Annotated in this window: 101 protein-coding genes, 1 rRNA gene, 3 pseudogenes and 1 riboswitch (1 of these 106 running past the window's edge); of the genes and pseudogenes, 45 read left to right on the top strand and 60 right to left on the bottom strand. The window is 62.6% G+C overall.

The window, feature by feature from the left end; all coding sequences use genetic code 11:
* Both AC56PL_RS20045 and AC56PL_RS20040 read right to left on the bottom strand, forming a co-directional pair.
* On the bottom strand, positions 1-175 hold the 5' end (the start) of the coding sequence (locus AC56PL_RS20045) for an alpha/beta fold hydrolase (RefSeq protein ID WP_495518312.1). The gene continues 575 nt to the left of window position 1, outside the view; only the first 175 of its 750 coding nucleotides appear in the window; the start codon lies at positions 173-175; the stop codon falls past the left edge of the window.
* 85 nt (positions 176-260) lie between these two features.
* Positions 261-1,139, bottom strand: a complete 879-nt coding sequence (locus AC56PL_RS20040) for an SDR family NAD(P)-dependent oxidoreductase (protein WP_497154937.1) — start codon at positions 1,137-1,139, stop codon at positions 261-263.
* Positions 1,140-1,255: 116 nt separating this feature from the next.
* On the opposite strand from AC56PL_RS20040, the gene AC56PL_RS20035 reads away from it, so the two are divergent.
* Positions 1,256-1,909 carry a TetR/AcrR family transcriptional regulator gene (locus tag AC56PL_RS20035; protein WP_497154936.1) on the top strand — a complete coding sequence of 218 codons (654 nt, stop codon included), beginning with the start codon at positions 1,256-1,258 and terminating at the stop codon, positions 1,907-1,909.
* Here the strand turns inward: AC56PL_RS20035 and AC56PL_RS20030 are convergent.
* Positions 1,869-2,288 carry a CoA-binding protein gene (locus AC56PL_RS20030; protein ID WP_497154935.1) on the bottom strand — a complete coding sequence of 140 codons (420 nt, stop codon included), beginning with the start codon at positions 2,286-2,288 and terminating at the stop codon, positions 1,869-1,871. The genes AC56PL_RS20035 and AC56PL_RS20030 overlap by 41 nt on opposite strands.
* Before the next feature lie 56 nt (positions 2,289-2,344).
* Between AC56PL_RS20030 and AC56PL_RS20025 the strand changes: the two genes are divergently transcribed.
* Entirely contained in the window at positions 2,345-2,872 is a 528-nt protein-coding gene (locus AC56PL_RS20025) for a DUF1697 domain-containing protein (RefSeq protein ID WP_497154934.1), read from the top strand.
* An 18-nt stretch (positions 2,873-2,890) separates the two neighbouring features.
* Here AC56PL_RS20025 and AC56PL_RS20020 read toward each other — a convergent pair whose 3' ends face one another.
* The 3 genes from AC56PL_RS20020 to AC56PL_RS20010 all read right to left on the bottom strand — a co-directional run bounded on the left by AC56PL_RS20020 (position 2,891) and on the right by AC56PL_RS20010 (position 5,454).
* A complete protein-coding gene (locus AC56PL_RS20020) occupies positions 2,891-3,691 on the bottom strand; it encodes an ABC transporter permease (protein WP_497154933.1) in 801 nt (266 codons plus the stop codon).
* A gap of 32 nt (positions 3,692-3,723) precedes the next feature.
* Positions 3,724-4,704 (bottom strand): ABC transporter ATP-binding protein, encoded by a 981-nt coding sequence (locus AC56PL_RS20015; RefSeq protein ID WP_497154932.1) that lies wholly within the window; start codon positions 4,702-4,704, stop codon positions 3,724-3,726.
* A gap of 87 nt (positions 4,705-4,791) precedes the next feature.
* A complete protein-coding gene (locus tag AC56PL_RS20010; RefSeq protein ID WP_497154931.1) occupies positions 4,792-5,454 on the bottom strand; it encodes a response regulator transcription factor in 663 nt (220 codons plus the stop codon).
* A gap of 201 nt (positions 5,455-5,655) precedes the next feature.
* On the opposite strand from AC56PL_RS20010, the gene AC56PL_RS20005 reads away from it, so the two are divergent.
* Positions 5,656-6,855, top strand: coding sequence for a sensor histidine kinase (locus AC56PL_RS20005; RefSeq protein WP_497154930.1), 1,200 nt, complete (start codon positions 5,656-5,658; stop codon positions 6,853-6,855).
* A gap of 9 nt (positions 6,856-6,864) precedes the next feature.
* Here AC56PL_RS20005 and AC56PL_RS20000 read toward each other — a convergent pair whose 3' ends face one another.
* Positions 6,865-7,557, bottom strand: coding sequence for a GntR family transcriptional regulator (locus AC56PL_RS20000; RefSeq protein WP_495518321.1), 693 nt, complete (start codon positions 7,555-7,557; stop codon positions 6,865-6,867).
* 138 nt (positions 7,558-7,695) lie between these two features.
* Here AC56PL_RS20000 and AC56PL_RS19995 point away from each other — a divergent pair, with 138 nt between their 5' ends.
* The 6 genes from AC56PL_RS19995 (at position 7,696) to AC56PL_RS19970 (ending at position 12,681) form a co-directional block, all read left to right on the top strand.
* Positions 7,696-8,925, top strand: coding sequence for a divalent metal cation transporter (locus AC56PL_RS19995; protein WP_495518322.1), 1,230 nt, complete (start codon positions 7,696-7,698; stop codon positions 8,923-8,925).
* Between the two features lie 25 nt (positions 8,926-8,950).
* Positions 8,951-9,706 (top strand): 5-oxoprolinase subunit PxpA, encoded by a 756-nt coding sequence (locus AC56PL_RS19990; RefSeq protein ID WP_495518323.1) that lies wholly within the window; start codon positions 8,951-8,953, stop codon positions 9,704-9,706.
* Positions 9,703-10,332 (top strand): 5-oxoprolinase subunit B family protein, encoded by a 630-nt coding sequence (locus AC56PL_RS19985; protein WP_497154929.1) that lies wholly within the window; start codon positions 9,703-9,705, stop codon positions 10,330-10,332. The genes AC56PL_RS19990 and AC56PL_RS19985 overlap by 4 nt, the downstream gene beginning before the upstream one ends.
* The gene (locus AC56PL_RS19980) at positions 10,329-11,204 is read left to right on the top strand and encodes a 5-oxoprolinase subunit C family protein (protein WP_497154928.1); all 876 of its coding nucleotides are present in this window, start codon (positions 10,329-10,331) and stop codon (positions 11,202-11,204) included. The genes AC56PL_RS19985 and AC56PL_RS19980 overlap by 4 nt, the downstream gene beginning before the upstream one ends.
* 45 nt (positions 11,205-11,249) lie before the next feature.
* Positions 11,250-12,038 (top strand): putative hydro-lyase, encoded by a 789-nt coding sequence (locus AC56PL_RS19975; protein ID WP_495518326.1) that lies wholly within the window; start codon positions 11,250-11,252, stop codon positions 12,036-12,038.
* Positions 12,039-12,102: 64 nt separating this feature from the next.
* Positions 12,103-12,681, top strand: coding sequence for a TerD family protein (locus AC56PL_RS19970; RefSeq protein ID WP_497154927.1), 579 nt, complete (start codon positions 12,103-12,105; stop codon positions 12,679-12,681).
* 20 nt (positions 12,682-12,701) lie between these two features.
* On the opposite strand, the gene AC56PL_RS19965 is transcribed toward AC56PL_RS19970, so the two are convergent.
* The 8 genes and pseudogenes from AC56PL_RS19965 to AC56PL_RS19930 form a co-directional block, all read right to left on the bottom strand.
* A complete protein-coding gene (locus tag AC56PL_RS19965) occupies positions 12,702-14,336 on the bottom strand; it encodes a dipeptide ABC transporter ATP-binding protein (RefSeq protein WP_497154926.1) in 1,635 nt (544 codons plus the stop codon).
* On the bottom strand, positions 14,333-15,235 hold the full coding sequence (locus AC56PL_RS19960) for an ABC transporter permease (RefSeq protein WP_497154925.1): 903 nt from the start codon (positions 15,233-15,235) through the stop codon (positions 14,333-14,335). The genes AC56PL_RS19965 and AC56PL_RS19960 overlap by 4 nt, the downstream gene beginning before the upstream one ends.
* On the bottom strand, positions 15,228-16,229 hold the full coding sequence (locus tag AC56PL_RS19955) for an ABC transporter permease (protein WP_497154924.1): 1,002 nt from the start codon (positions 16,227-16,229) through the stop codon (positions 15,228-15,230). The genes AC56PL_RS19960 and AC56PL_RS19955 overlap by 8 nt, the downstream gene beginning before the upstream one ends.
* 2 nt (positions 16,230-16,231) lie before the next feature.
* On the bottom strand, positions 16,232-17,857 hold the full coding sequence (locus AC56PL_RS19950; protein WP_497154923.1) for an ABC transporter substrate-binding protein: 1,626 nt from the start codon (positions 17,855-17,857) through the stop codon (positions 16,232-16,234).
* A complete protein-coding gene (locus tag AC56PL_RS19945) occupies positions 17,854-18,003 on the bottom strand; it encodes a hypothetical protein (RefSeq protein ID WP_497154922.1) in 150 nt (49 codons plus the stop codon). The genes AC56PL_RS19950 and AC56PL_RS19945 overlap by 4 nt, the downstream gene beginning before the upstream one ends.
* Positions 18,000-19,109 carry an LLM class flavin-dependent oxidoreductase gene (locus AC56PL_RS19940; protein ID WP_497154921.1) on the bottom strand — a complete coding sequence of 370 codons (1,110 nt, stop codon included), beginning with the start codon at positions 19,107-19,109 and terminating at the stop codon, positions 18,000-18,002. The genes AC56PL_RS19945 and AC56PL_RS19940 overlap by 4 nt, the downstream gene beginning before the upstream one ends.
* A gap of 84 nt (positions 19,110-19,193) precedes the next feature.
* Positions 19,194-20,260 (bottom strand): annotated as a pseudogene (locus AC56PL_RS19935) (LLM class flavin-dependent oxidoreductase).
* A gap of 32 nt (positions 20,261-20,292) precedes the next feature.
* Positions 20,293-20,387, bottom strand: a riboswitch (SAM riboswitch).
* A 306-nt stretch (positions 20,388-20,693) separates the two neighbouring features.
* Complete coding sequence (locus AC56PL_RS19930) at positions 20,694-21,158, bottom strand: MarR family transcriptional regulator (RefSeq protein WP_495518334.1); 465 nt, start codon at positions 21,156-21,158, stop codon at positions 20,694-20,696.
* A 135-nt stretch (positions 21,159-21,293) separates the two neighbouring features.
* Here AC56PL_RS19930 and AC56PL_RS19925 point away from each other — a divergent pair, with 135 nt between their 5' ends.
* The 4 genes from AC56PL_RS19925 to AC56PL_RS19910 are packed head-to-tail and all read left to right on the top strand — an operon-like array spanning position 21,294 to position 24,715.
* Positions 21,294-21,806 carry a VOC family protein gene (locus AC56PL_RS19925; protein ID WP_497154920.1) on the top strand — a complete coding sequence of 171 codons (513 nt, stop codon included), beginning with the start codon at positions 21,294-21,296 and terminating at the stop codon, positions 21,804-21,806.
* A gap of 44 nt (positions 21,807-21,850) precedes the next feature.
* Positions 21,851-22,624 (top strand): pirin family protein, encoded by a 774-nt coding sequence (locus AC56PL_RS19920; protein ID WP_497154919.1) that lies wholly within the window; start codon positions 21,851-21,853, stop codon positions 22,622-22,624.
* A 25-nt stretch (positions 22,625-22,649) separates the two neighbouring features.
* On the top strand, positions 22,650-23,738 hold the full coding sequence (locus tag AC56PL_RS19915; protein ID WP_497155300.1) for a maleylacetate reductase: 1,089 nt from the start codon (positions 22,650-22,652) through the stop codon (positions 23,736-23,738).
* The gene (locus AC56PL_RS19910) at positions 23,738-24,715 is read left to right on the top strand and encodes a sigma-70 family RNA polymerase sigma factor (RefSeq protein ID WP_497154918.1); all 978 of its coding nucleotides are present in this window, start codon (positions 23,738-23,740) and stop codon (positions 24,713-24,715) included. The genes AC56PL_RS19915 and AC56PL_RS19910 overlap by 1 nt, the downstream gene beginning before the upstream one ends.
* Here AC56PL_RS19910 and AC56PL_RS19905 read toward each other — a convergent pair.
* The 3 genes from AC56PL_RS19905 to AC56PL_RS19895 form a co-directional block, all read right to left on the bottom strand.
* Complete coding sequence (locus AC56PL_RS19905; RefSeq protein ID WP_497154917.1) at positions 24,640-25,236, bottom strand: carboxymuconolactone decarboxylase family protein; 597 nt, start codon at positions 25,234-25,236, stop codon at positions 24,640-24,642. The two genes, AC56PL_RS19910 and AC56PL_RS19905, sit on opposite strands and share 76 nt — an antisense overlap.
* 92 nt (positions 25,237-25,328) lie before the next feature.
* Positions 25,329-26,828, bottom strand: coding sequence for a flavin-containing monooxygenase (locus AC56PL_RS19900; protein ID WP_497154916.1), 1,500 nt, complete (start codon positions 26,826-26,828; stop codon positions 25,329-25,331).
* Positions 26,825-27,949 (bottom strand): FO synthase, encoded by a 1,125-nt coding sequence (locus AC56PL_RS19895; protein ID WP_497154915.1) that lies wholly within the window; start codon positions 27,947-27,949, stop codon positions 26,825-26,827. The genes AC56PL_RS19900 and AC56PL_RS19895 overlap by 4 nt, the downstream gene beginning before the upstream one ends.
* A gap of 128 nt (positions 27,950-28,077) precedes the next feature.
* Between AC56PL_RS19895 and AC56PL_RS19890 the strand changes: the two genes are divergently transcribed.
* The gene (locus tag AC56PL_RS19890) at positions 28,078-29,433 is read left to right on the top strand and encodes a ClC family H(+)/Cl(-) exchange transporter (RefSeq protein WP_497155299.1); all 1,356 of its coding nucleotides are present in this window, start codon (positions 28,078-28,080) and stop codon (positions 29,431-29,433) included.
* 37 nt (positions 29,434-29,470) lie between these two features.
* Here AC56PL_RS19890 and AC56PL_RS19885 read toward each other — a convergent pair whose 3' ends face one another.
* Complete coding sequence (locus AC56PL_RS19885) at positions 29,471-30,169, bottom strand: GNAT family N-acetyltransferase (RefSeq protein WP_497154914.1); 699 nt, start codon at positions 30,167-30,169, stop codon at positions 29,471-29,473.
* Positions 30,166-31,020: a ParA family protein gene (locus AC56PL_RS19880; RefSeq protein ID WP_497154913.1), complete on the bottom strand. Its 855-nt coding sequence runs from the start codon at positions 31,018-31,020 to the stop codon at positions 30,166-30,168. The genes AC56PL_RS19885 and AC56PL_RS19880 overlap by 4 nt, the downstream gene beginning before the upstream one ends.
* A gap of 221 nt (positions 31,021-31,241) precedes the next feature.
* On the opposite strand from AC56PL_RS19880, the gene AC56PL_RS19875 reads away from it, so the two are divergent.
* Positions 31,242-32,483, top strand: a complete 1,242-nt coding sequence (locus AC56PL_RS19875) for a TY-Chap domain-containing protein (RefSeq protein ID WP_497154912.1) — start codon at positions 31,242-31,244, stop codon at positions 32,481-32,483.
* A gap of 56 nt (positions 32,484-32,539) precedes the next feature.
* Here the strand turns inward: AC56PL_RS19875 and AC56PL_RS19870 are convergent, their stop codons facing one another.
* Positions 32,540-33,250, bottom strand: coding sequence for an alpha/beta fold hydrolase (locus AC56PL_RS19870; RefSeq protein WP_497154911.1), 711 nt, complete (start codon positions 33,248-33,250; stop codon positions 32,540-32,542).
* 25 nt (positions 33,251-33,275) lie between these two features.
* Between AC56PL_RS19870 and AC56PL_RS19865 the strand changes: the two genes are divergently transcribed.
* Together AC56PL_RS19865 and AC56PL_RS19860 are read left to right on the top strand one after the other, a co-directional pair.
* Positions 33,276-33,410, top strand: a complete 135-nt coding sequence (locus tag AC56PL_RS19865; RefSeq protein WP_497154910.1) for a hypothetical protein — start codon at positions 33,276-33,278, stop codon at positions 33,408-33,410.
* Positions 33,411-33,607: 197 nt separating this feature from the next.
* The gene (locus tag AC56PL_RS19860) at positions 33,608-34,426 is read left to right on the top strand and encodes an alpha/beta fold hydrolase (RefSeq protein ID WP_497154909.1); all 819 of its coding nucleotides are present in this window, start codon (positions 33,608-33,610) and stop codon (positions 34,424-34,426) included.
* 68 nt (positions 34,427-34,494) lie between these two features.
* On the opposite strand, the gene AC56PL_RS19855 is transcribed toward AC56PL_RS19860, so the two are convergent.
* On the bottom strand, positions 34,495-35,817 hold the full coding sequence (locus tag AC56PL_RS19855) for a uracil-xanthine permease family protein (RefSeq protein ID WP_497154908.1): 1,323 nt from the start codon (positions 35,815-35,817) through the stop codon (positions 34,495-34,497).
* A gap of 32 nt (positions 35,818-35,849) precedes the next feature.
* Here AC56PL_RS19855 and nhaA point away from each other — a divergent pair, with 32 nt between their 5' ends.
* Together nhaA and AC56PL_RS19845 are read left to right on the top strand one after the other, a co-directional pair.
* Positions 35,850-37,334 (top strand): Na+/H+ antiporter NhaA, encoded by a 1,485-nt coding sequence (nhaA, locus tag AC56PL_RS19850; RefSeq protein WP_497154907.1) that lies wholly within the window; start codon positions 35,850-35,852, stop codon positions 37,332-37,334.
* Between the two features lie 210 nt (positions 37,335-37,544).
* Positions 37,545-38,606: a DUF2776 family protein gene (locus AC56PL_RS19845; RefSeq protein ID WP_497155298.1), complete on the top strand. Its 1,062-nt coding sequence runs from the start codon at positions 37,545-37,547 to the stop codon at positions 38,604-38,606.
* A 124-nt stretch (positions 38,607-38,730) separates the two neighbouring features.
* Here AC56PL_RS19845 and AC56PL_RS19840 read toward each other — a convergent pair whose 3' ends face one another.
* Together AC56PL_RS19840 and AC56PL_RS19835 are read right to left on the bottom strand one after the other, a co-directional pair.
* Complete coding sequence (locus AC56PL_RS19840) at positions 38,731-38,994, bottom strand: LuxR C-terminal-related transcriptional regulator (RefSeq protein ID WP_497154906.1); 264 nt, start codon at positions 38,992-38,994, stop codon at positions 38,731-38,733.
* Positions 38,995-39,366: 372 nt separating this feature from the next.
* Positions 39,367-40,125 carry a DUF8548 family protein gene (locus AC56PL_RS19835; protein WP_497154905.1) on the bottom strand — a complete coding sequence of 253 codons (759 nt, stop codon included), beginning with the start codon at positions 40,123-40,125 and terminating at the stop codon, positions 39,367-39,369.
* Positions 40,126-40,183: 58 nt separating this feature from the next.
* On the opposite strand from AC56PL_RS19835, the gene AC56PL_RS19830 reads away from it, so the two are divergent.
* Positions 40,184-41,287 (top strand): HNH endonuclease, encoded by a 1,104-nt coding sequence (locus AC56PL_RS19830; protein WP_497154904.1) that lies wholly within the window; start codon positions 40,184-40,186, stop codon positions 41,285-41,287.
* A 219-nt stretch (positions 41,288-41,506) separates the two neighbouring features.
* Positions 41,507-43,510, top strand: coding sequence for an OPT family oligopeptide transporter (locus tag AC56PL_RS19825; RefSeq protein ID WP_497154903.1), 2,004 nt, complete (start codon positions 41,507-41,509; stop codon positions 43,508-43,510).
* Between the two features lie 6 nt (positions 43,511-43,516).
* Here AC56PL_RS19825 and AC56PL_RS19820 read toward each other — a convergent pair whose 3' ends face one another.
* The 4 genes from AC56PL_RS19820 to AC56PL_RS19805 all read right to left on the bottom strand — a co-directional run bounded on the left by AC56PL_RS19820 (position 43,517) and on the right by AC56PL_RS19805 (position 46,805).
* Positions 43,517-43,747: a LuxR C-terminal-related transcriptional regulator gene (locus AC56PL_RS19820; protein ID WP_495518353.1), complete on the bottom strand. Its 231-nt coding sequence runs from the start codon at positions 43,745-43,747 to the stop codon at positions 43,517-43,519.
* A gap of 189 nt (positions 43,748-43,936) precedes the next feature.
* Positions 43,937-44,974: a DUF8320 family protein gene (locus tag AC56PL_RS19815; RefSeq protein ID WP_497154902.1), complete on the bottom strand. Its 1,038-nt coding sequence runs from the start codon at positions 44,972-44,974 to the stop codon at positions 43,937-43,939.
* The gene (locus AC56PL_RS19810; RefSeq protein WP_497154901.1) at positions 44,971-46,185 is read right to left on the bottom strand and encodes a sensor histidine kinase; all 1,215 of its coding nucleotides are present in this window, start codon (positions 46,183-46,185) and stop codon (positions 44,971-44,973) included. Before AC56PL_RS19810 ends, AC56PL_RS19815 begins: the two co-directional genes overlap by 4 nt.
* Positions 46,152-46,805 (bottom strand): response regulator, encoded by a 654-nt coding sequence (locus tag AC56PL_RS19805; protein WP_497154900.1) that lies wholly within the window; start codon positions 46,803-46,805, stop codon positions 46,152-46,154. The genes AC56PL_RS19810 and AC56PL_RS19805 overlap by 34 nt, the downstream gene beginning before the upstream one ends.
* Positions 46,806-47,207: 402 nt before the next feature.
* On the opposite strand from AC56PL_RS19805, the gene AC56PL_RS19800 reads away from it, so the two are divergent.
* The gene (locus AC56PL_RS19800) at positions 47,208-48,155 is read left to right on the top strand and encodes a DUF808 domain-containing protein (protein ID WP_497154899.1); all 948 of its coding nucleotides are present in this window, start codon (positions 47,208-47,210) and stop codon (positions 48,153-48,155) included.
* A 46-nt stretch (positions 48,156-48,201) separates the two neighbouring features.
* Positions 48,202-48,420 (top strand): hypothetical protein, encoded by a 219-nt coding sequence (locus tag AC56PL_RS19795; RefSeq protein ID WP_497154898.1) that lies wholly within the window; start codon positions 48,202-48,204, stop codon positions 48,418-48,420.
* A 50-nt stretch (positions 48,421-48,470) separates the two neighbouring features.
* Here AC56PL_RS19795 and AC56PL_RS19790 read toward each other — a convergent pair.
* Both AC56PL_RS19790 and AC56PL_RS19785 read right to left on the bottom strand, forming a co-directional pair.
* Positions 48,471-48,845 (bottom strand): annotated as a pseudogene (locus AC56PL_RS19790) (GIY-YIG nuclease family protein); the annotation flags it as partial.
* A gap of 21 nt (positions 48,846-48,866) precedes the next feature.
* On the bottom strand, positions 48,867-49,073 hold the full coding sequence (locus AC56PL_RS19785) for a hypothetical protein (RefSeq protein ID WP_497154897.1): 207 nt from the start codon (positions 49,071-49,073) through the stop codon (positions 48,867-48,869).
* 368 nt (positions 49,074-49,441) lie between these two features.
* Here AC56PL_RS19785 and AC56PL_RS19780 point away from each other — a divergent pair, with 368 nt between their 5' ends.
* Positions 49,442-49,894, top strand: a complete 453-nt coding sequence (locus tag AC56PL_RS19780) for a hypothetical protein (protein ID WP_497154896.1) — start codon at positions 49,442-49,444, stop codon at positions 49,892-49,894.
* Here the strand turns inward: AC56PL_RS19780 and AC56PL_RS19775 are convergent.
* From AC56PL_RS19775 to AC56PL_RS19755, 5 genes are all read right to left on the bottom strand, one after another.
* On the bottom strand, positions 49,866-50,060 hold the full coding sequence (locus AC56PL_RS19775) for a hypothetical protein (RefSeq protein ID WP_497154895.1): 195 nt from the start codon (positions 50,058-50,060) through the stop codon (positions 49,866-49,868). The two genes, AC56PL_RS19780 and AC56PL_RS19775, sit on opposite strands and share 29 nt — an antisense overlap.
* A gap of 139 nt (positions 50,061-50,199) precedes the next feature.
* The gene (locus AC56PL_RS19770) at positions 50,200-50,496 is read right to left on the bottom strand and encodes a hypothetical protein (RefSeq protein WP_497154894.1); all 297 of its coding nucleotides are present in this window, start codon (positions 50,494-50,496) and stop codon (positions 50,200-50,202) included.
* 253 nt (positions 50,497-50,749) lie between these two features.
* Positions 50,750-52,048, bottom strand: coding sequence for a lipase family protein (locus tag AC56PL_RS19765; RefSeq protein WP_497154893.1), 1,299 nt, complete (start codon positions 52,046-52,048; stop codon positions 50,750-50,752).
* A gap of 170 nt (positions 52,049-52,218) precedes the next feature.
* Positions 52,219-53,010: a hypothetical protein gene (locus AC56PL_RS19760; protein ID WP_497154892.1), complete on the bottom strand. Its 792-nt coding sequence runs from the start codon at positions 53,008-53,010 to the stop codon at positions 52,219-52,221.
* Positions 53,011-53,099: 89 nt separating this feature from the next.
* Entirely contained in the window at positions 53,100-53,360 is a 261-nt protein-coding gene (locus AC56PL_RS19755; protein ID WP_497155297.1) for a LuxR C-terminal-related transcriptional regulator, read from the bottom strand.
* A gap of 592 nt (positions 53,361-53,952) precedes the next feature.
* Between AC56PL_RS19755 and AC56PL_RS19750 the strand changes: the two genes are divergently transcribed.
* Positions 53,953-55,260, top strand: a complete 1,308-nt coding sequence (locus AC56PL_RS19750; RefSeq protein WP_497154891.1) for a hypothetical protein — start codon at positions 53,953-53,955, stop codon at positions 55,258-55,260.
* Between the two features lie 44 nt (positions 55,261-55,304).
* Positions 55,305-55,925 (top strand): uracil-DNA glycosylase, encoded by a 621-nt coding sequence (locus AC56PL_RS19745; protein WP_497154890.1) that lies wholly within the window; start codon positions 55,305-55,307, stop codon positions 55,923-55,925.
* Between the two features lie 133 nt (positions 55,926-56,058).
* Here the strand turns inward: AC56PL_RS19745 and AC56PL_RS19740 are convergent, their stop codons facing one another.
* The 4 genes from AC56PL_RS19740 to AC56PL_RS19725 all read right to left on the bottom strand — a co-directional run bounded on the left by AC56PL_RS19740 (position 56,059) and on the right by AC56PL_RS19725 (position 61,071).
* Positions 56,059-57,342, bottom strand: coding sequence for an SIR2 family protein (locus AC56PL_RS19740; RefSeq protein ID WP_497154889.1), 1,284 nt, complete (start codon positions 57,340-57,342; stop codon positions 56,059-56,061).
* Positions 57,343-57,646: 304 nt separating this feature from the next.
* The gene (locus tag AC56PL_RS19735; RefSeq protein ID WP_497154888.1) at positions 57,647-58,108 is read right to left on the bottom strand and encodes a hypothetical protein; all 462 of its coding nucleotides are present in this window, start codon (positions 58,106-58,108) and stop codon (positions 57,647-57,649) included.
* 120 nt (positions 58,109-58,228) lie between these two features.
* On the bottom strand, positions 58,229-58,621 hold the full coding sequence (locus AC56PL_RS19730; protein WP_497154887.1) for a hypothetical protein: 393 nt from the start codon (positions 58,619-58,621) through the stop codon (positions 58,229-58,231).
* Entirely contained in the window at positions 58,618-61,071 is a 2,454-nt protein-coding gene (locus AC56PL_RS19725) for an AAA family ATPase (RefSeq protein ID WP_497154886.1), read from the bottom strand. Before AC56PL_RS19725 ends, AC56PL_RS19730 begins: the two co-directional genes overlap by 4 nt.
* 119 nt (positions 61,072-61,190) lie before the next feature.
* On the opposite strand from AC56PL_RS19725, the gene AC56PL_RS19720 reads away from it, so the two are divergent.
* The 3 genes from AC56PL_RS19720 (at position 61,191) to AC56PL_RS19710 (ending at position 66,953) form a co-directional block, all read left to right on the top strand.
* Positions 61,191-64,262 carry a DEAD/DEAH box helicase gene (locus tag AC56PL_RS19720; RefSeq protein WP_497154885.1) on the top strand — a complete coding sequence of 1,024 codons (3,072 nt, stop codon included), beginning with the start codon at positions 61,191-61,193 and terminating at the stop codon, positions 64,260-64,262.
* A gap of 43 nt (positions 64,263-64,305) precedes the next feature.
* Entirely contained in the window at positions 64,306-64,635 is a 330-nt protein-coding gene (locus AC56PL_RS19715) for an endonuclease NucS domain-containing protein (RefSeq protein WP_497154884.1), read from the top strand.
* A gap of 524 nt (positions 64,636-65,159) precedes the next feature.
* The gene (locus AC56PL_RS19710; RefSeq protein WP_497154883.1) at positions 65,160-66,953 is read left to right on the top strand and encodes an alpha/beta hydrolase family protein; all 1,794 of its coding nucleotides are present in this window, start codon (positions 65,160-65,162) and stop codon (positions 66,951-66,953) included.
* A gap of 37 nt (positions 66,954-66,990) precedes the next feature.
* Here the strand turns inward: AC56PL_RS19710 and AC56PL_RS19705 are convergent.
* The 8 genes and pseudogenes from AC56PL_RS19705 to AC56PL_RS19670 all read right to left on the bottom strand — a co-directional run.
* Positions 66,991-67,599: pseudogene (locus tag AC56PL_RS19705) on the bottom strand (nuclease-related domain-containing protein); the annotation flags it as partial.
* A gap of 13 nt (positions 67,600-67,612) precedes the next feature.
* Positions 67,613-70,852, bottom strand: coding sequence for a UvrD-helicase domain-containing protein (locus tag AC56PL_RS19700; protein ID WP_497154882.1), 3,240 nt, complete (start codon positions 70,850-70,852; stop codon positions 67,613-67,615).
* 10 nt (positions 70,853-70,862) lie between these two features.
* Positions 70,863-73,388 carry a PD-(D/E)XK nuclease family protein gene (locus AC56PL_RS19695; RefSeq protein WP_497154881.1) on the bottom strand — a complete coding sequence of 842 codons (2,526 nt, stop codon included), beginning with the start codon at positions 73,386-73,388 and terminating at the stop codon, positions 70,863-70,865.
* A gap of 971 nt (positions 73,389-74,359) precedes the next feature.
* Positions 74,360-75,145 (bottom strand): GIY-YIG nuclease family protein, encoded by a 786-nt coding sequence (locus AC56PL_RS19690; RefSeq protein WP_497154880.1) that lies wholly within the window; start codon positions 75,143-75,145, stop codon positions 74,360-74,362.
* A 270-nt stretch (positions 75,146-75,415) separates the two neighbouring features.
* Entirely contained in the window at positions 75,416-78,550 is a 3,135-nt protein-coding gene (locus tag AC56PL_RS19685) for a restriction endonuclease (protein WP_497154879.1), read from the bottom strand.
* Between the two features lies 1 nt (position 78,551).
* Entirely contained in the window at positions 78,552-80,537 is a 1,986-nt protein-coding gene (locus AC56PL_RS19680; protein WP_497154878.1) for a site-specific DNA-methyltransferase, read from the bottom strand.
* A 39-nt stretch (positions 80,538-80,576) separates the two neighbouring features.
* Positions 80,577-81,338 carry a DUF4391 domain-containing protein gene (locus AC56PL_RS19675; RefSeq protein ID WP_497154877.1) on the bottom strand — a complete coding sequence of 254 codons (762 nt, stop codon included), beginning with the start codon at positions 81,336-81,338 and terminating at the stop codon, positions 80,577-80,579.
* Positions 81,335-84,514, bottom strand: coding sequence for a helicase-related protein (locus AC56PL_RS19670; protein WP_497154876.1), 3,180 nt, complete (start codon positions 84,512-84,514; stop codon positions 81,335-81,337). Before AC56PL_RS19670 ends, AC56PL_RS19675 begins: the two co-directional genes overlap by 4 nt.
* 203 nt (positions 84,515-84,717) lie before the next feature.
* On the opposite strand from AC56PL_RS19670, the gene AC56PL_RS19665 reads away from it, so the two are divergent.
* The 5 genes from AC56PL_RS19665 (at position 84,718) to AC56PL_RS19645 (ending at position 91,821) form a co-directional block, all read left to right on the top strand.
* Entirely contained in the window at positions 84,718-85,932 is a 1,215-nt protein-coding gene (locus AC56PL_RS19665; RefSeq protein WP_497154875.1) for a DUF6361 family protein, read from the top strand.
* Positions 85,919-87,703: a phospholipase D family protein gene (locus AC56PL_RS19660; protein WP_497154874.1), complete on the top strand. Its 1,785-nt coding sequence runs from the start codon at positions 85,919-85,921 to the stop codon at positions 87,701-87,703. The genes AC56PL_RS19665 and AC56PL_RS19660 overlap by 14 nt, the downstream gene beginning before the upstream one ends.
* The gene (locus AC56PL_RS19655; RefSeq protein ID WP_497154873.1) at positions 87,700-90,828 is read left to right on the top strand and encodes a DEAD/DEAH box helicase; all 3,129 of its coding nucleotides are present in this window, start codon (positions 87,700-87,702) and stop codon (positions 90,826-90,828) included. Before AC56PL_RS19660 ends, AC56PL_RS19655 begins: the two co-directional genes overlap by 4 nt.
* 310 nt (positions 90,829-91,138) lie before the next feature.
* The gene (locus tag AC56PL_RS19650) at positions 91,139-91,582 is read left to right on the top strand and encodes a hypothetical protein (protein WP_497154872.1); all 444 of its coding nucleotides are present in this window, start codon (positions 91,139-91,141) and stop codon (positions 91,580-91,582) included.
* A complete protein-coding gene (locus tag AC56PL_RS19645; protein WP_497154871.1) occupies positions 91,579-91,821 on the top strand; it encodes a hypothetical protein in 243 nt (80 codons plus the stop codon). Before AC56PL_RS19650 ends, AC56PL_RS19645 begins: the two co-directional genes overlap by 4 nt.
* Positions 91,822-92,141: 320 nt before the next feature.
* Here the strand turns inward: AC56PL_RS19645 and AC56PL_RS19640 are convergent, their stop codons facing one another.
* Positions 92,142-92,813: an EcsC family protein gene (locus AC56PL_RS19640; protein WP_497154870.1), complete on the bottom strand. Its 672-nt coding sequence runs from the start codon at positions 92,811-92,813 to the stop codon at positions 92,142-92,144.
* A gap of 415 nt (positions 92,814-93,228) precedes the next feature.
* Between AC56PL_RS19640 and AC56PL_RS19635 the strand changes: the two genes are divergently transcribed.
* Positions 93,229-93,678, top strand: a complete 450-nt coding sequence (locus tag AC56PL_RS19635; RefSeq protein ID WP_497155296.1) for a 5' nucleotidase, NT5C type — start codon at positions 93,229-93,231, stop codon at positions 93,676-93,678.
* A gap of 735 nt (positions 93,679-94,413) precedes the next feature.
* On the opposite strand, the gene AC56PL_RS19630 is transcribed toward AC56PL_RS19635, so the two are convergent.
* From AC56PL_RS19630 to AC56PL_RS19615, 4 genes are all read right to left on the bottom strand, one after another.
* Positions 94,414-94,905 (bottom strand): HD domain-containing protein, encoded by a 492-nt coding sequence (locus tag AC56PL_RS19630; RefSeq protein ID WP_497154869.1) that lies wholly within the window; start codon positions 94,903-94,905, stop codon positions 94,414-94,416.
* On the bottom strand, positions 94,898-95,956 hold the full coding sequence (locus tag AC56PL_RS19625; protein WP_497154868.1) for a hypothetical protein: 1,059 nt from the start codon (positions 95,954-95,956) through the stop codon (positions 94,898-94,900). The genes AC56PL_RS19630 and AC56PL_RS19625 overlap by 8 nt, the downstream gene beginning before the upstream one ends.
* Positions 95,957-96,002: 46 nt before the next feature.
* Entirely contained in the window at positions 96,003-96,485 is a 483-nt protein-coding gene (locus AC56PL_RS19620; RefSeq protein ID WP_497154867.1) for a hypothetical protein, read from the bottom strand.
* 386 nt (positions 96,486-96,871) lie between these two features.
* Positions 96,872-97,120, bottom strand: a complete 249-nt coding sequence (locus tag AC56PL_RS19615; RefSeq protein ID WP_497154866.1) for a hypothetical protein — start codon at positions 97,118-97,120, stop codon at positions 96,872-96,874.
* Between the two features lie 125 nt (positions 97,121-97,245).
* On the opposite strand from AC56PL_RS19615, the gene AC56PL_RS19610 reads away from it, so the two are divergent.
* Together AC56PL_RS19610 and AC56PL_RS19605 are read left to right on the top strand one after the other, a co-directional pair.
* Positions 97,246-97,761 (top strand): hypothetical protein, encoded by a 516-nt coding sequence (locus AC56PL_RS19610; RefSeq protein WP_497154865.1) that lies wholly within the window; start codon positions 97,246-97,248, stop codon positions 97,759-97,761.
* Positions 97,758-98,246 carry a hypothetical protein gene (locus AC56PL_RS19605; protein ID WP_497154864.1) on the top strand — a complete coding sequence of 163 codons (489 nt, stop codon included), beginning with the start codon at positions 97,758-97,760 and terminating at the stop codon, positions 98,244-98,246. The genes AC56PL_RS19610 and AC56PL_RS19605 overlap by 4 nt, the downstream gene beginning before the upstream one ends.
* Before the next feature lie 257 nt (positions 98,247-98,503).
* Here AC56PL_RS19605 and AC56PL_RS19600 read toward each other — a convergent pair whose 3' ends face one another.
* Positions 98,504-99,757 (bottom strand): IS30 family transposase, encoded by a 1,254-nt coding sequence (locus AC56PL_RS19600; RefSeq protein WP_497155295.1) that lies wholly within the window; start codon positions 99,755-99,757, stop codon positions 98,504-98,506.
* A 640-nt stretch (positions 99,758-100,397) separates the two neighbouring features.
* Between AC56PL_RS19600 and AC56PL_RS19595 the strand changes: the two genes are divergently transcribed.
* From AC56PL_RS19595 to AC56PL_RS19575, 5 genes are all read left to right on the top strand, one after another.
* Positions 100,398-101,564, top strand: coding sequence for an ABC transporter ATP-binding protein (locus AC56PL_RS19595; RefSeq protein WP_497154863.1), 1,167 nt, complete (start codon positions 100,398-100,400; stop codon positions 101,562-101,564).
* Between the two features lie 73 nt (positions 101,565-101,637).
* Positions 101,638-102,939, top strand: coding sequence for an ABC transporter substrate-binding protein (locus AC56PL_RS19590; RefSeq protein WP_497154862.1), 1,302 nt, complete (start codon positions 101,638-101,640; stop codon positions 102,937-102,939).
* Positions 102,936-103,799, top strand: coding sequence for a metallophosphoesterase (locus tag AC56PL_RS19585; RefSeq protein WP_495518378.1), 864 nt, complete (start codon positions 102,936-102,938; stop codon positions 103,797-103,799). The genes AC56PL_RS19590 and AC56PL_RS19585 overlap by 4 nt, the downstream gene beginning before the upstream one ends.
* 6 nt (positions 103,800-103,805) lie before the next feature.
* Positions 103,806-104,756, top strand: a complete 951-nt coding sequence (locus tag AC56PL_RS19580) for a carbohydrate ABC transporter permease (protein WP_497154861.1) — start codon at positions 103,806-103,808, stop codon at positions 104,754-104,756.
* Between the two features lie 133 nt (positions 104,757-104,889).
* The gene (locus tag AC56PL_RS19575; RefSeq protein ID WP_495518434.1) at positions 104,890-105,636 is read left to right on the top strand and encodes an ABC transporter permease subunit; all 747 of its coding nucleotides are present in this window, start codon (positions 104,890-104,892) and stop codon (positions 105,634-105,636) included.
* Positions 105,637-105,661: 25 nt separating this feature from the next.
* Here AC56PL_RS19575 and AC56PL_RS19570 read toward each other — a convergent pair whose 3' ends face one another.
* From AC56PL_RS19570 to AC56PL_RS19560, 3 genes are all read right to left on the bottom strand, one after another.
* A complete protein-coding gene (locus tag AC56PL_RS19570; RefSeq protein ID WP_497154860.1) occupies positions 105,662-106,624 on the bottom strand; it encodes a LysR family transcriptional regulator in 963 nt (320 codons plus the stop codon).
* Between the two features lie 326 nt (positions 106,625-106,950).
* Entirely contained in the window at positions 106,951-108,240 is a 1,290-nt protein-coding gene (locus AC56PL_RS19565; protein ID WP_497154859.1) for a TY-Chap domain-containing protein, read from the bottom strand.
* Positions 108,241-108,351: 111 nt separating this feature from the next.
* Positions 108,352-109,794: a cytochrome P450 gene (locus AC56PL_RS19560; RefSeq protein WP_497154858.1), complete on the bottom strand. Its 1,443-nt coding sequence runs from the start codon at positions 109,792-109,794 to the stop codon at positions 108,352-108,354.
* Positions 109,795-110,008: 214 nt separating this feature from the next.
* Between AC56PL_RS19560 and AC56PL_RS19555 the strand changes: the two genes are divergently transcribed.
* The 3 genes from AC56PL_RS19555 to AC56PL_RS19545 all read left to right on the top strand — a co-directional run bounded on the left by AC56PL_RS19555 (position 110,009) and on the right by AC56PL_RS19545 (position 111,464).
* Entirely contained in the window at positions 110,009-110,398 is a 390-nt protein-coding gene (locus AC56PL_RS19555; protein ID WP_497154857.1) for a VOC family protein, read from the top strand.
* 65 nt (positions 110,399-110,463) lie between these two features.
* On the top strand, positions 110,464-111,111 hold the full coding sequence (locus tag AC56PL_RS19550) for a type IV toxin-antitoxin system AbiEi family antitoxin domain-containing protein (protein WP_497154856.1): 648 nt from the start codon (positions 110,464-110,466) through the stop codon (positions 111,109-111,111).
* Entirely contained in the window at positions 111,108-111,464 is a 357-nt protein-coding gene (locus tag AC56PL_RS19545) for a nucleotidyl transferase AbiEii/AbiGii toxin family protein (protein ID WP_497154855.1), read from the top strand. The genes AC56PL_RS19550 and AC56PL_RS19545 overlap by 4 nt, the downstream gene beginning before the upstream one ends.
* 137 nt (positions 111,465-111,601) lie before the next feature.
* Here AC56PL_RS19545 and AC56PL_RS19540 read toward each other — a convergent pair whose 3' ends face one another.
* From AC56PL_RS19540 to rrf, 4 genes are all read right to left on the bottom strand, one after another.
* Complete coding sequence (locus AC56PL_RS19540; protein ID WP_497155294.1) at positions 111,602-113,380, bottom strand: AMP-dependent synthetase/ligase; 1,779 nt, start codon at positions 113,378-113,380, stop codon at positions 111,602-111,604.
* Entirely contained in the window at positions 113,373-113,843 is a 471-nt protein-coding gene (locus AC56PL_RS19535) for a MarR family transcriptional regulator (protein ID WP_495518386.1), read from the bottom strand. Before AC56PL_RS19535 ends, AC56PL_RS19540 begins: the two co-directional genes overlap by 8 nt.
* A 78-nt stretch (positions 113,844-113,921) precedes the next feature.
* Entirely contained in the window at positions 113,922-115,109 is a 1,188-nt protein-coding gene (locus tag AC56PL_RS19530) for an ATP-grasp domain-containing protein (protein WP_497154854.1), read from the bottom strand.
* Between the two features lie 135 nt (positions 115,110-115,244).
* A 5S ribosomal RNA gene (gene rrf / locus AC56PL_RS19525) occupies positions 115,245-115,343 on the bottom strand; the annotation flags it as partial.

Here is a 115,343-nt window from a genome sequence, read left to right as displayed (position 1 = left end):
CATACGTGATGACCGTGCGGCCATCCGCGCGAAGCTCCCGGGCCAGCGCTCGCCACGTCTGGTGATCGCCGCCCATTCCGTGGACCAGCAACACCGGTTTGCCGGTCAGCGGACCGGAGGTTCGCACAGCAAGCCGAACCGCCCCGGGTCCGTCGGTGCGGGTCAAAGTGTTCACCGGTGACAGGGTAGTCACCTTCCCCTGACTGCCCGATGACCCTGCGGATCGGGCCGAGTGAGTCTGCTGCCTTCGGCGAGACTGTTCAGCCCGGGGGTACCGGTATCGCATCCTCCGCCGCGCGACTCACTGCTTCCCACTGCCGCCACGTGTCGACCTTCTCCTGCGCTGCAGCCACGGCCGCGTCGAGTACTGCGCTGCCGAAGATGATGCGCCGCGGCGGTCGGGGAGAATCAACCACCGCGACGAGTGCGTCGGCAGCGCGCCGCGGGTCACTGTCGATACTGCTGCCCGCACTCTGCATCTCCAACTCGGTCCGCAATGCCGCGTACTCCGGCATCGGGGTCGACATGCTCATCGCGTTGTAGAGCTCGGTCCAGTAACCGCCGGGTTCGATGATCGTGACGTCAACTCCGAAGTGCGCAGCCTCGGCGGCCAGCGCCTCACTGAGTCCTTCAAGGGCAAACTTGCTCGCACTGTAGACCCCGCTGCCCGGACCGCTCATCACGCCACCGATGCTCGAGATCTGCACCAGATGACCTGCTCGTTGCGTGCGGAAGACTGACATCGCAGCCTGACTCACCCACAGGGCACCAAAAAAGTTCGTGTCGAACTGTGCCCGAACCTCGTCCTCGACGAACTCCTCGACGAATCCGTAGGCCATCGTGCCCGCGTTGTTCACGACGATGTCGAGCCGCCCGAACTGTTCGACCGCCCGCTCGAAAGCCGTGAACACTGACGCCCGATCCGTCACGTCGGTTGCGATGCGCAGGATGCGCTCGGGGGCGTGTGGGAGATCCGCGGTCTCGATCGAGCGCGACAGAGCCACGACGTTGTCGCCCCCGGCAAGCGCCGCCGCGGCGAACTCCCTGCCCAGTCCGCGACCGGCACCGGTGATGAGCCAGGTACGCGCGGCGCGGGGTGGATCGGCCGAGTGTCCCCCGGTGGTCGGCGTGGATGTCATGGCAGAATCCTCTCCGTAGGAAAGACGGTGCGTCTCGTCTCGTTCCGATGACAATGCCTTGGTCCACGCCCCGTGTCAAGACGGACCGTCTCGTCTTAAGGAGATATCATCGCGGGATGACCTCGTCCGAGCGCCTCCGATCCCATGCGACCCGGCGCAACCCGGCATCCCGCAAGGCGATCCTCGAAGCTGCGTTCGACCTCGTCACCGAGTTGGGTTACGCGAAGCTCACCATCGAAGCGATCGCCACGCGAGCCGGGGTCGGGAAGCAGACGATCTATCGATGGTGGCCGTCAAAGGGAGCAGTACTCCTCGACGCATATCTGGCGCGCACCCAGGGCGATACCGAAAACCCGGCTGCCCTCCCCGACACCGGGGATCTCGAAGCGGACCTCGTGATGGTGCTGCAGGCAACCGCCGCAGAGTTGCGAAGTCCAACATTCGCCGCACCCTTACGAGCGCTGACCGTGGCAGTGCTCGAAGATCCGGAACTCGCGAAGGAATACGAGAGCAGGCTCGATCAACCCATGGGTGAACTGAAGAGGGAGCGCCTACGTTCGGCGCAGCGCGCCGGTCAGCTGCCGATGACCCTCGACCTCGACGTGGCCGTCGATCTGCTGTTCGCCCCGCTCGCCCAACAGTGGTTGCTCCGTGGGGAACCCCCGAGCGACGACTACGCACGAAGCCTCGTGGCGACCGTCCTCTCAGGCCTCCGGAACACCACGCGGCCTATTTCGGCGCGTCCAGCCCCACTCGACGCCGCTCGATGATCAGGCAGCGGTTCTCGACGTAGAGCAGGCCGGCTTTCTCGGCGATCTCTCGAGCCTCCGCCGACACGATCCCCAGTTGCAGCCACAGTGCCGTGGCGCCGGCGGCCACCGCCTGGCGGGCGATCTCCGGGGTGTCCTCCGATGGGCGGAACACGTCGACAAGACCCACCTGCTCGGGAATATCGGCCAAGGTTCGGTAGACCTTCTCACCGAACAGCTCGTCTGCCTTGGGGTTCACCGGGATGATGCGCCATCCGTGCTTCTGCACGTTCACCGGAACTTTGTGCGCGGGCTTCTCCGGGGACGCACTGGCACCAACAACGGTAATGGTCTTGTATGTGGAAAGGATTTGCTCGACCACTTCGTCTGTATCAGCCATACACGCGATCGTAGAGGTCGGGCCCCGACCGGCGTCAGTGGTGTTCAATCGACGGCATGGCACAACGGGTGGTTCTCATTCGCGCGGTAAACGTCGGTGGCGCCAAGCTGCCGATGGCCGAACTCCGAGAGATGGCAGCCGACCTGGGCGCCACCGACATCTCGACCTACATCGCCTCCGGAAATCTGCTGTGCACACCGCCCGACGATCCCGCCGCCTTCGACCGCGCGCTCGAAGTGGCAATCACCAACCGCTACGGCTACTTCCGCGAAGTCATCAGCAGGTCGGCCGACGATCTCGCCGCCGCGTTGGCCGAGCATCCGTTCGATGTCGTCGAGCCGAAGTACTCGTACGTCTACTGCCTCACCGCAGCGCCGGAACCAACCGCGGTCGCAACATTCCACAATCGTGATTTCGGCGACGACGTGTTCGAGGTCATCGGCGACAACCTCCACATCCGCTACGACGCGGGAGCTGGAACGTCCAAACTCACCGCCCCGGTCATCGCAAAGGGCTTGGGTGTCCAAGGAACCGGACGCAATCTGCGCACCGTCGAGAAGTTGATCGAACTCGCCCGGAAATAGCTGCCACCACAACGTTTCCTACCCTGCGGTGACGTCCCGGCGCGACATCGTCAAGCCCATCACGCCCACACACGCCGCAGCATAGATCGCCAGCGTTGTCAGAGTCTGCGCCTGCGACAACGCGCCTGGCCGCTCCGGCTGCACCAACGACCGCATGACCAACCCGGGGAACCAGCGCTCGGCCCACTCGCGATTCTCCGCGAGGACGTTTTCGACGGGTCCGAACCACAGCAGGCAGACCCCGAGTGCGATGGGTGTCGACTTCACCAGTACCGCAACCGTTGTGCCGATCAGGGCGTACATCGCCACGAACACCAGCAGCCGGCCGTAATCTGCCAACGCACTGCCGAGCGCATCTGCCCCGAACCAGCCCGCGGTGTCGACGTCCACCGACGGTGCCACCACCGCCGCGGTCAGCGCTCCGACGATCAATGCCACCGCCATCAACACCGCGGCCAGACTGATTCGTGCCACCAACTTTCCGGTGACCAGTGACAACCGGCTCGGCTGGCGGGTCAGCGCGGCCCGCAACGTGCCCCGGCTGATCTCATTACCCATCGCGGCCGCGAATGCCGCGACCACCAGCACGGCGGCGACGCTCATCGATGCGATCACCGCAGCGGTGGCACCGCCCGAGCCGACCAGCGCTTCGAGGGACACACTTGGCCCGTCGCCGCTGCGCCCAAAGGGTTTGGCAGCCTCGATCAACAACCAGGTGGCCAGCACGCTGAACACCACGGTGGTGATGCCCAGGCCCGCCCACAGACGGGGCCGGTTCAGCAAGATCCATTCGGACCGAAAAGAATTCAGCAGATTCATCGCAATGCCTTTCAGGAGATTCTCTTCAGATGTCAGATCGAGGACGTGTGAATCAAGTTGAGATAGCGGGCCTCGAGATCGGCACGCCGGTGATGTAATTCGGCCAGGACAATTCCCGCGGCGTGGGCCCGGACGTTGATCTCCGCGGCCAACTGCCGGGCATCGACGTCGTCGGTGAGGGCGATGATCAGGCCTGTCCCGTCACGGCTGATCTCCAGACCCGTCGCCTGTGCGATGGCCTCGAGGTCGTCGAACCGGGACTCGTCGTCGGGTGCCAGAACCAGTGCGTCGGCCGTGGCACCCAGCGACTGCGGCGTTCCGGCGTGGACGACTCCACCGTGGTCCAGCACCACCAACCAGTCACAGACCTGTTCTAGTTCGGCGAGCAGATGCGATGAAACGACAACTGTGCGCCCTTGCGCGGAGATGCGTCCGATGAGGTCACGGACCTCTTGCATGCCTTGGGGATCCAGGCCGTTGGTCGGCTCGTCGAGTATCACCAGCTCGGGATCGCCGAGCAGAGCAGCTGCAATTCCGAGGCGCTGCTTCATCCCGAGTGAATAGCTACCGAAGCGGTCCTTGCCCCGATCCCCCAGGCCCACCAGGTCGAGTAGCCCATCGACCCCATCGGTGGCCTGTCCGGACAACACCGCCAGCGACCTCAGATTGTCCCGAGCAGATACAGCGGGGTGAAATGCCGGCGACTCGATGAGCGCGCCGACGCGCGGAAGATACTGCGCGCGTCGATGAATCGGCGCGTCAAGAACGGTTCCGTCACCATCGCCGGGTTTGACGAGGCCGAGCAACATCGCCATCACAGTGGTCTTTCCGGCGCCGTTCGGCCCGATCAGACCCGTGACCGACCCGGCAGGCACCGTGAAGGACACATTGTCGACAGCGGTTCGCCTTCGATATCTTTTCGTGAGCCCCTGTACCGAAACTGCCACGTGCGCAGTTGGATTCGGCGACTCCAGTACTGACGGTCCATCCTGGATGACTGTTGTTGATTCCATACGGACAACGATGCCGTTGCCTGCGCCCGAAGTCGTCGGCCTGATGTGGACATCGGCACTACGTCAGGTGTGCAGTGCCCGCCATGCTCAGATACGGACCAACCCGTGCCGGTAGGCGAACACCACCATCTGCGCCCGGTCACGGGCCTGGAGTTTGGTCATGGCCCGGCTCACGTGGGTGCGGACCGTCGCATTGCTGACGAACCATTGGGCGGCGATCTCATCGTTGGACAACCCGGCCGCCACCAGTCGGACCACCTCGAGTTCGCGCGTGGTGAGCAGATCGACGACGGCATCCGACGCAACAGCGGCAGACGCCACGGGTTCCTGGGCGAACTCGGTGATCAGCCGTCTTGTCACCCCCGGCGACAACAGCGCCTGGCCTGCGGCGATGACGTGCACCGCCTGAATCAATTCGGCCGGCTGGGTGTGTTTGACCAAAAAACCGCTGGCACCGGCACGCAGCGCCTCGAACACGTACTCGTCGATTTCGAAGGTGGTCAGGATCAGAACCTTCACGTCGGCGAGGTCGTCGCGGGCGGTGATCTGGCGGGTCGCCTCGAGTCCGTCGCAACCGGGCATCCGGATGTCCATGATGATGACGTCGGGTCGCACGTCGATGCACACCGCGACCGCTTCATCTCCGTCGGCGGCCTCCCCGACCACCTCGATATCGTCCTCGGCGTCGAGTAACGCGCGAAAGCCGGTCCGTACCAGGAGCTGATCATCAGCCAGTGCCACCCGAATCATGTAACCCCGGTTCCGCCTGCCGCCTGCTCGGTGGGTGCTCGTTGCCTGCCCCGAGCGTAACCATCCGCTGACCGCGGTGACCGTATTCGAAGCAGATCTCCACACCTGACGTACAGAATCCACTCGACGCATCGCACCGCCCTATGCGATCTCAACGGTGAACCGACGCGAGCCGTACCGAACGACTCTACGATCGGCCAGGTGGACGTCAGATGGTCGAATCGTGTGCGCGAACTCGGAATGCGCGAGTTCGGGGTGCGCGAGTTCGGGGTGCGGGGGTCCGATCTGGCACTTGCGCTGGTGGTGATCATCCTGGTCATCGTCGGCAGCTCCGTCGGACACACCGGTACGGACGGACGGCCGATCGACGGTCTTGCGATCACACTCGGGATCATCGGCGCTTTGTCGCTGGCCCTGTCCCGCCGATATCCACAGGTGATGATCGGTCTCGCCGTCGGTGTGGTCTTTGTCTACCTCGCTCGGGGATACCCGGGTGGCCCAGCACTTTTGGTCGGCCCGCTGTCCATGGCCCTGGCCGGGTACCGGGCGCCGCGCACGACCGCACTCGTGGGTGCCGCCGTCATGTCGGTTGCGGTGATCGCCGGACGATGGATCGGTGCCGGAACGCTCGGGACCATCGGAATCGCCGGTCCGGCGTGGGCTTTCACGCTGGCACTGGCGGGCATCGTGCTCTGCGCGCGTACCGAACGGGCTGCGGCACAGCGGGAACGCGATGAGTTGCGCCGCAGGCAGGCGATGACCGATGAGCGCCTGAACATCGCGCGAGACCTGCACGATTCGGTCGCCCACGCGCTGGCCACCATCAATGTGCAGGCCGGTGTCGCGGCGCATCTACTCGACAAGCAACCGCAACAGGCGAAACCGGCCCTCGAGGCGATCCGGGCGGCCAGCAGTGAAGTACTCGATGAGCTCGGCACCATGCTCGAAGCCTTGCGGGACCGCGACCAATCCGCGCCACTGGCGCCGGCACCGACACTCGGACAGGTCGACGGCCTGATCGACCGCGCCCGTGCAGACGGCTTGGCGGTGAACTACGAAACCGAAGGCGACACCGCTGCGGTGCCATCGGCGATGGGAGTCGCGGCCTATCGCGTTGTCCAGGAATCACTGAGCAACGTGCGCCGCCACGCGGGTGCATCGCCGGTGGTCGAGGTCTCGGTGACGGCGCATCCGCCCCATCGGCTCGAGGTGAGCGTGTTCGACGACGGAGGCAGACCCGGCAGCACGAAAACTGTTGCACCGCAGCCGGGTACCGGACTCGGCATCATCGGGATGACCGAACGGGTCGAATCCAGTCGGGGCACACTCGATGTGGGAGTCGGCGCCCTGGGCCGCGGCTATCGCGTCGTCGCCCGCTGGGACACCACGACGAGCGACTGACCCGACAGTTCAGTCGAACTGCGTCAGCAGATGCGCTTCGGCATCGAACAGATAGCGGTCCATCGCCGCAGCCGACTCCTCGACGGCGCCGACCGCCATCAGATCCACGATTTCGGCGTTCCGTTCGACGTAACGGGTGTGGAAATCACGCGCCGACGCGCTTCGGAAGAACACCAACCGCATTTCCGCCAGCAGCAGGTTCATCTCCACGTCGAGGCGGTTGCTCTGCGCTTGAGCCACCACAGCGCGATGGAAGTGCTGGTTCGCCGTCGCCACCGCATCGCCGTCACCCGCGGCGATCGCGACCCGCCCCTCGTCCACTGCCGCAGCCATCGCGGCCAGGTAGGGCGGCGCTCCGCGACCCACTCGGATCGCACCCGACTCGATGACCCGGCGCGCACGGTAGACATCCCGCACGTCGTCAGCGCCCGGCGTCCGGATGAGAACGCCACGATTGGGGACCCGCTCGAGTATCCGTTCGGAAACCAGCTGGCTGAGCGCCTCGCGGAGGGTATTGCGCGAGATCCCGAGCGCCCGGGCGATCGACTCTTCCGGTAGTCGGTTCCCTGACCTCAGGCGACCTTCGTCGACCTGGGTACGCAAGACCGCTGCGGCCCGCTCGGCGGACGAAGTGCGGACCACCTCCCCGCGGGCAGCAACCAGCACACCGAGCACGTCGTCCAATCCAGACTCGTTTTCCACATCAGGAGTCTACGAGAACGTAGGATTGCGGGATTGTTGAACAATCCTTAGCGCTGAGGAAACATTCTCGAAACATTTGAATACGACGCTGAGGACACCCCCAAGCCCGTCGGGGTCCGCCAAACCGAGGAGAGTTCCATGGCAGACACGCCTGCCACCACCCAGAACAGCACTGAGAAGGCGGTCGACGCCAAGGGCGGGCGCGCCGCGCTGCTCGGCGCAATGTTCCTGATGGCCACCAGCGCCATCGGGCCGGGCTTCATCACCCAGACCACCAAGTTCACCGTGCAACTCGGTGCCGCGTTCGCGTTCGCCATCCTGGTCTCGATTCTCATCGACATCGCAGTTCAGCTGAACGTCTGGCGGGTCATCGGGGTCGCCGGGAAACGTGCCCATGAACTGGCCAACGATGTCGTTCCCGGTGCCGGCTGGGTCCTGGCCGGCCTGGTCGTCCTCGGCGGCCTGGTGTTCAACATCGGCAACATCGGCGGTACCGGTCTGGGTACCGACTCGATGTTCGGACTCGAACCCAAGATCGGCGGCGCCGTCTCGGCGGTGATCGCCATCGCCATCTTCCTCAGCAAGCGGGCAGGCGTGGCCCTGGATCGGATCGTCGTCGTGCTCGGTGCGGCAATGATCCTGATGACCGGCTACGTCGCGGTCGTGTCCGGACCACCGGCCGGAGACGCCCTGCGCAACATGGTGATTCCCGAGGAGATCGACTTCCTGGTCATCACCACCATCATCGGCGGAACAGTCGGCGGTTACATCACCTATGCAGGCGCGCACCGACTACTCGATTCGGGTTTGACCGGACCGGGGCACATCCGCGAGATCAGTCGCACGTCGATCATGGGCGTCATCGTCACCGGCATCATGCGCGTCTTGCTCTTCCTCGCCATCCTGGGCGTGACCGCAGGCGGAGTCCAACTCGCAGAGGGCAATCCGACCGCATCGGCCTTCGAATCCGCACTCGGCGACATCGGGTTACACGTCTTCGGTGTGATCCTGTGGGCGGCCAGCATCACCTCGGTCATCGGGGCCGCGTACACCTCTGTCTCCTTCCTGACGAAGAGCGACACCACCGCGCGCACCCGGAACCAGCTGACGGTCGGATTCATCGCGATCTCCACCGTCATCTACCTGCTGATCGAGACCACACCGGTCAAACTCCTGATCTTTGCCGGTGCGTTCAACGGCATCATCCTGCCGCTCGGGTTCACAATCATCTTGTGGGTCGCCTGGCGCCGACGTGACCTGCTCGGTGGATACCGCTACCCGACATGGCTTCTGTCCATCGGAGTGATCGCCTGGTTGATCACGCTCTACCTCGGCTACGAGTCGCTGACGACCTTGGGAGACCTGTGATGACGACGACCTTGGGAGACCTGCGATGACCATCGACCTCAACAGCGACATCGGTGAATCGTTCGGTCGTTGGGACCTCGGCGACGACGAGGCCATGCTCGATGTGGTCACCAGCGCCAACATCGCCTGCGGCTTCCACGCCGGCGATCCGAGCACCATCTCGCGTACCGCGGGATGGTCCGTCGACCGGGGGGTCCGGATCGGGGCGCAGGTCGCCTACCGCGACCTCGCCGGTTTCGGCCGTCGATTCGTCGACGCCACCCGCACTGAACTGACCGACGACATCGTCTACCAGATCGGCGGCCTGCAAGCGCTGGCCGCTGCCGTCGGCGGACGCGTCACCTACGTCAAACCCCATGGAGCGCTGTACAACACAGCCGTCCACCATGAAGAACACGCGCTGGCGCTGGTCGACGCGATCGCGGCACTCGACCCTGATCTCGCCTTGCTCGGCCTTCCCGGTTCCCGGCTCCTGACCCTCGGTGAGGAACGCGGCCTGCGCGTCGTGAGGGAGGCGTTCGCCGATCGCGGATACACCGCGGCCGGAACGTTGGTGCCGCGCAGCGAGCCAGGAGCGATGCTCGACGATCCGGCTGCCGTGGCCGCCCGGGTGTTGCGCATGGTGACCGACTCGGTGGTCGAATCCGTCGACGGGACAGATGTCGCCATCGACGTGGACTCGATCTGCGTACACGGAGATTCACCTGCTGCAGCACAGATGGCAGTGGCGGTCCGTGAGCTGCTGGCAGCCGAAGGTGTCGAGGTGAAAGCGTTCACATGAACCTACTCGCCTACGGCGATCGGTCGTTGATGGTCGAGGTGGACACCACCGATGAGGCGATCACCTGGACCTCCGCCCTCGGCAACGCAGCGCTGCCCGGCATCGTCGACATCATCCCCGGCGCGCGCACGGTTCTGCTTGTCACCGACTCACCCACCCGGCTACCCGCAATCCGTACCGCCGTGGGCTCACTGTTCCCCGCGCCTGCCGGCACCCCGACGTCCGACGCCGCAGCCGGCGAACTCGTCGTGGAAGTACCGGTCATCTACGACGGCGCCGATCTCGAGGAGATCGGTCGGCTCACCGGGTTGTCGACCACCGAGGTCGTCGCCGCACACACCGGCCGACCGTGGAAGGTCGCCTTCGGCGGATTCGCCCCCGGTTTCGCCTACCTGATCGGCGGAGATGCCCGGCTCGAGGTCCCCCGCCGGGACGAACCGCGCACGAGGGTTCCGGCGGGCGCGGTCGGACTTGCCGGAGAGTTCAGCGGCATCTACCCGCGCACATCACCCGGCGGCTGGCAACTACTCGGTCACACCGACCTGACCATGTGGGACGCCACCCGTGAACCCCCAGCGCTCCTGCGCCCGGGGTGTTCGGTGCAGTTCCGGGAGGCCGGGCGATGAAGGCATTCGATGTTCTGGCCACCGGCCCACTGAGCACCGTGCAGGACCGGGGACGACCGGGTTTCGCCGCACTGGGCGTCGGCAGATCGGGTGCGGCCGACCGGCATGCCCACGCGTTGGGCAACCGTCTCCTTGGCAATCAGGAAGGCGCCGCCGCACTGGAGGTGACCCTCGGCGGTTTGTCGCTGCGCGCACAACAGGACGTCTGGCTGGTGGTCACCGGTGCCGACCTGGATGTCCTGGTGGACAAGGGATCGGGCGCACATCCGGCCGGAATGAACGCGCCGTTTCGAGTCCTTCCCGGCGACGTGGTGACCCTCGGCATGGCCCGCGCCGGACTACGCGCCTACCTCGCCGCACGCGGCGGATTCGACGTTCCCGAAACGCTGGGGTCGTGCAGCACCGACACTCTGTCCGGACTCGGTCCCGCCCCACTGGCCGTCGGTGATGTGCTCGAACTCGGGCCCCGACCCGGCGATCTGGCCGAGATCGATGTCGCAGCGGTGGCGACGCCGACAACCGGTGAGGTCGAACTCCGATTGCATCGCGGTCCACGAGACAACTGGGTCGACGACGCCGACGATCTGATCCACACCCGCTGGCAGGCCTCCGACCGCAGCGATCGGGTCGGGATGCGTTTGAGCGGCAAGGCATCCGGGCTCACACATCGCGATTCCGGCAGGCAACTACCGAGCGAAGGTATCGTGCGCGGCGCCATCCAGGTGCCACCGAGCGGCGAACCGGTGATCTTCCTGGCCGATCATCCCGTCACCGGCGGGTATCCCGTGGTCGCGGTTGTTGTCGACGACGATGTCGATCGTGCCGCACAGATACGGCCCGGCCAGCACATCAAATTGCGATGGAGCAGATAAACCCCGCCCCCTGCCACGACCTGCACGCCCCGAGGAGGGACAACGATGATCGACCCCGCAAAGCTGAATCCGGAGCAGGCCCGCGCGATGTTTCGAGACGGTCTGATCACCCCGACCGCCGGATGGGCGCCCGGCTGGACGCAGGCCAACCTCATCTCACTGCCCCGCGCCGACGCCTACGATTTCTTGCTGTTCGCACAGCGCAACCCGAAGTCGTGCCCGGTCCTCGACGTCATCGATGCCGGAGCAGTGACCGGCCCGCTCCTCGGCGAACGCAGCGACATCCGCACCGACGCGCCGCTGTACCGCGTCTACCGTGGCGGTGAAATGGTCGACGAGACAAACGATGTCACCCCGTGGTGGCGCGATGATCTGGTGTCGTTCCTCATCGGCTGCAGCTTCACCTTCGAGGCCGCCCTCATCGAGGCCGGTGTACCGGTGCGTCACATCGAGCAGGGCAAGAACGTGCCCATGTACAAGACGTCGCGACGATGCCGGCCGGCCGGGAGCATCTCCGGCCCCCTGGTGGTCTCGATGCGACCGATGCCGGCCGAGCATGTCGCCACTGCCGTTCGGGTGACCTCGCGATATCCCTCGGTCCACGGCGCACCGGTCCACGTGGGCGACCCCGGCGCGCTCGGGATCACCGACATCGCCGCACCGGACTTCGGCGACGCCGTCGAGATCCACCCCGGCGAGATCCCGGTGTTCTGGGCCTGCGGTGTCACCCCCCAGGCAGCGGTGATGGAATCGCGCCCGGATCTGGCGATCGGCCACGCTCCCGGACACATGGTCGTCACCGACGCCCGTGACAGCAACTATCTCGTTCCCTGACCATCGGTAGGCTGGACACGACTGATCACGAGAAAGACGCAACTGCGAAATACGGAGGATCAACATGTCGGTGAGCCTGGCCAAGGGTGGAAATGTATCGCTGAGCAAAGAGGCCCCCAACCTGACGGCGGTGACCGTTGGGCTCGGTTGGGACGTCCGTGTCACCACCGGAGCCGACTATGACCTCGACGCCAGCGCACTCGGAATCGACAGCAACAAAAAGATTCTCGACGATTCGTACTTTGTCTTCTACAACAACCTCAGATCCCCCGACGGCGCCATCGAGCACACCGGCGACAACCGCACCGGTGAGGGCGAGGGTGACGACGAAGCGATCAACGTCGACCTCAAAGCGCTCAACCCGCAAGTCGATACGATCATCTTTCCGGTGACCATCCACGATGCCGATACGCACGGTCAGAGCTTCGGCCAGGTGCACGGCGCCTTCATCCGCGTGGTCGATCGTGCCGACGGCCGCGAACTCGCCCGCTACGACCTCAGTGAGGACGCCTCCACCGAAACCGCGATGGTCTTCGGCGAGATCTACCGCCGTGGCAGCGAGTGGAAGTTCCGCGCCATCGGGCAGGGCTACGCATCGGGTCTGGCCGGCATCGCCCGCGAATACGGCGTCAACATCAGCTAGGTCAGGGTTTCGCTGCCACGTCAACGCAGCGCGATCTTCTCTCCCCGGATGGCCTTCTTTCCCGGAATCGCATTGATGAGTTCTTGGGTGTACTCGTGCTGCGGATGGTCGAAAACATCTGCGATGCGGCCGGTTTCGACGATCCGACCCTTTCGCATCACCGCGACCCCGTCACTGATCTGCCGGACCACGGCAAGGTCGTGGGAGATGAACAGGTAGCTCAACGAATGCTCCTGCTGTAACGCTGCCAGCAGGTCCAAGATCTGCGCCTGTACCGAGACGTCGAGCGCAGACACCGGCTCGTCGAGGACGACCAACTGTGGATTGAGCGCCAGGGCGCGAGCGATCGCCACCCGTTGGCGCTGCCCGCCGGACAGCTGCGCCGGATGCCGGGACAAATACGTGTCCCCCAACGCCACCTGGTGGAGCAGTTCGCGCACCTTCTCGCGCCGATCCTTCGCCGTCCCGATTCCGAAGGCCTGCAGTGGTTCGGCGACTATCTTGTCGATGGTGAGCTTGGGATTCAACGATGCGTACGGATTCTGGTGGACGAGTTGCACGCTGCGACGCAGGGCCCGCAACTCCTTTCCCCGCACCGACGAGATCTCATGACCCTCGAACCCGACCGTGCCAGCCGACGCGGCCTCGAGGCGGGCCACGATCCGGGCGGTGGTCGATTTACCCGACCCGGACTCCCCCACGAGTGAAAACGTCTGGCCCCTACGCACTTCGAACGAGACGTCATCGACGGCGAGCAGGGAGCTGCCGCGTCCGACGCGGAAGGTCTTCGACAGATTCCGGACCGACAGCAGCGCCGGGCCCGCATCTGTCGCCCGGAGTTTGCGTGGCGCCACCCGCGCCACCGCGGTCATACTCGGCGCCGCGGCGAGAAGTTTGCGTGTGTAGTCGTGCTGAGGATCGGTGAGTACTTGCTCCGCTGAACCGGTTTCGACGATACGTCCCTCGCTCATGACGACGATGCGGTCCGCTCGATCGGCGGCGACACCGAGGTCATGGGTGATCAGGAGCACGGCCGCACCAGTCGCGGCGATGCGCTCATCGAGATGATCGAGGATGCGGCGCTGCACCGTGACGTCGAGCGCACTGGTCGGTTCGTCCGCGATGATCAGATCCGGCTCGCAGGCCAGGGCGATACCGATCAGCACCCGCTGGCGCTGTCCACCGGAGAGATCCTGTGGATACTGCCGCATCCGGAGTTCGGGATTGTCCAGGCCGGCCTCGGTGAGAATGCGCAGCGCCTCGATCTTGGCCCGACGCCGGTCGGCGCGCCCATGGATGCGTAATACCTCGGCCACCTGATCGCCGATCCGGGTCACCGGGTTCAACGAGGTCGTCGGGTCCTGCGGCACAAGTCCGATGTGCGCGCCGCGGATCTTCTCCAGTGCCCTTTCCGGTGCGTTGTCGATCCGGTTCCCCCTGAAGGACACCGACCCGGCCGTGATCCGCCCACTTCCCGACAGCAGCCCGATGACGGCATGTGCGGTGGTCGATTTGCCCGATCCGGATTCACCGACGATCGCGACGACCTCACCGGCAGCGACGTCCAGATCGACACCGTCGACTGCGTAACCGGCGTCGGATCCGTACTGGACATGCAGACCTGAAATGCTCAGTACAGGTGGTGGATTGGTCATCGGGACCCGCCTCGATCAAGTTGATGGCCGACGCGGTGGGCCGATAGCACGACCGCGATGATCACGAATCCGGGAAGGGTGGTCATCCACCACGCCACGGCCAGATAGTTGCGACCTTCTGCGATGAGCGATCCCCACTCGGGTGTCGGTGGCGCCGCCCCGAATCCCAGGAAGCTCAGGGCGGACACCGCGAGGATCGCCATTCCGAATTCGACTGCGGCCAAAGCGATCACGGGAGCGTATGAGTTGCGCAGGATGTGGCGCAGCAGCACCGTCGGCCAGCGGACACCGGAGGCGAAGGCCGCCTCGACGTACGTGGCGCGGCGAACCCGCAACACCTCCGACCGAGTGACGCGCGCAAAACTGGCGACCATCGCCACCCCGACCGCGATCGCGACATTGACCGTCCCGAAGCCGAGCGCGGTGACCAGCGCCAAGGAGAGCAGCAGCGCCGGGATCGACAGCAGCACATCGACCACCCGCATCAGGACCGCGTCGATGATGCCGCCGATCGAACCGGAGAGCAGACCGATCAGCGTGCCCACGATCAGCGCGATCCCGACCGCCAAGAGCGTTGCGGTCAAGGACAGTCCAGATCCGTGGACAACCCTGGTGTAGACGTCACGACCGATGTTGTCGGTGCCGAACCAGTGCTCGGCGCTCGGTGCCTCGAACTTGTCTGCCGGAACACCGGTCAGCGGATCGCCACTGGCGAAGACCGAGGGGAACAGTGCGAACCCGATGACCAACAGCAAGACGATGGCCGACACCGCCAGCACCGAATGCTGCAGGATGGTCCGGGCTCCGAACCGACGGGACGGCGGCGGCTGATCCGGCGGGCGCGCCACCTGGGCCTCGTGGTCCCGGATCTCATTGTCGGCGAGTATGAGGTCAGACATGCGCGGCCTCCTTCTCGGTTGTGTCGGACGCCGCCACATCGGTGGTCGGCGTCTTCTTCCGGAACGTCTCGACGATCCTCGGATCGATGAGTGGATACAGCAGGTCGACGATCAGGTTGATCAACACGAACGCCACCGTCGACATGACCACGATGCCGAGCACGACCGGGATGTCCTGGGCCATCACCGACGTCTGCATCAGGCGTCCGACACCGGCCCGGGAGAAGACGGTTTCCACGACCACTGCGCTGGCGACCAAATTGCCGAACAGAACGCCTGCGATGGTCAGCGCCGGGATGCTGGCCAGCCGCACGACGTGATGCGTCACGACCCGAAACCGTCTCGCTCCCTTGGCCTGCGCTGTTTCCACGAACGGCTGCCGCCACGTGGTGCCCATACTCGAGGCAAGGACCTGAGCGATCACCGCACCGGTCGGCAGAGCCAGCGTGATCGCCGGCAGCACCAGCGTCGAGAACCCACTGTCCCCGAACGCCGGGAAGACGTGCAGGTTGAAGGAGAAGACCTGCAACAGCATCAGCCCGACCCAGAACGTCGGGACCGCAACACCCAACGGGGGCAACGCCTGCAGCGCGGTCCGCAACCACCGAGCCCGCGTATAGGTGGTCGCGAAGGCGATCAGCCCACCGAAGAGCAGCGCCAGGGTCAGCGCGCTCACCGCCAATGCCAGCGTGTTCGGCAGCGCGTCACCGATCGCGGTGGTGACCGGCTGCCCGGTCGAGATCGAGGTACCGAAGTCGCCACGGATCGCGTGGGTGAGCGAGGTCCAGTACTGCGACAACAACGACTGGTCGAGTCCGTATCGGGCCTGCAGATCCGCAACGGCCTGCTGATCCACCGGTGTCGCCGAATTACCTTGTACCGCAATACTGACCGGATCGGATGGTAGCGCGAAGAGAATCAGGAAGGCCACGGTGAACGATGCCCAGAGGACACCGACCGCCTGCAGGGCCCGCAGCCCGATATAGCGGATCACGATCAGTTCCCGGAGATCCAGGTATCGAAGAACACGAGTCTTGCCGACGCGTCGAACTTGACGCCTTCCGTGTTCGACGCGGTACCGATGACCTGTGACAGTTCGGTCGTGGGGATCCAGAGCCCGTCCGAGATGACCTGCTCCTGCGCGGTGGCGAGCAGGACGTCGCGCTGCGCTTTGTCCGTCGTCGCGAGCTGCTCGGTGAGCGCCTCATCGAGCACCGGGATCGGGCCACGCCGATTCAGGTTGCGGCTCTCGAGTCCAAAGGTCGTTCGCAGGATGTCGCCATCGGCGCGAGTGCTGTTGTAGTACAACGCGTCGTAGTCTCCACTGCCCTGCAGCGCGGTGAACTCCGCGTTCGAGAGGAGCCCGAGTTGCAGGTCGATCCCAACGGCCTTCAGCTGTTGCTGGACCAACTCGAGAATTGCCTGATTGCCGGTGAACACAGCACTGAACGAGAGCGTGAAGGAGAGCTTCTGGCCATCCTTCTCCCGGATTCCATCGCTACCTTCGACCCACCCTGCCTGGTCCAGAATCGAGCGTGCCTTGTCCTGGTCGAAGGTCACCTCCGACGACAGGTCCGTGTACCCGGGGGTATTCGCGGCCAGGGCACTGGTCGCGACATTGAAGTCGTCACCAAGGACGGTGTCGACAAGTTCTTGACGATTGATGGCCGGGATGATCGCCTGCCGCACAGCCGGATCGGTGAGTACTCCACGAGTCACATTGGGCTGGAATCCGAACGTGATGCCCGGATTCGGTGTGGTGAGAACCTGGCCACCGACCGCCTCGATCTGTGGCGCGTCCTGGGGCAGCGCGTCACTGACCGCGTCGAGCTGATCGGACGACAGCGATCCCGTGCGCACACCCGACTCGGGGATCACCGTGAAGTCGATGCGGTCGAGATATGCCTCGCCGGTATGCGCGAATACCGGTGAGCTCCAGTTGTAGCCGGCGCGCTTGGCCAACGACACCGACCGATCCTGCTGCCAGTCCGAGTAGGTGAACGGGCCGCTGCCGATATTGGTTCCGAGGCAACGCTCTTCGACGGTCTGAGCGACGGTGGCATCGGCCTGCAGGCCGAGCTGCGAGGTCGACGTGGCCTGCAGGAACTGCGCGTTCGGTGTGCTGAAATCCACCTTGGCCGTCAGCGGGTCGAGCACCGTTGTTCCGGTATAACCGGACAGATAACTCGAGGCCAGCGGGGTTTTCGCGGCACCGAGCGCGAGAATGGAGTCGAAGTTCTTCTTCACCGACTCCGCGGTGAGCGGCGTGCCGTCACTGAAGGTCACGCCGTCGCGGAGCTTGAAGGTGAAGGATTTTGCATCCGGGCTGATCTCCCAGCTCTCCGCCAGCCACGGCGTGATGTCGCCGGTCTGGGGATCCTGGTCGGTCAGGGAGTCCACCACCTGGCGGGTGACGTAGATCGTCTGGTTGCTGGCCCCCTGTGCCGGATCCGAACAGGTCGGCGCCCCGGACAGTCCGTAACGCAGGGTTCCACCCGGCGTGGCGGGGCCGGCGTCGCCCTCGCCACCGGAGGCGTCGGACCCGCAGGCACTGAGCAGGGTTGCTGCCATCAGTGCAGCGCCGAACACGGCGAGTAGCGGTCGGGACACACGTGCATTCATCGATTTCCTCCGTCGATCCTGGCGGTAGCACGCTTCTGCGGCGAAGCGGCGGCTGCTTCACCCGCTGTCAGCTCACTGATGAGGTTAAACCGTTGCGCCCCAATATCTTCAATAAAATCAGCTTGGTTTTGAACCAACTCGATCACGCCACACCCTGGATGTTTCTGTCGCGCTTTGCGACTTCCTCACGAACGATCGGAATCACATACCGGCCGAAGTCGATCGCGTCGTCGAGCAGGTCGTAGCCGCGGGCCGAGAGGATCTCGATCCCGAGGTCGTGGTATTCGAGCAGCGCGGCCGCCACCGTCTCCGGAGAGCCGACCAGCGCATTGGAATTTCCGCCGCCCCCGGTTGCCTTGGACGTCGCCGTCCATCCCGCGGCTCCGAAACGGTCGACTGAATCAGCGATCTCGAGCAGACGTTGGGAACCGGCGTTCTGAGGCGATGTCAGGGAGAATCCGCGTGGGAACTGGGCGGCACCGGCCGCACGGGCATTGAGCTGACCGAGTATCGATTCCGCCTTCTGCCAGGCCAATTCGTCGGTCGGCGCGATGATCGGCCGGAACGCGACCTGTAGCCGCGGGCGATCCGCACGACCTGCAGCCTTCGCGGACGCGGTGATCGACGCGATCTGCTCGGCCGTGTTCTCGAGGGGTTCACCCCACAGCGCATAGATGTCGGCCTCGGCGCCGCCGACCGCATAGGCCGCCGCCGACGACCCACCGAAGGAGATGTCTGGCCGAGGCTGCGCAACCGGGAAGACATCGGAGACGAAGTCGTTGAACCGGTAGTAGGTGCCGTCGTGGTCGAACGGTTCGCGACTGGTCCACGCCTTCTTGACGATCTGGATGTACTCCCGGGTGCGTTCGTACCGTTGGTCTTTCGACAGGAAGTCACCCTCCCGCTGCTGTTCGGTGTCGTTGCCACCGGTGATGAAGTGCACCGTCACCCGGCCCCCGGAGATCTGGTCGAGTGTCGCGAAGGTCTTGGCGGCGAATGTCGGATACGAGACATTGGGACGGTGCGCCAGCAGGATCTCGATGCGTTCGAGATTGCTCGCGATGTACGAAGCGGCCGCCGCGGGTTCAGGCGTACCGGCACCATAGGCGAACAGGATCCGGTCCCACCCGAAATCCTCGTGTGCACGAGCGAGTTTGAGCGTGTACTCCCGGTCGAACGAACTGGCGGTGGTACGAGGATGGATCTCGGTGCCGTCATTCGTGGCAGCGATCCCCAGGAACTCTACTGGCATGTTTGTCCTTTTCGATGAATTAGATGAAGCGAGCGAAGGTGCGCCTGCCGACATGCATCGACGGCGGGACCCGGGTCGAAGCAGTCATGACAGCACCTCCAACGCGGCGGGTGTGGAGATTGGGCGACTCGGGATCTCACGCCTGAGCACCGGGGCGATCTCGGACTGGAAGAGTTTGAGGGAATCGCGATGCTGGGAGTCGGTGAGGCCGCTGGCATCAGCGTGCAGATGCATGACCTCATGGCCGAATTTCTCGTGATACCGCAACACTTTGTCGATCACCTGCTGCGGGCTCCCGAGCAGCAGCGAGCTGCGTTCGATGGCGTCTTCGAGGGTCGGAAACACCAGCGGCAGACCGAATGACCCGAGTCTGGCCACGGTGGCATCGAAGATCGGGCGGTATGTGTTGATCGCATCCTGCGAGTTCTTGGTGGCGTAGTACCCGGCTGATCCCGCACCTACGAGGGCATCGGCCGGATCGTGCCCGTATGCCGCCCACCGCGCTCGGTAGTAATCGATCAATTCTGCATAGGGTTCGATCGGGTTGGTGACATTGGCCGAGAACAGCGGATCCCCGTAAAACGCTGCCAGATCCACTGATTCACGGCTGGTGGCGCTGCCGTGCCAGACGCGAATCTTTTTCTGCAGCGGACGGGGTAGCGCCTCCGCGTCGGTCAACGATGGTCGGTACTTGCCCGTCCAGGTGACGGTGTCGTCCTGCCACAACCGTCGGAAGAGTTCGTACCCTTCCCGGTTGCGCTCCCACTGGTCGGCCTCGGTGACGTGGAACAGCTTGGCCTGCGCGGTGCCGTTGCCCTTGCCGATCATCAGTTGCAGTCGGCCACCGGAGAGGTTGTCGAGGGTCGAGTAGTCCTCGAAGGCCCGCACCGGATCGAGCAGACTGAGCGTTGTCACCGCGGTGAACAGTGGATCGTCGAAGTCCGTGCGGCGATGTTACTGAGAACCACCGGTGGCGACGAGGAGATGAACGGCCTCTCGTGCCGCTCGCCGACCCCGAAGCCGTCGAAGCCCAATTCCTCTGCGAGAACCGCGTTGTCGATCACTTCTCGAAACCGCTGCGCCGGTGACACGGTCTCGCCGGACAACGGGTGAGGCGTGTGGGTGATCAGACTGATCAACAGAAACTTCACCCGGACTCCTGAACTGATGGCATGACACACAACCTTCATCGGTCCCGGCAGTAGCACCCGCACCCGCCGAGGCGGGGGGTTGCTGCGACGTCAGCGAGCCGGGTCTCTCAGTCGCTCTTGATGATCCTTGTGCACAGTAGGCCGGTGCCCATAACGCGTCAAACGATGAATCAACTTGCCCGACAGACGGTGTGAGTCACCTCGGTGCCGTGGCCAGGGATGCTCTGCTCCCCCGACGAACGGACCGATGGACCTTTCCGAAGCATTGCCGCAGCACAACAGCCTTCAGAGCGATCCGGCCTGCCCGCGGCGATCGCAGGCGTGCAGCACGACGCGTCACGATCACCCGCCGCGTACACGATTAGATTCAGCCGGGTTCAAACCCCCCGTCATCAACGATCGCGGGGCTGACGGTGTCGACTGAACGGGCCGCCTACTCGGGCGCCTGCAGTAGGTGCTCGCGGGTCTCGGCGAATGCTCGCCCCAACACGGCAACGTCGCTCGGACTGAGCAGGTCGAACATGTTTCGCCTCACCTCGGCGACATGTCCGGGGCTCGCCGACGTCAGCTTCTGCATCCCGGCGTCGGTCAATTCCGCCATCATGCCGCGTTTGTCGTCTTCGCATTCGACGCGACGCACCCATCCGGCGTCCACCAGACGACCGATCGCCCTGGTGGCGCCGCTTCTTGTGGTCGTGATCGCATCAGCCAGATCCCGCATGCGCAGTCGGCGTTGCGGCGCCTCGGACAGGATCACCAGCAATTCGAAGTCGGTGAACGACAAACCCGCATCCCGGGCCAGCTGCTGATCGAGTGTCCGCAGCAGCAACCGGGTGGCATCCAGGTATGCGCGCCATGCCTGCTGCTCGTCCTCACTGAGCCACTGTGTTGGTTCCACGGCTAGAGCATAACCAAAGTAGTTGACAAAGCAACTAGTTGCGGTACGCTACCGAAATAGTTGACGACGCAACCATTTACCTATGGCAACTCGAAGCGCACACTGGATGAAGACCCCGCACCGAAAGGACCGGCCATGAGCACCGCCGACACCGACGAGAAGCGCCTGCAGGAATATGCGGGCAAGCGTGAGGCGATTCGCGCCAAACACCTGGCACCTACCGAATCCCGGCCCGCCTCCTCGGCGCGCGGTCTGCACCACACCGCACTGGTCAGCAGCGACGTCGAACGGACCGTGCGCTTCTACCAGGATCTGCTCGAGTTCCCGCTGACCGAACTCATCGAGAACCGCGACTATCCCGGATCGTCGCACTTCTTCTTCGACATCGGCAACGAAAACCTGTTGGCGTTCTTCGACTTTCCCGGCCTCGACGTCGGCCCGTACCAGGAAGTCCTCGGCGGGCTCCATCATGTCGCGATCAGTGTCGAGCCGCAGCGCTGGAAACACCTGCGCGACAAACTGATCGACGCAGGCGTCGAACTCATCGAGCACAGCGAGGTGTCGCTGTACTTCCGCGACCCCGACGGGGCCCGCCTCGAACTCATCGCCGATCCCCTCGGCGAGATGTACGGCTCTCACGTTCTCTAGACCGGCTTTCTTGCGATAGCGCTCCATTCGAAAGGCCCCCACTGATGACCACAGCACCACCTCCCACCCGCTTCGACGTCCGCCGTGCCGACAGCCGCTTCACGACCAACGCCGGTTGGCTCGACTCCAAACATTCCTTCTCATTCGGCCCCCACTACGACCCGGCCAACACCCACCACGGTGTGCTGATGGTCAACAACGACGACATCGTCCTGCCCCGGCAAGGTTTCGACACCCATCCCCATCAGGACATGGAGATCGTCACCTGGGTTCTGCAGGGCTCCCTGGTCCACCAGGACTCCATGGGAAACAACGGCGTGATCTACCCCGGCCTGGCACAGCGGATGAGCGCAGGCACCGGGATCATGCATTCGGAGAAGAACGATGTCTGGCGCCAAGACAGTGCCGACCAGACCCACGATCCCGTCCACTTCGTCCAGATGTGGGTCGTCCCTGATGAAGCCGGCATCACACCGGGCTATGAACAACTGGAGATCGACCACGAGTTGTTGTCCGGCGGATTCGTTCCGGTGGCCTCGGGCATGCCGCAGTACGTCGACCATTCGGCGATCCGCATCAAGAACCGTTACGCCACCATGCACGTGGCGAGGATGTCCCCCGGACAGCATCCGCTGACACTGCCCGACGCTCCCCTACTGCACGTCTTTGTCCCGCGCGGCGACGTCGCGATGGAGAGTGTCGGGGACCTCGGCGATGGCGACGCGGTCCGCGTCCACGGCGGTGGCGGACAACAATTGACCGCCACCTCCGATGCCGAGGTCATCGTGTGGGAAATGCATGCCGCGATAGCGGCCTGAAGGCGCCGGGCACGTGGCAGACCCGATCCGAACCTTCACCGATCCCGGCCCGCCGTCGCGGATCGTGTTCGGCAGCGGCACCCTGGCCACCGTCGGTGACGAGGTCGGCAGGCTCGGCGGCAGTCGGGTTCTGCTACTCGCCGGGCCGCGGCTCGAGTCCCTGGCCACCGAGCTCACGCACCAGCTGGGCACTGCGCTCGTGGCGCGCTTCGACGGCGCGGTCGTGCACACGCCGCTGGAGGTCACCGAGCGCGCGATGGGGCTGGCCGAAGCGGCAGACGTCGACTGTGTGGTGGCGATCGGCGGTGGTTCGGCAACCGGACTGTCGAAGGCACTGGCCGTGCGCGGCGGATACGACCAGATCATCGTTCCGACCACCTATGCCGGCTCCGAGGTGACGCCGGTACTCGGCGAAACCATCGACGGGGTCAAGACCACACGCAGTTCGCCGGCCATCCTGCCCGAGACCGTCATCTACGACGTCGACCTGACCATGGATCTGCCTACCGCGATAACACTCACCAGCTCGATCAATGCCCTGGCGCATGCGGTCGAGGCCCTGTACTCGGCCGACGCCAATCCGGTCACCGACCTCATGGCACTCGACGCCGTCACCGCGATCAACCACGCACTCCCCCGTGTGACGGCCGATCTCCACGACGCACAGGCCCGATCCGACCTGCTCCGCGCCGCCTGGCTGGCCGGCAGTTGCCTGGGATCTGTCGGAATGGGCCTGCACCACAAGCTCTGTCACACCCTGGGCGGCAGTTTCGGCCTGCCCCACGGGCCGACGCATACCGTCGTGCTGTCGCATGTCATGGCCTACAACACCCCCGCCGCACCGGAGACGATGGAGCGCATCGCCAATGCCATGGGTGTGCCCGATGCCGCGGCAGGCGTCTACGACCTGGTGGTGCGGCTCGGCGGGCCGCTATCTCTCTCCGAACTGGGTTTCGGCCCCGAATCCATCCCCCGCGCAGTCGAATTGATCACCGCCACGCCGTATCCGAACCCCAGGCCGGTCATGCCTGCCGGCATCGGCGAGCTCCTCACCGATGCCACCTTCGGCCACCGTCCACCTGTCGGTTCGACGGACCGACCTACCATGCAGTGATGGGAACACTGGGCGAAGATTTCGAACAACAGCGCAGCCGGCTGTTGTCGGTGGCGTATCGGATCACCGGCAGCATCAGCGATGCCGAAGACGCGGTTCAGGAATCCTGGCTGCGTCTCGACGCGGCCGACCACGACTCGATCGACGACCTCGGCGCCTGGCTGACGACCGTGGTCGGTCGCATCTGCCTCGACCGCCTCAAATCCGCGGCTGCCAAACGTGAAAGCTATGTGGGGCAATGGCTTCCGGAACCGATCGTGACTCCGATCGCCCTGGCACCCGAATACGGCGATCCGCTGCACGCCGTCATCGCCGCCGAGGACAGTCGGTACGCCGCCATGGTGCTGTTCGAAACCCTCACTCCGGCCATGCGGGTGGCCTTCGTCCTCCACGACGGATTCGGCGTTCCCTTTGCCGATGTCGCCGACATCCTCGGCTCCACGACCGCGTCGGCACGCCAGCTCGCCTCGCGCGCTCGCCGGACCGCCGCCGACGTACCGGCCCCGGTCAGTGACACCCAACAGGCCGAGGCCGTCGGCAGGCTCGTCGCGGCGATGGCAAACGGCGACATGGATGCGGTCCTGGCTGCACTGGATCCGGACGCCATGATCGTCGGCGACGCCAACCGCACCGCGCCCACCGCGGTCAAACCGATTCGCGGCGCGGTCGGTGTCGCCAGATTCCTCTTCGGGCTCCTCCGCCGGTACGGACCCGACATGCTCAACCTGCAGATTCCGGTACGGGTCAACGGTGAACTGGGAACCTACTCCGCCGGCTGGACGGACGAGGGAGACCGCCGCGCCTCACCTGCGCGCGTCATCAGCTTTGTCGTCCGTGATGGCCGAGTGTTGTCCGTCTACGACATCGCCGATCCCGCCAAGCTGGCCGCGATCGACGCCGGTCAACTCCGGTCGGCGCCAGAGGCAGAGTCACCGGTCGCCCAGGGCACCCGACAGGAATCGGTCGAGAATCCCTGATCGGTGATACCCAGCGCCGCATACATTCGTGCCCGCTGATTCTCCAGCGAGATGTGATAGCTCAATTCGATCAGACCGTCCATTCCGAACCGCTCGCGGAGGTCGTCCACCTGCTCGTCGGTGACCGTGGGCGGCGTCGCTGTCACCGCGTCCGCATAGGCGATCGCGGCACGTTCGTCGTCGCTGTAGAACGGTGAGGTCTCGTAGTCCGCGATGTGGCTGAGGCGATCGATGTCCAGATCGTCGTGCTTCTGCAACATGGTGCCGAAGTCGACGCACCACGAGCAGCCGACGACCCACGCCGTCCGATATACGGCGATCTCACGGATGTTCGGCGGCAATACCTTCGATACGCGTTCCACCGCGGTCTCGTGTATCGCCGATGCCGTGAACAAACCCCGATGATGTGCCAGGACGGCAAAGGGTTCGGGCACCGACCCCAACCGGCGCTCGGCGTATCGATATACCCCCTTGACGATCAATCCAGCGTCTCGAGGTGCCACTGCTGGTACGCGTGCCATGTCTGTTCCTCCCACTCTGTGGGGCGCGATGTGCGCCTCTATGGGGTAGACGAGATAGCAGGCGAAAACGTGACAGATCCGCGGAAGACTACTCAAACCGGGAGGTCGACCGAGTCCGGCGCCCACAACCGCTCGTAGTGATACGGGTCGAAGGTTCCGTTCCGCTCCCGGAACGAGCGGCCGGTTCCGGGCCAGAGCAGCGTGAGCCGGCGACTGGTCGGATCGAGGTACCAGCTGCTGCAACCGCTGAGCCACACCGTCGACGCACTGCGTTCGTCGATCTCCCGGGTGTAGGCCTGTTCGGCGGCGGCCGTCACCTCCACCGCCCGGGTTCCGCTGTCGTTGAGGTGATCCAGGGCGCCGAGCACATAGTCGATCTGGGTTTCGATCATGTAGATCGCCGAATTGTGGCCCAGCGCCGCGTTCGGTCCGTCGAGTACGAACATGTTGGGGTATCCGCTGATGGCCGTGGACGCATACGACACCATTCCGGCCTGCCAGTGCTCCGAGAGCCGTTCCCCGTCGACCCCGACGATCCGGGTCGCGAACTCCGGGCGGGCCGCCGAGAAGCCGGTCGCCATCACCACGGTGTCGAGCTCGTAGGCCTTCCCGCTGGCCGCGACGGCCCGGGCGCCGTCGAACTGCGCGAGCGCCGACGGCTCGAGCGCGACGTTCGGCCGGGTCATGGTGGGAAAGAAGTCGTCGCTCAACAGGATTCGCTTGCAGCCGATTTCGTAATGCGGTGTGAGATCGGTGCGCAGTTCCGGATCGGCGACCTGCGCGTGGAGATGGCCCAGCGCCCGGTCGCGAATCTGGTCGATGTCGGGGTGCAGGCCGCGACGCTGGCCAAATGCCTTGTCCGCCTCCGTGAACAGCTCTTCACGAAGGCGATCGGCATTGGCCTTCACCCGTAGTTCTTCGCGCTCGGCCGCGCTGTACTGCCGGTTGCCGCGCGGGACCACGTACGGCGCGCTGCGGGAGAAGACCACCAGCTCCTGCGCCCGCTGCGCCAGTTCCGGGACCAGCTGGATCGCCGAGGCACCGGTACCGACCACGCCGACCCGAGCACCGTCGATCGGTGCCGTGTTGTCCCAGCGCGCGGTGTGAAAAACACTGCCCGGGTAGGCATCCATGCCCGGGATCGGCGGAACGAGGGGGTCGGCCAGACGCCCCACCGCGACCACCAGCACCCGAGCCCGGAGCTCACCGGCCGTTGACGAGACCGCCCAGCACAATTCATCGGGCAGCCACCGTGTCTGGGTCACGTCGACACCGAGGTGCAGATGCGGCAACAGCCCTTCCTCGGCGGCGGCCTGCTCGAGGTAGCTGTGGATCTGATCGCCTGCGGCAAACAGCGATTCCCAGTCACCCGGGGGACGGAACGAGAACGAGTACACGTGCGAGGGCACGTCGCAGGCCACACCCGGATACCGGTTGTCCCGCCAGGTGCCGCCGACCGCGTTCTCCCGTTCGAGGATCACAAAACTCTCGTCACCGCGTCGAGCGGTGCGGATTGCCATCCCGAGTCCGGCAAACCCGGCCCCCACGATCGCGACGTCGACGTAATCGGGCAACAGTTGCGGGCCGGTCATGCAAAAACCCGACGCAGGACGTCGCGGCGTTCGGCCGGAGGCGAACCGTAGGGGGTGGTGCGTTGCCGGACGGTCCGCCCGAGGTCCGCGGCCAGGCTCTCCACATCCGAGGGCAGCAGCTGTCTGCCGCTTTCCGGGCCTGCACTCGGCATCAGCGTCCCGTCGATCAGGACGCCTCCCACATCATCGGCACCGCCGCGCAGCACCGCGGTGAGCGCCTCGGCATCGAGTTTTGTCCAGGCTGCCTGGATGTGATCGAACGATTCGTGCAGCATCAGGCGCGCCACCGCATGCACCGCCCGCGTCTCGCGGAAGGACGGACCACGGGTCGCCACCTCACGCAGATGCGGCGGAGCGAGCTCCGGCAACATCGGCATCAGGATGAGTTCGGTGAAACCACCGGTCCGCGCCTGGATCTCGCCCAGCAGTCGCAGATGCGCGACCTGCTGTTCCGGCCGTTCGAGATGGCCGTAGAGCAGCGTCGCGGTGGACTTGAGGCCCACCTCATGTGCGGTGGTGATCGTCTCGACCCACGTCTGGACCGGCAGTGCCTGACCATTCGGCGAAAGCGCTTCACGGATTGAGTCATCGAGCACCTGGGCGGCGGTCCCCGGAACAGTGCTCACCCCGGCGGCCCGCGCAGCCAGAAGGAAGTCCCGGACGGTGATACCGAGGCGGTCGGCGGCATCGATGACCTCGGGTACCCGGTAGGCGTGCAGATGCATCTCGGGTGCGACGGCGCGGATGCGTTCGACCACTGTCAGATAGTCGCTCGCCGGCCGCGTCTCGGGCACCGGACCCTGCATGCAGATCTCGGTGGCGCCGAGCGTCCAGGCTTCGGTCACGAGGTCCTCGAGTCGCGGCGACGCGACGAGGTCGAGCACGGCACCGGTGTCGAAGTTCCGGTTGGCAACAAATGTGAGTTCGTCGCCGACTGCCTTCTGACGGGCGGAATCTGCCAATTCGCACAGTTCGTTCAGCTCGTCGCCCTGCGCTTGCAGCAGCAAAATCCATTCGGCATCGTCGAGTGGTGCCGAACCATCAGCGATTCGGCGCAGCGCTGGGCGCACCGTGGACCCGGGGAGCCGAGTGTCTTCGGCCCAGGACCTTCGCGTCGTCATCCTTCGACTCTAGAACCGGACCACGACCGGTGTTCGCCGCAGGTACACCTCAGGCACCCACGTGTCGGGACGACGGTCCGGGCGTGGTGGGCAACTAGAGTTACCGCAAAGTCGGCGATCCAGTGACAATCACCACGTCACAGCGGGAGAGGGCAGGCAAGTTGGCGGAATCTCGAGCGGTTTCCGACGATGGTCTCGAGTCGGTTCGCGGGATCGGGATCCTCTGCGTCCTGGCTGTTGTCTGCGGGATCTTGATCGGATTCATCGGCGGCGCATTCCGCTGGTGCCTGCGCGAAGCCGACCGGTGGCGCGGCGACATGCTCGAGTGGGCGCATGAACTGCCCGGGCCGGGCTGGCTCGTCCCGGTTGCCGTCACCGCCACCGGCGCCGGACTGGCCGCGCTGATCGTCCGATGGGTCCCACTGGCAGCGGGCAGCGGTATCCAGCACGTCGAGGCTGTTTCCCGTGGCGAAGCCGAGCCCCCACCATTGCGGGTGCTGCCCGCGAAGTTCATCGGCGGTCTGCTGTCGATCGGATCCGGACTCATCTTGGGCAGGGAGGGCCCGACCGTGCACATGGGGGCGGTGATCGGCGCCGAAGCCGGCCGCCGCGCTCGGCTCGACGACGGTGACTCGCGCCTGATGCAGACTTCGCTGGCCGGCGCCGGACTCGGCGTTGCGTTCAACGCCCCGATCGGGGGCGCGTTGTTCGTGTTCGAGGAGGTGACCAAGTCCTTCCGCCTCCGCACGGCCATTCCGACATTGTTGGCCGTTGCGGTCGGTGTGGGCTGTTCACGGATCATCCTCGGCGACGACCCCGATTTCGCAGTCAGGGCCGTCGACTCCCCTTCGATCACGCTGCTGCCGGTGTTCGTGGTCTTCGGCCTTCTCACGGGTTTGCTCGGGGTCTTCTACAACAGGTTGGTGCTCGGCTCACTCGATCTTCTTGCACGCTTCCCCGCCATCCCGAAACCAGTGAAAGCAGCCGCCATCGGCGCGGTCATCGGCGGACTCCTGGCGGTCGAACCGCTCGCGGCGGGCGGCGGTGATGACCTGGCACAGAGGTTGATCGGTGGCGGCAGCATGGCGCTGACCGCGGTCGCCGGCTACCTCGCGGTCCGATTGTTCGCCGGCCCGTTGTCGTACGCAGCAGCCACGCCCGGCGGTCTGTTCGCTCCGCTACTCGCAGTCGGCGCCCTCTGGGGTGTCCTATTTGTCGGTGTCGCAGACATTTTCGTGCCGGGCGTGGACTCGTCACTCAAAATCGCGATGGCCATCGTCGGTATGGCGGCATTTTTTGGCGCCGTGGTCCGGGCCCCGCTGACCGGGATGGTGATCGTCATCGAGATGACCGCGGTCACGTCGGTCACGGTCCCGATGATCGCCGCGACCGCGATGGCCGTGGTGGTCGCGCAGTTCGCAGGGTCACAACCGATCTACGACAGCCTCCGCGAACGAATGCTCCAGTCCAGGCCTCACGCGTGACCGCGCACCATGATCTGCCCTGGTCAGTCTGCCCTGGTCAGATCGCAGTCAAGCCGGTGGCCACCAGTCGCCGTCGCTCACGAAAACCGAGACGTCTGTACAGCTCGATCGCTGATGTGTTCGTGGTCGCCGCATGCAGGAAGGCCTGTTCATCGCGCGCTTCGATCTGCGCGACCAGAGTGTGGACGAGTCGCGCTGCCAACCCTTGCCCCCGATGGCTGTGGGCCGTGCAGATCGCGCTGATCTCGGTCCACCCGGGCACACGCATCCGCTCCCCCGCCATCGCCACCAGTTGTCCCCGGTCGCGGATACCCACATAGGTACCGAGTTCGATGGTCCGAACCGCAAACGGTCCGGGCTTGGTCGCGGCGGTCAGTTCCAACATCTCCGGCACGTCGGCCGCACCCAGGACCACGGCGTCCGGATCGCCTGCACCACTGACATTGTCGGCCATCATCTGCACGAGATCGACTGTGTTGGCCGGCCAATACTCGGGTACCTCGTACGGGTCGACACTGAACAGGATCGCCCCGGATGCCACCGCCAGTGCTGCCGCCGACGCCCAATCGTCAGGGGTGGGGTCGGCCGGGATCGACATGAACATCGAGACGTCCGGCTCGAATCGCCGCACCCGACCCCGGACCTGCGACACATTTGCATGAAACCCGTTGAGCGAAGCACCAATCGGGTCATCGAGGGCGAGCTGGTCGGCTATGGGAGCCGGTTGCGGTGTCATAGTTTCCGTTCTGCCTCCACCATCAGATTCCTTGTCAGTCCCCGGAACTGATCGAACTGGCCGTGCGTGCCGTATTTGATCTTCAACGTCGAGTACACCTGAAACTCCGCCGCACCCGCAATCGAATTGGACTCCGGCAGGTAGTTCGGCAGCACATTCTGGATATTCGGATCACGTCGCAGCTTCATGATCGTCGACTGGTGGACCGTCGAGTTCGCACGCATCTTGGTGATCACCACACCGAGTTCCACGATCTGGCGGCCGATCTCGTCGCTGAACTCTTTGACCCGCCGCTGGATCTGCGGGATTCCATGGGTGGACAACACATCCGGGATGGCCGGGATGATGTAGCCGTCGGCCATCGCCAATCCGTTGAGCGTGATCGGACCGACGTTGGGTGGGCAATCGACCAGGATGTAGTCGTACGAGTCGCGGATCGGCGCAATCGCGTCCCGGACAATGGTGACCGCGGCCAAGGTGTCGTCGGCCCGGACCCGCAGTGCGCTGACCTCTTCCTGGACTTCGATGAGGTCCAGCGACGACGGCAACAGGTCGAGGCCCTGCACCGTCCCGACCGGGGACACCGACCGCTGCACCGCGGTCCCGACAACAAAGTCACTGGTGCCGTCCAGTGCGTCGTTGAACAGTGTCGCCAGCGTCCGGCCGGCCCCATTCAGCTCTGACCAGCGCTGCTCACCGATCATCATCGTGGTCAGGTTGATCTGCGAATCGAGGTCGACGAGCAGTACCCGCTGCTTGAACTCACCCGCCAGGAATTCCGCGACCCCGGCAGTCACCGTCGTTTTACCCACGCCCCCTTTGAGGCTGATGGTCGCGATCACCTTGGCCATGCGGATGCTCCCTACAGCCGATTCACCGAACTGGCATTGCGATCAACTTACGACGGAGAGGCCCAGCTCACACCTCGATCAAAGTTCAGAGTCTCCGTCTGACCAGCTCCGATACCTGGTTGTCGGACCTTGCCGATAACCTAAAACGAGCTCAATGACCGTAACGATCAGATGCGCTATAGGGTCTCAGGCATACGGTCCAGCAACAGTCAGGAGCAACCATGACCGATCCGATCGACTTCGACAGTTCGATGGACGATTCGTGGGCTCGATTCCGGCTGTCCCTGGCCGACACCCTCGCCGATCTGAAGCACGGCGAGCGCCATGTCCTCGACCGGCCCGACCCGGCATTTGAAGAGCATGCGCAGGCGCTCACCTTCACCGTCACGCGCGCAGGCCGCATTCGCTGCGGGCTGTCGTCGGAATTCCCGCGGTATCTCTGGCCTGCCAACAGCGAGGCCTCTGCGGCCCTGCTCGAGCGCGGCTGGCGCGAACTCACCTCAGGTGAGTTCACGCTGACAGTCGGTCGTCGCCACGTCGACAAACTGGCCGTAGAGGCCACCTCGTTGATCCGGGAGCACTGGCAGGTGGTCCATCCCGCGTTCTTCGACCGGCCCGCCCTGGGCAGCGACGACGACGGGGCGCCACCAGCAGACGTTTCGGTCCGACCGAGCGGTCCGGCCCATCTACAGGCCCTGGTCGAGGGAGTCCTCGCCCAGGTGACCTGCGACCCCATCACAAAAGACCACGATGGGGACATCACCTTCACGCTCGGTGGCCTCACCTCGTGGCTGCGTGTGCGGGCCACCGGGTCATACATCGATCTGTTCACGATGCTCGCGCCGGACATCGACACGAACCCACACGTGCGCGCAGTGTTCGATCTCCATGGGCCGCACTGGCCCGAGATCGACTTCGTCGTCTCCCGCAACCATGCCGTGGCCCAGATCAGCATCGACGCGAAGGTGTTCACACCCTCAGCCGTCGAGGACGCCCTGCATACCTGGTTCAAGTTCATGCGTATCAGTGCCGGCCTGATCGCGCGCGAGATCGCCTGCGCAGGCGTGACAGGCGAAGTCGCGGCGGCATCAACTGATCCAGCCGACCTCTATGACGGTCTACCGCCCGCCCTGATGGTCCTGCTGCACCTCGATCCGGAGGGCACCGGCACCCTGGCCCCACACGAGGTTGCCGAGATCTGCGACTACGACCGCGACGCGATCCTGAGGTACCTCCGGATCAGCACCGACGAGGCAATCTCCTGGCGTCGCGCCGCCGACGACGCCGCAGAACGTGGCGACCGGGACGAGGCCCGCGCCTGCCTCCACGAGGCCGACGGGTGGACCCAGACCAAGGAAACCTTGCGGGCCGGTCTACGTGCGGTGGTGTTGCCCGACAACCCAACACGGCGGCGCAAAAGTCTGCCGACATCCCCCGACGTAGAGGCACTCCGGCCAGACTGACCTCGTCGGCCGAGCGGCCTCGCTTGCGACGGTCTTCAGCGGTCGTCCGCGTGCATTCATCCCGTCGTCTGTGCGTCGAATCGGGCCAGATCCAGCGCTTCCAGAAAGCCCGCGAAGTCGTCGAAATGAACAACGTGCCCGGCGTTACGGACGGAGCGCACGTCGAATCCGGCGGCACGCAATTCCGCGGCCCGTGCCGCGGGCACCAGGTGGCTCGGATCGGCGAGCACCACAATGGATCGAACAGCCGGCGCAGTCACTCGCGCTGAAGTGAACGAACTCAGACCGTCCAGGATCCGCTCGTCCCACTGCCCGAGCGCGGCCAGTTTGCGAGCCTTGCTCCCCTCACTCCATTTCGGGTACACCACGTCGACATCCTCGGCAGTCCAACCTTTCTGCGCGCGGAACGAGTCCACGACGGCCGGGTCGACCGCCACACTCCAGGCCGGGTCCTCATAAACGGCCACGCCGGGACGCAACACTTCGACGGCGTGCGCCAAGACCAACCCACCGAGCGAATGTCCCAGCGCCAGCGCCGGTTCCGCAGGCACCGCGTCCAGAACTGCATCCACCAGTGCCTCGACCGAATACTCGTCGAGATGCTCACTGTGTCCGTGTCCTGGCAGATCGACGGCATGCACGTTGAAGCCACGACGGGCGAGTTCCGGTCCGACCTCCCACCACGACTCCGACGAGTTGCCGAGGCCATGGATGAGAACCGCGTCGCGATCTCCACTCCCCCACCGTCGGACATTGACCCGAACCATGAAGCACCTCCGCCATAGATTATTCGTGCGTCGGACATTACGGGCAGTTTCGCCCCGGCGAGAACAGTTCTGCCTCACGCTGGCCGGATGGGTACAGGCCAACGCGGACTTCCTCGGCGGCGACCCTGAACTCCTCGACGAGTCGGCAGGCCCGGCATGACTTCTTCACTGTGGGCGAACCTCCGCAGCGGAGATCGTGCTACCGATATTCGTCCAACCACTCGAGATGCCTTGTCCCAGTGCAACAGCATCGGCAAGCAGCCCGTCCCGAGCAACACGGTCTCATCGCTGGACACGTCCAGAGCACTTTGCTACTACTGAGTGGTCAAGGGGCGCGAGGGGGGCGTGGTGACATCTATGAACCGGGCTGGATCGGGTGAGCCGGTGCTGCTGCTACACGGATACACCTTGTCCCATCATTCATGGCACAGCGTTGTCGACAACCTCTCACGTGACTACGACGTCCTCGCGTTGACGATGCCAGGACACTGGGCCGGACCTCGGCTGCGACTGCGCGATGTAGGGGTCCGCGGGATCGCCGATGGCGTAGAACGTGAACTCGACAAGCTCGGTTGGGAAACCTGTCATATCGCCGGAAGCTCGCTGGGCGGAGAGATCGGATTCGAACTCGAACGCCGCGGCCGCGCGAGATCCCTCGCTGCGATAAATCCCAGTGGCGGATGGAAACGGTTTTCCTACACCGAGTTTCGACTTGGCTTGGTATTCGTCGCACAGTTTCCACTCGCCGCTGCTGCCCGCATGTTCGGGGATCGCGTGACAACTCGCGAGGTCTTTCAACGCCCGATCATCCGAAACTGCGTCCATGACATGACTGCGGTCGTTCCCGACGACGCGGTGAACACGATCCGCGCAGTTTCTCGCTGTCCCATTTACCTGCCGATGCAACTGGCCTATCTCCGCGATGGACCGCTCACGGACCGAGCCATCCGTCGTGTCACCGCGCCGGCATCGTTGATGCTGTCCGAGTTCGACACCTTCCTCACCCGGAACAAGTGCATGCAGCGACTGATCGATGAACTGCCCGACCACGTCGAAGAGGTCACCCTCTCCGGCGTCGGCCACATTCCGATGCTCGAGAACCCCGAAATAGTTGCTGACGCCCTCCGCGCCCACTTGACCAGGGTGGCTGGTCAACAACCCTGGCAAGCATCCTGATCCGCTGGGCTACAGGGCTGACCGGACGATAAAGGCACCGCCGACGGTCGGCCACTGCGCGCTCGCCCCTACTCCACGTCGGCCTTGTCCACCACAACTGTTCCGCGCCAGCCGCCGACCACCCGCATGACGTGGTAGATCAGCAGTGCCGCAATAGCTCCGAGCGCGATTCCACCGAAGCTCAAATCGCCGATGGTCCAAGAGAAGTCAGCGATGGCGATGACGAGTGCGATGGCTGCGGTGAACTGGTTGACGGGCTTGGAGAAGTCCACCTTGTTGGTCACCCAGATATGCACTCCCAGGATTCCGACGAGGCCGTACAGCGCGGTGGTCACACCACCGAGGACACCCGGCGGAACCGATGCGATGACCGCACCCACCTTCGGCGACATACCCAGCAACACGGCGGCGATGCCTGCCACCCAATAGGCGGCAGTCGAGTACACCTTGGTGGCCGCCATGACACCGATGTTCTCGGCGTAAGTCGTTGTGGCAGAACCGCCACCGCTACCCGCCAAGACCGTGGCGATACCGTCGGCGGCCAACGCCCGACCGATCTTGTGGTCGTAGTTGATACCGGTCATGGTGTTGATCGACTTGACGTGCCCGATATTCTCGACCACCAGTACCAACACGACCGGCAAGAACATCGGCAGCACGGACAGATGGAACGTCGGCGCCTGAAAGTCGGGCAGGCCAACCCAATCGGCGGCTCCGATGGGATCGGTGTCGACCTTGTCGCGAACCAGTGCAAACAAATAGCCGATGACGACACTGGTGAAAATCGCGAGCCGTCCGAGCAAACCCTTGAACAACACCAGCGAGGCGATCAGCAGCACCAGGACCAGCGTGGCCGTAACCGCATCCTGCTCGTAGTTCGACTTGGCGGTCGGCGCGAGATTCAGGCCGATCAGCGCGACGATGGTTCCGGTCACGATCGGCGGCATCAAAGCGTGGATCCAGCCGGTGCCCGCGAATTGCACCACCACGCCGATGACGATCAGTACCGCGCCCACCATCACGATGCCGCCCAGCGCCGACCCGTGACCATGCGAGGCCGTCGCGGCGAGTACCGGTGCGATGATCGCAAAACTCGAACCGAGGTAGCTCGGCAACTGGTTGCGCGTGATGAGCAAGAACAGGATCGTGCCGATGCCGGAGAAGAGCAGCGTCGTCGCCGGCGGGAATCCGGTGAGGACCGGCACCAGGAAGGTCGCACCGAACATGGCCACCACGTGCTGCAATCCGATGCCCACCGTGCGCGGCCACGACAGCCGTTCCTGCGGTGCAACCACCTCGTTGCTACCGACCAGCGACCAGCCGAACAGCGGTGACCGGGCATCAGTCACCGCTTCGCCGGACTCAGCCGGCCTCAGATCTTCCTCAGACATGGGCAACAGTCTGCCGCGTGAGCAGCCGATCGATGCCATCGCCTCTGATTCCTGCGCCACCTGCCGATGCCTATTTGCCAGGCGGTAACGTTACCGGCGGTGTGCCGGGAAGTCTGGTCGGCCGCGTGCTCCTACCGTCGATCGATGGTTCGTACGTGTCGCCCTTCGCCGACCCATGGATAGGACACAACGTGTCAGCACAGGACCGAAAAACCCCATCGCCACTCTTTGCCCGCGGCTCTTGGGCTGAGTCATCGCGCATCGCCGACATCCTCCGCAAAGAAACCATCGGTGGCGCAATCCTGCTGGTGGCGACCGTGGTTGCGCTGATCTGGGCCAATTCGCCGTGGTCCGATTCGTACACCGATCTCAGCGAGTTCCAGGTCGGCACGGACGCATTGGGCGTCCACCTCGACTTGTCCCTGGCCACCTGGGCTGCCGATGGACTGCTCGCGATCTTCTTCTTTGTCGTCGGCCTTGAACTCAAGCGTGAATTCGTTGCCGGGGACCTCCGTGATCCGAAGCGTGCGGTCCTTCCGATCGCCGCGGCAGTCGGCGGCATGGTCGTGCCTGCCGTCATCTTTGTGGCGTTCACCGCCCACGTCGGAGATGGCGCCACCGCAGGCTGGGCTATTCCCACCGCGACCGACATCGCGTTTGCGGTCGCGGTCCTGGCAGTGATCTCTACGCATCTACCGGTGGCTCTGCGGACGTTCCTACTCACCCTCGCTGTGGTCGACGACCTCCTTGCCATCACCGTGATCGCCGTCTTCTACAGCGAGGACATCGACCTCGGCGCCCTCGCGCTCGCCGCGATACCGCTGGTGCTGTTCGCCATCTGCGTCCAGCGCCGAATCCGATCCTGGTGGCTACTCATTCCGCTGGCCGCCCTGACCTGGGTGTTCATCCATGAGTCCGGGATCCACGCCACGGTCGCCGGTGTTCTGCTCGGGTTCACCGTTCCGGTTCTCCGGAGCAAGGCGGCCGGCGGCCCGGAAGCCGGAATCGGTCTGGCCGAGCACTTCGAACACCGAATCCGGCCCATCTCGGCGGGCATCGCCATCCCGATCTTCGCGTTCTTTGCCGCCGGCGTCGCGATCGGAGGTCTCGACGGCCTGACCGATGCGTTGAGTGACCCCATCGCCCTCGGCATCATCTTCGGTCTCGTCTTCGGCAAAGCAATCGGTATCTTCGGCACCACCCGACTGCTGTCGGCGTTCACGCGGGCCTCCCTCGACGCCAGCGTTCGCTGGATCGACGTCCTCGGCATCTCGATACTGGCCGGCATCGGATTCACCGTGTCCCTACTCATCGGTGACCTTGCCTTCGGCCTGGGCTCCGAGCGCGACCAAGTCGTCAAGATCGGCGTGCTGACCGGATCTCTGTGCGCAGCGCTGATTGCATCGGTCCTGCTGCGAGCCCGAAACCGGCACTACCGCAGGATTCAGGAAGAAGAAGAGCGCGACGACGACCACGACGGCATCCCGGACATATACCAAAACAGGGACAATCTCTGAACCGGAATTCCTGAAACGAGGGCATCTGCGTATCCGGCAATCCGCTCAACGTCGCCCGTTGGCGCGAAACGGGTCGGCCCTCTTTCCTACCGTGGTTTACTGCAAACACGGGATCTGGACCACCGCTCCACCCCAGATGCCCACCTCAGAAGTATCGAGCATCACTCCTAACGGTGTGATTACCGGCAACGCTACGAGGTCGTGAGTGGCATGAATTACTGGATGAGTGTCGTCTTTCGTGCGATCCCGTTGGCCATGGCGGGGGTGTGTATCGGCTACGGCATCTTCATCTGGACGGATGGGGACGCGCCGGGCAACTTCGTCGCCGGCCGGGTGGTCACTTTCCTCGCTGCGATCTGCATCTGCCTTTTTTGTACCGCCGCCACGATTATCCGGCAGTTGATCGGCCGCTTCACCATCATCGACAAGATCTTCTATCCGACGCTCGGATTCCTCGTGGCGATCGGAACGTCCGTCTACGGCATCATCATCTTCGCCGAGGCGGAAGGACAGGGCAAGGAGTATATCGCCGGACACGTCGTCTTCGGCCTCGGGCTGATCAGTGGATGTGTTGCGACGGTCGCGACCGCATCCACCAAGTTCTCGCTCATCCCGCAGAATTCGAGTCAACCGGAGAATGACAAGCACCCGCCCACCGCAGCGTTTGGAGGGGCATCGGTGCTGGTGTTGTCGCTGATCCCGATGGCGTTGGCCATCACCGCGTGGGTGTTCGCGATCATCAATTTGGTGCAGACCACGACCCCGGGACGGTTCACGGTCGGTCACGTCGTCGCCGGCCTGGCGATGATCTGCACGAGCCTGATCGGCTTGGTACTCAGCATCGTTCGACAGGTACAGAACACCTATCAGCCGAAGGAACGGACCGTCTGGCCTTGGCTGGTGATCGCCATGGGGTCACTGGGTGTCGTCTGGGGAATTGTTGTCCTCGGCATGAACAGCAAGGAGTACTACCTGACGCCAGGTTTCTTGCTGATCGGGCTGGGACTCGTCTGCTTCAGCATCCTCAGCAAGGTCGCCCTGTTGGCCCTGGTGTGGCGACGGACGTTCAGCCTCGCCAACCGCGTACCCCTCATTCCCGTCCTCACCGCCCTGTGCTGCTTGTTCCTCGCCGCCTTCGTCTTCCAAGGAGCGGTGGACAACTCGAACCTGTTCATCGCCCCTCGTGTGCTCACCGGATTGGGCGCGATCTGTTTCTCGCTCTACTCCATCGTGAGCATCCTGGAGAGCGGCACCTCGTCCGAGGATGAGTAGCCATCAATCGAGCTGGCAACATCGGCCCCGTGGGGTCCGGCGAGGCGTGTAGTCCTTCGCCAGCCTGCGGAGGCCGATGTGGTCGCGTTTTGCCCGACCCGCCAGGGAGTCGTACGAGTCTCGGTCAGAGCTCCTCAACCGTGATGAGACCGTCCTGAAGTGCGCGGGCCAACAGCGACGTCTTCGATGCCGCCGACCGACCGACAGCATCGTATTTGTCACGGATGCGAGCGATGTGGGTGTTCACGGTCGCCGAGGAGATGAACAGCGTGCGGGCAGCAACGTCCTTGGAGTCGCACAAAAGCCACGCACGAAGGACTTCAATCTCCCGCGCACTCAAGCTCGGCCTGGCTACTATCTCGACTGTGGCCTGATTCATCGTGAACATCTTCGATCCGATCATTCGGTCGGCAGCCGACGGATTGACTGCCTGTCTCCCATGAAACTAATGGCACGGTCCGACAACTTCCAGCCAGCCGTTCCGTTGGCCCCAGAACTGGTGTCATCGTTAGCAACGCAAAAAATATGGATGAAAGGTGCTGTCCGCCTTGCATTTGCAGATCGGTCAGCACCCGCGCCCGATCCCTCGCCAACCTAACTATTTGAATTGGAAAGTGTCACTTTAAGGTTCCCGCATCGGGATTCAGCCCTCCCTTCTGGACCGAACACCAACTCAGCCGCTCATCGAGTTTGGGATGCCAGCCTCCCCGCCACACACCGGACGGTCCCGAAGAACCGCCCGGCGCGTGAGATGCACCCGCTACTCAGTGGCCACCGGCAGGACGGGTTCGCGTACCGGGCGCTTGGACCCCAGCCGCCAGATCGCATGCTCCGTGTGGCCAACGTTCCAATGCTTCTGTGCTGCAACATTACTGATGATCTCGCCCGCCATGGAGGGAGTCACTTCATCAACGGGAAGATCCAAGACGCGCGCAACATAACCGACGATTGAGCGATCGACCTTGACGGCGGAGACACCGGCGAGCGTCAACACATTCGCCCACGTGACACCCGATCGTTGTCCCGGCACCGCGAGCCACGATTTCTTGACCGCGTCGAGGGCATCGGAATCGGCCACGTCGCGCAAGTCTGCCGCAGTATCGATTCCGAGATCGACAAGCCGGCTCGCAACATCGTTGACCGCCTGCGCTTTCAGCGGCGCACCGGGCGTCGACGACGTCGGCCTCCGATTACCGATCGTTGATGCCCACTCCGACGCGTCACCCAACTCGCGAAAAGTCTTGAGTAACTCGGGCGCTCCGTCCTGCGTGATGTCGCCACCCTGTGCGGCGCGGTAGATGCCGTACCGCTCGACGATGTTCTCAACGGTCACATGCCGCGCCCCCGTCGAATAGATCGCATCAATGATGCACAGCGCCAACGCTTTCGGATAGGCGCGCGGCGCGATCCACTGCGCTGGGTCTCCCAAGTCTCGTTCGCACGCGCTCGCGAGCGCACCGACACGAAATTCCACCCCTACAGACATGATTTCCCCCTTGTTGCCATCGCCCATCCCCATGGGCGACTCGTGGGCGCACCGTATCGCCGGGCACCGACAAGCCGGATACCGTTGCACCGTGCACAACCTCGATGCCCGTGATCCACTCGCACTTGGCCAGCAACTCATGAACGTGCTCGAGGAAGGTCGCCGCGTCGCGACCTACAAGCTCGCGACCCTGCTGGCGTTGCTCGACCATGCCGTCGAGAACACCCCCGTCGACCCGAACGCAGCATTGGATGTTGATCTCGACGACCTCGCCGACCGGGTCATCGCGCTCTATTGGCGGCAAGTCCGAGAACTCGACGGTCACTATCTGAGGCAGTCGACCAACCCGACCGCGCGAATCCCCAACGCAGTGCGCGCGCTCAAGTTCGCCACCTCGCCACCGCGTTTCGAGATAGCGGTGGAGGTCGCCAACCGCCGTGCGCCAGAGCTGTATTCGTCGACGCGCGAAGTAGTGAAACTCACCCTGGTGCAACAGCCGCTGCATCGACTGCAGCGGGTCACGAAGGATCCGGAGCACACCTGTTTTCTCTATGACGACAGTTGGATGCACGACAAGGTGTCCGCCGCAGCCATTGCACAGCAGGGCAACATCATTCGACTCTTCCCTGGTGTCGGGCACGCGTTGGCTCGACTGTCTGCACTGTTGAAACCTGCCCTGCAGATCGCCTGGGTGGACGATGTTCGACGGCTGAACCCATTCCTCCAGGACGACACCCCGGATCTTGCCGGACACCTCTTCGGCATCGACCGGATCTCACTGGACCGCGCTCGAGGCGTGCTGTATCGGGAATATGGTGCGCAGTGCTTCTACTGCCGCGGCGGTATGGGCACCGGAGCACATGTCGACCATGTACTCCCCTGGTCGCGTGTGGGCATCGACGGCCTCGCCAACCTCGTTCTTGCCTGCCCGAGATGCAACGGAGCCAAGTCGAACCTTCTCCCGGCGCCGGTCCATGTCCACAGTGCGCTCGCACGCGGACAACAAAGGATCGACGCGTTGGCGGCTTCGATTGACTGGCCGAGCCAATACGAGCGGACCGCCGCCGCCGCGCGAGGCCTGTATTCGACGCAGCCACCGAATACCCCGATGTGGCTCGGTCGCGAATCGATCGAACTGCTGCAGCCAGATTTCCAGTGGTCCAATCCGCGAGCGACGTGGTCCACGAACTCCTAGGGCATCTCCGATGCAGCTCCACCCACGATCGGGGCCGCGAAGGGGGCGAATAAGTGAGACACCCGCTCACGATGTGAGCTGAAATACATCCGCGACCGTGAACGCGGGGTGCACTGATCAGACATAACGTTTGACACATAGAGTGTCAAAGTCAACGAGACCGTCGGATCGCGGCGGTGATCGATCAATGAACCCATTTGGTGTGAGGGGTAGCCGCAAATGTCCACAGATGATGTGACGGCAACGCGTACGAAGTCGTCCGGTCTGCGCGAGCTGACGCTGCGAGGGATCATCCTCGGTGGTCTGATCACTCTCGTATTCACAGCCGCGAATGTCTACCTCGGCTTGAAGGTCGGCCTCACGTTCGCCACCGCCATCCCGGCCGCAGTCATCTCGATGAGCATCCTGCGCAACTTCGCCAACCACACCGTGGTCGAGAACAACATCGTCCAGACGATTGCTTCGGCAGCGGGCACGCTCTCGGCCATCATCTTCGTGTTGCCCGGCCTCATCATGGTCGGCTGGTGGACCGGATTTCCCTACTGGATCACCGTGGCGTTGTGTGCGATCGGCGGCATTCTCGGCGTCATGTATTCCATCCCACTGCGACGAGCACTGGTGACTGGATCTGATCTGCCCTACCCCGAGGGTGTGGCCGCCGCCGAGGTGTTGAAGGTCGGAGACACCAACGCGGGCGCCGAAGAAAACCGCGGCGGTATGCGGATCATCATCATGGGCTCGGTCGCGGCCGCGGGATTCTCGCTGCTGGCGGCACTGAAGGTGCTCAGCAACTCTCTGGCCGGTGCGATCAAGGTCGGCGCCGGTGGCACCATGTGGGGCGCGAGCCTGTCGTTGGCCCTGATCGGCGTCGGTCACCTGGTGGGACTCACCGTCGGTATCGCCATGCTCGTCGGTCTGGTCATCTCGTTCGGCATCCTGCTCCCCATTCAGACCAACGGCGAACTCCCTGCCGGTGAGTCGCTGCTTGACGGGGTCAGCAGCATCTTCTCCTCCGACGTTCGGTTTGTCGGTGCAGGCGCCATCGCCATCGCAGCGATCTGGACGCTGCTCAAGATCATCGGACCGATCCTGCGAGGCATCCAGAACTCGTTGGTCTCGGCCCGGGCGCGGCGTAAGGGCGACAAGGTCGATCTGACCGAGCAGGACATCCCGATCACCATGGTTGCGATCGTGATCCTGGTGGCCCTGATCCCCATCGGCTTGCTGCTCTGGGACTTCGTCCACAACACCGCACTGCATGGGACCGCCACCGGCATCATCTCCGTCAGCATCATCTTCGTCTTCGTCATCGGCCTGGTGGTCGCGGCGGTCTGTGGATACATGGCCGGACTCATCGGCTCGTCGAACAGCCCGATCTCGGGTGTCGGAATCCTGGTCGCCATCCTCGCCGCACTACTCATCAAGATGGTCTACGGCGATGCCGACGACGCGCAGAACACCGCGCTGATCGCCTTCACCCTGTTCGTGACCGCGGTGGTGTTCGGTGTCGCAACAATCTCCAACGACAACCTGCAGGACCTCAAAACGGGTCAACTCGTCGGCGCGACGCCGTGGAAGCAGCAGGTCGCATTGATCATCGGCGTCCTGTTCGGATCGGCAGTCATTCCGCCGATCCTCGGGCTCATGAACACCGCGTTCGGTTTCGCCGGTGCCCCCGGCGCCGGTGACGACGCACTCGCCGCCCCGCAGGCCGCGTTGATCTCATCGCTGGCCGAAGGCGTGTTCGGCGGCGACCTCGACTGGAACCTCATCGGTCTCGGCGCCCTGATCGGCGTCGGCGTCATCATCGTCGACGAGATCCTCTCGCGGTCGACCTCCAAGTTGAGCCTGCCGCCGCTGGCCGTCGGAATGGGCATGTACCTGCCGATCGCGTTGACCCTGATCATCCCGGTCGGCGCCATCATCGGCACCTTCTACAACCGGTGGGCTGTTCGGAGCGGCGGCAACGTCGAACGCAAGAAGCGGATGGGCGTGCTCCTGGCCACCGGCTTGATCGTCGGCGAAAGCCTGTTCGGCGTCGTGTTCGCCGGCATCGTCGCGGCCACCGGTGACGAGAGTCCGCTGGCGGTTGTCGGGGACAGCTTCACCAGCTGGGCCGAGATCCTGGGCGTTGTCGTCTTCGTCGCTGTCATCGCCTGGCTGTACAAGAAGACTCAGCAGATCGCGAACCCGGTCAAAGACGTGACCGTCACCAAGGGCTGACCCAGCTCACAACTCGTCGACGGTGATGTAACCGTCTTGCAGGGCACGTGCGAGCAGGACCGCCTTGGTGACCGCTGGGCGGCCTGCTGCGTCGTACTTGTCGCGGATCCGCGTGATGTGGGTGTTGACCGTGGAGCCGGAGATGAACAGGCTGCGCGCGGCTGCATCTTTGGTGTTGCAGACGAGCCACGTCCGCAGAACCTCGATCTCGCGGGCGCTCAGGGACGGTCTGGTCACAGGTACGGCAGCTTCCATCGTGTGCACGGTGTTTCCGATCTTCTGGTCGCCGGCCGCGGATTGACCGGCGATGTGTACTCGAAATTAGTGCCGCCGACGTGGGTGCACCAGACGGATCTTGCGGGGTCCCCCGAGTAGGGGGCCCTACAAATCGGGGCATCGAAAACCCGTTGATGACATCGCTTCTCGCTACGTCTGAACTTCGGTCCCGGCATGGTCGAAGGTGATGCGGCGGGTTCCGGCGCGGTCATGCACATAGATCGACGCCAGCGCGGGCCGGTCTGGGGGCAGGATCCGCACGCAGATGTCGCCGTTGTGTGCGTCCCGGAGGGTGTCGATGATCCGTCCGCGAAGTAGTTCACTGATGGCGGCCGGTGTCGCGTCCATCCCGTGATCGTCGATGAGGATCACCTCCACGCCGCGGGCTCGGGCCAGCCGCGCGGCCGCATCGATTTCGGGGGTTGTCAGCGCGGGCGCTCGCAGGCGATCACGCAGGTTCGCCTCGACCAGCTCATAGGTTGCCGCCTCCTGCGGACTGAACTCTTCGGCGGTCGCGATCCGTTCCAAAAGGGGTCTGGCCATCTCATCGAGCTGCCGCAGACGGGCATCTCGTTCTTCGGTCGCCGCACGTGCGGCCGAGAGCGCGGCGATCCGCGCAGTGGCGGCATCACGCAACGCAAAGACGGCTTTTCCGTTAGGCCGCAGCGTAAACGAGAGCAGGGTCGCCATCGCCAGGGGCCCGCCGTCGATGACCACCATCCCGACTCCGAACAGGAATCCCTGGTCGGTGAACGCACCCCACAGTCCGTAGACCAGTGCCATGGCGAGCAATCCCCACCATGCGCTGATCCAGCGTCCGCGCACCGACATGAAACACAGAATCGTTGTGCCCGCCCCGTGCGTCCATCCCTGCAGTGGCACCTCGAGCGGAACCGGCATCACCCACAGCATCAGCGCGGACGCGATCGGTCCGGCCGCGGCCAGCGCCCAGGTCGCGGGCACGGGCAGCGGGTCGCCCGGCACGGTGATCAGCGCGATGGTGCCTGCCGCCAGGATCACCAGTCCCACGGCCACCGGCCAGAAAGAACTGATCCCCTGCCGGGTCGCGGCGGCCACGATGGTGATCGCGACGATGTACACCGCCACAACACCTTTGGCTGCCGGCGTGTGCATCCCCAGGATCGCGGTGATATCCCGCGGCGCCGCTGACCGCGCCCGGGTGATCACTGTGGCCGCGTCCAGCTGATGCCGATCCGGGTGCCGTGGCCGGGTTTCGAATCGACCGTGGAGCTTCCGCCGTCGAGAACGGACAGCCGCCCACGAATACTCACTGCAAGACCCAGTCGTTGTGGCGCGACCGCACGTAGATCGAATCCGACGCCGTCGTCGCACACGTCCACCCGGATCGAGTCGGGCTCGAAGCGGGCGACCACACTTCGCGTCGCCGCCGGTCCGGCGTGGGTGACGCTGTTGCGCACGGCCTCGGTGGTGGCTGCGGCGATGGTCAGCACCACATTCACCGGATAAGACTGTGCGTCATCGCTTCTCGTGACGTCAGCTGCGACGGTCGGATCCGCATCGACGACCGCGCCGCGCAATTGAGCAACTGCCGCATTGACCAAGAGAACGTCGTCGTCGGTCGGTTGTGTGTGAAATCCGTCCATGTCGGCCAGGGTGCGTTTGGCCTGAACGGCGAGGCGCTGCGAGGCGCCCTGGCGCGCGGCGGCGAGCAACGTCGACATCACACCGTCGTGGGTCAGTGCGTCAAAACGCGTTCGTTCCAGTGTTCTCGCTTGTGTCGCAGCGGCTTCCGCTGCCGCCGCGTACGCCGACTCACGCGTTGCATCAAGGATCGCCGCGGTCCGGATGCCCATCACCGCGGCGGAGAATGGGATCAAGCAAAAGGCGAACGCCCAGGCGATCTCGGGGATCACCGGCCCATTGAACTCAGGCGCTCGGACCTCGTGATTGATCAGCTGGACCACCACGGTCACCCCGGCCAGATAGGCAAATGCCCACCGCGCCCGCCACGCCGCAGCAGCGACGATGGCCGGAAGTCCACTGAATTGTGAGAACCACATGCCTCTTTCGCTGGCCAGGAGCATCCCGTCCCAGCCCAGCGGCCAGAGTGCCAGGGCCGCCACGTATCCGATCGCTGCGACCGACGCGGTCCTGCGCAGCGCCGGGATACTGCTTCGCATCGCAACGGCTCCCATGACGAGCCCGGTCCCGAAGATCAACACGAGTGCCGAGACCGTCCACCACCCGGCCATCACTTCCGTGGACTGCCCGATGTTGGGGATCACCAGGACGAGGTAGAAGAGGTAGCCTCCACCGACGAACAGTGAGAATTGTTGCAGTATACGGTGTCCGGCGGTTTTGGCTTCGTCCCCGATCGCCGCGGCTATCGCCGGAAACGTCGCGGAATCGGTAGCCATCCGTCCTCAATCGCTCGTTTGTACAGGTCGGTTTTGGTGGGTGCGGGCCGTCCCGCGTCGCGGTACTTGCGGCGGATGCGGTCGACGTAGTCGCTGACGGTTTCCGGCGACAAACCGGTTTCCTTCGCCACCCGCGCCGTCGGTTCTCCCGACGCATACAACTCCAGCACTTGCCGCAGCCGGGGCGAGAGGTCGACAAAGCCGGGGTCCGAGTCGAGTGCGGCCGCCCAATCCACCGACGCCACTTGCCGTCCCGCCCCAGCAGTTCGGATCGCGTCCTGGATCTCGGCCTTACGCGCAGACTTGCGGATCACCCCGAGGACACCCGCGGAGGCAGCTTCCCGCACCAGAAACGGTTCATCGCCCGAGGTGTAGACAAGCGCTTCGATATCCGCTTCGCGCAACCGGGTCACATTCGAATGCGGCGACGAACCGTCGGACAAGCGGAGGTCCAAGATCACCAGTCCGATGTCCGAGGTGGACTGCAACAACTGATCCACCGTCTCCGCACCGGCAACGAAGGCCATGTCCTCGCCCTCCTCGATGATCGTCCGCAATCCCTCCACCACGGACTCATGGTCGTCGATCACCGCCACCTGTAACACTCGGCGGGCCGTCACCGGTTCCCCCGGCCATAAGAACGCATCCCGACATTCTGACGCACAGATTCGAAATCTGCGCGCCAGGATTGTCCTTTTTCAATTAGTTAGTGCAAGTATTTCTGATGCCGAATTACCGCTGGCACAACGGCATACAGAAAACAGTCCCACGAATAGTGGACCGGTCCTGTAATGCGAACGCGTGGAAATCACCGTCGGGCCGACACCCAGCGATGATGTCGCCGCCCACGGCTGTTCACGAGGACCAGCGGATCGCCTCGCCGATGTTGGGCGACGTTGTGATCCATAACCAGGACTGGTCCAGAAACCGGCATCGGCCACGTTGGTCTGGCACGAATCGGCTGCAGGCCGCCGACGACGTATCCTTCGGGTGGATGCACACCGTCGAACTAGGAGGTTCCCGTGGCCGGCGGACTCGTCGCACTGCTGGATGACATCGCAGCGATCACGAAGGTTGCCGCGGCGTCCCTCGACGATGTCGCAGCGGCAGCAGGCAAGGCCAGTGTCAAGGCAGCAGGCGTGGTTGTCGACGACACTGCAGTCACGCCCCGCTACGTGCACGGATTCTCCCCTGCCCGCGAACTGCCCATCGTCGGCAAGATCGCGCTCGGATCGATCCGCAACAAGCTCCTGATCATCCTGCCGGTGGCCATGCTGCTGAGCCAGTTCCTGCCCGGAGCTCTGCCGTATCTGCTGATCGCCGGCGGCCTGTTCCTGTCCTACGAGGGCGCCGAGAAGGTCTACGAGGCGCTCACCGGCCACTCCGGTGACGCCGAGGAGCCCACCGAGCGTGGCCCCGAGTTCGAGAAGACGATGGTCAACGGCGCGATCCGCACCGACCTGATCCTGTCGGCCGAGATCATGGTGCTCTCGCTGTCGTCGGTGGAGGACGAACCGTTCGTGACCCGTCTGCTGGTCCTCATCGCCGTCGCGTTCCTCATCACCGCGCTCGTCTACGGCGTCGTGGCGCTGATCGTGAAGATGGACGACGTCGGCCTGGCGCTGGCAGGACGCAAGTCGACTCTGAGCCAACGCGTCGGCCGCGGCCTGGTGACGGCCATGCCGAAGCTGATGAGCGTTCTCACGGTCGTTGGCATCGCAGCGATGTTGTGGGTCGGCGGACACATCCTGCTGATCAACATCGGCGAAGCCGGGTTCCACTGGCCCGCCGATCAACTTCACGACCTCGAGCACTGGTTCGGACACCTCGTCCACGGAGGGTTCGGTGGAGTGCTCTCCTGGATCGCTGGCACCACGGTGTCAGCAGTGTTCGGTCTGATCGTCGGCGCGATCATCGTGGCGATCATGCACGTGATCCCCAAGCGCAAGAAGGCCGACGCCGCGCATTGACCACTAGCCCGGAGACCGGCACAGCGCGAATGCTCTACTGGTTCACGTGACCGAACGCGCCATCGCCCTGGACATCTCCCCCGAAGCACTGACCCTCGGGATCTCGTTGTACTCCATGGCGATCCTGGTCAGCATCGGCGTCGGCATCAACGCCGCCAGGCGCCATCGTCGTCGGCTGGCGTGGATCATGGCGACCGTCGTCGGGGTGCTGACCATCGCTGGGGTGGTCATCGCGGTTCTGAGTAGTACGACGCATTCCCCGTAGCACTCTGGCAGCACCTTGTGTGACCGAAGAACGACTCGCGGCGTGGGGACCTAGGCGCTTGCCGACGGAAGTACCGGCAGCTCCCGAGCCTTCTCGACTGCCGACCGTCGCAATGCTCGCAAGGTCGCGGTGAACGGGTTGTTGGCGCCATCGATGTTGAGCGGCAAGTCGAGAGTTTTGATCAGTTCATCTTCGAGTAGCCACGGCTTTGGATGCGTAACCCACGAGACCAGTGCATTGCGTGCTATCCAGTCCGACAGTGCGGCTTCCCCGCTACCGAACATCAAGCGTTGACTGAGTCCAACGCGTCTGAGCCGAAGCCCGAGTTCATCAGACAGTAAGCAGCCGAGCGACTTTCGCAACGTCGATCTCGACGCGTTGGCCGTGTCGTGAGTCCTGATGCGTCGGCGAATGTTCTGCCGGCTGGCAACACCGGTCGCCGACGGCTAACTCGGGCTGATGCCTGCGTAGAGCAGAACCAGACCGTCGTCCCGGTGGACACACTTCGATGTGTCGATGTCTGCCGGCAACGACGTGAACCACCAGCCGTAGACCCCCGGCTCTGCCGGCACCGGATACGGCTTCGCGAGAACCTCCTCGCGGGAATGTGGCCGGGCCGCGAGGTAGGGCGCGTGATACTCATGTTCAGACATGCAGTGCCTACAGTAACGCGTGGTGAGATCGCCTCCATGAAGTTGCAGAATTCTGCGTCTCGCCCACTGCGCCACATGGCAATCGCCTGTTCAGCCGACCGTTTTGTCGGGGTCTGGTTTACGGCCGAATAGATATCTGCCGATGCCGTAACACGTGCCGGCTCCGCGGCTATTTAACAGGTGACGCGTCTGATTCCAGCGATACGTGCTGGCTGCCAACGGTACCCAGGCCCGTTCGGATGGGACGCCCCACATTGTCGTCATGCCGCGGCGGCCGCAGAGTCTGAGCATCACTCCGATTGGGCCAACTACGCGTCAGCCGCATTTGCCGTCCGACGGTGCCACCCGAAAGAAGAAATGAACACGAAATGACCACATCTTGTTACCTGCCGCCATTCAATCGTTCGAAGCCCAGTCAGCCGTCGTGGTCCACGCCGGACGATGGTCAAACGAGCTTCCCTGTCGCGACGGTGACCGTCCCGCCGGCAGCTGTCACCGTGCAGCAGTCCCCCACTACGGTGGAACCTGTGCAGCCATCGACTCTGGCAGTCGCGCCGATCGCGCCCGCGCCTACGTCCGCCGTGGCATCTGGAGGCATCATGCCTGCGGTCGTGTGCATGAATCGGCTGGATGCGCAGGACCTCATCCAGGAAAACGTGGTCTTCCACTCACGCAGCAGTGATGCTTCTGGCGAACGACGCCGACAGATGATCGACAGCAACTGGGTCGTCGTCGGTCAAACACCCGAGGCGGGGACACACATCATCGAGAGCGAGACAGTTCTCTCGGTCGTCAAGATCGGCGGGCCCAGCGGATGTTGACGACAACGAGCACTCGCACACGCCTGGCCGGCGTCGTGGCCGGCTGCGCTTTACTGATCATCGGATGCAGCTCGACCGCCGAAGACTCGGAGACAGACAGTTCATCAGCTGTCTCGAGTAGTTCATCACCGGCTGTGCCGCGCTCGACATCAACTAGTTCAGTCATCACCTCGCCGGTCGTACCCAGTAGCCCGCCGCCGGAAAGCACCACTACGCCGGCCCCGCCACCGGTTGAAACCACCTCGGAAGTGATCACTTTCGAGTGTGGCGATCCGTCGCTGTATCAATCCGGCACTGCCATCTATTCAGACGGAACCACCGGCTACGAACCATCGTGTGACACCCACGTCCCGCCGACCGGCAGCCAGGACCAGAACGGCGATGGTGTCATCAGCGGTTTCGAGCGATGCGGCACAGCGTGCGGCGAGGACCCGACGAGCGGCGAGATCCAAACCCAGTGGGGATGCGAGCAGGGGTACATCACCGGCCCGATCTGCGACGAGATCGGAGTGCCCACGCCGTAATCCCACGGTGGCGCGCCTCAGACCCCCACCGCTGGCACGTACATCTTTTTCGGCATCGACGAGTTTGTCGGAACACATTTCGACAGTAGATTCGGTTCCATCCCAGCGGACCCTGGGCATGCCCGGTCATTGAACACACCGACGAGCCCCGGCCTCGATGCCACGTTCTGCATTCATCGGCCGATGAATGACCACCGGCCACATCCCCTCGTACCTCGAACACCACACCGGCACAACGAGATTGTCACACTCGACACGGTTAGCCTGAATTCGCACTTGCTCAAGGGTATCGAGGAGTTCCTTCCGCTCCGGCGGCCGTGACGGAGCGCGTTCAGGCGATGACACACCGCGGCTGCGGAACCCGCGTGAACCGGTCCATCATCCAGCCGAGGGCGGTCGGGATACCGAAGAACTCGGGGATGCCGTGTGCTGCTGCGGTTCCCGGGAGTATCTGTGGCAGCGGGAAGGTGGTGAACTGCACCGTCGCACCCCGGCCGCACCATTCGCGGGCGACGTCGCGCGAGCTACTCCACGGCACCACGTCGTCACTGTTGGATGCCACGATGAGAATCGGCGCTTCGGGAGTCAGGGTGCCGATGCGCTGCTGGTCGAAGATGGGCTTGAGGACCGGGCTGGCAGTGGCCACCTCACCCAGGGGACGGCCACTGCTCGTCCACGCACTCGTCCGTTGGAAGGCGTACCGCGCAAGCGTTTCCGGTACACACTGGTTCGCGGTCTCGCGCAACAGCGACTTTCCCGCAGTGTTGAGCACCCGGTCCAGTTCAGGACGGGCCTCTGGATAGTCGGCGTAGATGCCGTTGAGCGCGTATCCGACAGCGCCGGTGAGGATCCCACCTTCGGCGAGCGCCAGGGTCTTCAGCGGATCCACTGGCGGTGCGCCGGCGTAGGTTCCGCGGACGTTGAGCTCGGGCGCGTACTGGCCTTGAAGTTCGGCGGCTCCGGCGACCGCTCCCCCGCCCTGCGAGTAGCCCCACATCCCGACCGGCGTGTTGCCTGGGAGGGATTTCAGGTCGATGGCCGCGCGGGCCGCGTCGAGCACCGCGTGGGCCTGGCCCACGCGGTTGAGGTATCCGTGCACGGCAGGGGTACCCAGACCTTGATAGTCGGTGACGACCACCGGGATGCCCTGAGCGACCGCCGCATAGATCGCAGCAATCTCGTACTGCACCATCACGTCGAGTCCGCCGCCATATTGAATGACGGAGTTGAACAGCCGCGACGGTGCACACTGATCGCCTTGACCGTGGGTACCGACGGCCATACTGATGATCGGACGCGGACCAGGCTTGGCCCAGGCAATGGCCGGCTCAAAGTAGGTGCCGGTGACGGCGATCGGTGCACCGTTGACGTCTGTGCTGGCGTACATGATGCGGGTGCCAGTGGCGGGAAAGGCGCCACCGCCGGCCGGAATACTGAACGCAAGTGGTGAGGGTTCGGACCGAAGAATGCTTCCCGGGGTAGCCGAGACATCGGTGGGCGGCTGGTAGAACGCCGGCACCGGGGCCGCGCCGGCACCTCCCGCACCGGCGAACATGCTCACCGCGGCGAGGGTCACCGCCGCCAGGACGCTCAGGAGCAGGTGGGGCAGGCGTGCGACGGTGGGGGCCATTCTGCGGAAATTACCAGGTGCGAATTGCAGGGGTACCATTTTCGCGGACGCGGTGTCCGGGTAATTTCGTTGGCATATGAGATCTTCATTCGCGTCATGACGAGATGACTGGTAGGTATCGGAAACTTCGTTCAATTCTTGCGGCAAAAATGTCACCGCGCCACGGGAGATCACGCCCCTCCGAAAAGCCTCCGCAGCCACCCGCCGAAACCTCCCCCGTCACCGGCGGGTTCGTCGGTCACCCGACGGTTGATGTCATCGACGTCGTGGAACGCCTGCGCTCGAGCCCGGATCGCCTCCACCGAATCGAGACCGGGATCAAGGAACGGGCGGCGCTCCTGAGTGCCGACCAACCGGGTGCGAAGCGCCGCCATACGAACAGTTTCGGCGTCACGCAGAGCCAGTCGAGCAGCGGTCTCCTGTTGCCGGACGAGCCTGTCATCAACGGACCGAGCGTGTTTCGCGGCGTCTTCCAAGAGTTTCACCCGCTCATCGAGCTGCTTGCGACGGGTATCCAGCCACTGTTTGCCATCTGCCACGGCTTGATTGTCCGACGCGTGACGGGACGGCTTCAGTTTGTCGACCAGTTCCTGCATTGCACTTGCCTGCACAGCCTGAGAAGCGATCCAGAACAGGTCAGGCCCGAAATCGACATCGCCCAACCACCCCTCGGCCGCAGCGTTCGATGAGGTGATCTTCGCGACTGCTGATTGCGCCTTCTCCACGAACCTGCGGTCCTTCTTGTCGCACTGCGTCACCTCGTGGGAAGTAACGAGATAGCCGGATTCCACCAATGACCTTTTGTGCGAGTCCCGTTCGTTCCACAAACCTTCCCGCAGCCATGCCCCTGTCGCGAGGACCACCATCGCCACGAAGGCACCCGCGAGAAGGAACGCGATGTGCACCATCGACGCGGCGACCAATGAAACGGCCACGCACACGGCGGCCGTATTCACAGTCAACGTTCGACTCGACACCACAGACAAGACTGGACGCTCCCTGAAGCGAGGTGCATCGGCGGCGTAGTACTCGTACCGACCATCCACAGGAGTCAGAGCTCATCAATGGTGATCAGGCCGTCTTGCAAGGCCCGCGCCAACAGCGCGGCCTTGGTATTGGCGGGCCGGCCCACAGCGTCGTACTTCCCGCGGATGCGCGAAATGTGGGTGTTGACCGTCGCCGCGCCGATGAACAGGGAACGGCCGACCTCCTCCTTGCTGTCACAGATCAACCAGGTCCGCAGGACCTCGACCTCACGCCCACTCAATCTCGGCCCGGCGGTCCGGGCACCCGCCTCATCCATCGTGTCCATCACGGATCCAATCCCTCCTTCGCAGACAGTCGGAGTTGACTGCCATCTACGACGAGAAAGTAGAGGGCGGGTCCGACATTGAAATCCGTTGCGAGACTGGATATTTACTTCCACCCATGTCATTTCGAACGCATGATCGATCGGGACTGTTGAACGTCGCGAATTGTCACACGCCCGCGCTACCGTTGCATTGCGCCGAGCGCCGACAGAAAGGGAGCGAAAGGCCCCGGAACCACGTTATCCGCCCGACTAGGGAATGGGTCTTTCGGAATCACGCAATCCCCTAAACGGATTCTATTGATCGGCCCGGCGGCTGTGATCTAGTGGCTGGATGGACTCGGCGCTCGCCGCGTCGCGTGCCTCAAATAGATTCTGCCGGCACAAGTCTGGTGGATCAGACGAGGAAGTCAGAACGTGGCCACGTCTCAAAGTGACGAACACGCGCGACTGTGAGGCAGCGCCGGACGATGAACCGATAGTCCGAACTGGTAACCCTGCCCCCGTACAGCGGTTGGCCCCGGGACTACTAGCCGGCGACATCTGTCGCAGTCCTGAAATATGGTGAGCTCCACAATTACGAGAAGGACTCAAAGTGGTCAACAACGACAAGAGTATTGTGCCGGTCTGGACCTTGGCCACCCGGGACGTCACGGTTCCCGTGCTCACGGGTGATGAGTCCATGACTCCGGAGCGCCTCACCGAGCTGCGGAACGTGCTAGCAGCGCTGGCCGATGCACCCATAGCAACTCTTGAGGCTCACCCCCTGCCCACGACATTTGACCGCAGCCGAGGCATCCACCTCGACAGCGCAAGTCCGCTGGCCTCACACCTCTCCCAATTGATCAGTCAGACGTCGAAATCAGGCACTGCTGCGAACATTGGCGCCGGCGGCGAAGCCCTGTATCGGATGGTTGTGCCGGCCAAGGTCGCGGCACAGGTCGGTGGCGGGCTCGTCAAGCCGATGACCTCGAAAGCAGTGGCCGGCGGAGTGCATAGCGCCCTAGTGGGGCCTTCGGGCATCGCCGCACAGGCAACGTTTGTTCCAGTCGCCGGCCAAGCCGCGGCCGCCGGAGCCGCGGGTGGGTCAGCCGCCACAGCAGGGGTTGCTGCAGCCGGTGCCGGAGCACTGACGGTGGCTGCTCCGCTGGTCCTTATGGCCGTTGCGGTCGGTGTCAGCGCGCACGCAGACCACAAGCGCCAACAAGCACTCGAGAAGATCACCGAATTGCTCGAGAAATTGCATAACGATGCACTCCAACATGAGCGAAGCGCACTCAACGGATGCCGCGACGCCATCGACAAAGCGACGAGCATCCTCCTCGATCAAGGACGAATCGGCGCGTCCATCGGACTCGACTCCGCCGTGCACGCCATCAGCAGCGCGCTAGCCGATGCAGAAGCTCGTTTGACGAACTGGGAGAAGGGCCTTACGACCCTGCAGGACGGCCGAGCCGAACTCAAACCACTGCGCAAAGCATTCGATGGCATCGACGAAGAAGGCGGAGAGTTCTATGCCCACCTCGAACTCGCCGAACTCGCCATCGCCCTGAAGAAGCGAGTTATCGTTCTTCAAGCAGTCGAACACGCCCAGAGTGACCACGGAAATTCGTTTGAAAACTTCACCCGGGCCCTAAAGAACGACCAAAAGCGCGTCACCGAGCTGGAATCGAGAATTGCTTCAGTGCTGACGGGGCTGTCAGAGCTCAAACTAGATCGCTCGCACGGCGTTCGTGATTTCATGTTCTCGGCGGGCGATGTCGACCTGCTGCTACGCACCTCCTTTCGCTTGCGCGAGTTAGGCAATGGCGTCAGCACCACTCCCAGCCAATCTGATGTGGCCATCGAAATCGCCCGCAACGCGGACGGATCAGTTGTCGTCCTCCCTGCGCTTGTTGCATAGACCTATCGACTATGTCCGCACAGACGTGTACAGAGGTGTGAGAAATGCCAAATGGCCGCAACGCTGATCCTGCGATCGTCGCTGACAAGCTGTCGCGGATTCGCGAGCCACACGTCGCAGAATTGAACAGGCTCGCCGACACGATCGCCGACTCGCTAAGACTTCCGCGAGGTCGCGTTCCGTACGTCGATCCCGATCAAGGTGGAGTCAACGCCAGGCTCCTTGTCCTGCTGGACAATCCGTCCACCAAAGCGGAAGCCGGAACCGGATCGGGACTGTTGAGTCTGGACAACAACGATCGGACCGCCCGCAATTGCCGCGAAGCGTATGCACGACATGATGTGCCTTGGTCGGACGTAGTGCACTGGAATGTCGTGCCGTTCCCCGTAGCCGGTGCCAAGAACGGCGGTTCCACAGCGGCGGAACGCACCCAAGCAGCACGGTGGACACGCGAATTTATCGACCTGTGCCCCCGCATTGAGTTTGTCCTGCTACTCGGAGCGGCTGCGCGTGATGGATGGATCCGCGCCGCAGTTCACCGAGACATGATTGTTCTGCCCGGAAAGATCCCGCATTGTTCAGATCGAGGCCTGAACTCACCCGGCGGACGAGACCGATTCGAATCTTCCATCGCGCAAGCAGCGGCTTTGCTTCGCAGTCACTAGCAAGCAATCCACGCACCTGCCGATGACCATCCCAGCCTCGGCTGTCTTGTGTCGAGACCTTTCCGAGGTGACGAGGCTCTCGTTGTCCCTGTTGAAGGCCCGCGCCATGTCCGATCATTTTTACCAGCGCACTTTAGGAGTGGCTGGCCCCTAGTTTGGTGAGCGCTTCCACGAGCGGAGTCACGGACGCATCCTCGATCTTGACCACCGCCGACAGCAGATCGCGGGCCGCAGCGGCGGCGGAGCGAGCCTCTTTGCTCAAGAGACCTTCGAACCGCTCATCCAGCAACCATGACGAATCCGTCGATGCGTATGCCGCTACCGCGTCGAGGAACACCTCCATGTACCGAACACGGTCCGCGGTGTCTGCTCCCTGGCAACTGATCCAGTCCAGCTGGTTGCTCCACAGTAGTCTCCTAGTCTGATCATCGGAGACGTCCAGAAATGTGCCGAATTCGCCGTCAAGTTTGTTCAGCTTGCGAAACTCGTCAACCTCCAAAGTCAGGCGCGACACGTTGTCATCGGTCAGTGAAGCACCCACGACCAGAAGGTGTTTCGTGAGCAACATCGATTGCAACAATGACCCAGCGGGCTTGGCAGAAGCGTCGAACGTGACGAATCGTCGGCGAGTAAGGACGATCGAATCTGGGTCCTCAACATCGCCGTGCATCTTCAAGATCCAGGGCTGCTGTGCCGCCACCGATTCCCTCGGCAGAACGCGGATTGTCGCCGCCTTGTCGGTGGATCGGACGGCCTTTTCGTAGAGCTGGTCATAGTTGGTCGTCACAACCTCGTTGCACCCGAGGCCGGCCAACAGCGCGTGCGCCAAGGACGGAGTTCCGGTTTCAGAAATGATGGCCGCGACCTGTTTACCCAGATCTGGGATCATCTTCTCGAGCAACTGTGCCTGGTCTAGCGCCGGAAACCGCGATGGATCTGGAACCTCGACATTCGAGCGTTCGGCCAACTTGGTCAACAGCTCACTCCAGCCTGGCAGCCCGGCACCGATGCTGACTCCTGCACCCAGAAATAGAGCAAGGTGTCCTTGCTTTGCCAATCCGCCCAGACGGATGGCATCCCGCATCCAGGCTTCATCGAGAGCCCAATGACATCGCTCCCGCCGGTGGTGCTGCGCTGCGCTAAACAAGGCGCGGTCCGGAGTCACCAGCGCGACATCGATTCCGAGAGTCTTAGCGCTCACGGTCAGCGTCTCGATCAGTTGCGCGAGGATCTCGCCCTTCGCGGAATCCATACCGCCGCCACTAGTTGCCAGCACCGGCACGGCCACACGAAGTCGTCTCCGCCCCTTGCCGATAGCGGGTTTGCTGGCAGCTATCTCCGCAAGCAATACCGTCAATCGACTACTGAGGACAGAGCTATCGCCAGATGCAACGTCGCCAACGTCGACAAACCACACCCTCGAATCGTTTGCACTGGGACCGATTCCGCGTTCTGTCCAGGTCTTTGGCCTTGCCGCGTCGCCAGCCATCCCGACGATCGACTGCCGACTATCACTAACGTTGAAATACCGGTCGGTAGGGACCACAGCTACGTCATGCGCAACCGCTTCGATCCGACCGAGGACGACAAAGACATGGCCTGGTATGGCGTTCACCGGAACAACCTACCTCGCTCCCAGTCTTCCCTTCACGATTACACCCCGATGCGAGGGATCGAGGGCGAGCAGCCAATCCGTAGGCTAGGTACATATTTGGGCCGATTCACTGCCCGCGGCGGCGTATTTCGGTTCGCATCGACCCGATCTTTCGGTCGTGTTCGAAACTTCTCCTTTTCAGCCAACCGAGTTCACTATCTTCATGGTGCGGTCCAGAACCGTCACGGAGCGTCAACTTCTCAATCTCGCTCAGCACCAACTTCCTTCGATTCTTCTCCAGAGCAAGTTCGACTTTGAATGCGTCGACCGTAATTTCTGACAGGACCAATTGCGAAGAAGGTCTAGCAGCCTTAGCTTTGGACCTCAACTCCAAAGAACGGATACGCGAACGCTCCCACCAAAGCCCCAGCGCCACCGCGATTCCGCACCAGGCAGCCACCGCAGAACCGGCTCCGTGCTGGCCAAACATTGCCCACAGCAAAGCTTTTCCTAGGGTGAGAACAACTCCAGCGGCGGACAGCATCCCTAATAGAGACAAGTAAACAATCGGCTCTTTTCGCTGGCTCAAGAGCACCACCTTTCGTCGGAATCAAACCGTAACGTTCGACTATGACAAAGGCATGGTCGGCAGATGACCGAAGATCGTCTACCCACCTGTTTCAGCGGACTGGCGTCAGAGCAGACTGGCTTACGCTTTACCCTGAAGCACCGCCTTCGAAACACAATCCGGGTCCACCGAAATCAACGCAGCGAAATTGACACACAACATCTTTACTTCTCCGACCGTTGGCGCCAGCTCGTACGCATGTTGATGACAGCAAGCACTGAGCTGATTCCACGCGAACTCGATCTGCGCCGGTTTATCTCCGTCGTCAAGAGACTTGAGAATGGCCAACCGCGATCGCATTGAGGCACCTGAACACTCGGCGCCGATCGCTTCGAGCCGTTCATCAACCAGCGCCTCGACAGCCTGCCGAGCGACGAACGCGGCGAGCCGTGCAGAGTTTCCCGAGCGTGAACCGATGGCGCCGTCCAGGATGCGTTCAGACTCGCGCAGCATCTGCGCCACCGCGGTCGTCATACTTCGGCGAGGATGTCGTCGACGGTCTTGTGGAGATCCCGAACGTCGTCCTTGGTGAGACTCAGGATGTTGCCGTGCGATCCCTTGTTGCTGATCGTCAGAGCGGGGAAACGATGCTGACGGTACGACCGCCACGCAGAGATATCCGCTGTCGCGTCTCCGTGAACAGCGAGTGCGACCCGCTGATTCGTCTTCTTGTAGACTTCCCACTCCAGTTCGGACTCATCGTGAGGTTCACCCGCCGCCGCACGCTTGGCGTAGAAGACCTGTTGCGCAGCAGATTCGAGCGCGAGGCGAAAGAGTCCCGGTGCAGCGCGGCGTTTGATGACATCGTCGACATTGTCGTCGGCGACGAGCGCAAACGCGTCGCTGGCGTACCGCTTCGCGGGACTATCAGCCGTCTTCACCGAAATTGACGACCCAATCTCGCGAGTGACTTCAAGCAATTGAGCGGGGACACCCAATTGGCGGATCGACGCCGCCAGACGGTCATCGTGCGAAAAAACGATGACCTGCCGGGTCTCAGCCAGCGTTCGCAAGACGCTGATGAAGCCATCAATCTTGGCCGGATCCATCGCTTGGATGGGGTCGTCGAGGACGATGAACCGAAACGGGCTGGACTGAGCAGCTGCCCGCGGAATGAACAACGCCAGAGCCAACGCGTGCAGCTCACCCTGACTCATCACGGTCAAGGCGGCCGCCGGCTTACCGTCGACACTGCCTTCGAGCACGGCCTTGCGGTGAGTCCGCTGTCCCTGCAGAGTAATTGAGCTGATATCGACGTTGCTTTCTTGGCGCAGCTGCGACCAGATCTCTCGTGCACGATCAGCTATCGGTTCCATTCGCTGATTGCGCAGTGTGTTCGCGTTGGCGGTCACCCACTTCTTGGCATCCTCGAGCTGAGTGACGATGTCGTCGCTGCCCCGAGCCGTCTGCTCCAAACTCAACCAACCGTTGATCTTCGCCGCGACTGGTGCCCATGCATCTTCGAGAGTCTCGGCGGCCGCGGACGCCTCCGTTTGAAGCCGGATGAGAGCCTCGGCGACGGGTGGCATCACGGAATTGAGATGCTCGGCGAGGCTGCCAGCGTCTGCCGGTACCGCTCGCGCATCGGCTAACACTGCCGCGTAGGTATTCACGGACGGCAGGGCAACTCCGTCAATCGGCGCGATGTCAGCTACTCCGTTTACCAAGCCGTTCGCCGCCTTGCGCGCCACAATCAGGTCTTCCTGCGCAGTTCGATAGTCCCCAAGCCGCTCATCCTCTGCGGTAAGGAACGCGCGCGTGTGTTCGTCCCACGCGGTGTCGAGTATTCCCACACCGCAGACCGGGCAGTGCTCGTCGTCCCCATTCTCGCGATACGTCAGTACGAGCCGCAGCAGCGCTGACCGTTGTTCAGCGGTAGCAAGCGCCTGATCCGCCAACTCGAGGACCCGTGATTCGCACTCTCGGAGCGACGATGTCGCTGCTGCAACGGCATCGAGATCAGGCACCTGGATTTCGGCGATCTGGCGAAGCCTCGCCAGCGTCACGGTCTGTGGTGTATCGGCGCCGCTCACCAATTTCGCAATTGCATCGAGGTCAGGGCGTCGCTTCTTCACCAGTTTCACGGCCTCGACTGCCCGCGGGTCATCAGCCTTTTCGAGAGCGTACTTCGACGCCTTCAACGCGTCAGATGCCTGAATCCGCGGTTGCTTTCGTTCCTTCAGAAGGTCGGCCAAACGCTGCTCCGCGTCCTGGATCTCTTCGAGGCCAAGGAGTGTCGCCAGCTTGTCGTACAGTTTCGAGGGTTCTTGGTCGAGCAGCGCACCGATCTCGTCATAGGTCAGGATTGGCCGATAGATATCGAGCGCGGTCGACCACCCGAGACTGGTGGTACCGGGCTGACGCTTGGCGCCAGCGACCTGAGTCCAGGTCTCGCTGCCGTCGAGCTGTGCGTCATCGGACCAGTCGACGCCGATCGTGGTTACCTTCGAGTCCGGTACCGCGAACTCGACCCGCACCTCACACGGCCTCCCTTCATGCAAATTTCGCCAACTGTCAGCCCACATCTTCGCGCGCTTGTTGCGCCACCGGTAGCTCTGCCCGGTGAGCGCGAACTCCAAACCTTCGGCAAAGCTGGACTTTCCGGAACCATTTCGACCACTGATCACCGTGATACCGGGATACGGCGAAACATCGAGAGTGGCTCGCGGGCCGATTCCTCGAAACCCCGCCACCGAAATCGACTTCAAGTAAGCGCCGAGGGGTTGGACAAATTCCACAGTTTCACTGTCCGGTCGTTCGGCTGGGGCAGCCGTTCCGTCGATTTGCTCCTGCAGCGCGTGGTCGCTGCCGAGGGCGCCGATGACGGCGTACTTCACGTGCTCGTCCAGCGTCGGATCAGCATCCAAGAGATCCCAGACAATCTCGATCAATGACTGCTCGACGGCCGGGGTCGGCTCTGTCATCAAGGCTCCTTTTTGTGATCCGAATTGCCACTCTCGCAGATGTATCCGACATTGGGACTCGATACGGATTCCCGGGTGGAACGTCACACCACGTCAGACCCTCGTGATCTACTCCAACGGTGAACGAACCTCTCCCCCGCGGCATTTACGAGTTGCTCCACACGCGGCGAGTCGACGCAGATTTGGCCTCCCAGCCGCTCTCGCCCGACTTTGCCGACATCGGTGACGGTGATGCCGCGACTGTATTGAGCCGACACCTTGCCGAGGCTCTCGTTCGACATCTCAGTGCCCTCAAGCCGGCCGATCAAGTCGCTCGGGCCAACGAGCTTCTCGGCCAGCTGGACCAAACGGACGAAGTTCTACGGCCCGAGTTGCTGGTGGCGCTCCGTGGCACGGACGAGCCGAAGCTACTGCGGCCTGCCACTCCCCTGTCGGAGGTCGCTCTCCTCACCAATACCAAGGGCGAGCCAAACATGGCTGGAGAGATCGCCCATGAGCTCGCGAGCGCGGACAGTGTGGACCTGCTCTGTGCGTTTATCCGCTTTGCCGGCATCTCGGTTCTGGGTCAACAACTTGCGGCTCTTCGCGAACGCGGGATACAGCCGCGAGTCCTCACCACCACCTACCGCGGTGCCACCGAGCGACGTGCGCTGGACACCCTGGTGACGAAGTACGGGGCGCACGTCAAGATTCGATACGAAACCGCCTCCACCCGACTGCACGCCAAAGCCTGGCTGTTCCGTCGACTCAGCGGCTTCGACACCGGTTACGTCGGAAGTTCCAACCTGTCGCGCTCGGCAATGGTCGATGGTCTCGAGTGGAACGTTCGGATCTCGGGGGTCAGCACACCATCGCTGGTGCGCAAGTTTGAGGCCACCTTTGACACCTATTGGAATGACCCAGCTTTCAAGGACTACGACCCGACCACCGACGCAGATCTTCTCGACCGCGCATTGGCCGAAGCTGGCGGCAACTCCCAGGGTCGGCAGACACTGACCGTATCCGGACTCGACGTCAGGCCCTACCCGCACCAAGAACGCATCCTCGAAGCCCTCGACGTAGAACGTCAGGTACACGACCGCCACCGCAATCTAGTGGTCGCGGCTACCGGTACCGGCAAAACCGTGGTCGCCGCACTGGACTATCGAGGCTTGTGCGAGCGTGCAGGCGAACGGCTTCCGCTCCTCTTCGTGGCCCACCGCAGGGAGATCCTCGAACAATCATTGCGGATGTACCGCGAAGTACTCGCTGACGGCAACTTTGGCGAACTGTATGTCGGCGGGGAACGACCAACTCAGTGGAAACACGTGTTCGCCAGTATCCAGTCACTTCATTCCAATGCACTCGAAGGCATCAACCCAACGCAATTCAAAGTGGTTGTGGTGGACGAATTCCACCATGCGGAAGCCGCCACCTACAAGCGACTTCTCAACCACGTCCAGCCCGCAGAGCTTCTCGGTCTGACAGCCACACCAGAGCGTACTGACGGCCGCGATGTCTTCTCGTGGTTCGACGGCCGAATCGCCTACGAACTCCGACTCTGGGACGCACTCGAACAAGACCTGTTGTGCCCGTTCCACTACTACGGCGTTGCCGACAACACCGACTTGCGTTCAATTACATGGTCACGCGGCAATTACCACATCAGTGACCTGTCAAACCTGTACACCGGCAACGACGCCCGCACCCGGCTAGTCCTGCAAGCGCTGAGCGACAAGGTCAGTGACCCGACCGCAATGCGCGCGCTCGGGTTCTGTGTGTCAATTGCGCACGCGGAGTACATGGCGCACAGATTCACGCAACAGGGCGTGGAGTCGCTGGCCGTATCCGCAGACACCAGTCCTGTCGCGCGAGCCGAAGCGTTCGCCAAGCTTCGCGCTGGCACCGTCCAGTGCCTGTTCGGGGTGGACGTCTTCAACGAAGGTCTCGACATCCCCGATGTCGACACGCTTCTGCTCCTGCGCCCAACACAAAGCGCCACCGTCTTCTTGCAACAGCTGGGACGCGGGCTTCGACGCACGAAGACCAAAGCAGTCTTGACCGTCCTCGATTTCATCGGCCAACAACGACGAGAGTTCCGGTTCGAGAATAAGTTTCAGGCGCTCACCGGGTCCAGTCGCGGACGGTTGCTCAGCGAAATCAGCGAAGACTTCCCGTTCCTTCCGGGCGGCAGCCGCCTGGTCCTCGACAAGGTGTCCCAGGAAATCATCACCGAGAGCATCCGGCACACGATTCGTCTTAACCGTCGCGCCGATCTCGTCGCCAGCATTGCCGCGCACAAGCCTCACACGCTGCAGGAATACCTCAGGGAATCTGGCCACGACCTCGTAGATGTTTACGGTGGCACCGCCGGCAAATCGTGGACCACGCTGGCCCGAGATGCACATTTGCCCACGCCTGCTTCGGGTCCCGGCGAAGAGGCATTGCTCAGGAGGATTCGGATCGTCACGCACGTCGACGATCTCGAGCGCGCCAAGGTGTACCGAAAACTCGCACAACCCGGCCGCCCCCGATACCGCGATCTGTCGTCCCGCGACCAGGCGTATGCGCGCATGCTGTTCTTCCTACTGTGGCCAGATCGCAGCGACCATGAGGACTACGACGCCGGCTTGCGGCACCTGCAATCCAATCCTGCAATCTGCGACGAGATCGGTCAGATTCTCGACGTCACCACCGACCAGATCAAGCACGTCCCCAAACCCATGGACGTCGACGACATTCCGCTCTCCACCCATGTGCACTATCGACGCGAGGAAGTCCTCGCGGCCATTGGATGGGCATCGTTGACGCGCAAGGCATATGGCCAGGCAACCGGCGTCGTGTGGACCGACGATGGATCAACGGGAGCGTTGTTCGTCAATCTCCACAAGGACGAGGGGCAGTTCAGCCCCACCACGATGTACCGGGACTTCCCGATTTCACGCGAGACGTTCCACTGGGAGTCGCCCAACAACACCACGGTTCAGTCGAAACTCGGTCAACGTCTACTCGGTACGAGCGGCGAGAACGGGCGGGTGCTGTTGTTCGTCCGGGACCGACCCAACGGCGACATCGGTGCGGAACCATTCATTTTCCTCGGTCCGGTGGACCTCGTCAGCCATCAGAGTGAGCGCCCGATCGCGATCACGTGGAATCTACAGCGACCGATGCCAGCCGATGTGTTCGCAAGCGGGTCGGTGATTGCGAGTTAGCAGACCCTCCAATGAGATTGGGAACACTTAGCACGAGAGGTGTATGTCAGCAGAAATCGCGTTGTGGCGGGTAGAAGGCGAGGCCAAGCGAGTCTTGCCATCGTCTATGCCGCTAGAGTCGCGCCTTGAAGAAATCATAGAATCTGACCCGGCGATGCTTGGCCGGCAGTTGATGATCATCGGACGTCGGGTGATCACCGCACACGGCAAGCAGATCGATCTTTTAGGTATCGATGGCGATGGGTACTTGCACGCAATTGAGCTTAAGCGAGACAAGACACCGAGGGACGTAGTTGCCCAGATCCTGGACTACGGCTCGTGGGTTCAATATCTATCGAACGATGACGTACGGGACTGCTGCACAAGTAGGTGACATCTGATCTGGCTTGCCTGCGGGCGGTCGGGAAGGTCAGTGATGCCCTTTTCTCGCAGTCGCAGTTGCATAGCGATCCAAGGACCCGAAGACCCACTCACCGGCACCGCCACCCGGCAACCCGCCTGCCTACGTCACGAAAAGTACTGCCATACACCAGGATAAGCGATCAGCCCATACCGAGATGAAAGGCCGGGGCTAAGTTGCTCGTCACGTCGCTGCAGGGAGTCGCCAACATTCGAGGCGGAGACCGCTGCGACGAGATCGGTTGCCGATGGACTACTCACAGTCGACGATCTTTCCCTACCAGTCCGACAATCCGGGCGGGCCGATCTTCGCGAACCAGTGTCACGTTCTAGTATCTGCGATACAACCGTACTAATGAATTGGGGCCAGCGAGTTTGAATTGGCGCGGTCTCAGGTGCGAGCGGGACTGCCCTCGAGCACGCTGGTGTGTCGGACGAAGTCGCTAGGCTGAGCGACGCACCGACGGTGTTGATATCAAGAGACGGAAAGGCATTTGGATGAAGCTCGTCTACTTACACGGAGTCGGTGATGGCGATGGCGACCACGGATGGCTCAGTGCACTGAATGACAGCCTCGTAGCTCAAGGGCTCTCCGCAGTCGACGAAGTCGACGTTATCGCGCCCTCCTATTCCGACATCTTGTCGTCACCGGATGCAAACGCCGCGGTTCCGAAGCCGACCGCGCAAGGCGAGAAAGCTGACGTCTCGTCTGAGCGTGCAAAGTTCTTGAATCGACAGATCGAGGCCGCCAGGGCAGTCGGCGCGGACCCCTCTGTGCAAAGTATCGGGTTTCCACTACTGGACCTAGACCCCTCACATGCAGCACTAGGCGGATTGGCGAAAGCGCTACCCAACAAGCTTTTTGCGAACGAGATCCATCAGATTGAAGCTTATGTGTACCAGAAGGGCATGCGCGGAGCTGTTCTGCAACGTGTGCTGTCTCAGCTCCCTGAGCGGGGGGAGATCGTCATCGTCGGCCACAGCCTGGGGAGCGTAGTAACAGTCGACCTCATTACTCGGCTTCCGAAAGACATCGTCGTTCGACGTGTTGTCACCATCGGCAGTCCTGCCAACACCGCGCTCTTCGCGGCATCACGGAGGGAGCTCATCGGGAACTTTCCCTATAAGTCAACAAACTCATGGCTGAACTTTTTCAGTCCACGAGACCCGGTGACGCGCGCTCGTGGACTCGCCGGAGTGTTTGCAGACGTTCAAGACTTTCGCGTCGACATCGGGGCGGCCGGGCACCGCTCGAAGTCCTACCTGCGAAACACAGCCGTCGCACGGGCTGTCGGAACGGCGTTTCACCAATCGTCCAGGACCCCTCGCCGCACAACGCGAGTCACCACCGCGCTGACCGACGACGTGGCTGCTTTGATCCTCGAGTTGCACTTCCGGTATGCAGTGCGTGACTCAATCAACGACAAGAAGGTTAGCGCACGATACTCGGAGGCCATCCGCATTAAGCGGGCTGATCTAGTAGCCCAAATCTGGGACGCCGACGCAAACGGCATTCCGCTCCCGCGAGAACTCCATAAGCTCGCTGAAGGCGACACGCCCAAGATCCCCGATCACTGGACGGTCGCTGGGCTGATCGAACAGCTCACCATTCTCGCTCTCAGCGACTTGATCGCACCGTTCGAAATTGATATTGACGATGCAGCTTTCAAAGCTCTGCCCATAATCAGCGAGAAGGCGGGGCAATCGACGTCGTTCGGTCCCGAACTCCGATCGATCGTTCGCGTGTTCAATGAATCGATCACAAAGATGACCAAACCTGGGGCCAACTGGGGACGCATCGCATTTGCGGCTGCCGGAGTCGCTGTAATCGCGATAGCGCCGTACAGCCTCATTGCACTAGCGCCAGCAGGCGCTGCGGGCGCCGCAGCGTTGACGGGCGGGTTGGCGGCGCTTGGGCCAGGTGGAATGGTCGGCGGACTTGCTGCGATCGGCGGTATCGCTAGCACAGGCGCTGCCATCACCACCGCCGCCGCTGTTGGCGGACGAGGTGAAAGAGGCCAATTGAACTCCGGGCAACTGCTGTTGGCGACGGCAGTCGCCTTCGCGCAGAAGAGCTTCGGGCACGAGTTCGACGACGCGATCTGGTTGAAAGCATCTGCGGCCGCCGCAGAGCTGTCGGCCCAAATAAATACGGTGGAAGCGATTAGCGACAGTAAGTCCCGGTCGCTTTCAGCGTTAATTTCGGAGCGTGACCTCGCACAGAACCTCATCACGTTCATGGAAGCGAACGACCTCACGCCAGCCGCCACGCCCCAGCTCGTTTTAGAGTAACGTCCTAGGCCTAAAGGCTCTTCGACGCTTAAAAGAGGTCTGCGGAGTCTTCGTTTTCCAGGGCACGGGCAACTGCATCACGTTGCGGTAAACCGCGCCCCGCCAACGTTATTCGGAATTGGTCAATGCCCGCATCATCGAGTAACCGTCGATCAATCTCCTGCTTGACCAGAACATTGCAGATGAGACCGACCAGATGGTGGAGCTGAGTTCGATCCACTACTTTCCATCGCGGACAGTCGGGAAGCGCAAAGCCCTCCGGCAGTTGAGTGTTCGGCAGAACGATCATGTGGTCCCATCGGACCCGCCCCTGCGACCATCGCGGATCACTCTCGACGAACTCCCGGAGCGCATAGCAGGTATCACGCGCTTGCCGCACCGGGTCGATCTCCACGTGTTGGCCGCCGCGGTTCTGACGCCAACTGATGCCGTCGTGCCAGACCTCTCCGCCTTTAACTTCGATGCACACGATGCCGACGCCTTCAATCGCCACCACAAAGTCGGCCTCATGGTCTTTCAGGTGGTCTGTCACGCGTTGGCCCGCGGCGACGAAGTCTCCGTCCTGGAGTTGGATGAGCAACTCCTGCCACACGTTGTGCTCAGCACCGTTGGCAAAACGTGGTGACTCGGGGTGAGTAAAGGGCATCCTCAACCGCCTTTCAGACCAGTGACCGCTGGAGCACTACAGCTTCATCGGGGCGGCAGAACACCAACACTAGCGATGACAACCGTTCCCCAGTCGCTCGACGCAACAGGTCGGCATAGATCGCCAACTGAGCCCAATACTGCTCGAGCGTCGTCTGTGACACACCGACATCCGTCTTGTAGTCGACGATAACGAGCGACCCGTCGTCCTCGCGATACACCAGATCGGCAATCCCCTCGACCACGATGTCGCTGCCGGGAGCAAGCCCGCCAAGCGGCATTTCTTGCCAGTGTTCTCGCACAGCCGCACGTTGCACCGGCTCGGAGGCAAGCGCCGATCGCGCGAGTTGCACGAATCGACCGGCGTCGACCAAGCCCGCGATACGCGCCGCCACCTTCGCGCGTTCGGCGAAAGCGTCGTCGATGTCGCCGCTGAGACCGCCCGACTCGAGCAGTGCATGCAAGGCAGTGCCCAACGCTGCACCGCTTTCCATTGAACCCACCGCCGGCGGCACATTCTCGTCCGCAGCAGCAGAACTCAACAGCTCGCCTGCCCTGTACGCCTGCAGAAGCAACGCCCCCTCCGAACGCTTCTCGTGAACGATATCGGTCACCGACAACGACGAAGGGACCGCACTCGCCGCTGCGACCAACGCTGTCTCGGCCTGCCACTGTTCCCAGGTCTCGAGTTCTGTTGCAGCTCCTTTGAAGTCGTCGTCATTACGGACCGGATCAATCAGGTCAGGCGCCTCGTTGGGTACACCGTCCGTACCTCGCGCGACGATGGCGCCCCAGCAATCATCGCGGGTCGTCCGATAGCCCGACACAGCCAGCAAACTTTCCGCACGGGTGCAGGCAACGTAAAGCAGCCTCACCCGTTCCGCGTCGACGTGCGACTTCTCAGTCTTGGCCACCGCGGCGTACCCGAGCGACTTTGCTGACTTCGCGAGGTACACCTCCATCTGGTCGTTGCTGTCCCAGAGCACCGGTTCCGAGGTGTTACGAACACCACCACTCATCCCGGCGACGATCACCATCGGGAACTGCAGCCCTTTGGCCGCGTGAATGGTCATGATGCGCACCGCGTTTACACCGATCTCCGGAAGCACCGCCTCGGCGACACGAGCATTCTCTTCTTGCTGCGTCGATGCCCAGTCCAGATAGTCGCGGAGATCTCCACGACCTTCGCCATACCAGGCATGAGCCTGATCGATCACGAACCGCAACCGCCGCCATACGTCGCGGTGCCGTGGCGAGTCCATAGAGACTTCGAAGACTCGACGATCGGTGGCGAGTTTGCTGAGCAGAGCCCCGGGCGTCAGAAGACCAAGATCAAACCAAACGCCTTTCAGGTAGGCGAGCGCTTCGGCGATCGGCGACTCATCTTGTCCAGCGGGCGGGTCACTGAACCAGTTCCACTGGCCCCCAGCGGCTTTCCAACGCAGGAGGTCATCGTCACCACAACCAAACAGCGGTGTGCGCAACGCCGCCACCAGCGCAGCCTCGTCTGCGGTGTTGGATAGCGCTCGCGCCGTGACCAACAAGTCGTGCACTTCCTGCGTCGAGTACACGAGCGACGACGCTTCGGAGCGGAACTCAATGCCTGCAGCGTCCAATGACTTTTCGAGAAACGGCAACACCGCGCGTGACGGAATCAGGATGCAGATATCGCTGAGATCGATGGGTGTGTGGTCATACGTGCTGTGACCACCTGTCTCCTTCTGCCAGCCACGAGTGATCGCGGTGCCGATGATGCGCGCGACATCTTTCGCTTCTCTGGCTCGCAGCAGTTCGGCAGGCGACAACCCCTGCTCTTCGTCTGTGGGATCAGATTCATCCGAGAACACGAACGGACGGGGGCCCCACGACGATGCGGTCCAGTCGGGCCTTCCGGGCGCATGGTCAAGCGCCGTGTACTCAGCCTGCACTTGAGGTTCCGCGACCACGAGGGTGTCGAAGACCGAGTTCACCCAGTCGAGAACGGGTTTGGTGGACCGGAAGTTCGTGGTGAGACGAACAACGTCGTTCGGATCGGTGTTCTCACGCGCTGCCATGTAGGACGCTATGTCGGCGCGCCGGAAACGGTAGATCGACTGTTTAGGATCCCCCACCGTAAAGAGCCGCCCGGGGTGGTCGGGCCCGGCAACGATGCGCTGGGCAATGTCCAGTTGGAGCGGGTCGGTGTCCTGGAACTCGTCGAGCATAATGCGCTGGTACCTGCTGTGCACGGCGGCTTGAACCCCCGGGTTCGACACCAGGTCACGGGCGTGGACCAGTAGATCATGGAACTCGAGCTGCCCTTCGCGCTGTCGCTGCCGCGCTTCGTCAACCACTGCGTACGAAAGATGGTGGACCACAACAGCCAGAGCAGAAGCGACGTATCGGTGACACGTTTCCTGCGCCAACTCGCCAACCTCCTTTACCGCTGCTCTGATCTCTTTGAGCCTCGTAGATCCTCCGGTCCAATTCGGACCACGCCCGGTATTGCCAAGCTTGGGACACTGGTCGACGAGTCCCATCCATGCGGTGGTGTCCCGTCCGGCGGCTATTGCTTCTCGCCAAGCCCGCACTCGATCCAGCCCGCCAATCATCGGGTCCGATGGGTCGAGGCACTCGTCTACAACGTCGGCAGCAAGGTCTGCGGCCTGGAGAATGGCGTCGATATCAGGAATCCCCACCGCTGGAGCAGTGCCGCTGAGCCTCAGGCGGTCCCAGCTCCGATCGAGCGCATCGGCAAGCGTACGAACCTGATCCAACGACGCGCCCGCGCCGATCACCACCTGCATTGCCTCCGCCAGGCCCGCAGGCGCGGTTGCCTCGTCGGAAAACAGGGTTGCGCGCATCCGCCGCCACCGGCGTTCAAACGACAACTGCGAACCCATTGCGTCGACTACCGAAATACGTGGCGGGACTCCTGCTTCCAGCGGATGCTCGCTGACGAGTCGTGATGCGAAAGCGTGCAGCGTGCCCAGCGCAGCGGTATCGACTTGATCGAGTGCTGCCTTCGCCGCCGGACTGTCATAGGTGGCCAGCTCGTCGCGGACTCGTTCACGTAACTCGGCTGCCGCCTTCTCGGTGAAGGTGATCGCTGCGATGTCGTCGAGCGGAATGCCATCGGAGAGCACCAGGTGGCAGATGCGCTGAACCAGCGAGTGCGTCTTGCCGCTGCCAGCGCCGGCCTCCACAAAAAGTGTCGCGCCCGTATCACTCTGGATCCGTAGCCGCTCTGCGAAGTCAACGAGAGATGTATCCATCGTCGTCACCTCAGGCACCATGCTTTGCGAGGTAGTCGGCGATCTCCGGAACGTCGTCGAGATTCACCCACGCCCGTTCGAGTCCGGCCTTTCCAATGAGGTCAACAAGGGGGTCTGCCCAGTGCGACTGGGGTGGTCTCGGCGGGAAGTACCCTGCGGCGACAGCATTGTGGACCAGTTCCAAGTCGGTCTTCAGAATGTCGATGACTGTATCGGTGACGTCGTAGCCCACCGAACCGAATTTTCCTCGAGCGCTCGCGAACCAGTACCGGGCGCTGACCTGCTGTCCTTGCGTCGCGGCGAACAATCCGTAGACCGGCAGCTGAAACTTGGTCCCGCTATCTGTCGGCGCGGACTCCGACAGAGTCTTGTACGAATCCGCATTGCCAGTCTTGTAGTCGGTGACCCGGACACGACCATCCGTGTGCTGATCGATGCGGTCAATAGATCCGGTGAATGCGACTGCGGCAGAGCCGAGATCGATCTCTAGGCGGTGTGGGTCTTCGCCGAACTTCTTTTCCACTCCGGTAGGTGCCCAGCCTGATTCTCGGTCGTTGGTGTCGTGTTTGTGCCAGTCAGCGAGATCGCGGCGAATGATGCCACTGTCTTTGGCCCATAGTTGAGGAAGCCAACCAGGGGCGTCGATGCGGGCGTTGTGGAGCACGCCCTCCGCGATGCCCAGGAGGCGGTCGAGTGTGGCATCCTGCCCGTCCATCACGCCCTTGATGTACTGCTCGAGTGTTGCGTGAATCAAGTTCCCCCTGGTCAGCGGATCAAGTTGAGCCTCATCGTCAGGATCTGGCAATGCATCGACACCGAGGAGCGTTCGGACGAAGAACCGGTACGGGCTGGCGACCCAATCTTCGAGTCGCGACGGCGACACTGGCTTGTCAAAGAACGTCACCAAATCGCTGATGGCTGAGACGTTTCCGTTGTATCGAGTAAAGCGACCGTTGAGACGATCACTACGCATCTCCATGCCGCGGAACACGACCACGTCATCGAGTATGTTCCGCCGATCACGTGCTGGGACACCAGCGAGCGCACGGAGACGCCACTCCGTTGGGGAGGCAGCGCTGGTTCCGAGGCGGGCCTCGGTCCTTTGAGTCGCCACATCAAACGATTCGACGGTCACAATCGTTTTGATGTCGTTTGTTTGCCTCTCCCAGTCAACAACATTGATCTTCTGACCCGACAGATGTTCCAGTGTGGAGATGGCCCACCGCGACGGTACCTTTTCGGCACCTCCACGAAGGCTCCCCCGCGGGAACGTGATGATGCGGTGCACTCGGCCAGAGCCGAGTGTGAGCATCAGTTGCCGATGTTGTCCGGCGATGTCGTCGGCGAGTGTGCGACCGGTGAGTTCGGCCGGCAGCAATGGGTCTTCGCGGCGCCTCGCCGGCACGATGCCTTCGGCCATACCCATCACGATGCAGACATCGAGGTCACGACCGACGCCAGCGCTGATCGGACCAACCGAAACCCCAGTCCCCGATCGACCGACCGTCCTTGCCACTCGGGTGATTCGAACCGTCAAGGCGTCGACCACTCCGGTCGCTGTTGGCGCGGGCGCAATGCCATCCATCGCACGAAGGTCACGACAAATCTGGCGAATCGAGTCCGCATCCGCCGCGGTCGGGTCTTTGTCGCTCCGGGACGTGGTGACGAAATGGCTTTCGACAAAGTCCAGCAACAGTTCAGCTGCGCTGGCCCAATCCGAAGCGGTCACGATATTCCGGAGTTGTGCACGGAGACCGTCCACAAACTGATGCATCGCCTGAGCTTCGGCATATCGTTTATCACTCGGATCGAGTTGAGTGAGCCGCGCCCAGTCAGCACCGCCGACGATCGGAACATACTTGCGTGTCAGCAGTTCGAGCTTCCGCAGAGAGACCGGATCGTCGCCAATCGCGGGCCGGCGCAGGACGCGCTCGGCCAGCACCGCCAACAAGTCACGCCGCGGCATCATGTCGAGGTCGAGTCGCAGAAGGTCGAGCAATGATCGCGCGAGAGGTCGGTCAATGAGCGACGTGCAATCGGGGCCAGTGAACTCAATACCGCCATTGACGAAGTGCTCGTGGATCAGGTGGAGATACGGATCATCGGTTCCGTAGAAGACGCCGATGCGGTGACCTGGCGTGCCCGTCGACAGATGCTTGCGCACGATCCGACTCACGGCACGCACCTCATCATCTGCATCTGACGTATGCACCACCATCGTCCCCGTGACTGCAACCTCGCCTTCGACCGTCTGGCCGCGACTCTGCATCGCGCGAAGGACCTTGAGCGCCGCTGGGTCTAATTCACACGGCTGGAACACGATGATCTTGCCGAGCTGGTCGGTTCGGTCCACGGCTGCCGCATACGCCTCGTATGGCAAGTAGTAGTCCGAATCGTGCGCCTTTGTCGCAAGAAGGTGCACACGGAGGGTGTCCTCGACGAGCCGGGAGCTGGTCACGCCCTCGAAGTCGGTGTATCCGCCCAAGACAGAACTCGCTCCGGCCAGTGCCTGGGAGGTGACCGGTTCTGTTGCCACGTGCTCGAAGAGCCCAGGTCGTTCGGACAATACTCGTCGGACAGATGCTTCAAGCAACGGATAGTCGAGTGGGAGCCGCGGCGCGAGAGCTGGGGCAGCAAGTAGGCCAACAGCTTGCCATAACGTCAGCACGCGAACGTTCGCAAGTCCTACACCGCGTGCGAGGTGCTTCATCGCGTCGCGTCCTGCACCGCCACTAGGCACAATCACCGTCACCAATGCCAATAAAGAACCATTCTTGATGTGCCGGATCGCATCGGCAAGTTCGCCGTAGGCGTTGGTTTTCGTCACACCTGCATCATTACCCACCGCCGCGACATCTCGTGGGACTTGGACACGGCCTCCGGTCACGCTCAAGCAGCTTTGCCAGTTGCACTCGGCGCACCACCCGTCCGTGACCTTTATGTTTGCGCGCGTAGTTCGAAGCCGCCAGCGCCTCGGTCATTCGAACGATTGAATCGTCGGCGCCCTGGACGAACTCGCCACGGGGCGGCCAGAGCAAGACGAACGCGCCCAGTAACCGGTCGGAAGCTCCTGATCCGTGTCAAGCATGTGGCGCGGGCCCATCCCGACCAACAACTGCATCTGGTGATGGACAACTACGCCACCACAAAGAGCAAGAAGCCCGCGAGTATCTCTTTGCAAACCCGCGCACCGCAGTGCATTTCACGCCGAACTCGGCATCGTGGATGAAACTGGTCGAGGGCTGGTTCCGCATCATCGAACGCGATGCCATCCAGCACGGGCAAGGTTCGAAACGCGACCGAACTGACTGCAAAGGTCTGCGCCTGCACCAACGAATGGGATTCTTATGCTCAACCATTCGTGTGGGCCAAACCCCCCGAGAGAAATCCGAAGAGAGCCAACCCTCCAAAAACTTCAAACGCGGACCATTAGGTTCACAGAAACCCCTACTGCAGCACCGACATAGCACGGAACTGATCAAATTATCAAGGCGCTACAAAACATACCTACAGGCTGCCAACCTCAGCCTCATTCACAACCACGATTTCAAGATCGTGCGATTTGGCGATCCTATCGAGAAATCGAAGGGAAGTAAGAAACCACTCAGTACCGCCCCGTCGACTTCTGCTTCGATCATGATTTGCGTCGTCCAGCCACGCATGAAAGTTGGTCTCGACAGCTGCGGACTTCCCCAGTTCAGTAGGGTAAACACGCAACAAGACCGGGTCCTCAGGCAATGCTGTGATCCGCGTCTGACCGGCCACTCGTTGAAAGGTGTCACGCTCAGAACGCCCGACCTTCAGGAGCGTTCGATCGGACTCAGGATCGAATGGATACCGAAGGTAATGAGGCAAGGTGTATACGTAGATACCGGGAACATTGCGCTCTTCAACGTCTTTGGTTTTCTGCTTTGCTCTCTCATCTTCGATAGTCTTTGCGGCCACATCATCAGCCTTAGTTAACAATGAAGTATGCAGATCGTCCAGATAAGCTCGGGTTGGCGCTTCAAGACTCGGGTCTTTCAGCCAGTTTCGGAGCCGACTCGCTATCTGAGCAGACACCGAAGTGCTGACGGGAAGGGTTCCGTCCAGCATCGCTGCGATCATGGTCTTGTAGTTCGAGACAAATCCAGACGTGCTGACGCCGAGTTCGTCCGCTATCTCAGTAGCTGACTTCCCGTCTTCGCCGAGACGGTAGACATCCCCCAGTCGCGTATTGTCAGCCCTGAGAATTTCGATTATTGAGTTGCGTACGGAGGTCTGATTCTGCGCCGAACCGGCTTCTATTGTCATTGCATTCCTCCGATTGTTTCTCGCCCTACAGTGTCTATTCCAGTGCCGGTACGGACACTCTTGTGCGGTGAAAACTTCTACACCAAGAAGCGCACTGCCTGTTCCACTAGTTCAGCACGAACCACCGACAGGCATCACCGATTTGCGTCTGAACAGCAAGGCTTTTGCCGCACCCTCCCCTCTACAGGGCTGCTGCGCGGCCCACTACCTCGCATATGTATAGCGACGCCTCCTTAAGCTCGACCGCCCAAAGCCGTCTCGCCAGCGCCCTTACTGGCCGTGCACTACGTTTTCAGCGCCGACATCATCCAGAACAGCATCCGCGCTCTCCATCGTGTCGACTACGGCGTACTTCAGATCATTGAAGCCGACGTCAACACGCACACGGTCGAAATGACGCTTGGCTGCAGCGATTTTGCCGCGCTCAACTGGCCGAAGGAGTTCCAGATCCGTGTTGCCCTTGGTCTCGAAGACGATGTACTGACTCCCGTCAGGGCGCTCCGCCATCACGGCCCAGTCCGGGTTGTAGTCACCAAGCGGTGTGGGGATGACAAATGCGTCGGGCAGCTTGACGAAGGCCTTGATGTCGTCGCGCTGCTGAAGCCGCAGAGCGAACTCCCTCTCTACACCTGAGTCGACTACCACGTACTTGTACGGCGACTTCGTGCCAAATGAGATGGGCTCGTTGTTGGCATCCGCCACAACGTTCCCACCGCTCCCCGTGTATCCCGAAAGATCAGCTTCCTCGAGCAACGACAATGGATAGCGCTGTTCGCGATCGGGCCGGCTCGGATCGACCAGCTCGTACCGAAGCCCGTTGATCAGGAACCGGGATTTGGTGGCGTTCAGTACCGCGGTCACCCGATCCACGTACACCTGCGGGTTCATCTTGAACTGATGAAGTGTTCTCGAATCGGTCAGCACGTGAGCTATGGTCCCCCGGGTGAGTTGAGTGCGATCGGCAAGCACAGAGAGGATGTCAGGCAGATTCTGACTGTCCTCGTAGCGAACATCGGCGCGACGCGCGTGGCTGGTCTCGGCGTTCAAGCCACCCTGGTCAATGCGATCGACGACATGGGTTAGCCACTCCCCCTTCCGCTTTGGCACCGGTGCCATCTCACGCAAAGCCTTCACAATCTCGTCGCGCAGTGCGGCCTCGTCGACTGCGACCCGGAACTCCGTGCGGTGTTGGATTCGGTCCCAAAGGGCCTGGAACTCGGGACTCTTCAGCCGCTCCTCCACCACCGGCACAGAAATGCGGGATCCGGCCTTCTTGACGTCAATGGGCTTGGCGATCCTCTTGATCAGCCGGCGAATCTCGACCTGACCATGCTCGTCCGCAATTGTCCCCTCGACCAGCTGGCGGAGTTCTTCGGTGTCTTGTTGAACGGCGTCGCGGAGCCTGTCCTGGACCCTCCCGCGCGAGTCGATATATTCGGCCTTCAGGAGGGCCGCGAAGAGCTCACGGCCCGTCTCGTTACCAATGGGCTCGGATTTTGAAGCGCCGACTGGCTTGTATGTGAGCCGAGCGAAACCGTCGACCGTGACGACGCCAAACTCAATACCAAGGTCCTCGGCAAGCTCGCGCTGCAGCTGTTCAGCAAACTCCTCATAAGACTCATTGGCTATGACAGTCAGACGGTTGACGTCGAATCCGCGGACACGGTTGCCGTCGCCGTCGACGCATAGCCGCAAGCCTCGCCCGACACTCTGTCGCCTCCAACGCTCGGAGCCCATGTTTCGCAGCACACAGATCTGGAAGACGTTGGGATTGTCCCACCCCTCCTGGAGAGCGGAGTGGCTGAAGATGAATCGGATTGGACTGCCAGGCGTTGTCAGGCCGACCTTGTCTCTCATGATTTGGTCGTAGGCAAGGCCCGCCTGCTGGCGGCCTTTGTCCGTCGTCTCTCTGGTGTCGACGAGACGCGCAACGCCCCCACGACCGCGGTCTACCGAGAAGTAGCCCTGATGGGCTTCGGCCGCGACGACGTCGGCAGGTCTGTTGCCGAGAAGCTTGTTGAACTCTGGTTCGGACGCGATCTTCGCGTACTCGTCCTCAAAGATCTGGGCATACTCTCCTGGCTGGGCTTCGCCGTTCTCGTCGTAAACACGGTATTTGGCAACTGAGTCGACGAAGAAGAGACTGAGGACCTTGATCTTTCGGCCGTGAAACGCAAACTCGTCTTCCTTGCGCAGGTGTTGTCGGATCGTCTGCGCGATCATCTGTCGGGCGCGTTCTCCCAGGCCGATCTCGGCGCCGATTGCTTCGCCGACCTTCACCTCACTGTAATCGGTGAACCGGACATGCTCCGCTCCGGGAACCACGCTTATGCTGTCGACCATCAGGTCGCGGTACAGGTCGCGACCGGCATGATCACCCAGGTTGTCCCCGATGCCGACGGTGAACGACTTCCGCTTGCTGCCCGTCGCGGTCTCGGCGTCGAGTTCCAAGCGCGCCGTGAACCTAGAGCCGGTGCGCTTCGTGCTGAGCAGACGCACGTAGGGCGTAGTGCCGCTGCCCTCCGTGACGAGGTCGTCAACCTCAATCTGCTTGACCAGCTGCTTCTCGTAGGCGCCGATTGCGTCGAGGCGGTAGACCAAGTTGCCTTTGTCGAACTTCGGGTGGGTGGCGGAGTACCGGATCGTCGCAGCTGGGTTCATTCCCTCCACTGCGAGCCGGCCAGCGCCCTTCTTCTTGCGCGGATTGCCGTCGTCGCCGTACACGCTCTGTGGCTCATCAACGATGACAATAGGATTCGTTGCGCGCACGAGGTCCATTGGCACCTCGAGGTCGAGGTCCTCGGACGGTTTGTTGATCCTCGCGGTCGTCTTGTTCATCGCTGCGACCGTGATGATCATGATCTCGATCCCCGACGACGTCGCGAACGACCGTAGTCGCGAGACGTTGTCGCCGGAGTATTTGAAATATTGCATCGGCGGGTTCCCATACAAGGCACCGAAGTGCTCCCGCAGCATGTCGACCGACGTCGCAACACCCTCATTAATCGCGACAGAAGGTACAACGATGACGAACTTCGTGAAGCCGTATAGCGAGTTCAACTCGTAGATCGAGCGAAGGTAAACGTAAGTCTTTCCCGTCCCGGTCTCCATCTCGACCGTAAAGTTCATTGACTCTAATTTCGGCTCAGGAGCTAGACCAATGTTGTCCTGTGCCGCACGCAGGTTCTCGAGAACTGTTTCGGGTGCTACACGAAGCCGGTTGCCGTAACCCTGGGTGGAGATGCCCAGCGCGTCCCCCGATGCCTCGAACAGTCCCTCGCTCAACGTGGCATGGGCCTGAACTGTGAAATACGACGTCAGCGACTCCTGCCCCTTGAAGAGCCCCGTGACGGCATCGATCGCGTCGCGCTGGTAGTCAAGGTCCGCCTCGAAGGTGAACTTCACGTCAGATACTCCGCAGCGTCTTGATGCCCGCTTGCTGGAGCGCAGCCGCGAGGTTCAGCTTGGCCGAGGAGTCTTGGAATCCGGTGTCGCGGACGACGACGGTAATGTCGGAGTCCACGGGTTCTTCGTCCCTCCAGGCAACGATCCCGTTGGCGATCTCGTCTGCCGTCTTGAGCGTCACATCCGTCCCAAAGAAGGCGTAGAGGGTTCCGGCGAGGCTGTAAAGCGTGCTACCCGCCACCTCGCGCGTCGACACGGGCGTGACCAGGTCGATCCCGAGTCGCAGCATCATCTCGACGAGGAGGTCGTCGCTCGTGCGGCCTTCAGCGAGATTGTGGACCGCCGTCAGCAGATCGAGCTCGCCGGTGCCGTCCCACGGCTTCACGTTGCTCTCGGCGAGGCGGTATGAACGGAAACCGGTATCAATCCCCGGCCGATTTGCGTCCCGCTGATCGCGGATCGCCTTGCTGGCCCGTCGCAGCCGCTCTCGTGTGACATCGGCGATCACCTCATACTCGTTGTGGGTGAGCTTTTCGTCGAGTTGGACCAGGATGTACCGCCTAGCACCATCGTCCGCGGCATTTAGGTTCATCACCGCGTTGCCCGTTGAGCCTGAGCCGGCGAAGAAGTCGAGAATAAGAGAGTGGGGGTCAGCCCGCGTGGCAAGGTTGATCCACCGAGCGAGCACATCGACGTCCTTCGGGTACGGGAAGACGTCACTGTCGAGCAGGTTCGCGAGACTCTTCGACGCACTCGTTCGCTTACGCTCAAAGACTGACGTGGGAACGACACCCTCGTCGGAGTCAAGATACGTTTTGCGGTTAATAAACTCGGTATGGTCCTTACCCCAAACAATAAGTCCAGCATCGATGTCCTGCTGCATGCGTTCCGACTTCGAATAAATCCATCCTCTACTGGGCACCTTCACAGGCAGCTTCGTCACCGGATGCGGTACGTCGTAACGCGGTCCGCCGCCCCCTGGCCACGAGACATCCCGCTTTCGGTAGACCCTCCCGTCGGGCTCAAACTCATAGAATCGGTTGTTATCCTTCGCCGGATGTCCTTCCGGCAAGGACGCGATCCACTTCTTCATCAAGACTGTCGCGCGTGCTGGATCCTGTCCTGAGTCATCCCATGCCCTCTGAGCTGCCTCGCGGGTGGTCTCGTCCGCGGCCCGAGGCTCACGCCAGCGAACTTCTTGACGTCGCATCGTGGCTTCATTCTTTGCGTACACGAGCATATAGTCGTGGCCAACCGACACGTAGCGAGAGTCGTTCTTCCTACCGCCTTGCCAGATGAGATTGGCTACGAAGTTCTCAGCGCCAAAGATCCGGTCGATCAGCAACTTTAACCGTGCGTGCTCAGTGTCGTCGATAGCGACAAAGATGACGCCGGTCTCCTTGAGAAGGTGATGAGCAACCAGGAGTCGGGGATACATCATTGAGAGCCACTTCGAGTGAAGTGAAGCCCCGGTCTTTCGTTCCTCGGCGCGGTCTGAACCCATGCCCGCCTGCAGCACACCGTCCTCGTCGCGCAGCCCAGCGTCGACCTCATGCTCGGCCTGGGTCGCAACGCGCTTGTCGTCGTAAACGAATTCGTTCCCCGTGTTGTACGGCGGATCGATGTATATGACGTCGACCGAGTTCGTGTAAGCGCGACGAAGGAGTCTAAGGACCTCTAGGTTGTCGCCCTCGATAACGATGTTCCGCGTGCTCTCCCAGTCGACCGACTCGTCAGGCTTGGGAAGCAGTGTCATGGTCGCAGGAAGCGTCGACAGTCGCCGCGCTGCGCCCATCCCAGGCCAGCGCAGTCCGAAGCCCTCGCTACCGACCGAGGCTGCCTCCTCACCGAGCAGGTCGCGCAGCGCATCAAGATCGACCGTCCCGTCGACGACAGCGTCAGGGAACAGCCGTGCCAACTCCGCGAGGTTGCTGGGCGCCTCCCCCGGGCCGGTGAGTTCGTTGAGCGGTGTGAAGTCCTGAGTCAAGGGATCTGCTTTCTAGATATTCTGTCGCTTAGGCAGTCGTCATTGGGTCGAGGTCGGACTGTAGAGAGAGCTGGCAACAGTTTCGATCCGCTGCCTCAACTCTCTCGCCTTGGTGTTGAGCCGGATCCGACCAGCTTGGCTCTTCTCCCTCTTGGCGTCGCGGGCAACGATCGCCAACTCAGCGTTGAGGGCAGTGAGCCGGCCGCGCAGATCGAGCGCCTCGTCCGTGCTGAGTGACGTGGATGCGGGGTGGCCATCGGCGGCAGCGACGCGGACCAGATCGCGATAGAGGGCCCACAGTTCGCTGCGATTAAGGTTGTCGATTCTCAACGCACCCGCCGTGATGCTCTTGAGCGGAACGACGACGCTCTTTTCGATGACCGAAGTGGCGCGATCGGGATCGCTGAGGTTGGTGTGCGTCAGTGCGAGCGAGATCAATTCGCCGTCACGAGGCGAGCTGATGAAGAGGATCAATGGCCGGGGCATACTGCGGTGGAGGAGTTCGACAAGCCTTGTCATGTCTGCCGGAGAGGCTGCGTCCGAGAGCTCGAGATGGAACACGGCGATGTCGTCGACACACCTCTGTTCGTCGGAATACGCAGGAATCTTCAGATTGTCAGCGCGCAGAACCGCCTGGACTGTCGCACGGGCGACGGCTCGGGTGATCAGCGCTGCATCGACCGGCTGCGCCGCAGCCTGCTCCACCATCGTCTTCTTAGGGACCCGTCCGGGCTGGTGCACCGACGGCGGGAGACCTAGGACGACCTGGGGCGCCAGAGTTGGAACTTCGCTAACGCTCACGGCACCAGCGCCATCCACGCGACGAGGTCGACTGCGGCCAACCCGCTTGCCTGTGCCTCATCGCCGTACGTTGATGCGCCGGCCGAAAAGAGAGAGGCGACGGCACTCTCCTTGGCCTTGCCGCTGACAGCTCGCACAGCAACGTCGAGCAACTCGCGGTAGTGGCTTACGTCCCGACCGTTACGAGTCGCCGTGTTGAAAGCAGCAAGCGCGTCGGCATCAGGCTCGGTTTGGCCGAGCGCGTGGTGGCGCAGTACGTCGAGTGCAAGCTTCGGCTGCTCGATACCATGCGTGATGACCCCGTCGTCGGTGACGTAGATGAGCAAGTGGGGCGCGAGTGGGTAGTCTGCTGGCACCGCAGACGATTCCTCTCTCGCCCGGAGAAGGAAGATCGCACCGGACGCGAGTCCGTCGTCTGCCAATGCCCGGTCGAACCTGCTGACGGCGAACAGGGCGAGTGGCCATTGCTCAATCTCCGCCAGCTCGGTTGCGGGCCTTGCGGCAGCGTCCATGCGGAAGTCGGACAGAGTGAGGTCGGTGATGCTCAACCCGCCCGCGAGATTTTCCAAGGTGGGCGCAGCAACGCGCATCTGCTCGAGCTGCCGGCGTCGGTACTCTAGATCGTTCATGGCTGTGGCGTCGCCAGTGTCCAGCACGTTCTCCTCCCCCGTCGCGGACACATCCAGCAGAGACATGCGGCTGGAGACCCGCTTCTCCAGGTTGATATAGGACTCCAAATCGATGTTCGGCCAGAAATTCACCAGGTGAACTGTGGCGTTCGTCGTTCCGAGGCGGTCGACACGTCCGAACCGTTGCACGATTCGAACGGGGTTCCAGTGGATGTCGTAGTTGACGACCGTGTCGCAGTCCTGGAGGTTCTGCCCCTCCGAGATGGTGTCGGTCGCAATTACTACATCGATCTGGGGGCCGTCGAGATCTCCGCTCTTGGCGCGTGGGGCGAAGGACGCCAGCACCTCGTGCATGCCGTTTCGCACCAGTGGCGCTGTGGTCTTGGTGGAGTCGCCGGTAATCAGGGCGACGTGCAGCCCCAGATCAGCAACAGCCCATTCGGCGACGTTGGCGTAGAGGTACTCGGCCGTGTCGGAGTAGGCCGTGAAGATCAGGGCTTTGCGGTTATCGCCGTTCGTAGGATTCTTCGCCTTCTCCATCAGGAGACCCTTGAGCTCCGCGAGCTTCGCATCGCGACTCACATCCACAGCCGAGACCTCGGCGAGGACCTCGCGCAGCGTGTTGCGGTCCTCCACCAGGTCTTGCCGCCACTTGACCCGGTCGACGTCGGCGAGGAACACGCGGACCTTCCCGCCGACCACGTCCTCCAGCTCCTGGTCGTCCATGTCGATCTCGGACAGTTCGCTGAAGCTGTTGATCGAGAGACCCGCGTCGTCACGAGCCTCAAAGTCATCGATGCGCGTGATCGCCGCTTCGACCTTGCCGAGGATCTTGGCGACCGTCAGCGACAACGAATGGACGGACGACTCCAGTCGCTTGAGGAGCCCCATTCGCATCAGATGAACGATGTTGTCCTCGCGGTCGGTCTGACGCCAGACCCGAGACCCACCCGTGCGCAGATTGTGATCGTACAGGTCTGCGTACCTCTTCTTCGCCTTCTCGAGGACATAAGAGGTGGGTTTGTAGGCGGCGAGGTTGAGCATCAAGATTGCCGAGTTCAACTCCGATAGCGGCATCAGCTGACCGGTCGCGTCGATCGGCGGTGCCAGGTTGACCGGCGCCACCCGTTCAGGGAAGCGGCCCACATCGGCAGTGCCGTAATACTTCTCGATGTGCTTTCGCGACCGCGCAATCGTGATGAGGTCGAGGAGGCGGATGTAGTCCATGCCGAGTGCACCGAGCAGCCCATCGGTCGTGCGCTGCTCGTCGGGCTGGTTCTGCCACATGGTGAACCGGGCCTGAGCCTTGCGGAGCGTGCCCTCGATGCTCTTGATCCCACTGTCAGCCAGAGCGCTGTCGTCGCCCTCGGTTGCGAAGAGCACCTGGTTCTTCAGGTCAGCGAGGCGGGTGTTGACGGGCGTTGCACTCAACATCAGGACCTTGGTCTTCACCCCCGCCTCGAACACCTCGCTCATGAGACGCTCGTACCGGGTGGTGCGGTCCTTCACCTGAGGGTTGTTGCGGAAGTTGTGGGACTCGTCGATCACAACGAGGTCATAGTTGCCCCAGTTGACATTGGCGAGATCGATATCGCCCGAGGTACCGCTCTCACGGCTGAGGTCGGTGTGGTTCAGGACGTCGTAGTTGAACCGATCGGCGACGAGCGGGTTGCGGGCATCGTTTGCTCGATACAGCGTCCAGTTCTCACGGAGTCTCTTCGGCGCGAGTACGAGGACCCGGTCGTTGCGCAGTTCGTAGTACTTGATGACCGCGAGCGCTTCGAACGTCTTCCCGAGACCGACACTGTCGGCCAGGATGCAACCGTTGTGGCGGTCCAGCTTGTCGATCGCGCCCAGAACGCCATCGCGCTGGAATTTGTACAGCTTCGACCACACCGCTGTCTTGAAGATGCCGGTCCGGCCGCGATCCTCCGTCGTCTTTCCTGCTTCATCCACGAAATCCGCGAACAACGACGTCAGGATCCGCAAGTAAACAGACTCGGGCGCATTGTCACGCGCCAGTACGCGCGCTGCCTCCAGGAAGTCGTCTTGTGAGTGCCGTGAGGCGGCAGGGTCGTTCCAGACCCTTTCGAAGTTGAGAGCCAGCTCAGCCGTCTGATCGGCATCGTGGATCTCGCGAGGGAAGAGAAGGGAGGTGGACGAAACAAGACCGAGGCTCTCCGCTTCGAATCCTGCACCGTGGACGGCGTAGGCTTCCGGCCCGTCCACCACGGTCCAGGAGTCCCGGCTGCGGCGTTTGAGGCTCCGGGCCTGCAGGTTGTGCTCAGCCCAAGTCAGAAACTCGCGGGCGATACGTTGCTGATCCAGACGTGCCCGGAGCACGTGCTCCTCGTCCAGCCCATTGAGCGGGAACTCGTCGAGCGACCCGCTGCGGAGAAGTAGCCGCGTCGGAACTCTCTCCATTTCTTCACGGAGCGAGTCGAAGACGAAGATGGAGAATGAGTCCGACAACACGTCGAGTGACCTGGCGTCAGCCAGGTGTTGTCGCAGGCGGTCGAGGATCGAGCGGGAGTCACCTGATTCCATTCGAGTCAAGCCCCTTCGAGTAGGGCAGTCTCGAGCGGAGCGTATCGGAGCACATCCTTCGCGTGACCACGGTTCTCACCCTCCTTAGAAACGGCCAGTTCGTCGATTTCGGAGCGACATGTGGCCCCAGTGGGCCCGGGATCATCCCAGTCCGATTGCACGGCCTTTACTGTAGGGGTTCGCAACTGTGGTGGGGAGCAACCATGCCGTCAACACTGTCCTGGCTCGACACGTCCGCTGAGGAACAGCGGCGTGTGCGTGAGCTCATAGCGCTCTACACCCAGTCGGAGAGCCGCGACGAGCTCGGTATCGGCCAGATCCGAGATGCGTTCGCCGACGGGCTCTTTCCCGGCACCTCCACTGTCCACACCCGAGCGCGGTATTTCCTGTTCATCCCCTGGCTTTTCACGCAAGGCGCCCAGACCCGCAGCGGCAGAAAACTCTCCGCCTGGACCGACACCCAGGAGCTCAAGCTCATCGGCGCACTCAAGAACGAGGGCATCGGCGTGGGCCAGGGTTTGATCGGGAGAGTCGCTGGCAACAGCCTGACAAATCTGCCTTCCAATATCTATTGGTCGGCCTTAGGCCGCTATGGCATCCTTAGCCGCGACATTTCCCCGGACATGCTCGGCGCCCTCGGGCCCGCCGCCGGCGCTGACGACGAGCTGGCCATCCGGAGCGTCCAGGACTGGCATCCAACGCTGCCCGCCCCTCCGGAGGGCTTCCCCAAGACCGTCGAGGGCGGCATGGCGCTGCTGCCCGCGGAAGCGGTGTGGCTGCGGGAGCGCATCCTTGAGGCCGTCCCGAACACGATGATCGCCCATCTGCTTACCGACGACACCCCGTTGGACGACGAGTACGCACCACCGTGGTTCGACCGCGCCTGTCTCTCTGCCGACGGCCCGGCGGCGGCGCTTCTGCAGCACGGTCGCCACTTCAGCCTGGTGATGCAGGGTTCTGCCCTGCTCTACAACCTGCTTGTCGCCGAGCGCTACGAGGATGCTGGCTTCACCACCCACCCGAAGCCCGTCGACGGCTACCGAGAAGCTCTGCGCGCCTGGGCCGAGACCGTCCAGGCGGACGGTGAGCTGCTTCGTGATTGGGACCGTCAGGCAATGTGGGACCAGGTGCGCACCCTCAACCCCCGCATCGGGCTGCAGACCCGCGCCTTCGTCGACGGGTGGATCGATGTCGTCCTTGCCGGGCGGGGTGCCACAGCTGCCGACGATAAGGACGCTCGCTCCTTGGTCGAGCTGCGGGAGCGTCGCCAGAAGGGTGGTCAGTCCCGCCTGGCAAACGAGCGGCTGCTCCGCACCTGGTCCGGAGCGTCAGGCACGTCGCGGCTGGTGTACCGCTGGCCACAGGTGCGGCGCATGATCTCCGATATCAGAGAGGGGGCCGCCGGTGCTGGCGCCTGACAGCCGCAGAACCCTGCTCGACCAGCTGCGCCCGCCTGCGGGCTACCGCCTGGACGCGGCGGTGGGCACTACGTTCACCCTCGACCTCACCGCCGCGCTCGTGCCGCCCCTGGCCTTCGCAAGTTTCGCGATCCGCAGCACGACCGACCCGGTGAGCGTGCTGGAGGCAGTCCGCTCCTGCGCAGATCGGGTCGATGTCTTCGCCCAGGAGGGCTACGTCCGCGCGCCGTCGCGCTACACCGATCTCGTGGCCTTCCTCGAGCCGATGCTTCACGAGGTGCAGGCGCCGGCAGGTGGCCTCTTCCACCCCAAGCTCTGGCTACTGCGCTTCACCGCTGACGATCAGCTGGACGCGTACCGCCTGGTCGTGCTCAGTCGGAACCTCACCGAGGACCACGCCTGGGACGTCTCGCTCACCCTCGACGCCTCGCGTGGAACACGCGCAACTGCCGCCAACCGACCGCTGAGCGCCCTATTCAAATCGCTGCCCGGCCGAACCCGACAGCCGGTACCTGCGGACCGACGGGCCCGCATCGACCAGCTCGCCGAAGATGTCCGTTATCTGGAGTGGGAGCGGCCCGACGGCGCGACCGAGCTGACCTTTCATGTCTTCGGGGTAGCCCGCGAGCGTGCCACCCCGGACTTCAGCGGCTACCGCCATCTAGTGGTCTCTCCATTCCTGAATGACGCGGGGCTCGCCCAACTCACGGCGGGCACGAAAAGCGCGACCGTGGTGTCTCGCACGCGTGCGTTCGACACATTGGCGCCGGAGACCGTCCAGGGATTGAACGCCACCTATGTGGTGAGCACGATCGCGGGCCTGGACGACGGCGACGCGACTGGAGACCACACGCCCGCGCCCCTGCTCAACGACCTGCACGCCAAGCTTGTCGCCGTCGAGCGTGGCCAGCAGGCCCACCTATTCCTCGGGTCCGCCAACGCCACTGACACCGCCCTCACCCGCAACGTAGAGATCCTCGTTCAGCTCACCGGAGGCAAAAAGAACTTCGGGATCGGGACCATGCTGGACCCCGACTCGCCGTTCCTTGGGATGCTCGATTGGTACGACACCGAGGGCGGAGCAGCCCCGGACCCCAACGCCGAGGCTCAGTGGCAGCTCGAGAACGCGTTGCGAGTGATGGCGTCGCGCGGGTGGATAGTCTCCGTCGCCCGCTCGGGCGACGCCTACGCGCTGCGCCTCGAGACGCGGGACGGCGCGACGGTACCCGCGGGTATGACCGCCCTGGTCGAGCCGCTGGCGCACCCCGGCGTCGCCCGCTCGGTCGACGACGGGCGAACCAGCCATGGCACCGTCGAAGGGGTCCCCCTGATCGAGGTCAGCCCGTTCTTGCGGCTGCGCCTCACCGATGAAGCCAGCCGGGAGGCAGCGTGCGTCGTTCGGGCCGAACTGCGAGGTGACCCTGAGGGCCGGCTCGACGAAATGCTCGCCTCACAGATCAACACCCCGGAAAAGTTTCTGCGCTTCCTGGCGTTGTTGCTCGGGCTCGGACAGGCCCACCCGTTGGCCATGATGGGCCTCGGCGACGCGGTCACCGGGCCCGGCGGTGGCCTCGCACCGGCACCGCAGGTGTTCGAAATCGTCATCCGCGCGCTCGCCCGCTCGCCTGAGTCCATCGATGATCTCGACCGGCTCGTCCGGCGGATGCTGGCCACCGAGAATGGCGCAGCCAACCTTCCGGAGGGCTTCGCCGCGTTCTGGGACGTCGTCACCGCCAGCCGAATTCAGCTCAGCCCGGAGGCAACCCGATGACCACCTTCGACGCTGCCCCGATCGTCGCCGGACTCAAGGGGTTTCAGCAGCGCACCGTCGAACACGTGATGGCGCAGCTTGACCGATCGGGTTCGCGCCGGCGGTTCCTCGTCTCCGACGAGACCGGCTTGGGTAAGAGCCTCGTTGCCCGTGGCGTGATTGCTCGGACCATCGAGAAGCTGCAGGACGAGCCGGGGCGCAGGCAGATCAACGTGGTCTACGTTTGCTCCAACAGCGACCTGGCGGCGCAGAACCTCTCTCGCCTCGACGTGACCGGCGGCCGTCACCAGGGCATACCCAGCCGGCTAAGCCTCCTGGCCAAGTACACCCGGGAGCTGCAGCCGGACCTCGATGTCAACGGCGTGAAGGTCAACCTGGTGTCGTTCACCCCGGGGACGTCGTTCCGCACCGGCCGCCAGTCCGGCCGGGCGGAGGAGAGGGCACTGCTGTTCCTGCTGCTCCGCGAAGCAGTCAACCTCACTGGTTGGAACCGCCACGCTGCGCTGGTTCTACTGCAGGGCCACGTCTCGTCTCGCGAGAACTTCGAGTATCGCGTGGATGAGTTGACGTACTTCCTAGACGGCCCGCCCGATCCTGTCATCGCAGACCGATTCCTCACCGCATGTCAGAACAACGGTCTCATCGCAACCTTCACCGACCAGCTCGCTCGTCTCGGCCGCAAGCGCGACGTACCGACCGAGATGGCCGGAGAGGTACGTCAACTCATAAGCGATTTGCGCGGCGAGCTCGCTCGCGCCGGGCTCAGCGTGCTGAGCCCCGACCTCGTCATCCTCGATGAGTTCCAGCGTTTCCCCGAGCTGCTCGACGCCAGCACCCCGCCGGGAGAGCTCGCCGACCAGCTGTTCTCCTACCCGGGCACCCGGGTGTTGCTGCTCTCCGCGACGCCGTACAAGCCGTTCACCTACGCCGAGGAGTCCGGCGACGACCACCACCGCGACTTCCTCCGCACCATCTCGTTCCTCGACCCGGAGATCGCCGACCAGGTCGCGCACGATCTCGCCGAGTACCGCACCGCAGCGACCCAGGGACGCCCAGTGACCGAGCTCGCCGCCCGGCTACGGACGACGCTGCTGCAAGTTATGAGTCGCAGCGAGCGGCCCGTGGGCGTTGCGGGCGGGATGTTGTCCGAGTACGTCGACGTGGTGAATGACCTCTCAGCTACCGACCTGCTCGACTACGTTGCCCTGCAACGGCTCTCAGGCCTGGTCAAGGGTGATGTGAGCCTGGAGTACTGGAAATCGACGCCCTACTTCGCGAACTTCTGCGACGGGTACAAGCTCTCCGAACAACTCAAGAAGCAGCTCAAGGGTGACGACGCGGAGTCCATCCGCCCGGCCGTCAACGCCTTGGCCCGGCTGGATCCTGCCGCCGCGTCGGGCACCGGCGAAGTCGACCTGGGCAACGGCAAGCTCCGTGCGCTCGCGCGGCAGACCGTCGACGCGGGGTGGTGGCAGCTGCTGTGGATGCCGCCGTCCCTGCCCTATCTCGAGCCGAGCGGACCGTACGCGGAGCCATGGGCACAGGGCATCACGAAGCGACTGGTGTTCTCGTCGTGGTCGGCGACGCCGACGGCGATCGCAAGTTTGCTCAGTCAACGCGCGGGCCGCGCGGCGGCGCTGGGGTCGCAGCGTGCGGAGGATCGCAGTTCCGGCCGCGGCCCCCGGAGCCTGCTGAACTACAGCGTGCGCGACGGTAAGGCCGACTCCATGACCACCCTCGCGTTGTTCTGGCCCATGCCGGGACTTGCGAAGAGTGCCGACCCGCTGGCCGCAGCCCAACCTAACCAGGCACCGGTGTCGCGCGCGATGCTCGAGACAGGCCTCACCCGGGGGTTGCGCTCGGGGACATCGAAGTACAGCGTGTCCGCCGTGGCCGAAGCGGCGCGTGCGGCAATCGCGTTCGAAGGCTCACTCCCGCAGGCCCTGCTTTACGAACAGGGGCTCACCGGTCGCACGCTCATCATCGAAGCTCTCGGTACAGGCTCGTCCGTTGACGCTGACGACGCAGCTGGCCAGCACGGCCTAGCCACACACGTTGACGAAGCCCTCGAATTGGTTCGCAGCGGTACCGATGTCGAAATGGCGTCCGTTGCGCCGACCGTCGCTACACTCGCGGCCCACAGTCCGGGCAACGTCGCCTGGCGGGCGCTGTCCCGGGTCGCAGCCGATCACCCCGCCGTGACGGACGTCGGACTCTGGCGCGCCGCGGCCACCATTGCCGCTGGCTTCCGGACACTCTTCAACCGCCCAGACACCATCGTGCTGCTCGATCAACTCGACCAGAATGGCGCTTACTGGCAGAAGGTGCTCCGCTACTGCGCGGCGGGCAACCTGCAGGCTGTCGTGGATGAGTATCTCCACCACATCGCCAACGAGACTCAAGAAGAGTTCGACAACGACACGTTGATGAAACTTGCGAAGACCGTGTCGTCCGCGCTGACGTTAGCGCCGTCGACATACCGGGCATTCGACCCGGACCACCCGGACGACCCCATACGCATGACGAGTCGCTTCGCGCTGCGTTACGGGGGCGGCAACACTGACGAGAACGTCCGCCAGCCCGATGTGCGCCGGTCGTTCAACAGTCCTTTTTGGCCGTTTGTGCTGGCAAGCACAAGTGTCGGGCAGGAAGGGATCGACTTCCACTGGTGGTGCTCGGCCATCACCCACTGGAACACCCCCGCCAATCCCGTTGACTTCGAACAGCGCGAAGGGCGCATCGATCGCTTCGGTGGGCACGCCGTCCGCCGCAACCTCGCTCATCGCCACGGAGTCGCCATGCTGGCGACGAACGACCCCTGGCGCGCGGCCTACGAGCTGGGTACTGACGAACAAGCCAATCTTGGGGATTTCGCGCCGCACTGGGTGTACCCGGGACCAGCGAAGATCGAGCGGCACCTTTCGCCGTATCCGCTCAGCGTCGACGTCGCCCGACTCGAGCGGCTGAAGAGCGACCTGGCGCTGTACCGATTGACGTTCGGCCAGCCGCGCCAGGAGGACATGCTCGCACTGCTACGCAAGCGGGGTCTCGAGGCCAAACCGGAAGTGTTGGCCGAGATGCGCATCGACCTCACGCCGCCGTCTACGAACGGAGCAACACTATGATCGACCAGCACTCTCCCCTATTCAGCGGCCTCCCGCGATACGCCGAGGCCGCGGATCGGGAGTCCTACGCACACCATTGACTCCACTCTGACGCGGTGGCGAACTCCGGTATCCCGACGTTCAAGTCGCCGGTGACATGGATCGACAAACGCTGAAACGCGCGGATCCCAGCATTGGCGACCGCTCATGACGTGCTGACGACGTGTAAGGGTTCGGGACATGTTTGACGTTTCGTCATCAGGACATTGCTGACGTTTCACCGTCTCCAGAGACCCTGATCGGGTGTCTTCGTCTCAGGAATCTAAATCCGATGCGCGAACTGCTCGATAAGACAGGCGATTTCACCCCATCGAGGCTGCGCAGAGTGCGATTGATGAATGGGTTCACGCATACAACACCGTGCGCCCGCATCAATCACTGGATATGGCCACCCCCGGCTAGCCTGTTCCATGTTCGCTCGGCTCGTTCGGAGTCTGAAGCCGCCGCCATCGACCCCGCTGACGACAACAGAGACGCGCAGTCGGTGGTGGCCGCTACTAAGTACTCGCAAACCAGGACGATCGCTGGCACGCGCCACTGCCCTGTCGAGTTTGATGCTCTGGTTGCCACGCCAGGTGTGGTCAATATTATTGGTGCTCATCAGCTCTGGGTGGGCAAGGACTACGCCGGGCGTTCTGTAGTGATGTGGGTTGACCTCATCAGCGTTCATGTCATCATCGACGACACCGTTTCAAGACCATCCTGTCGAAAATGACGACCACCGACCTCGAACACCTTACCCGCCGCGGCACCCGGCCCGGCCGATCCAGTCCCGCAGCCGCCGCGGGCGACCTATCGGTTACCGTGGAGCGGCCTCGTGCGATCGAGATCGATCGCACCGCCAGTCGTGATGGCATCGCCGTCATCCGCGGCCACGAACTTGCGCTCGGAGTTGCCACCGCAGGCATACGCGTCACGCTGCGGATAGACGAACCTCATCCACGCCACCAATGACCGGCACTTGCTCAAGACCGTGCCCAACCCGCTGGGGATCAACGAGATTCGCAAACTGACCGGTGCACGAGCGGCGACGATGCCACTGCCTCGACCGCCACCAGCAGGACCTCAAAGTGTGCAACGCAGAGTGCCCAAAACTGGCCAAATCGTGGTCGCTGGTCAACGAGTCCGCGTGAGCCCAAACGCATGCCGGTATTGCGTGAACATCTACCAATCGTTCTTTAAGACAAACGGAGCGTGGCGTCCCGCCCATACTACTCTGACGGAGGGAGCCAACTCGTCAACATGGCCGCGGTTCGAGCAAGACTCCACGACCACTATTCAGAACCGCCATCTTTCGCGATCTCGATCCTTAGCATTTCATCAACTAAGGGCATAGGTCGCTCGACCGGTTCCTCCACTTCAACTAAGTCTGGCGACCAGTCCGTGGGATCCATCCCATACTTCTCTGTCAGATACCTCAACCGATAAGCGTGCTGCGCACGAGTAAACGTTTGGTTCACAAAGTGCGCATTCATGCCGCCATTGATAATCGCGCCCGCCACGGGGATCACTTGCGCCAGTTTCTTGTGCGTGAGCTTGAGGCCGAGCGCGGAGAACACTCCTTGAACCACATTCACCAATTTATGGTTGTTGAGCTGCTTCCAAGTTGCTCGGCGCATCATCGCCTGTGTCAATCGCGACAGCGACGCTAGGGATGCAGCCTTCTCGCTGGCACTGCCGGCCGAAGAGTATGCCAGAACACCTGCTGCATATACCTGTTCGTCAGGCTCACGAACGTCATACCCGTAATGTGCCGCGACAATCGCAACAATCCTGCCCATCCCCACTAGTACCGCGGTCACATCAGCGGCGATCGCACCAATGGCAACCGCAGCAGTCGTCCCACCTGTGACGGTCGCAGACACCATCGCCCCCGTGACCGCGAGCGAGGACGCAACACCTTCGGTTGTTCCTAGGAAGAGATACGCTTCCTTCTTCCGAGGCAAGGACCGATCGCAGAACGGAGGTCTACCGTCTGAATGTCTTCGTAGCCAGCAATTTTCGCGCCCTCGGCATCAAAGGCCTTCACTACGTTCGCAAGCTTAACCGAGTTCAGACCACGATCGACAGTTAACGAGTGCAAGCCCTCCATGGCCTGTTGCACTGATGAGTCGAAGCCATCAGTGAGGAACGAGGCGTTGTCAGACGGTATACGAGTGGGAGCCACAGGTGGACCGAGCATCGTTCACGTCACTGATTCAGAACTCGAAGACCTACTCAACTACATGACCCACTAACCCCATATCGCGCGAACATCGACCGCTGACCCGATCGAACCTTTGCCGCGCTTTTGTCACCACATGCAGCCATAATCATCCCGTGACGGCGCCCGAGAACAAGAAGAAGATCCTCTACATCGACATGGACAACACCCTCGTCGACTTCAAGCACGGAATCTCTCTCCTCAGTACTGAGGATGCAGAAACCTACAAGGATGCGTACGACGATACGCCTGGGATCTTCGGCACCATGATCCCGCTCGACGGTGCGATCGAGGCATTCACGACCCTGTCGAAGGTGTACGACACCTACATCCTGTCAACTGCGCCTTGGAACAACCCCAGCGCGTGGTCTGACAAGTTGGAGTGGGTGCAGCGGTATTTCGGGAAGGACGAGGGCACGCCGGCGTGGAAGCGGCTGATCCTGTCCCACCACAAGAATCTCAATCACGGCGACTTCATCGTGGACGATCGAATCCACAACGGTGTCAAAGACTTCAATGGCGAACACATCATGTTCGGAACGCCCGAGTTCCCAGACTGGCCATCCGTGACGGGCTATCTACTGCTGAGGGCACACACGGCGCGATGACATCCACAAATGGCACACAACATGTCCGTGACCCCGGGTCCACTTCCGGAATCGATCTTGGAGTCGACTGGTCTGACGTCGACACCCTGAAAGGTCAGATCGAAGATCTGAACCTCAAGCGGGTGCTCGCATTTCGTCCCACACGGCTCAACCGGGTTCGGTTGACGTTCACGTCAAGACGCTGGAACTGGTTCGCTTCGGGCCGCACTCTGTTGGACCTCGCCGCCAGGCTTGAACGAACGGGTCTGCCCGTCAACGGGGGCTTTACATGTCGATCGGACTACTGGAGAACCCAAGCAGCGCTGGACAGTGCGGCCGCTGCCGCCCCGCCCAGCGCTGTGAAGAGCTATGCCGCGAACGAGATCGCTGACCGAGCCCGCGACTACGTGTTCGTAATCGAAACCGAACCGGCCTATACCAACCTCGACGCCGAGGGCCGTGAACGTTTGCGACACAGTCTCCTTCATCATCCGGACTACACAGTTGGTCAGAGCAACCTCGGGCGCACACAAATCGTTATAAGTCCAGGCGGTGCGGCCGATCGGCACGCTGCAACTATGATCGGGGCCAAAGCGGCGAGTTCCGTCCGCGACGAATTTCCCATCACGAGCATCCGGGTTTGTCGCACCGCGGATTGGTACACCGAATTGGCTCGCAACCCAGATGGACGTGTCGAACCGGAGATCGAACAGGCGCTGAGGTTCCACCTCGACGCCCACCGAGGTTGGTAGATAGCTACTCAGCCCGTTGCGCCAACTCCGCAGCCAGCTCTTCGCACCCCAACGCTCGATAAGCCCTGCTGTACTTCCCAATAAGCTTGATCTGCATCGCTTCGTCTAGCATCCCCAACCGAGCTGGATCGGTGTTGTCGGCGAGGTCTGCGAGTTTAACCGCCAGAGCCACTGGATTCTCGGCGATTCCCGCGTAGTAGTCACTGTCCGGGACGTCGTCCCGGCGTGTCAGCAATTGCACTGCAGCAACGACTTCCGCAGGGATGCCTCGTTCCATGAGGTCTTCGGCTGTGAACTCCGAGTCCTCGACAACGTCGTGCAGCAGTGCTGCCGCGACCATAGTTTCATTCGGCGGGTCAATCCGACGTGCCACCGACCGTGGATGGTCGATGTAGTCGTTGCCGAGCTTGTCCGTCTGACCGCGATGTGCTTGCACCGCGATCGCATCGGAAATCGAAACGATATCCGGTTCAGTTCTCTGACTGGTTTCACTCATTGATGATTCCTCTTTGTTGCTGTTCGACGATCCATCGATGACGCGCCAACTGCTCCGCCTCTACCCGATTGCAAAGGTCGCGCAGCGACGCGTCTTTGTTCTCCGCTGCCAGTTTTGCGAGCGCTTCGTACTTGTTCAGGTTCGAACCGAAGCGCGAAACGAGGTAGTTGCCCTCTTCCCCATCGATCGAATACCCCAGTGGCACAGTGCCTGCCTCCCCGAAGATCAGCAGCCGGTCAGACACCCAGCTCCTCGGCGGCGTGTACCCCGGGTTGATGTATGCCCGCAGGATGGGACGCAGGACCGAAAGCACTTGACCCAACTCTGGGTCGCCGTGGTGATACACCGATGCGGTGCGACCGAGCATCAACAGATACTGCGCCGTGCCGAAGTCCGCATCCTCGGGGCGTGCGGCGACAGAGCCCCGCCCAAACACACAAGCCTTCAGCGTCAGCAACTGATCGACCCGATCCGATCGCCGGGCCTCCTCGGCTCGCGCGATCAAACCATCCTTCCGGAGGATGTGTTCGACAACGCTGTTGGCCTTGCTCTTACGCTCCTCCTCCTGGTCGCTCGCCGCCTGTCGATATCGCTCGATCAGCGCCAGTTCCCGCTTTCCGACGTGTTCGTCCCGCGACGACCCGGGCGGCGCTTCAGCCACAATCTCTTGGCAGACCAGGTCGCTGCCCCCAAAGCGAGTCACCGCACGCAGCAGATCAATTCGGCGCAGTTGGTCCGCATCAAGACGAGTGCGTAGCAATCCGATGCGACCCGCCGGGACGTCTGGGCGCACTAGATACAGCGCCACACTGTCCGCAAGCCGGTCCGATGTCGCGTTGGCCGTCCACTTTCCCGGAATCTTCATCGCCGATTTGATCAATGCATCGTCCCGCCACAGGCACTCCCATGCTTGTTGGTCCGTCAGGTCGGGGCGAGGCACCAGATCGCGCCACGGCTGAAGCAACGGTCGAACGGTGACGGCCATCCGCGCAATCAGCCGCGGCGGCAATGTGACTGTGGCTCTGCACAATGCGGGCATCAAAATCTCCATAGCGCTCCTTGCAAGCCGAGCTTCCGAAACACCGATGCCGACACAGTTAGGACGTCCGCGATGCCGAAGACGCGGCGCTAGTCCCCGCCGGCGGGAGAAGCTCGTCCGGGTATCGGTATTCGCAGCCGAGACCGTTGGGCGAGCGTGTTCCGCAGTTGTCGCGGAACCAGGTGACGCAGGCGTCTGCAACCAACAGCGGGTCACGGCTGAATAGGTAGCCGTCGGTGCAGTCCTCGAAGTTGTCGTTGAAGAGCCATCGGTTCAGGGGCAGATTGCCGGACGAGTAGTCGGCGATCAACAAGTGGCCGAGCACCGATCGCGAACGCCGGAGCATCATCACACCGTCGGCCAGCATCTGGACCTGGACACACGCAACGTCTTCTTCGTCCTCGTCATCATCGTGATAAACGTAGCCACTCGGACCCATCTCGAAGATGAAGCCGACCGGTTTGTCGGTAAGCGACTCGACGATCCAGGTCGTCATGCCCAGCCACTCCTGTACGTCCGACGTCTTGTCCGATTCGTCCACCGTGGCCTCCCCTCAACCGATCTCTGATGACAAGATAGCGCCGACCACCGACAGACGCCGACGCTCGTACCGTCTAGCCCGGAGTCTTTGGTTCGCATATCTGGAACCACCGCCGTACACCGCAAAGCCACGCTGGCCCGGCGTCGGCCCTTCCCGGCTTCTCACACCCGTGCATCGTGAACTTCGCGCAGCTTCGCCTTCCATCACGGCGGCCGCGGCTTCGACGCATTCGAAACTGTTGCGGTGGAGCTGTCCCCGCTTACCAGATCCCTCATCGCGCGTTTCTTGCCGGGCGCTGGTGTCCGCCGTCTGAGCCTCGCACAAGCACAAGCGGACGGCTCGTCGTGATCACGACACCAACCACAGGGCTTGCTTGAACTTAAGCCTCACCAGAAATAGAGAAGGGCGAAGACTGCAGCTCCCACTAATCCCGCGCCGCCGAATGCCACTGTTGCCCAATCTCCGTCGGACACCCGGTACCCGTACAACCCGAGCGCTACACAGGCGAGTCCGGCAACGAGCGGAGCCGCAGCCCATATAACCGGAATCATGAAGATGATCAGGTACACGAGACCGAAAAACACGAAACCGAGCACGAGACCGCTGACGGCCCGTGCAACTTCGCGTACTGCCACTGCATTTACGCCCTCGACCCCAGCTGACCTTCCACGTCGTGTGAGTCAACCATCCCCTTTGAACGCAACACATGCTATATCTGATGCGGTGAACTGGTCGTGGGGCACCAGTCCAAGGACTATCGATGTCAAGTAACACCATCACCTCGCAACTACAACGCGGCGTTTCGATAGCAGCTTTCGCAATTGTCACTGCCGCGTTATCAGCAGGCTGTTCACAATCCGATGGCAACAATGTCAACAAAACCGCAATCGAATCGGAAGCTGAGGCCCGCACCATCGTGACCGACAACGTTAGGTTGATGTTCCCCGGAATCGCGACCATCACGCCGCAGAATGCCACATTGACGCCCTGCGGCAACTACGACCGAAACGCCATCGGGGAGGGACCGCCATGGAGCGCCGGAGCATTTCAATCGCTAGCTGGACCCGACCAGGTCTCAGCAGCCATCCGACGTCTTGAAACTCTCGCCGAGTCGGGCTATCGCCTTCGACCGCGTGGCCAACTGCAGACATTTCCAGAAGAGAAAGTCTACGAAGACGAGCGCGGCGTGACCATAGGCATCTCGGCGACAAAGCTCCCGGATAGCGTCTACTTCTCCGTATTCTCCAGCACTCCATGCACAATCGACGAACCGTGACTTTCAGCGCGGCCACACTCTGCTTGGTCGCTACCGTGCTCCTGCTGACAGGTTGCTCGTCTGCCGACGAGAATGACGTAGAGAGCGACGCGTCAATTACATCCGAAGCCGAGGCCCGCACCATCGTGACCGACAACGTTCGGTTGATCTTCCCCGGCACCACCGCCATCGCACCTCAGAACGCCTCGCTGACCCCGTGCAGCAACTACCGCAAGAACGCTATCGGGGAGGGCCCTCCCTGGAGCGTCCGGACATCTGAACTTCTGGCGCGCCCCGAGCAGATTGCGGAAGCCGTCGAACGTATCGATGCTCTCGCCGAGTCGGGCTATCGACTTCAGCCGCGTGGCCCAATGTCGTCATACCCGGAGGAGAAAGTCTACAAAGACGACCGCGGCGTCAGAATTGGCATCTCTGCGAGAAAGCTGCCCGATAGCGTCTACTTCTCTTTATTCTCCAGCACCCCATGCACAATCGACGAACCCTGACGTACATTGGCTCTCCCGGCTCGATCCCCCATTGCTCGCGGCGGCAACTCGTTGAACCCTAGGCCCGCTGCACGATCAGCGGCGTGCGGCCGTCCGTGGTCCTAGTATTGCCGCCGCGATCTGAGAGTCGCCACCAGATGACGAAGCAGCGCGATCGCGATACCCACCACAGGAACCGAGACATAACAGGTTCCGATGAAGGTAATCGTGTCGGCTCCGGTCCAAAATTAAGCAGGTAAATCCGGGCCGGATTCTAGTCAATGTCGCAACACCGACTGTTTTCCTGAGGCTAACAGGACAGCGAATCGCTCGGCCGGTGTGCACCCGTCGAGGACCAACCGCGGCCGGTTATTGAGCTCATCTTCAACCGTCCGCAGATGATCGACAGAGTGAATCCGCAGGTCCGTTCCTTTGGGAAAGTAGTCGCGCAGAAGACCGTTCGTGTTCTCGTTGCTTCCCCGCTGCCACGGCGAGTGTGAGTCGCAGAAATAGACCTGAACGCCAGGGCTTTTCGATAGTTCGATGTGCCGAGCCATCTCGGTTCCTTGGTCCCAGGTGATGGACCGGAACACCGTCGGTGGCAGGTCTGCCATCCGTGCTCGCAACGACTCATAGAGAGCCTCACCTTGCCGGCACGGAACGTGCAAAAGTCGCACCATCCTTGATTGGCGTTCCACCAGGGTGCCGATGGCCGATCCCTGATCTTTGCCGACGATGAGATCGCCCTCCCAATGCCCCGCCTCCGTGCGGTCTTTCGGATCAAACGGGCGCTGGTGCACGCTCAACATCGGTTGCTGAAACCTCGGCCGACGCTTGTGCATATTCGAGTGGGCCCGTCGATGATCACGTCCGGTACGCAGCGGGGATCGGCGGTGCGGGGCCAGCGGGGACGGCCGCATCAGTTCCGATCCTGGCTGGTAGAGGGCCTGGTAGATGCTCTCGTGGTACAGCCACATCGCCGGATCGGACAGGAACCGGACCCGCAGATGGCGGCTGATCTGCGCAGGACTCCATCGCTGGGCAAGCAGTTCAGCCACGATCAGCCCCAGTTGCTCATTGGTGGCCAATCGCCTCGGGTGTCGACGCTCGCGCCGTGCCGTTGCCCGACGATGAGCCTCGAACGGTTGATATTTGGCCGAAGACGCTGCATTGCGACGTAATTCGCGCGAGATCGTGGACGGCGCCCGTCCCAAGACCGTGGCGATGTGCCGAATGCTGTGCCCAGCCCTGCGTAGGTCGGCGATCTCTATTCGCTCATCTTGCGACAAGAAGCGCGGGCTGACTTCGCGGACCATCAACCGGTCCAGCGCCGGCACGAAGCCGACAGCCTTGCCGCCGCGGTAGGTCTTGTGCCCACGCGACCAGTTGTTTCCGGCGCTCCTAGATACGCCGACTTCTCGGGCGGCAGCCACGACGCTCCACCCGCGGGCACGCAGTTCCATGAACCGACGACGTTTGGCCGACTGCGGACGACGCCCCGGCCCCTTCTTCACACGACGAGACAATGTCAACACACCTCCAGAATCTAGAGAAGTGTTGCGACCAGCCCTAGAAACCACCCCGGACACAGCAGCGCACTTTTGGACCGGAGCTGACAGCGAGTGGACCCCATTCCCACTGGGTCGCTTCATGACTCACCAACATAGACGACGTTCCGTCTCCGTTCGGCTCCACCGTGACGTCGCCCTCAACACCAATCCCTAACCTTTTCCCGAGCTCAGGTTGATAGGGCGGCCCTATAGTCGGCCAAATCAGAGACCGCAACAACCCTATCAAGGTGGCGCACCCCAACTGGGCTCCACCACCTCCTCCTGCAAAACGCGGAAGAAGTGGCCCTTCATCCGTGAGTGGGATCGTGATCCTCTTTGTCATCATTGCCCTCGCCACCAGTGGGGGGTGAAGACGAGAAGGAATCCGGTACCGGGACAACCTCAACCGCTGCACCGCGCACCGTACCGGTGCCGTCTGCCGAGCGCTATCCCTCTCGCGCAATCGACGCTCCCTATCGCCATCTCTCGGCACGCTCGCTTCGGTGACACTAACTGGGACAGCCCCTTTCAGGCAGTCAATAGCAGGTCACCGATGATCCGGCCTGCGCCGAAGAGAAGGAATTGCCTCGATGACCGCCTCCACGACAACACCAACCGTCGCATGAGCGAACTGTTCCTGAACGGGATGACAAAACGATTCAACGGCACCACTGTGCTGGATTCGATCGACCTCACCGTCCCCAGCGGGGAGTTCATGGTCCTCCTCGGCCCCAGTGGGTGTGGCAAGTCAACGCTGTTGCGCATCATCGCAGGTCTGGAGACGCCCACGGAGGGCACCGTGGTGATCGATGGCGCCGACGTCACCGATGTTCAACCACGAGAACGCAACCTGGCGATGGTGTTTCAGAGCTACGCGTTGTATCCACATCTGACCGTCGCAAAGAACATCGCCTTCCCGTTGAAGACGGCCAAGATTCCGAAACAGGAGACGAAAGAGGCCGTCGAACGCGTCGCCGCCTCGCTGGGATTGACCGAACTACTCACCCGCCGGCCGGGTCAACTCTCGGGTGGGCAGCGGCAGCGAGTTGCCCTCGCCCGCGCCATGGTCCGCGATCCCGACGCCTTCCTGATGGACGAACCCCTCTCCAACCTCGACGCCCGGCTCCGCGCCGTCACCCGTACAGAACTGATCGAACTCCACAAGCGGGTCAACAAGACGTTCTTGTATGTCACCCACGATCAGGTGGAGGCGATGACGATGGCCGACCGCATCGCTTTGCTGAACAAGGGCCGCATCGAGCAGGTCGGAACACCCGAAGAGTTATACGACAGCCCACAATCGGTATTCGTCGCCGCTTTCCTCGGCGCTCCGCCGATGAACCTCGTGGACGCCGACATCCGTGTCGAGGCCGGCCAATTGGTCGCGACCGTCGGAAACGTGGTTGTACCTCTGGGAATCAACGCCGCAAGCGATGAGGTCAACGCCCGCCGTTTGACGTTGGGTATCCGTCCAGAGCGTCTGCGACTGGACGACCGCGCCGATCACGCTGGACAGGGTCTGGCCGAGAAGTCAGTGCGACTGCACGCGGTGGTGACACTGACCGAGAATCTCGGCGGAGATGTCCTGGTGCACTGTGCTGTCAACTCGGTGACGTTGTGCGCGCGGATATCTCGCGTGGGAGTCGCCCGCGGCCTGCGCGTCGGCTCGGACATCACTCTCACCGCGGACACTGCCGATCTCCATCTGTTCGACCCCGAAAACGGCCGGCGGCTGCACTGGCAGTACCCGGCAGCACGGCCCGTCCATCCGCAACTCTCTTTCACCTAGGAGCACCGCTGTGAAGGCCAGACTCAAACTTGCCGTTCCATTGGTCGCGTCACTATTGACGCTCACCGGTTGTATGTCCAGTACATCCGACGACGAGACGACAACCTCGGCCATCCCGGAATTGGCTGCCGACCAGAAGGTCTCGATCGTCTTCGAGAGCTACAACTACGGTCTGGCGGGTGCCTGGACGGACACGTTCAACAGCCTAATCGCCGACTTCTCCAAAAAGCACCCGAACATCACCGTCACCCCGCAGAAGCCCGCAGGCAACAGCCCCAACCCGGCCACCGACACCGTCTCGAGCATCCGCAACCAGATGACGGCCGGAAATCCCCCCGACGTCGCTCAGTTGGGGTTCTCGGACCTCGACTTCACCGTCAACCAACTGCAGGCGAAATCACTGGACGCCCTGGTCGGTGACGAGGCTGTGGAGCAGAACTTCGAGGGAGCAACGCATCCTTTCGCTTCGACCGCACGCACGTTGAGCGACTGGGAGGACCAGACGTACGGCGTCCCATTCGTCTTCTCCACCCCGGTGTTCTATTACAACGCTTCACTTTTCGAGCAAGCCGGATTGGATCCGAACAATCCCCCGCGTACGTGGGATGACGTCGCAGTCGCTGCCAAGACGATCGCGGACAAGACGGGCAAGGGCGGTGCGTACATCGACTGCCTCACCAAGGCCGCCAAGGACTGGTGCTTCCAGAGTCTGGTGCGTTCGAATGGCGGCCGGGTGATCTCGGAGAACCGGGACACCCTGACGTTCGCCGATCCGGCGGCCGTCGAGGTGGTCAGCATGGCACAGCAGATGGTCAACTCGGGAGCGACGCCCACCCTGACCCAGAAGCAGGGCTACGAGGCGTTCGCCCGCGGTGAGATGGGGATGATCCTCGAATCGAGCTCCATCCAGGACCAATTCGTCAAGGGTGCCAAAGATAAATGGGATCTGCGGTCCACCACGATGCCGAGCTTCGGTGACAAGCCCGTCGTCCCGACCAACTCCGGGGCTTCGCTGTTCATCTTCTCGTCGGACCCCGCCAAGCAGCGCGCGTCGTGGGAACTGATCAAGTTCCTGACAAGCGAACAGGCCTACGTGACGATCTCCAGTGGTATCGGCTACCTCCCCCTGCGTACCGGTTTGATGGATGACCCCGCAGGACTGAAGGATTGGGCGACCGAGAACCCCCTACTCGAACCCAATGTCGAACAACTGAAATCGATGGAGCCATGGATCTCGATGCCGGGCAACGAATATCTGCAGATTCGTGACGGCATGATGTCGGCCGTCGAGTCTTCGGTTTACCAGGGCGCCGATCCTGCGACTGCGCTGACGGCCGCACAGGAGCAGGCCAACACGCTCCTCCCGGTTTCATGACGACGCCCGACCACACCGTCATCCAGCTCACCGACACCCATCTGAGCACCGGCGGCGACCTGATGCACGGAATGATGGACACCACACAGAATCTGCGCAAGGTACTCGATCACCTCGACGCGTGGGACGGTTCGGTGGACGCGATCATCGTGTCCGGCGATCTGGCCGATGCAGGGTCGCCCGAGGCCTACCGCACCCTGCGAACGATGTTGGAGCCCACCGCAGCTCGACTCGGAGCAACAGTGTGTTACGCGATGGGTAACCACGACGATCGGGCCGGATTTCGTCTCGGTCTGGATCTGAGTCGAAACGGTTCGACCGACCTGGGTGCGCCGTACGATGTGGCTCACCACATCGGGGGCCTCCGCATCGTCGTACTCGACAGCACAACGCCCGGGCGTCATGACGGTAGTCTCGAGGACAGCCAATTGGACTGGCTCGCTGAGGTTCTCAAAGATCGGGCGCCGGGCGGAACCCTGCTGGTGATACACCATCCCCCAGTGCATTCGCCGGTGGGCACCGTCGACTTCCTGAGGCTGACGGACCCGAGTGCGCTCGAATCCGCGATCGCAGGCTCTGATATCCGGATGATCCTGTGTGGTCATGCGCATTACACCGGCGCTTCGGCCCTATCGGGCATTCCGGTCTGGATCGGACCACCCCTGTCCTACCGCACCGATCCGTTGCCGCCGCAGGGAAGGCACCGCGCCGGTGTCGGTTTCGGGTTCAGTCGCATCGACTTCTTCGGTGCATCGGCGGTGGCCACGTCTGTCGACGTCGTCGGCGTCGACGACGTGTACAACGAACCTCAATCCGTTGCGCTCGAACGACTCTGGGCGCTCACCCCGAATGCGACCTGACTGACCATGTTCGTACAGGCCGCATCGACGACCCTCCCCCGCCGATCGACCACTTCGGTACCGCATTCACGGTCCCGGCGGTGGTCGCGGCTGCGGCGGGGCGTCGTACCCTATCTGTACCTCGCTCCGGCGTTGATCTTGCTGGTCGTGTGGACCTACCGACCGCTGGTACAGGCCATGCAATTGGCCACCGTGTCGTGGAACCTGTTGCCCACCAGCCCGATGAAATCGGTCGGCACCGACAACTATCAGCAGTTGTTCGCATTGCCTGCGCTCGGCGACGCGGTGTGGCTGACGGTGGTGCTCATCATCGGCCTACTGCCGTTCACGGTGGTGGTGCCGGTGGTGATCGGTTTCGCCATGCGCAGTGTCTCAGTGCGGAGTTCGCGAATCTATCAGGGCCTTATCTTCGCGCCGTTCCTGGTGGCTCCGGTGGCGGGTGCAGCGATCTGGCGTTGGCTTCTCGATCCCAGCGGCGGCATCATCAACCGGGTCTTGGGTACCGACCACAACTGGATCTACGACAAGAACACCGCCCAGTTGGCGATCATCGTGATCACTGGATGGCACCTGATCGGCTTTGCGGTGTTGGCAGTCGCCGCCGGCCTCGCCGGGATCAGTTCCGACTACGACGAGGCCGCGCAACTCGACGGTGCGACTCGCCTGCAGATCGGTATGCGGATCACCATGCCCCTGTTGTCACCGACGCTGGTCTTCCTCACGCTCATGACGATCTTACTGAGCGCCCAATGGAGTTTCCCGCTGATCGACACCCTGACCCAGGGTGGCCCGGCCGGTGCCACAACCAACATCTATTACCTGCTCTGGGACTACGGATTTCACTCGTTCAACGCCGGCCTGAGCGCGGCGGCAGGCATTGTCCTGTTCCTCGGCTTCGGCATCGTCGCCGGCCTCTTGGTCTGGCTGTCAGAACGGATCACCTTCCATGACAACTGACAGCGCTCTGAAGACGGACGCGGTGCAGACCCTCGGGAACCCCCCGCCGTCCGTGCCTGCCGCGGCTCCGGCCACAGGGGTTCTCGCACGAATCTGGGGTCACCTGACGCTGGCGGTCATCGCCCTTGCTTGTATGTTCCCGATCTATTGGCTGGTGGCGACGTCGCTGCGCCGACCCGGCGACGTCAGTTCGCTGGCACCATTACCTTGGCCGCTATCGGTGGAAAACTATGTCGACGCTGCCGATAAGGTCGACGTCACCCGGCTGATGGTGAACACCTTCGGGGTCGCCCTGGCATCCACATGCGGCCAAATGTTGATCGCTATCCTTGCGTCCTACGCGTTTGCGGTCTACAAGTTCAAGTTCCAGGGCCTGCTGTACCTGGCCTTCGTCGGTACCTGGTTGGTGCCGTATCAGGTGACGATGCTGCCGAATTATGTTCTGCTCAATCAGCTGGGCCTGCTCAACACGTTGTCCGGTGTAGTGGTTCCGACCCTCAGCTCCGCACTGGCCGTCCTCATGATGCGCACGCACATGTCTGGTTTCCCGAAGGAGCTCATCGAGGCGGCGCGGATGGATGGGCGCTCGTCGTGGTCGATCCTGTGGACCGTTGTTATCCCGAACCTACGACCGGCGCTGGCGGCGCTGGCGATCTTGCTGTTCATCAACTCGTGGAACGAATACTTCTGGCCCGCAGTGGTACTCCAGTCGAGCAATGACGTCCTACAGCTCGGCCTGCGCAGCTTCATGGGCACCGAGGGAGACCAGTGGGGCCCGATGATGGCCCTCGCCGGCCTCGCCTGCCTGCCGATCTTCGTGCTCTACGTGGTGCTGCAACGCCACATCGTCAATGCCTTTGTCCGGAGTGGACTGAAGTAGTCGAACACGTTGACCACCAAGGCAGTCAGGGCACCGCAGCACTCTGATAACCCGGTGCGATCGACGACGACCTGGCCGAACTCACTGCCTCGCCGCAGATCTCGACGACGCAGTCCACGAACGCGTCTACAGCGCTGTTCACCGATGACGCCGACCACACCATGTACAGGTCGATCGTCGGAATCGGATCCACCAGTTTGACCGCCACCGAAGACGCACCCGCGGTACCCATCCCGACTGCGGCCGCACGCGACAGCGATGCGAATGCGACGTACGGTTTGACCGCGATCACGTGAGCTGTCCCGCTCGGATCATCGGACGTCTGGGCAACCGTGAGCGAGACCCCGGCCTCAGTTGCAGCCGCGACAATGACGTCGTACATCGCCGGGCACTGTTCGCGGGCGAACAGGACGCACCTCTCGCCTTCCAACTCCGCGCATCGCACGCTGGTCCGGCCCGCCCACGGATGCGAGCGACCGACCACAGCGACAATGGGCACTTTCGACAGCAACAATCTGGCCCGCAGGTTTGGGAGCTGGGGACGGCCATAGACCAGCGCCACATCGAGCGAACCGTCCTGCAGGCCATCGAGTTGCGGCCCGGTCCTTTTCTCCCAGAGTGAGACCGCCATCCTGGGGTGCCGCTCGTTGAGACGCGTCAGCGCGGCCGGCAGGACGTGCCTGCTTGCGGGGAAGTTGTAGCCGATATTCAGGGATCCAACCCGGCCGGCGGCCGTTGACTTCGTCACGTCGACGGCCTTCTCCATCTGAGCGACGACCATTCGCGCCTGCTTGGCGAACTCCACACCCGACGACGTCAGCTGGACCTCATGCGAGTTACGAACCACCAACGTGACGCCGAGCGACTTCTCCAGCTTCTGCAGCTGCGCACTCAGCGATGGTTGAGATAGATGCAACCGCGCGGCGGCCCGACCAAAATGCAGCTCTTCGGCGAGCGCGATGAATGATTCGAGATGACGAAAGTCCATTGCGCCCCCTCACTTGGACTTGTTCCCAGGCTAACCAGGTCGGATGACCCGCGGTGAAACGCCGGGTGCCTCCTCGGTGTCCATGGAACCAAGCCCTCTCGCCAGTTCTTTGGACGCTGTTGGCCCGGTGTTCGACTCTCGTTCACGCCGTGGCGACTTCGCAATATCGACCTGCGCCCTGATGTCATTGACACCGATCGAACTTTCGATCATCTCGCCCCAACCCATCACGGTGGCGACGCTCTCGCCTACGGTCCTATGCTCTGTACTTCTACCCTCGCGCCGGCCACCGGCCCCACCGAAGTCCGGGAGGAACGCGGCAACTCTCAACTCCACCGCCTCGCCTCCCGTTCGTCGTTGTATTGTGCGGCAACGGTTATCGAGGCGATCAGTACCGGCATGAACAGTTCGATGGCCTGCCGCTGTCGCCGGCAGCCCGCGATCTCCTCGGCACTACCGCCGACGGCAGTCCACGCTTGTTCCATACCCTGCATTTGACTGATCTGGTCGGTGCAGATGCGCGCATACCGGCGCAGCATCGGTGTGTTGCCCCGGCACCCGCGGGCGACCTCGTCAGGTGTCAGGGCAGATCGATCACCGCGGGAGTACCGGTCGACCATATCGATCAGACGCTCCGGAACCTGGTCGAACAGCATGCAGTCGACATCGTTCTCCGCCTCGGGTTGGAGTTGCTCGATCATGTCGATCGCTCCATCGCTACAGAACTCTTGCCACGCCCGCAAGGTCGCCAGGAGATTGGCCTGAGAGAAGACAGCGGCCTCCATCGCGCGGACCGCGAACACATGGCCTTTCGTGACCACGATCGAGATGTCGGGCCAGCGCGACGAGTGTTCGGCGATCACCGCACCGAGCAGATCCATGTCCGGAATCTGGTGCGCCAGCACCGTACAGAGCTCGAGTCGTAGTGTCTGCGGCGACACCAGAATGTTGGTGTGGAGACCCTCATCGGTGACCAACCCAATTACCTTCTGGTCGAGCGTAACTCGTTCCCCGAAGCGCGCGGCCAGGATCTTATAGGTCATGTCCAGCAGATGTGGCGCGTCATCGGGCACATTGCCCACCGTTGCTGCCGCAGCCCTTTTGACTCCCCTGACCGGCGGTTTGACAGAGGCAGACGCTTGGAATTGTTCACCGGCCCGGACCGGCGTCTCGGGTAGCGGAGCAGCCGGGTAGCGCACCGTCAGGACCGTCGGATTCTCAAACTTCCACACCTGCCACAGTGATCGGACAGCGGCCGAAACAAGCTTGTCGACACTCCGCTTGCCAACCTCGTGGATGATCACACGGTTGCGCAACAGCCGCCAGCCCTGCCCCAACAGGATGAAGCGTTCTGCCCGCGCCACCGAAAGCGAGCCGTTCAACTCGAAGGCCACGAAGGCCATCGGATCGATCGTGCACCGCAGCCGCCCGGATCCGGTCACTGTGAATATCAGCAGCGGGTGGTATCCGCCGACCAGATCGGTGCGTGCCACCTCGATGAACTCGTGGCGTTTGAGGGCCCTCACCCCGGTGGCCAGCTCCTCGGCGAACAGGCTCCAGGTGGCGCGCTCGCTTGTGTCGAAATTGGTGTCGTCCCCAAAATCCAGTGTTGCCATGGTGCCTCCCCGCGCCGTCGATCATCGGCGATGACCTCGCAGCACACGGTAAAACAGGCCTACGACATCGCGGTGCGCACCGAATCCCGCTGCAATCCGTGATCCTGGTTGCTAGGTGCCCGAACCCATTCTGCGGAGTCGGACCGGCAAACCGTCGGCTGGTGTCGGACCGGTCCCCCAGGCCATCAACGGGACATAGTTCGCAGATACCGTCCATTGAAAATCCAGGAGCACGCGATGCAGGATTGCTTTGACAGTCAGTGATGCGAAGTGCATACCGATGCACTTGTGCGCGCCGGCCCCGAACGGTGACCACGCGTAACGGTGCATCTGCGCGACCATCTCTGGGTCATCAAAACGACTGGGATCGAATACATCTGGACGATCCCACCACGTGTCCAGGCGCATCGACGTATGCACACCGAGGGCTATTTCGGTGCCCTTGGGAATGAAGTGGCCCAGAATGCTGGTGTCTGCGGTGGTCTGCCGAAACAGAGTCCCGGCAGGTGCGTACATTCGCAGCGATTCCTTGAAGGCGTTGTCGAGAAGCCTCACGGCGTTGAGATCATCCATCGACGCTTCGTCCGGTAGCGCTTGCACTTCCTCCCGAAGACGCTGTTGCAGTTCAGGATCCTTGCCGAGGTGGTACATCAGCATCGACAGTGCGATGGTGCTGGTGTCGTGGGCCGCCATCAGCAGGAAGATCATGTGATTGACGATGTCTTCGTCAGTGAAGGTACTGCCCTCGTCGGTCTGCGATAGGCACAGCACGGTAAAAAGGTCATCGCCGGAATCGTTGCGCCGCTGGGGAATGGCGCTGCGGAAGTACTGTTCCAAATAGCGTCGACCGCGCAGACCACGCGACCATCGCCCGGGCACAATCGGTTGGCGCACAACAGCTTGAGCCCCGAGCACAGCGTCGTCGAAGGCATGCGACAGCTTTCGTGCTGTCGCCCCATCTGGAGATTCACCGATGAACACCTGGCTCGCGAGCTCCAGCAGAAGGTCTTTCGTGCGGTCGTACAACGGGACCTTCGCGCCCGGCGTCCACGTGTCCAGTGTTTTCGACACCAGTGGACGCATCAACGCGAGATACCCGTCCAGTCGCGGTCGAGTGAAAGCCTGCTGCATGATTCGCCGGTGGAAGAGGTGTTCGTCAAAGTCGAGGAGCATCAGGCCGCGATGAAAGAACGGACCGATGATGGGCTGCCAACCGATTTCGCTGGAAAATACTCTGTTCTTGTCCAGCCAGACCTCTTGCAGCGCCTCGGGGCCCGTCACCGTGACAATCCGAAATCCGAGGGCACCAGTCCACGACACCGGGCCAAATAATTCGTAACGCTCCCGCCCGAAGGCCAACGGGTGAGCAACACTCTCCATCACGTGGCCCAGGCCGGGCAGGCCATAACTGCCCATGACGGGCTTCAGCCCGCTGCCGGGCGGAGGTTCTGCCAGTGGCCGTACCGGCGACGGATAGACCGACGCGACTCGGGCCGCCGCCCGTTGGAAGCCGTCGGTCATCACCACCCGGGAGGGCAACAGTGAACTCGTCATAGGACGTACCACCACTTCAGATCTGGTGCGATCTCGTGCCAGCTAGTGCTCTGGCTCGGACGGTACCAGCGCGAGAGGGTCTGTCAACGATGCGGCGGAGATCAACAGCCCTCTGACCAGAGGCGACCGGCCGTACGATCGACATGCCGCCCGTTGCGGCACCAACCTCCATCAGCGGACTTCACGCCCGCTCGCCGGCACAACGAGGAGCGCAATGCCAGTACTCGGAATAGGCGGACTCTTCTTTCGCGCACAGGATCCCGACGCGCTACGCGCCTGGTACCGCGAGCATCTCGGCGTTGGTTCCGGATGCGTCGCCCCAGACGCCGGCCCTGCCGACGAATGGTCGTGGCAGGTACAGGGCGGGCCAATTGTCTTCTCGCCGTTCGAGGCGGGCACCGACTACTGGGCGGCGGACAAGCAGTACATGCTCAACCTCCGGGTCAGCGACCTCGACGGTCTATTGGCTCAACTGACAGCCAGCGGAATGACGGTGATCGTCAAGCCCGAATGGGATGCAACACCCGAGATCGGACGGTTCGCGCGAATCCACGATCCCGAAGGCAATGCGCTCGAATTGTGGGAGCCACCGCCATTGAAATGAGACCAGGGCGTAAGTAGTATGCATTTCGTAGGCTATAAGCCTACTCTTTGCGTACTGGAGGTGTTATGGGTTCGCAGCGTACGACCGCGCTACCCGCTGCCCTTTCGCGACTACCGCTGCGAACAATACGGCCCCAGGACGCCGCAGACACCTACGCGCACCCGCGACCGGAACTCGCGCGGCTCGTCGATCGCGGCGTCGTTCACCGCACCGCGCCTGGCTACTACATCGCTGTCCCTCAGCAATATCAAGGCCGGACGTGGCTACCCGAACTCGAGGCCGTCGCCGCGGGGATCGCTGGGGCCATCTATGGCCCGGAGAACGCAATTTTGATGGGTGTCAGCGCTGCCCGCGTCCTTGGTGCGTTGCCGAGAGCACTGGCAACTGCGGTTGTGGCGGTACCAAAGCAGCATCGAATAATCGAGTTGACTGATCGGCCGGCGTCGATTCGGTTCGTCAATCGGAAGACCACCACTGTGGACGCAGAGAAGGTGACAACCGCGTTGGGTCCGGCACTGGTGACCACCCCGGAGCAAACCATCCTCGACCTCGCCCGTAGGCCCTCGCTCGGTGACGCAGAGGTCGACGTTCAAGCTGCAATATTCACCCTTTATCGGCGCGCTGATCACGACCGACTCACCGAGTTGGCAATCTCGCAGAGACTTGGGGCGGCCTTGCGTCGCGCCGAGACATGGGCCGGCGTCAAAAAGTGAATCTGGACGAACGCGATGTTGTCGCCGAGCAGTTCGGAGTCGCACCCGAACAAGTCGAGCGCGACCACCTGATTTCACACGTCTTGGCGTTTCTCAGCGGCAATTATGCTGACAAACTCCATTTCATCGGCGGAACAGCGCTTGCGCGAACACATCTTCCTGCCGGCAGGCTCAGTGAAGACATCGACCTCGTCGCGCTCGATGACCGGGATCTGCTCGCCGCTGACCTCGACGGAACACTCCCCCGGGCGATGGGCAGGACGCACGGCCGTCTCTCATGGGAACCCGCGCTCAGCTCGGTTCCCGACACGTCAGGTGCAGTACTTCAGAGCGGTGACGGGTTGTCGTTGTAGATCCAGCTGCTGTCGTCCGCAGATCGTATGTTGTGGCCGGTCGCGAGGCGTGGCGGGCTGCTACACGAGCATGAAGCGGGCTGATGGCTTGGGTCTGGTCTCTAGACGATCGCTTTGCCTGGCCGGCGAAACACCGCTCAGTGGTACAGCGCGTCGATCTCGTCAGAGAACCGCTCGGAGACCACGTTTCGTTTGATCTTGAGGGTGGCGGTAAGCTCGCCATCCTCTTCGGTCAGATCCCGGACGAGGATCACAAACTTCTTGACGGCCTCCGAATGTGAGACGGTTGTGTTCGCGTCATCGACCGCAAGCTGCAGCGCCGCAAGCAGTTCCGGGTCCTCCCGGAGATCTTCGGCCGTAGCACCGTCAGCCTTGCCGTTCTCAGAGCCCCAGTGCGCCAGCACCTCCGGATCCACGGTCAGCAGCGCAGCAATGAAGGGCCGACCGTCACCGACCACCACGGCCTGCGAGATCAACGGATGAGAACGCATCCGGTCCTCGAGCGGACCCGGTGAGACGTTCTTGCCGCCTGCGGTCACGAGCAGGTCTTTCTTGCGGCCGGTGATGGTCAGGTAGCCGTCGTCGTCGAGGGCGCCGAGGTCACCGGTGCGGAACCAGCCGTCATCGAACGCGTCGGCGGTGGCTTGTTCGTTGTGCCAGTAGCCGTCGAAGATCACGCCACCGGCAAGCTCGATTTCACCGTCGTCGGCGATGCGGACACTGTTGCCGCCCATCGGCTGCCCGACACTGCCGATCCGTTGTGCACCTGGCACGTTCACGCAGTGCGCCGCTGTCGACTCGGTCAGCCCGTAGCCCTCGTAGATCGGCACGCCAACACCCCGGAAGAAGTGGCCCAGACGCGGCATCAGTGCGCCGCCGCCCGAAATGGCAAACCAGCATTCGCTGCCCAGCGCCGCCTTCAGTTTCGAATACACCAGCCGATCGGACACCTGGTGTTGCACTCGGAGCAGCAGGGACGGCTTGCCAGTATCGAGTGCTTCGCTGTAGCGAACGGCAGTCTTCTCGGCGAAATCGAAGACGGCCTTCTTGGCCGCACCACCCTTGGCCGCGGACTGCGCAGCGGAGTCGCGGACCTTCTCGAACACGCGCGGCACACCGAGAATGGTATGCGGCTTGAACCGCGAGAACTGGCCGACGATGGTGCTGAAGTCCGACCAATGCGCCTGCGTCCCGCCTGCCTCGAACATCGCCAAAGACACCGCACGGGCCAGCACATGCGCGAGCGGCAGGAACGTCAGCATCCGATTGCCGGGCTTGGCCACCGTGCCGATGGTGGCGGTCTGGATGCCGCGGACCTCCGACAAGAAGTTCCGGTGCGTGAGCCGACAGCCTTTTGGCCGGCCGGTGGTACCGGAGGTGTACACCAGGGACGCCAGGTCATCGGCCCGGATCTGCGCGATGCGGTCCTGGACGCTGCTGTCACTCTGGCCGCGGCCGGAGGTGACCAGCGCGTCGACCGCACCATCATCGATGGCCAGTGCGTCGACGCCGACGTTCGCGAACGCCGCCGTGTGTACGGCAGATTCCCCGATTGCCAGTACCGCACCGGAATCCTCGACGATCCACCGAATCTGATCGAGCGAGGAGGAGTCATAGATCGGCACCGACACCGCCCCGGCGGCCCAGATGGCGAAGTCGAAGAGACTCCACTCGAAGCGGGTGGCCGAGAGCAGCGCTACCCGGTCCCCCGGCTGCACGCCGCGCTCGATGAGACCCTTCGCGACACCTGTCACCAGCTCGGCGAAGTCGGTGGCGGTCACATCCCGCCAGGTATTGCCGTCCGGCCGGGAGAACAGCACCAGATCCGGTGTCTGCTCAGCGTGTCGGTAGACCGACCGCACGAGGGCGTCATTGTCGGCGATCGTGAAGCTTGCCTTGGCCGTGTATTCACGCACAGTGGTCATCTCCGGGGGTCTCGGTACCCGTGCGGACGGGCGTGGTTTTGGAACGGAAGTGGTGAAGCATGGTTGCGAACTCAGCGACGTCACCTGTCGGCCAGTCCTGAACCCGGGATTGAACCTGCGCGAGTCGCTGACGATCTGCGATCGCGAGAACATCGCTGCCGAGGTCAGTGAGTGTGAGCGGGTGCCCCTGGCGTAGCGGACCGGGTTCTGCAAGGACCCAGCCTGAATCGACGCATTGACGGAGTTGGCGCGACACCGTCGATCGGTGCACCTCGAACGAATCCGAGATGTCAGTGGCGCGGCAACCGGGATGACGCGAGATATACGACAGAACCGAGTGCTGTGCAAAGGTGGCGGATCCCTCGGCAGGACGTTCGCCCGTCATCACCTCACGGACCAGGTGCACCAACTCCTCGTGCACCTTCGACACTGCCCCACTTCTATCGTGTTGCATTACGCAACTATAACGCTGCGGTCGGATGGGTCCGTCTCCGCCTGCGATACACCTATCGCCTCAGCGCCCGACACCGACTCAACGAATCGCAGAACCGTTCCACAAGACATCAAAGAACTGCGCGGCCATCAGTTCTTCCTTCTTGTTCCGGCTGAGTCCCAAGGCCTTGCGGTATTTCAGGACATGCTGCAACGACAACGCTGAATACAGGAGCGGGAGGTGATCGTGCGGCTGCTCGTAAACTCCGCCCGCGCCCCTGGCGGCAGCGAGATCGGAACGCGCACGGGTCGGATGTTTCAGCGCGTCGCGCAACACCGCAGCTTTGATCGCCTTCTTACGCCCAGGCGGAACCACAACCGCCCGATCGGGGCGAGGCCCGAACAATGCAGCATCGAACTCCTCAGCCGTTGCGACTGTGCAGCCGGCCGTCGGACGCGGATTGCACTCGACCATATGGTGCACACCATCATCGGTCATCAGGTAGTCGAAACTGATCTGGCCATGCCAATCCAGTTCTCGCGCAATGGTTTGCGCGGCCTCCAATGACTCCGGCGAGTCCACCGATTCGTAGACGATGCCGCCGCGGTCGTCGATGGTGAGCGCGTGCTCGTAGCACGAATGCAGCACAACCTCACCGTGCTGAACCACGCTCCAGCTGCACCGGTCGACACCCCGCAGATACTCCTGCACCAACCATGGGTCTTCGGGTGTGGGGGTGATGTTCTCGAGGGACCCTTCCCCGGCCAACGGTCCGGAGTTGGTGATGACGTCCAGCCCACCGCGCCCAAAGGCCGCACGGGCAAACCAATGCTCCCAGTGCGTCACTGCTTCGACGAGCTCACTGTTCGACGTCGCAACAATCGAGGTGGCCACCGGAAGGCCCAGCTCCTCACACAGCGCACTGAAAGTCACCTTGTCGTGGACCTTCGCGAGCGTCTCGAAGGACGGGAAAAACAGTTCGGCGCGCCCTTCGAAACGGTCACGGTACGCGGCGAGGTAGAACACCTCCTCGAACATCGGCAGCAGCCAGTTGATCTGATGCTTGTCAATGAGAGCGTCGACCGCGTCGATGAATGCGGCGGTTTCCTGCGCCGGCGCAGGCACCTGGACGTGCCGCTTGGCGCCCCGCGAATGACTTCCAGGTGAGGCCCTAAAGGTGTCAGCGGCGGTGACATCACGGCCGGTCGTCCCTGCCTTGTGGATTTCGTCGACTGCGAATGGCATGCGCGACGTGGTCACCAGCAACCGAGGCTCAGGGGTGCTCATGTCCTCGGATCCTACGCACCTACGGCCTGAAGGTGTCCGAGATCGACAACCTTGGCCAACTCCGACTTGGAGATAGCAAAATACCCTGTATTCGAGACCATTGCTGGTATCGAATACAGGGTATTCGCAAATTGTGTTCGGCGGTGTCCTACTCTCCCACACTGATTAGGGTGCAGTACCATCGGCGCTGGTAGGCTTAGCTTCCGGGTTCGGAATGGGACCGGGCGTTTCCCT

The organism is Williamsia sp. Y721 (assembly GCF_059683565.1).
The sequence above is the reverse complement of the archived record's forward strand: the minus strand, read 5'-3'. Positions and strand labels throughout refer to the sequence as shown.

Bases quoted from the DNA above. Each gene is read 5' to 3' on its own strand.
- AC56PL_RS20040 (WP_497154937.1), bottom strand. From the start codon at position 1,139: ATGACATCCACGCCGACCACCGGGGGACACTCGGCCGATCCACCCCGC.
- AC56PL_RS20035 (WP_497154936.1), top strand. From the start codon at position 1,256: ATGACCTCGTCCGAGCGCCTCCGATCCCATGCGACCCGGCGCAACCCG.
- AC56PL_RS20030 (WP_497154935.1), bottom strand. From the start codon at position 2,288: ATGGCTGATACAGACGAAGTGGTCGAGCAAATCCTTTCCACATACAAG.
- AC56PL_RS20025 (WP_497154934.1), top strand. From the start codon at position 2,345: ATGGCACAACGGGTGGTTCTCATTCGCGCGGTAAACGTCGGTGGCGCC.
- AC56PL_RS20020 (WP_497154933.1), bottom strand. From the start codon at position 3,691: ATGAATCTGCTGAATTCTTTTCGGTCCGAATGGATCTTGCTGAACCGG.
- AC56PL_RS20015 (WP_497154932.1), bottom strand. From the start codon at position 4,704: ATGGAATCAACAACAGTCATCCAGGATGGACCGTCAGTACTGGAGTCG.
- AC56PL_RS20010 (WP_497154931.1), bottom strand. From the start codon at position 5,454: ATGATTCGGGTGGCACTGGCTGATGATCAGCTCCTGGTACGGACCGGC.
- AC56PL_RS19995 (WP_495518322.1), top strand. From the start codon at position 7,696: ATGGCAGACACGCCTGCCACCACCCAGAACAGCACTGAGAAGGCGGTC.
- AC56PL_RS19990 (WP_495518323.1), top strand. From the start codon at position 8,951: ATGACCATCGACCTCAACAGCGACATCGGTGAATCGTTCGGTCGTTGG.
- AC56PL_RS19985 (WP_497154929.1), top strand. From the start codon at position 9,703: ATGAACCTACTCGCCTACGGCGATCGGTCGTTGATGGTCGAGGTGGAC.
- AC56PL_RS19980 (WP_497154928.1), top strand. From the start codon at position 10,329: ATGAAGGCATTCGATGTTCTGGCCACCGGCCCACTGAGCACCGTGCAG.
- AC56PL_RS19975 (WP_495518326.1), top strand. From the start codon at position 11,250: ATGATCGACCCCGCAAAGCTGAATCCGGAGCAGGCCCGCGCGATGTTT.
- AC56PL_RS19970 (WP_497154927.1), top strand. From the start codon at position 12,103: ATGTCGGTGAGCCTGGCCAAGGGTGGAAATGTATCGCTGAGCAAAGAG.
- AC56PL_RS19965 (WP_497154926.1), bottom strand. From the start codon at position 14,336: ATGACCAATCCACCACCTGTACTGAGCATTTCAGGTCTGCATGTCCAG.
- AC56PL_RS19960 (WP_497154925.1), bottom strand. From the start codon at position 15,235: ATGTCTGACCTCATACTCGCCGACAATGAGATCCGGGACCACGAGGCC.
- AC56PL_RS19950 (WP_497154923.1), bottom strand. From the start codon at position 17,857: ATGAATGCACGTGTGTCCCGACCGCTACTCGCCGTGTTCGGCGCTGCA.
- AC56PL_RS19940 (WP_497154921.1), bottom strand. From the start codon at position 19,109: ATGCCAGTAGAGTTCCTGGGGATCGCTGCCACGAATGACGGCACCGAG.
- AC56PL_RS19925 (WP_497154920.1), top strand. From the start codon at position 21,294: ATGAGCACCGCCGACACCGACGAGAAGCGCCTGCAGGAATATGCGGGC.
- AC56PL_RS19920 (WP_497154919.1), top strand. From the start codon at position 21,851: ATGACCACAGCACCACCTCCCACCCGCTTCGACGTCCGCCGTGCCGAC.
- AC56PL_RS19910 (WP_497154918.1), top strand. From the start codon at position 23,738: ATGGGAACACTGGGCGAAGATTTCGAACAACAGCGCAGCCGGCTGTTG.
- AC56PL_RS19905 (WP_497154917.1), bottom strand. From the start codon at position 25,236: ATGGCACGCGTACCAGCAGTGGCACCTCGAGACGCTGGATTGATCGTC.
- AC56PL_RS19900 (WP_497154916.1), bottom strand. From the start codon at position 26,828: ATGACCGGCCCGCAACTGTTGCCCGATTACGTCGACGTCGCGATCGTG.
- AC56PL_RS19895 (WP_497154915.1), bottom strand. From the start codon at position 27,949: ATGACGACGCGAAGGTCCTGGGCCGAAGACACTCGGCTCCCCGGGTCC.
- AC56PL_RS19885 (WP_497154914.1), bottom strand. From the start codon at position 30,169: ATGACACCGCAACCGGCTCCCATAGCCGACCAGCTCGCCCTCGATGAC.
- AC56PL_RS19880 (WP_497154913.1), bottom strand. From the start codon at position 31,020: ATGGCCAAGGTGATCGCGACCATCAGCCTCAAAGGGGGCGTGGGTAAA.
- AC56PL_RS19875 (WP_497154912.1), top strand. From the start codon at position 31,242: ATGACCGATCCGATCGACTTCGACAGTTCGATGGACGATTCGTGGGCT.
- AC56PL_RS19870 (WP_497154911.1), bottom strand. From the start codon at position 33,250: ATGGTTCGGGTCAATGTCCGACGGTGGGGGAGTGGAGATCGCGACGCG.
- AC56PL_RS19860 (WP_497154909.1), top strand. From the start codon at position 33,608: ATGAACCGGGCTGGATCGGGTGAGCCGGTGCTGCTGCTACACGGATAC.
- AC56PL_RS19855 (WP_497154908.1), bottom strand. From the start codon at position 35,817: ATGTCTGAGGAAGATCTGAGGCCGGCTGAGTCCGGCGAAGCGGTGACT.
- nhaA (WP_497154907.1), top strand. From the start codon at position 35,850: ATGCCATCGCCTCTGATTCCTGCGCCACCTGCCGATGCCTATTTGCCA.
- AC56PL_RS19845 (WP_497155298.1), top strand. From the start codon at position 37,545: ATGAATTACTGGATGAGTGTCGTCTTTCGTGCGATCCCGTTGGCCATG.
- AC56PL_RS19840 (WP_497154906.1), bottom strand. From the start codon at position 38,994: ATGTTCACGATGAATCAGGCCACAGTCGAGATAGTAGCCAGGCCGAGC.
- AC56PL_RS19835 (WP_497154905.1), bottom strand. From the start codon at position 40,125: ATGGGGATGGGCGATGGCAACAAGGGGGAAATCATGTCTGTAGGGGTG.
- AC56PL_RS19825 (WP_497154903.1), top strand. From the start codon at position 41,507: ATGTCCACAGATGATGTGACGGCAACGCGTACGAAGTCGTCCGGTCTG.
- AC56PL_RS19810 (WP_497154901.1), bottom strand. From the start codon at position 46,185: ATGGCTACCGATTCCGCGACGTTTCCGGCGATAGCCGCGGCGATCGGG.
- AC56PL_RS19785 (WP_497154897.1), bottom strand. From the start codon at position 49,073: ATGTCTGAACATGAGTATCACGCGCCCTACCTCGCGGCCCGGCCACAT.
- AC56PL_RS19780 (WP_497154896.1), top strand. From the start codon at position 49,442: ATGACCACATCTTGTTACCTGCCGCCATTCAATCGTTCGAAGCCCAGT.
- AC56PL_RS19775 (WP_497154895.1), bottom strand. From the start codon at position 50,060: ATGACTGAACTAGTTGATGTCGAGCGCGGCACAGCCGGTGATGAACTA.
- AC56PL_RS19770 (WP_497154894.1), bottom strand. From the start codon at position 50,496: ATGTGTTCCGACAAACTCGTCGATGCCGAAAAAGATGTACGTGCCAGC.
- AC56PL_RS19765 (WP_497154893.1), bottom strand. From the start codon at position 52,048: ATGGCCCCCACCGTCGCACGCCTGCCCCACCTGCTCCTGAGCGTCCTG.
- AC56PL_RS19755 (WP_497155297.1), bottom strand. From the start codon at position 53,360: ATGGACACGATGGATGAGGCGGGTGCCCGGACCGCCGGGCCGAGATTG.
- AC56PL_RS19745 (WP_497154890.1), top strand. From the start codon at position 55,305: ATGCCAAATGGCCGCAACGCTGATCCTGCGATCGTCGCTGACAAGCTG.
- AC56PL_RS19730 (WP_497154887.1), bottom strand. From the start codon at position 58,621: ATGACGACCGCGGTGGCGCAGATGCTGCGCGAGTCTGAACGCATCCTG.
- AC56PL_RS19725 (WP_497154886.1), bottom strand. From the start codon at position 61,071: ATGACAGAGCCGACCCCGGCCGTCGAGCAGTCATTGATCGAGATTGTC.
- AC56PL_RS19715 (WP_497154884.1), top strand. From the start codon at position 64,306: ATGTCAGCAGAAATCGCGTTGTGGCGGGTAGAAGGCGAGGCCAAGCGA.
- AC56PL_RS19710 (WP_497154883.1), top strand. From the start codon at position 65,160: ATGAAGCTCGTCTACTTACACGGAGTCGGTGATGGCGATGGCGACCAC.
- AC56PL_RS19700 (WP_497154882.1), bottom strand. From the start codon at position 70,852: ATGGATACATCTCTCGTTGACTTCGCAGAGCGGCTACGGATCCAGAGT.
- AC56PL_RS19690 (WP_497154880.1), bottom strand. From the start codon at position 75,145: ATGACAATAGAAGCCGGTTCGGCGCAGAATCAGACCTCCGTACGCAAC.
- AC56PL_RS19670 (WP_497154876.1), bottom strand. From the start codon at position 84,514: ATGGAATCAGGTGACTCCCGCTCGATCCTCGACCGCCTGCGACAACAC.
- AC56PL_RS19665 (WP_497154875.1), top strand. From the start codon at position 84,718: ATGCCGTCAACACTGTCCTGGCTCGACACGTCCGCTGAGGAACAGCGG.
- AC56PL_RS19655 (WP_497154873.1), top strand. From the start codon at position 87,700: ATGACCACCTTCGACGCTGCCCCGATCGTCGCCGGACTCAAGGGGTTT.
- AC56PL_RS19650 (WP_497154872.1), top strand. From the start codon at position 91,139: ATGCGCGAACTGCTCGATAAGACAGGCGATTTCACCCCATCGAGGCTG.
- AC56PL_RS19645 (WP_497154871.1), top strand. From the start codon at position 91,579: ATGACGACCACCGACCTCGAACACCTTACCCGCCGCGGCACCCGGCCC.
- AC56PL_RS19635 (WP_497155296.1), top strand. From the start codon at position 93,229: ATGGACAACACCCTCGTCGACTTCAAGCACGGAATCTCTCTCCTCAGT.
- AC56PL_RS19630 (WP_497154869.1), bottom strand. From the start codon at position 94,905: ATGAGTGAAACCAGTCAGAGAACTGAACCGGATATCGTTTCGATTTCC.
- AC56PL_RS19625 (WP_497154868.1), bottom strand. From the start codon at position 95,956: ATGGAGATTTTGATGCCCGCATTGTGCAGAGCCACAGTCACATTGCCG.
- AC56PL_RS19610 (WP_497154865.1), top strand. From the start codon at position 97,246: ATGTCAAGTAACACCATCACCTCGCAACTACAACGCGGCGTTTCGATA.
- AC56PL_RS19595 (WP_497154863.1), top strand. From the start codon at position 100,398: ATGAGCGAACTGTTCCTGAACGGGATGACAAAACGATTCAACGGCACC.
- AC56PL_RS19590 (WP_497154862.1), top strand. From the start codon at position 101,638: ATGTCCAGTACATCCGACGACGAGACGACAACCTCGGCCATCCCGGAA.
- AC56PL_RS19585 (WP_495518378.1), top strand. From the start codon at position 102,936: ATGACGACGCCCGACCACACCGTCATCCAGCTCACCGACACCCATCTG.
- AC56PL_RS19580 (WP_497154861.1), top strand. From the start codon at position 103,806: ATGTTCGTACAGGCCGCATCGACGACCCTCCCCCGCCGATCGACCACT.
- AC56PL_RS19575 (WP_495518434.1), top strand. From the start codon at position 104,890: ATGTTCCCGATCTATTGGCTGGTGGCGACGTCGCTGCGCCGACCCGGC.
- AC56PL_RS19570 (WP_497154860.1), bottom strand. From the start codon at position 106,624: ATGGACTTTCGTCATCTCGAATCATTCATCGCGCTCGCCGAAGAGCTG.
- AC56PL_RS19565 (WP_497154859.1), bottom strand. From the start codon at position 108,240: ATGGCAACACTGGATTTTGGGGACGACACCAATTTCGACACAAGCGAG.
- AC56PL_RS19560 (WP_497154858.1), bottom strand. From the start codon at position 109,794: ATGACGAGTTCACTGTTGCCCTCCCGGGTGGTGATGACCGACGGCTTC.
- AC56PL_RS19555 (WP_497154857.1), top strand. From the start codon at position 110,009: ATGCCAGTACTCGGAATAGGCGGACTCTTCTTTCGCGCACAGGATCCC.
- AC56PL_RS19550 (WP_497154856.1), top strand. From the start codon at position 110,464: ATGGGTTCGCAGCGTACGACCGCGCTACCCGCTGCCCTTTCGCGACTA.
- AC56PL_RS19535 (WP_495518386.1), bottom strand. From the start codon at position 113,843: ATGCAACACGATAGAAGTGGGGCAGTGTCGAAGGTGCACGAGGAGTTG.
- AC56PL_RS19530 (WP_497154854.1), bottom strand. From the start codon at position 115,109: ATGAGCACCCCTGAGCCTCGGTTGCTGGTGACCACGTCGCGCATGCCA.